Raw genomic sequence first — 112,591 nt, 5'->3', positions numbered from 1 at the left:
CCGTCGACGCGCGAAGCCTGCTGGTCGACCTGCGCCTTGCGGCCACCGCCATCATAGAGCGTCTGGCTGATCGTGAGGCCGACATCGCCCGGCGACAAGTAGTCGCTGTCGGAGGTCAAAGTACCGGTCGTGTCGTTCGACAGCCGGCGACGCCCGATACCAGCCTCAAGATCAACAGACGGCAAGTATAGGCCGCGCGCCTGGCGCAGCTCAAACTCGACCGCTTCGCGATTTTGCGCAGCCTGAAGTATCTGCGGGTTGGTTTTCATCGTTTTTTCGATTGCCTGCTGCAAAGACATCGCATTGGCATCGACGTAAAATGCAAAATTCAAAACAACGGTGGCAGACAGAGCTGCGAATATTCTTTTGTGCTTAAACAAGACGGATGCCCCTCAACATCAAAATTCACCGGCTACCCGTATACCGAAGAACTAATTACGGCAAACAAGTAACACCAATTTTTCCACATTCCAATTATCGCACGGGACTTTACTGCCGAGACAGTTAATTCCGCTGCAAAACGCTGCAAAGCTAGAATTTTACAGGTTTTTTTAAACCCGGCTTTTCCTGCTTCTGCTTATCTGGCGTTACTTTCAAAGGGACTCGACCCACAATGAATTTCGGCCAGCGTTACTCTTCCACCACACTGATTTCAGCTCTCCGGACAGCCGCAGTCGGCGCCTTTTGCTTTGCAGCGGGTTCCATCGGAGTTTTACTTATCTTAAACCTTGTCGTTCCGGATCGACCATTTTTGGTAGGATTTGCCGGAGCCACCGCTATTTCGCTTTTTGTTGCATTTCCGCTTCTGATCAGCCTGCATCTGAAGAATAGCGACATCAAAAAACTGCAGGAAACGGTCAACTATGCTCAACGGCACGACAGCGTTACCAAGGCGCTGAACGGCGCGGCCTTTGCCGCCGCTGTCGAGCACTACATCGACCGCCGCAAACGAATCGCCACGGACGCCGGCGGTGTGATGATCGCCGTCGTCATCGAGAGCCTCGACGCCATCAATCGCCGCTACGGCCCGCAATGGGCCGACACCGTCATGCAGTCGCTGGCGGCGATCATTCAGACCTCGGTCAGAAGCGGCGACCTGGTCGCCCGCCTTGCCTCCAACGAACTCGGCGTCTTCCTTCCGGGTGCCTCGGTCGAGAATGCACAGGACGTCGGAACCCGCGTTCGCCGTCGCGTCGCCGAGGCCGCATTCACGGCCGGCGATGCGCCGCTGTCGATCGACATCCGCCTCGGCGGCGCCATCTTCGAAGGTGCGACCGATTTCAATCATATCCGCCAGCTGGCCGACGAAATGGCCATGCAGCGCGGCGGCCCGGATGCGGACGAAGCCCTGCCGATCTCCAGGCTGCCCGCAGCATAGGCCGAGCGCGGCGTCTCTACACAATTCCGGACGCAAAGTCGCTGCGCACTTTTGCTGGAATTGCCTGAACACCGACGGCGCGCCGTCGCGCAACGAGAAAAAGGCGCTTACGCGCCTTTTTCCGTTTCATCGGATCGCCGTATCAGCCGACATGCGGCGCGGTGACCGCGTCGTGCTTGTCGTCGAACAGGATCTTCACCGCTTCCGTGGTGTTCTGCAGAACCGCCACGTCGTGCCAGCCGCCGTTGGCGTTGACGCTGACCACGGTGTCCGCACCACTGACGGTCGCCCTGACGCTCGAAAGTGCGTCGGTTTCGGTCGCCTCGCGGCCAAGCAGGCTGTCGAGAAGCTTCGACACGTCGAGCGTATCGCCTTCGCCAGCCTTGTAGTCGGTGATCACGTCGACGAGCTTGACGTCCGCAAGCGCATCGGTGTCGAGAACGAAGGTATCGGCCCCTGCCCCGCCCGAGATGGTGTACATGCCGCCGCTGCCCGAGAGAGTGTCGTCACCGTCGCTGCCGATCAGCGAGTAGGCACCGGCACCGCTCTCGCCGCCGAGCGTCGTGTCGAAGGCGACCTCGACGAAGTGGCCGGTCGAACCGTCCGTCAGCGTGTAGCTGCCATCGGCGAGGATCGACTGGCCGTTGATCTCCGTACCCGATGCGTGGGCCTCCAGCGAGAGGCTGGCGATCGCGTGATCGGCCAGGCTCGATAGTTCGCCGCTGTCGGTGATGCCGTTGTGGTTCAGGTCCTGCCAGACGGTGAGCTTCGAGAAGGCATCGTCGCCCGCATCGATCTTGCCGTCATGGTTGCTGTCGAGCGTTGCGAGCGCTGCCAGACCATCCACGTAGGTGCCTCCGGCAAAGTGCGGCGAGAAGATCTCGCTGCCGTTGTCGATCTTGCCGTTGCCGTCCACGTCATAGGCGAGGATGCCGTCGCTGCCGGCCGTCCAGGCGATCTGATCCTTGTGACCATCGGCATTGATGTCGAACTGGACGCCGTGATCGAGCGAGGTCAGCGCGACGCCGTTGTGGTCGAGGTCGAGGATGATGGGGTCGATGGCCTTGCTAGACCCCGAGGCGCCGACCAACGTCGAAAGGTTGCTCGGCACAGTGACCTTCGCAAGGTCGATAAGTGTGTCGGTTCCGTCGCTGACCTTGTCGCCGCCCTGTTGGAACACAAGCGTGTGGTTCACCTGCTCGATCGTTGCTGCAAATGCGACTGTGGCACCGCTGTTGCCGAAATCGATCTTCGTCAGGATATTGGCAGCGTCGCCTATTGCTTTTGCAGACGATATCGCGATCGCGCCGCCACCACTATGGACGAACGTCACAATGCCGTCGACCAGCTTGAACCCCGTCACCGAGACACCGTCGATCTTGCCATAGGAACCCGAAAACGTTCCAGTTGTTGCGACGACGGGAGACAATGGCAACACGATCTTGTCGTTGTCGGCAGTGCTGAAATCAGTGACGATGTCGTAGGAGCCGACCGTTGAATCGCCTGTCTTGAAAACAAACGTATCCAGACCAGTGCCACCCGTCAAACTGTCGGCCCCGGCCGCCCCGACCAAGGTGTCATTACCCGCACCACCGATCAGAATGTCGTCGCCCGCTCCGCCGTTCAAGTAGTCGTCGCCGGCATTGCCATTCAACGTGTCGTTCCTGTCGGAACCAAAAATGAGATCCTTGCCCGTACCGCCGGCTATGTTGTCCGAGGACCCAGCTTCACCAGCTATAAAGTTGTCAGTCACAGTCTGGGATAGATCGACCGTACGCGCACCACCAGCGTTGGACGGATCGTGAGCATCGATCAGGTAACTGCCAGAGCCAAGCTTGTATCCGTTGATCGACGCGCCGTCGAACGAGATCTTCTCGACTTGATCGCCGTCTCCGTTGAAATGACCGTCGATTGTCACCGAACTGTTTCCGATATCGATGACCAGATCGCCTTTTCCCGCGCCGGTGTCGTTGTCGAACGCGTTCAGCGAAGACAACTCCGCACCGTTTGCCGCGACCAGGATGGTGTCCGTGCCGCTGCTGTCGCTGATCCAGTCGTCGCCGTCATTCACTCCAAAGACATAGAGATCGCTCCCGGCGCCGCCATAAAGTGCATCGTTGCCGCCATTGCCAATCAGGACGTCATTGCCGCCGTCCGCATAAAACGCAGTCCCGCTGTTGTCTCCGACAAATATTTCGTCGGCACCCGTTCCCGTCAGCGGCTGCCAGAGCCACGTGGACTGATAGTTGACATCAACGTGTCCCGAGTCTGTCAGCTTGCCGTCAGAAGACCGGTAATCGAAAGATCCTCCGGCCGGCGAGAAGAACCAGTCGTCGAACGTTAGCGAGGTTGCACCCTGTGGATGTCCTACGCTGTCCCAGCCGGCGTTGCCAACACCGGTAATCGTCAGGGGATTTCCGTCGGCGTCCTTGTCGTTCAGCAGAAGGACCCAATCCGGGATGGAGATCGATCCGCTGTTCGTGATGACGATGTCATCGTTTGCCACCGGCGCATGATTTGCCGCTGTGACGGCATCCGCCATCGCGACGGGCGCTGTGGTATTGGACAGGCCTTGCCCGTCCGTGTAGGTGGCATAGACCGAGATCTTGAAGCCGGCGTCGTCAGCCGTGGCTGTGTAGGATTCTCCGGTTGCGCCGGAAATCTCCGCCGTACCGCGCAGCCAATGATAGATCACAGTGCCGCTTTCACCGCCGTCCGGATCGTGCGTTGCAATCGTCGCATGGAGCACGTCGCCGACCTTCGGCGCACCAGCCTGCTGGGTGATGTCGGCTACGGACAAGGTAGCGACCCCGTCGCTCACAGGAGAGACGGTAATGTTGAAAGGGCGGGCGGTGGGAGGGGAATTCTCCTGGTTGATATCGTCGACGGTGATCTGGAAGGTCGCCGCCAGCCCCTCTGAACCGTCGTGCTTGAAGGCGATCAAGCCTTGCTCGAGTTCGTGGGCGGTAAATGAGATGGCAGGAGCGCCGTTGTTGGTGATCGTGCCGTTCGTCACGCCCGAGACCCTGAAGACCACCTCAGTATCCTGGTTGTCCGGATCGGTGTAGCCGAGTTCCTGCGCCGTTAGTGTATGGCTCTGGCCTTCGACGACGGTTGCGCTCAAGCTGCCAGTCAATGCCGGTGCATCGTTGCTAGGCTGAATGTGAATGGTTGCCACCTGCGCGGCACTGTCCTCATGACCATCGTTGACGACGACAGTGACCGTGCGGTCGACCGAGGCATGCGGGTTGTCGCTACTGTTCAGGTAGACGATGTTGCGCAGGATCGTCTGGTAGGCGTCGGCGGAGGCGGACCCGATGATCGACAGGCCGTCGGCGGTGACGTTCACCGTCAGATGTTCGAGGTCTGCCCTGGCAGCTGCGGTCGCGTTCAGTGTCAGACTCTCGGCGGCGCCGTCCAGTCTGTTGCCGAGCGTCAGGGTCATCGATTCCAGTGTCGAGGAATCGACGTCCTTAAGCGTCGCCTGCCATGCGAATTGCTGCGCCGTCTGCTCGACTGCCGTCGTCAAGGCGCCGTTGCCCGCGGCGGTGCTGTCGAGGTCGATCCCCGTGGCATCGTTGCTGCCATGGATCGCAACCTCCAGCGATGCCGTGCTGGTCAGACCGTGCGCATCCTTCACCACGTAAGAGAAGCTATCCTTCGCCAGTTCGTCTTGGCCCAGCTTCTGTGTCGCCTCCGCATCGTTGTTCAGGGCATAGCTGTAGCTTCCATTCGAGTGGATGGTGAGGCTGCCGTATTTGCCGCTGATTACCGCCTCGCCGCCGATCGCCAAGGCTGTATCGCCGACCTGGCTGACGACCTTGGTATCGTAGGCGTCGGCATCGGTGTCGTTTCCGAGCACGTTGCCCGTCGCCTCGGCGACCCCTGGTCTGGCGTTGTCGACGCCGCCGGCTTCGGTCACCGATGCGCTGTCCGCGTGTGCGACCGGAACATCGTTCAACAGGTCCGCCGCCAGCACGACGCCGTCGTGGCCGCCGCCGATGTCGGCGGCGAACGAGAATTTCTCGATGTTCGTCGCCGTCGCTACCACCGTATTGCCGCGGGTGAAGGTGAAGGTGTCGCCCGCCTGGGTAATCGTGTAGTCGGTCCAATGGCCGGCGAGCTTCACGGTATCGGTATCGCCTGACGTCGTCGGATCCGAGTCGTTGATCTCAACCTTGGTGCCGGCGAGCGTCGTCAGGTCGATCTCGTCCTTGCCGGAACTGGTGTTGATCACGATCGTCGAAGGCGCAATCGCTGTCCCGGTCAAATCGCCGACGGTGATCGTGTGGTTTCCGCTGCCGGCATTGATGACGATCCGCTCGACCTCGTCAGCGCGGATCGTGGCAGCGCCTGCCCCCGTATAGCTTACCGTGACATCGGCGAGATCCAACGGATAGGCCTCGATGTTGCCGGCAGCGTCCTTGTCGAGTTTACCGATCGCAAAGTCCCGGTTCTGGGCGTCGCCGGCAATTTCGAGGATATCGTAGTTCGGCGCTTGCGAGCCTGTCTCCCCGCCGCCGTTGATGCGGTCGTTGCCATCACCGACGGTATACTTGAACAGGTCGTTGCCGGCTCCGCCGATCAGGGCGTCGTCGCCCTTGCCGCCGATGAGAACGTCGTCGCCGCTGCCCCCGTCGAGACGATCGTCGCCCTCGCCGCCGTCAAGCATGTCATCGCCATCGCCGCCGCGCAGGATGTCGTTGCCCGTTCCACCATAAATCGTGTCGTTGCCGGCGCCGCCTTCCAGCGTGTCGTCGCCTGCCAGACCGGAGATCAGGTCGTCGCCGGAGCCGCCGATCAGATGGTCGTTGCCCTTACCGCCGCCGATCTTGTCGTTGCCGGCGCCACCATCGATGGTGATGCCGCCGCCGGTTGCGTCGCTGGTGTAGTCCGCGGCGACCAGTATGACGTCGTTGCCCGCCGTACCTTCGATTTCCTCGATGCCGGAGATGACGCCCGGAAAGCTGTAGGCATCGTAGACGAAACCGGGGGCGGTGCCGTTGTCGAGGTTGATCTTGTCGTAGCCGCTGCCGCCGCTGATCGTGTCTCCCGTGCCGGCAAGGCCCTGGATGCTGACATCCAGATGTGCCCCGTTGCCGAGGTCGAAGACGCGGGTGCCGGATGCGATGGCGTCCGTGCCGACGACGAAGGTGTCGTTGCCGGCACCGCCGCTCAGGTTGTCGCCGCCCCTGCCGCCGGACAGGAAGTCGTCGCCGTCGTCGCCCGTGATGGTGTCGTTGCCGTCGCCGCCGCGGATCAGATCGTTGCCGATCCCGCCGTGGATGACGTCATTGCCCGCGCCGCCGGTGAGGATGTCGTTGCCTGCACCGCCGTCGATGGTCGCGCCGGCAACGGTGCCGACAGGAACCTGGCTGACGGAGACCTCGGCGATCAGCGAGCCGTAGGGGCTGGCGCCGACGGCTGAGAAAGTCAACGTTGTCTCGCTGCCGGTCGCCGTAAAGGTGAAGGTGCGCTCGATGAAGGTGCTCGCTACCGTCCCCCATGTCGTGCCTTCGCGGGCGTAATCGGTGAACGTCTGCGACGCAGCTCCGGCGCTGACGGTGACCGCCGACGTCGTCTCGGAGGTATGGCCGAGCAGATCCGGGTTGGTCGACTGCAGGAAGCTGACGGTGTAGATCTTGCCGGCTTCGGTCGCGAAGGTCTGGGCGATCGCTCCGGTGGAGACGCCCTGCATGTCGACCGCGTTGACACCGGCCGGGAAATCGGCGTTGAGGCTGCCCTGCGAGACGACGAGGTCGACCGAGCCGCCGCTGACGGTCCAGCCGCCGCCGAGGTCGGCCTTCTGCCCATTGTTGCCGACGATGACTTCCGCCGGGCCCTTGAAGCCGCCATTGGCGATCTGTTCGGTGCCCGCGATGATCCGGTCGTTGCCGTCGCCGCCACTGAGATTGTCGGCTCCGCCGCCGCCTTCGATGACGTCGTTGCCGTCGCCGCCGCTGACGGTGTCGTTGCCGTTGCCGCCGTAGAGGCGGTCGTTGCCCTCGCCGCCGGTGATCGTGTCGTCGCCGTCGAGGCCGGCAATCAGGTCGTCGCCCTTGCCGCCGATCAGGGTGTCGGCACCCTTGCCGCCGCCGATCGCGTCGTTGCCGTCGCCGCCGTCGATCTTGATGCCACCGTCGGGCAGATCGCTGGTGTAGTCCGCCTTTACCAGAATGATATCGTTGCCATCGGTTCCGACTACCTCTTCGATGCCGGAGAAGGCAGGGCTCTGCGGGTTGAGCGCGTCGAGAACGAAGCCCGCCGAGCCTTCCCGGTCGAGCACAACCGTGTCGTGCCCGGTGCCGCCTATGATCGCGTCGGTCGTTCCGGCAAGGCCGTCGAGGCCGAGCTTTTCGAAGTGCCCGTTGCCGAGATCGATCGTGCGGGGACCGTAGTTCTTTGCGTCGGTGATGTCTGCGCCAAGCTTGAGCGTATCGTCGCCTTCGCCGCCTTCGAGCGTATCGCTGCCCTTGCCGCCGATAATGAGGTCGTCGCCTGAGTTGCCGACCAGGCGATTGCCTTCGTCGCCGCCGATCAGGATGTCGTTGCCCTTGGAGCCGAACGCATCGACGGTGGCGCCGAGCGCGTCATGGCCGACGACGTTGCCGCCGTCCACGCCGGTCCGGTCGTAGGCCATGTGTGCGGCGACCGTTTCGGTGCCGACGGTCTGCGCCGAATTGCTGAGGTTGACGAAGACGCCTGTCGTCAGATTGTCGTAGTGGATCGAGCCGATCGAGCCGGCGGCATCGACCCGCACGGTGAAGGTGCCGGGCGCGGTATCGCCGTCGCTGTCGGTCGCCGTGAAGCCGAATTTGAGGTCGAGAAACTGCGAGCCGTTGACAGGTGCCGCGTGGTCGAGCGGCTGCAGCAACTCGAATGCATAGGCGCCGCTCGCCCGATCCGTCAGGGTGACGATGAAGACGTCCTGGCCGCCGGCCATGGCCGTCAGCACCGTTCTCTCGGCATTGAAGATATAGGTGACCGGATTGCCGTTCGAAAAGAGCCCCATAGGCTGGGAATTGCCGAACGAAACCGAGCGGTTGTTGGTGATGCCGCTGTTGTTGTCGTCAGCGCCCCAGGAAATGCCGAGCGATTGGTTGCCGGTCGACTTCACACCGTCCTCGGAGACCATCCCGACCGGAAGCTCCCCAAGCAGGGAAGGCGCGGTGTCGGCGACGTTGACCGTGAAGCTGCTCGATGCCTTGTCGCCATCGGCGTCCGTCGCGGTGAAGTTGAACTTGACCGCCGACGAAACGCCGCTCTGATCCAGGCTGTCCAGCAGGGTGAACTTGAACTGGCCGGTATCCTTCGACAGTTCAACGGTAAAGATCAGGCGGCCGTCTGCGGAAAGCGCCTTGAGAAGGCTGCCGCCCGGCGCGAATTCATAGTGGATCGCCTGGCCATTCGAGGCCAGACCCGAAACGTTCTGGACGCCGTCGAAGCCGACCGAGCGCAACGATACGTCGTTGTCCGCGCCCCAGCCGATGGCAAGCGAACCCTGCGCAACCTCAGCGGTGAAATGCTGCAGCTCGACATCGTCGATCAGGATCTGGTTGCCGTCGCTGGTCTGCTTGATTTCCACATGCAGCTGCCAGCCGGCATAGTCGCTGCCGATCAGCGGCGTGTTGAGGTCGACCGGCGCCCACTTGCCGTCTGCCGGCACTGGAAGATCGAGGTGCGACAGAACCACGGTTTCGCCGTTGTGCGTGGCGATCAGGCTGACGGTGCCGCCGCCAAATCCCTGGTCGGTGCGGTTTCCGACGTCGAAATGGATGGAATAGACCTGGCCCGCCACGAGCGTGGTGCCCGTGTCCCTGGCAAGGGTCGCGCCTTCGCGCAGCCAGGCGACATTGCCGCCGTCATGCCCGGCCGCATCGACGATATTGCCGCTCGGGGCATACACGCCGCCGGCTCCGCCGGTGAGCGTCCAGCCAGCAGGCGTGCCATAGGTATAGTTGCCCTTGACGTCGGAAATCACGCCGCCCTGGCCGCCGGCAAGGCTGTCCTGCTCGAAGCTGCCGTTCGACAACAGGTCGAGGTGGCCGGCTTCTTGAATGGTGACGGTCTGGGGGGCGCCGATGACGGGGCTGTCGTCGATGACGCCGATGGTGAAGTTCGTGACGATCTTGTCGCCGTCGGCATCGCGCACGGTGGCGTTGAAGCTCAGCGACAGGACGTCTTCCAGCGATGCGCCCGATGCCTTCACCGGATGATCGAGGACGCCCGACAGGACGAAGTTGTAGCCGCCGGAGCCCGTGTCCGTCAGCGTCACCGTGAATACCGTATGGCCGCCGGCAGTCGCCGTCAGCACCGTGCCGTTGGCAGACAGCGCATAGCTCAGAGGCTGGCCGCCCGAGGTCAGGTCGCCCAGGGCGATCGCCTGGTCGCCGCTCTTGGCCGTGACGATCGAGGCAAAACCCTGTCCCGGCGCGGCTTCGAACACCACCGACCGGTCGCCGAGGCCGCCGACGCCGCCGTTGGCAACCGTGTTGCTGTCATCGGCACCCCAGAGGATGTTGAGCGGACCGCCCGCACTGTTCGTCGTCAGATTCTGGTGACCCACAAACGGGTAGTTGCCATCCGCATCAGGAGCAATACCGCCCGGGAGATCGTCCTCGTTGCCGCCCGAAAGCTCTTCCTCTTCGACATAACGCGTGAAGACCTGGCCGATCGCCAGCGGCGCGTCGTCGACCACAGACACCGCGAAGTCCACGTTCTTCGGGTCGCCGTCGGAATCCGTCGCAACCGTATGGAAGGTCAGTTTCAGCGCATCTTCGCCCTGAACGTTCTGGTCGAGCGTACCCTGCAGCTTGAACTCGTAGCTGCCGCTGGCGTCATCATTCACCGTGACGGTGAAGATCGTCTCGCCGTGCGCGGTCGCAACCAGCTTCGTGCCGTTGTCCGAGAGCGTATAGGTCAGCGCCACGCCGTTCGACGTCAGCGCGATGGCGTGGTTCAGGCTGTCCACTGCCGAAACGGCATTGCCGACCGAAGCGAAGGCCAAAGACCGGCCGGCCCCGTCGTTGCGGCCGCCCACATCGTCATCGTCAGCACCCCAGGAGATGTTCAGATTGCCGGATACGTTTCTCGATTCCGGCCGGCCATGGTCGTTGCCGCCGGGCAGGTCGTCCTCGTTGACCGARGCCGAGTCCGGCTTGCCGATCTGCGGCTGGTCGTCGACGATCCTGACGTTGAAGCTGGAGCTTGCCGKGTCGCCGTCGCTGTCCTTGGCGACAAAGCCGTCGTCGGGGCCGGATGAGGCGTGGTCGATATTGCCCTTGAGCTCGAATGTGTAGGAACCGCTGTGCTGGTCGGACAGCTTGACGATGAAGACCGTCGGACCTTCTGAACCCTTGGTCGCGGTCAGGACCGTGCCGTCTGGAGACAGTTTGTAGTAGATCGTGACACCGTCSGACGTCAGGGCCGTCGCGCCGGTCTTGACGTCGAAGGCGACCGAGCGGTCGTTCGTGCTACCAACCTGGTTGTTGTCGTCGGAACCCCAGGACACATGAAGGCCACCGGATACCCTCGTCGATTCCGGCCGGCCATGGTCGTTGCCGCCGGGCAGGTCGTCCTCGTTGACCGAAGCCGAGTCCGGCTTGCCGATCTGCGGCTGGTCGTCGACGATCCTGACGTTGAAGCTGGAGCTTGCCGGGTCGCCGTCGCTGTCCTTGGCGACAAAGCCGAAGTTCAGCGTGCGGCTGTCGTCGTNGCTGGTCGTCGACGATCCTGACGTTGAAGCTGGAGCTTGCCGGGTCGCCGTCGCTGTCCTTGGCGACAAAGCCGAAGTTCAGCGTGCGGCTGTCGTCGTYGGGGCCGGATGAGGCGTGGTCGATATTGCCCTTGAGCTCGAAKGTGTAGGAACCCTTGTCCAGATCGGACAGCTTGACCGTGAAGACCGTCGGACCTTCCGCGCCCTTGGTGGCGGTGAGAACGGTGCCGTCCTCGGAAAGAGAGTAGTAGATCGTGACGCCGTCGGATGTCAGGGCCGTCGCGCCTGTCTTGACGTCGAAGGCGACAGAGCGGTCGTTCGTGCCGCCGGCGTTATAGGCGTCGGCGCCCCAGTTGATGCCGAGGGATACGTCCTTCAGGCCGACAAATGACGTGCCTTGGCTTTCGCCATGAACCGCGCCCGTGCCGTCCGGCAGGACATTTTCGTTGACCGAATTGACTGCCGTTGCCGTCGAAGCAGCGATCGACGGCGCGTCGTCGCGGATATCGATCGAGCCGATGCCGGTGGCGTGGTCGCCGTCCTTGTCGGTCACGGTGTAGCTGAACTGGAGGCGCAGCGTGTCGGCCGCACCGGCCTCGCCCTTGTCGGGATGGTCGAGCGGACCGTACTGCGTGAAGGTGAAGGCGCCGGTGACCTTATTGGTGACCGTGAGAACGAATATCAGCTGTCCATCCGCCGTGCCCTTCATCGTCAGACCATCAGTGGTGATGACGACGCTCGCTCCGCCGGACGTCAGATTGACGTGCGTCCCGGTCTGCGTTCCCTCGTTCATATTGAGAGAATCGGCCAGGCCGATGCTCGAGATAGTGCCGAAGTCCCTGCCGCCCAGGAAGCCGAACCGGCCGTCGACCGACCGGGTCTCGAAACCTTGGTCGCTTTCGTTCTCGGTCAGCGTCGAAAGCGAGGTCGTGGTGATGACCGGGATGCCGTCGAACTCATCGGGGCGACCGTTGAGACTGCCGTCGGCCTGCTGCGTATCGCCGAGAAGCTGCGCGAGCTGTGTCGGGTCGCCGGCGTCCTGCTGCATCGTGTCCTGGAACTCGGCGCCGGAGCTCGACGGGGAGGAGCTTGCGGAGTAGGAGCCGTCGGGGCCGGCTGCGACGTTGATGTTGCTCTGTTCGAGGGCGGCGATCACCGCCTGCTGCGGCAGCTCGACTTCGCCGAGCAGGAAGGTCGGAACATGGAGCGCGCCGTTGACGATGACGATCTCGGTACCGTCGGCCTGGACGAGCACGAGGTTGTTGCCTTCGACGTGGATGTCGTCGATCGAGGTGCCCGCCGCCAGGTGGGCGACGTTGTTCTGATCCGGGACAATTTCACCGGCGCGGGCGGACGCCTGGACGACCGCCGCATCCGGCACCCGATCGGTCTTCTCCGTCTGCTGGCCCGTCTGCTGGCCCGTTTGCTGGCTGTTGTCTGCCTGCGCGACCTCTACGCCCCTTGCGGCGGAAGTCTGAAGCGCTGCGTCCTCATGAATATCCGAAATGAAGTCGTGCGAGACATGTTCGCCGTCGACTGCAGACATACGCGGATCTTCGATAGACATAACAATATACCCCAATGAGAAACTGGGGCCAAATAATTACGCGGCGTTTACAAAAGCAATACTGCCCCGACCCCGCGGATATAGCCGGTTATGCATCCACCCAAAAAAGTTCACGAACAGTTAACCGCAATGGGTCTGATCTGCTAAAATTCTAATAAAATTAAAGGAATAACGCATTTCGGATGACCAAAAATGCCGGGCAATTCGGGCGCCGATTCGACATGCGAACAGCGCTCCGCCCGTCAGGGGCGGAGCGCTGTTTCGGCAAAAACCATGCGGCGGGCGGGGTTCGGCGAACCCGTACGAAACGAAGCCGGAAGGCCTACCGTCCCGGTGCCACGAGGCAGAAGAAGGCCCCCTGCGGATCCATCGCCTGGATGATCCAGCTGCCGCCGGGAACTTCCATCGGTCCGTTCAGAACCTTGCCGCCGCCCGCCTTGACGCGCTCGATGGCAGAATCGATGGCCGGAACGTTGAAATAGTAGCACCACGCCGGCATCGGCACGGTCGCGGGCTTCGTCATGATGCCGCCGACGGGCGTGCCGTGCTCGGCGAAGATGTGGTAGACGCCCATGTCGCCCATCTCGAAGTCGTGATCCTTCGTCCAGCCGAACATCTTCGCGTAGAAGGCGAAGGCCTCTTCGCCGTTTCCGGCATAGAGTTCGTGCCAGCCGACCTGGCCGGGCGTGCCCATCGGCGCTTCGGGCGGCGCATTGTCCATCGGCGCCGGCGTCATGATGCAGATGACCGCGCCATGCGGGTCCGCGACGACGGCGAAGCGGCCGATGGTCGGGATGTCTTCGGGCGGGCGGCGTACCGAGCCGCCTGCGGCCGCGAAGTCCTTCGCCGATTTGTCGACGTCGTCGACGGCGACATAGCCTGTCCAGTTCGGCGGAATGCCCTTGCCTTCCAGCTCAGCCGGAAACTCCATCAGCCCGGCCGCCCCGACGCCGTTCGCCTCGAAAATCGTGTAGGGCGGCTGGCCCTCCACCGTCATGCCCTTCGTCGTCCAGCCGACGACCTTGCCGTAGAATTCGCTCGCGGCCTTGGTGTCCGGGGTCATCAATTCGCACCAAATGAACTTGCCGTGGGTATCGGACATGCTGATCTCCCTTTGCGTTGTGTTGTGTGCTCGATGAACGGTACGAGGCCGGCCAGGCCGCCCCGTACGGTGCTCTAGCGTTTTCTGGTGTAGTGCGCTTCCATGAACTGCTTCCACGAACCGTCGGCTTGCCTGGCGGAGGAGCTGAACGTGCGGCGGTCGCGGTCGTGGAAAACGATCTGTTCCCGATAATCGACCAGCTTGCCGGAGTCGCCGAAGTCGGGGCCGGTCGTATAGAGGCTGAGGGTCGTGCCATCTCCGGTCACCTCGCCTTCATAGACCCACATGTAGTCCATCATGCTGCCGATCCAGCTGCCGACATATTTGCCCTTTTCAGCGTTGTAGCCAAGCGTGAGAACCGTGGTGGCTTCGCCTCCGCCGGGCATTTGCCCGGAGCCTTCGGCGACGAACCAGATCCCGTGCAGCGACCGGACGGTCTCCGTCCAGGGTTCCTGGCCGGTCATGCCGGATGCGGTCACCTCCCAAACGCCGACCATGTCCTCGAGGAATGCGTGCTCCTTCAGCACTTTCGCATGCTGCATCGTGCTCTCCTTCCGATGAATGTGCCTGAGCTCAGTGACAGCAGGATGGCGCCTTTTGCGCCGGCTCGTATTCGTCGTGGCGCTTGACGAAGTTCATCGTCGAATCCTCGTTGCGGCCCTTGGGCGCGCGGTCGAGGATCATCAGCGTTCCAACCATCTCCTCGAGACCGCGGGCGTAGCTCGAATAGGTATGGAACACCTCTCCCTTCTCGTTCTTGTAGAACGCGCTCATGCCGGGAAGTTCGTCGTTGGCGTCGTCGGCGTCGATTGCCGAGAAATTATAGACGACCTGCCCCCTGGCAAGGTCCTGCGGGGTAAAGGAGACCTGATAATCGAAATTGAAATCCGTGCCCGACGACGAGGCCCAGGGGAATTTCCAGCCCATCCGCGCCTTGTAGGCCTCGATCTTCTCAAGGGGTGCACGGGAAACGGCGACCCAGGTGACGTCGTGATTGTTGAGATGCGGCAGCGTGCCGTCGACGTGATCGGAGAGGAAGGAGCAGCCGGGGCAGCCAGCATCCCACTCCGGACCGAGCATGAAATGGTAGACCAGCAGCTGAGTGCGGCCGTCGAAGAGATCGGACAGGGTCTTCCTGCCCTGCGGCGTGTCGAAGACATAGGGCTTGTCGACCTTCACCCCGGGCAGCGCCATGCGCTCGGCATTGACACGGTCTCGCAGGTGCGTTGCCTCCTTCTCCTTCAGAAGCAGCGCGCGACGGGCTTCGAGCCATTCTTCACGGGAAACGACTTGGTTCTGCATCGTGGGCGCCCTCCTCCGGCGCAACGAATACCATTCTCCTTTTCCTTGACTATATATATTGATATCAATAGAAAATAGGCATGTCAAACGTGACGGACATTCCCTTTTCGACAACGCTGCTGGTGCGCGACACCTGCCTGTGCCTGCATGCCCAGCGGGCGGCGCGCGCCCTTGCGCGGCTTTTCGATGACGCGCTGCGCCCGGTCGGCCTCACCAACGGGCAATTTTCGCTGATGATGTCGCTCAACCGGCCGGAGCCGCCGCCGATGGGCCCGGTCGCCAAATTGCTGGCGATGGACCAGACGACCCTGACGGCGGCGCTGAAACCGCTGCAGCGCAAAGGCTGGGTGATCGTCATGCCAAACCCGAGGGACAGGCGCGGACGTCTCCTTTGCCTGACGGCCGAGGGCAAGTCAGTACTGGCGGCAGCACTGCCGGTATGGGAAAGCACCCATACAGCGCTCGAAGGCGCCCTGCCCGAGGGCAACGCGCATAGGCTGCGGCAGGATCTCCTGACGCTCGCCTAGCCGGGTCCGATACGGGGATCGCCGGCGAAATCCTCTCGCGCAAACCCGATCCTGATCTTCGGAAAATCGCAAAGCGCCTGAACGCCCAAGGTCGAAAGGCGAATGCGCCAGGTCTGGCGTTCGACAGGCTCGCGGGCGGCAAAGGCGGCGGCGCTGAGCAGCGCGATGTTCCGACCACGCCAGGGATCGCGTACGGACTCGTAGAGGATCGCCTGGCAATGTGCCTCACGCGCCGCATCGGCCAATGCCTGGCAGGGCTCGTAGCGCAGCGGGTCGGTCCATACCGCGCGATCGCGGTCGAGCGGCGGCTGCGTGAGGTCGACGGCGGCGGCCTCGATTGCCGCCGCAAAGGCGGTATATTCGGCGGCGTTGGCGGGAAACGGCGTCTCAGGCGAGTCGGCAAAGAACAGCAGGCGGTAGAAGGACATTTCGGCCAGCGCAGTCTCGACCTGCCGCGAGGCGTAGAAGACGCCGAGTGTGCGCCCTGCCCTGCGAAAGCGCGAGCCATGCGGATAAATCGCGCCGTAGCGAAAGGGCGTGGCCAGGAGATAGTCGAGACCAGCGCATTCCGGCGGCAGTGCGGGCTTGCTTTCGTCGAGCAGTCTTTCGAGCAGCGCCTGCTCCTCCAGCGTGTCGACGATCTTCAGCGTCGAGATCTGGTGCTGCGCTTCGACCAGCCGCCAGAACCGTCCCGAAACGGCATGCGCCTCAGACGACAGCGCGGCGGGCGTCCAGATAGGCAAGGACATCGGTCAATCCGGAAATGCTGATGATCTTTTCGAGCGGAGCAGCGCCAAGCGCCGTATTTGCGTTGCGCAGCCATTGCCGGGCCACGGTCTCGTCACCGCCAACGATCGCATCGAGCGAACGAAAGACGCGGACGAGGAGGATCGCGAGTTCGAAGGATTTCGAGCCGCGCTCGAGCAGGTAGTCCTGCCGCTTCATCCGCGATACGGTGGCCTCGGAAAGGCCGAGGACCGCGGACAAGGTGCGGGCACTGATGCCGAGCCGATCGGCAGCATTGACGGCCGCCTTCGTGATGACCGCCGCTTCCGACGATCGCGCGCCTGCTATCGGGTTTGCTACTACCATGACCGCATCCTTTCCTTGGAAAGAATATAGCGATTTTATTTCAGATGAAAAGAGGTAGCCGGCCGGATGGGGAGACGTGGCGGCGTCTTGGGCCGAAGCTGGAGTGAAGCGAACCCGCCGGACGATCGCCGACCTGGACAAGCTGGTGCCCTTCGGGCCAATTGGAAAGCGACAGGAAACAGCAGGGCGCGTTGCCTTCTGGGATCGAGTGAGGCTCATATGCGGTTCTCTCGTCGAGATCGCGGGGCGCAAGCAGTCGCACAGGGGGTGCCAATGGAGATCGATGCGAAGCGGATGACAATCGGGTTCGTCGGAACGGGAACGATTACGGAGGCCATCGTCACCGGGCTGGGCAAGACGGAGTTTCGCGACACCCCCATCGTGCTGTCACCTCGCAGCGAAAGCGTCGCCGCCCGGCTTGCAGCCGCGAACCGGAATGTGTCGATCGCCTTGGGCAACCAGGATGTCCTCGACCGATCCGATCTCGTATTCGTGGCGGTGAGGCCGCAGATCGCAGAGGAGGTCGTCCGCGCGCTCCGGTTTCGGCCGAGCCACCATGTCATCAGCTTTGTCGCGGCCACGCCACTCGATCGACTGCGGGCGTGGATCGATCAGCCTGTTCGGCTGAGCCAGGCAATTCCGCTTCCGTTCGTCGCCGATCTGCAGGGCGCGACCGCGATCCACCCGCCCGACGAGGTTTCAAATGCCGTCTTCTCGGCGCTCGGAGCGGCGGTGCAAGTTGAAAGCAAACGTGAGTTCGATCTTCTTGCGGTGGCGAGCTCCATGATGGGGACCTATTTCGGCATCATGGATGCGACCGCGGCCTGGCTTGAGGGCCAGGGGCTTCCCAGGGCTGCAGGCGACGCCTTCCTCCGTCAGCTGTTTTCCGGCCTCGACCATGCCGCCCGTTCAAAACCCGTCACGAGCTTTGACGAACTCGTCGGCGAGCATTCGACCAAGGGCGGGTTGAACGAACAGGTCCTCGAGGACTTCCGCGGCTTCGGTGGGACCGTGGCGCTGCAGAAGGCTCTTGATCGAGTTCTCACTCGCATTCGTCCTGCGGAAAGCGACTTCTCTTGAAGTCTGCATTGGAGACGATCCCGCCGGGGCCGTTGCCAAGAAACTGCGGTACGTCGAAAGAGAGCGAAATGGGCGTCAGGAATTATTTGATCGAAGGCGTTTCTGGAACAGGCAAGACCTCGGTCGCCACTGAACTGCAGCGGCGCGGCTATCACGTCATTCACGGTGACCGCGAACTGGCCTATCAAGGCAACCCTCGGACGGGTGAACCGCTGGATCCCTCTCAGTATCAGCAGGACAGTCTGGATGCGGCCTTCCGGCACAGGCACCACCTCTGGGACGTCGCAAAGGTCAAATCGCTCGTGGCCGATCAAAACCACCCGATCTGCTTCTTTTGCGGCGGCTCAAGGAATTTCCGGCGCTTCATCGATCTGTTTGATGCGGTCTTCGTTCTCGACGTCGACGTGACCACTTTAAAGAGGCGGCTTGCGGAGCGACCTGAAGACGAATTTGGCAGCAAACCGGCCGAACAAGAACTCGTTTTGCAATTGCACGCAACAAAAGAAGACAGCCCCAAGAACGCGACGGCTATTGTTGCCACGGCACCGCTCGCCTCCGTTGTCGATGACATTTTGTCGAGATGCGGAGAGGTCAACCAGGAGCCACGATGACTGCCGATGGCGCCCTTGATGACGAGGGCGGCGGTGGAGCAGCCTCGGCCCATTGCGGACGTCCGGGCGTCGTGCACTTCTGCCGGCCAGCTTATTGCGAACCCAACGCCTTGATTAGCGAATACGTCGCCTTGACGCGGGCTTCGTTCGGATAGTTCCTGTTCGCGAGGACAACGATGCCAAGCCCTTCGCCGGGCACCATAGCGATGTAGCCACCAAACCCATTGGTCGAACCGGTTTTGTTGAGGATCACGTCTTTCTGAGAAGAAAGCGGTGGGATGATCCCATCGACGGGCTGAGGCTTCATGATGAAATCATAGCCGTTACCGGACATCATGGTTTGCAATTCGGCAGGCCATGGATATTGCTCCCAGATCATATCCTGGGTGAAAAATGCGGTCCTGTATTGTCCTTCGTGAGTGCGGTCGACTGCCTTCCGCAATTCATCGGAGGCCTGTCCACGCCCTAATTCAACATCGAGAACCTTGAGCATATCACGGGCGCTCGACTTCACCCCGTATGCTTCTGCATCCAGGACGCCAGGGTTGACCCGGATCGGCGCATTGGTCTTCCGGTCGTAGCCGAAAGCGTACTGGCTCATCTCGTCTTTCGGAACATCGATCCACGTATGCTGCAGACCGAACGCGGGGAAGAGCACATCCTGCACGGCCTGCTTGTAGTTCGAGCCCATCGCTTTGCCGGAAATGTAGCCGAGCATTCCGATGCTGATGTTGGAATAGCTGCGTGCACCCGGCTGCGGAGGATGCCAATTTCTCAGCCAGGTCACCAATCCGTTCACATCTGAAATATTATCAGGCACTTGCAGAGGCAATCCGCCAGAATGATGGGTTGCCAAATCCATGAGCGTAAGATCGTCGCCAATCGAACAAGCATCAGCACACACATGGTGCGCAACGGTATCGTTGAGGCTCAACTTTCCACGCTCTTCGGCCAGCGCTGCCAGCGTAACGTTGAACACCTTGCTCATGGAGCCGAGTTCGAAAAGTGTGTCAGCCGTGACCGGACGGTTGTCAGCACGCGATGCCAAGCCGAGCGTATAGAATTCATGCACGCCATTTTTTGTGACCCCAACCACAAGGCCGGGAATATCGTATTGTTTCACGACAGGTTCGAAAAATGCCCCTGCCTTCGAGCTGAAATCGTCTGCCATTGCAATCGAGACATTTGAAGCAAGGACGGTGGCGAGGAATGACAAGGGCAGTGACCATTTACTCATTCAATGTGCTCCACAAATGCGCATTCAAAAGCAGAGCTGGGTACTTCAGCCGGTGGGGCAAAGTTATGGCAATGTCACCCATGGCGCATTCCGGCCGAGACGCGATGGCGCACGATCACGCAAAGGCCGCCTGCAGCTATCGGCAATCGCGGTTGCCCAACCGCTTTATCAACCGGGCACATGCTCCATGATGATCTGCGTGTGGAGCATCGGCGCCTCTGCTCCGAAGTAGTTTTCGAGCAGCGGCAGAAAATCGTCCGACAGATAGAAATCCGTCAACGCACGATCTGCCAGCAGGCGGAAATCGGCATCGTTGCGGCGCATTGCGATCGCATAGGGTTCATGGGTAAACAGGCGATCGCCGATCTCGAGCGAGGACGGATCGCGTGCCCGCTTGGCCAGGCTGATGAGCAGCACCTGATCGGCGATGTAGGCATCGATCCTGCGATCCTCCAGCGCCGCAAGCCCGTCCTCGTGGGTGTCGAAATCGGCAAGCTTCGTCTTCGTCACCTGGGTTGCCAGGGCCTCGCGCAGCGTCACTCCCGTTGTCGTACTTGCGCGCACGCCGATCACGCGCGTGGATGCCCCACGCTGGCTGACGGGTCGAACGGCGGGCTTCTCGAGGAAAATGGTCTGCAGGTAGCCGGGCGAATCCTTGCGCAGCAGCGCCGTTGCCCCGGTCAGGAAGATCGGCTGTGAGAAGTCGACGATTTCCCGCCTCTTCAAATTGACGGTGATCGCACCGCATAGCAGGTCGACCTGTCCATTCTTCACCGCATCGAATCCGTTGGCGAGGGTCACCTCGATGTATTCGCGCTTCAGCTGCGGAACCTGGCGTTCTATTCCATCGGCGATCTTGCCGCACAGGTCGATGGCATATCCGACCGGCCTGGCGCCCGGCTTGCTGGAGGAGAAGGGCGCCTCGTCGGCGACATAGCCGATGCGCACGTTGCCGTGCTGGGTGATGGTGTCGAGCGTCGCAGCGCCTGCGGCGAAAGCAGAAAGGCAAAGGGCAAGACCCGCCAGCAGAAACCGTCTCATGCACTTTGCCATAAGCATGATCCTCATCTCCGAAAAACGGGGGCGATCTCATCGAGGTACACGCAGATTATGGGCTGCCTGCCATTTGTCAACCGAGGACGCCTCGCAGGCCCATTGCCGCCCTTCATCCGTTTTCAGAGGGATGAAACTTCAGCGCCTCGACCAGCAGCGTGAACGCGGGCGACGGATGCCGCCTCGAAGGATAGTAGAGATGATATCCAGTGAAGGGCTGCGACCAGTCGTCAAGCACCTGGACAAGACGTCCATCGGTCACATACTCCCTGACGACGTCCTCTGGCACAAAAGCCAGGCCATAGCCGTCGAGCGCCGCCCTTATCAGCTGGGGCACGCCGTTGAACGCCACTTGTCCATCGACCCTGACGCGCACCTCGTGCCCGTCTCGCTCGAACTCCCAGGCATAGAAGCCGCCATAGCTCGGAAGGCGCAGGTTGATGCAGCGATGACCCGTCAGCTCCTGCGGTGAGGTGGGTGCGGACCTGTCTGCGAAACAGGACGGCGCGGCAACGACGATCATGTGGGCCAGGGGTCCGACGCGGACCGCAATCATATCCTTCTCCACCTGGTCGCCAAGGCGGACGCCCGCATCGAAGCGTTCGGCGACGATGTCCGTCAGAGCAGCCTCCGCGACCAGCTCGACCTTGATATCGGGATAGTCGACGAGGAACTTGGACAGCTTCGGCCAGAGGAGCGTATCGATGGCATGCTGACCTGCCGTGATCCGGAAGCTTCCCGCAGGCTTGTCCCGGAAGTCGCTGAGCGCCGATAGCTGGGCCTGGATGTTGCCGAATGACGGCCGGAGCGTCGACAGCAATTGCTCGCCTGCGGCAGTCGGCGCGAGGCTACGGGTAGTGCGGGTCAGCAGGCGAACCCCCAACCGTTCCTCCAGGCGGCGAATGATGAGGCTGAGCGACGACTGCGATGTACCCAGACGGGCTGCCGCCCTGGTGAAGCTCTGCTCCTCGGCAACCGCCAGGAACGCCATGAGGTCGCCGAGGTCTTCCCGTCGCATTCATTGATCTCCGATATAAGTCCAATCTCACATTAGCGCCTAATCGAAACAAATGGCAGGCTCTATATTCCCGGCAAGAGGCAACAACGGTCCTCGCCAACGGAGAGTTACGATGGAAATCAAACGCGTCGGGTCGCAACCTTCGGCACGTGGGCCGTCCGACTGGTTCACCGGGTCGGTTCGCGTCGACATGCTGGCAATGGCCCCTTCCCCCGCACGGGTCTCGTGTGCCAGCGTGACATTCGAGCCGGGCGCGCGAACGGCGTGGCACACGCATCCGCTCGGGCAGACGCTGGTCGTCACCTCGGGGTTCGGCCTGGTGCAGCGCGACGGCGGAGCAATAGAGGAGATCCGGCCCGGCGACGTCGTCTGGTTTCCGCCGGGCGAAAGGCATTGGCACGGGGCGTCCGCGACCACGGGCATGACCCATATCGCCATCCAGGAATCGCTGGACGGCAAATCTGTCGACTGGATGGAACACGTGACCGACGGTCAATACGCGGAGCGTTGATCCTGGCATGGTCAGGAGACCAACTGAGACGCATGGCCTGCTCCGATGAGCTTCATCGCTCTCGTTCCGCGACGAACCCGAATGGATAGACCCCTTGTCAACATCGCACACACACCGCCCGGCGCTCACCCTCGACGATGTCAGGAGCGTCTCGCCCGCACTGGCGAGCTATACTCAGAAAACCATACTCGACGACCTGTGGAAGCGGACTGAACTGTCGCCGCGAGACCGCAGCATCGTCACCATCTCGGCGTTGATAGCCCGCAACCAGACCGTTGGAATGCCCTATTACATCAATCTGGCGCTCGACAGCGGCGTCTCGCCCGGCGAGGTATCCGGGGCGATCACCCACCTTGCGTTTTATTCCGGCTGGTCCAACGCATTTGCCGCGGTCGAGATTGCGAGGGACATCTTTGCCGAGCGCGGCATTCTATTCGACCGGCTGCCTGCCGCCCTGCCGGACCTTCTTCCGCTCGACGAGGAAGGCGAGTCCAGGCGTGCCGCTGCCGTCCATGCCTCCTTTGGCGACATCTCTCCCGGTGTGGTGCACTATACCGCCGAGATCCTGTTCAAAAACCTGTGGCTGCGGCCCGACCTGGCGCCCCGCGACCGAAGCCTGGTGACCGTCAGCGCCCTTGTAGCGATGGGACAGGTCGCGCAGATCACCTACCATCTCGGCCGCGCCATGGACAACGGCCTGACCCGAGAGCACGCATCGGAAGCGTTGACACAACTGGCGTTCCATTGCGGCTGGCCATGCGTTTTCTCCGCCATGCCCGTGGTGAAAGAAGTCTTCGCCAGCCGTCGAGGCTGACGCCAACCTTCATAAGGAGATACCAAAATGCAGACGCGCAAACTCGGACAAGGTCTTGAAGTCTCGGCACTGTCGCTTGGTGCCATGGGATATGGAACAGCCCGCGACCTTCCCGACAGGGCAGACATGATTTCGCTCATCCGGACTGCGGTCGACCGCGGAATGAACTTCTTCGACACGGCCGAGGTCTATGGTCCCTTCACAAACGAAGAGATGGTTGGCGAAGCGCTGCAGCCGCTGCGTCGCCACGTGAAGATCGCGACGAAGTTCGGCTGGGACGTCGATCCCGCGACCGGCGTCAATCATGGCGGGGTCAACAGCAAACCGGACCATGTACGCCGCGCCGTCGAAGGCAGCCTCAGGCGCCTGCGGACGGACCACATCGATCTGCTTTACCAGCACCGGGTCGATCCCGACGTACCGATGGAGGACGTCGCGGGCGTCGTCAGAGATTTGATCGCCGAAGGAAAGGTCCGCTGGTTTGGGCTGTCAGAGGCTGGCGCCGGCTCCATTCGCCGTGCTCACGCGATCCAGCCCGTAGCCGCTCTGCAGAGCGAGTATTCGCTTTGGACCCGCGAACCGGAAGCGGAGATCATCCCCACGCTCGAGGAACTCGGCATCGGCCTGGTACCGTTCAGCCCGCTGGGCAAGGGCTTTCTCACGGGGAAAATAGACAGCGCAACGGAGCTGGACAAGTCGGATATGCGCAACAGCATTCCCCGCTTCGCACCGGAGGCCCGTCAGGCAAATCAAAAGCTTGTCGAGCTGATCCGTCGTATCGGCGAAAAGCATGGGGCCACACCGGCGCAGGTGGCTCTCGCATGGCTCCTCGCACGGAAGCCCTGGATCGTCCCCTTGTTCGGCACCCGCAAGCTCGAGCGTTTCGACGAGAATATCGGATCGTTGACCGTTCGGTTGGCGGCGGAGGACTTCAAGGAAATCGAAACGGCAAATATCGGGATCCTTGGCGCCCGGTACCCCGATGAACACATGAGCCGTGTCGGTCTTTGACGGATGGCGAAAATGCCGTCTGCTGCGAAGCAGTGAGAAGTACCGGAGCACCGGCGGGGCGCCGAGGCGCTAGCGCCGCAACGGTCGTGTGGCCCCGCCATCGGGAGGCCGCACCTGCCGCCTCCCCTCGTCCGGCCCTCCGGGCCACCTTCAGTTCAATCAGGCGACCGTGACCGGAACCTCGGTCGAGGTGCGCATGGCATGGCTGTAGGGGCATACGATGTGCGCGGCAGCGGCGAGCTTTTCAGCGGTTGGCCGGTCGAGGCCCGGAATATGCACGCTCAGCGCCACTTCGATGCCGAAGCCGGTTCCATCCTCGCGCGGGCCGATGCCGACCGTCGCGCTGACGGTGGTGTCTTCCGGAATCTTGACCTTTTCCTTGGCGGCGACAAATTTCAAGGCACCGAGGAAGCAGGCCGAATAACCGGCTGCGAAGAGCTGTTCCGGATTGGTGCCGGTGGCGCCGTCGCCGCCGAGTTCCTTCGGAACAGTCAGCGTCACATCGAGAACGCCGTTTTCGGAAACGGCGTGGCCGGCCCGGCCACCGGTGGCGGAAGCTTTGGTCGTATACAGGATAGGCATGTCAGGCTCCTTTGCGGTTGGGTTGATTTTGTATAATGCGCAATTAAATTGTACGCAAGTTAATTTTGCAAATTGCATTCAGAATCCGAAAGGAGGAGAATGCACTCAGGAATAACGGCAATGAAAACGCAAACGACAAAGACGATGGAAATTCCGGAAGAGGAAAAGCGGCTGGAAAAACAGCTGTGCTTCGCAGTCTATTCGACGGCGCATGCGTTCACGCGCGCCTACAAGCCGATCCTCGACAAGGTCGGCCTCACCTACCCGCAATATCTTGTCATGCTTGTGCTGTGGGAAAAATCGGAACTCCCGGTGAAGACGATCGGCGAGCAGCTGGATCTCGATTCCGGCACGCTGTCGCCATTGCTCAAGCGCCTGGAGCAGAACGGGCTGATCACGCGCACCCGCGACGCGCGCGACGAACGGCAGGTGATCGTGGCTCTGACAGCCAAGGGACATGGCATGCGCAGCGAGGTCGATACCATCATGGCTTCGATCGGCCAGGCCGCCGGCTGCACGCTCGAGGAGATGGTGACGATCCGCGAAATGCTGCAGGGGCTCAGGGCCAACCTGACCGCTTCCGTTTGAGGCGCGTGCGGGCGCCATAGAGGCAGCATCCGGCTATGCCGGCGCTCTATCGCCGCGCGAGCCGACTTCGCGAAGCGATTTCATCATTTCTCTCAGCCCCCGGCTCAGATGCTTGTCCCGGCGTACGACCATGCCGAGCCCACGGACGAGCCGGGGATTGGCGGGCGACGTCACAAGAAACCCTGCCCGATCACGCCTCAAAGCCAACGCCGGCAGGATCGACCAGCCAAGCCCTGCCGCCACAAGCTCCTTGATGGCCTCGACGCTTCCGAACTCCATGGCCGGCCGCGTCGTCACTCCTGCTGCGTTCATCCAACCGTCGATGCTTCGGCGCGTGTTTCCGCCCTCGTAAAGCAGAAGCGTCTTCGCCACCAGAAAGGCGGCATCCGGCCCTTCGGCCGGCATCGTCGAACCTCGGGGAGCGACCACGAGAAGCTCGTCGTCATAGAACTCCTCAATCACGAAGGATCGGCCGGAGGCCGGCAAGGTGACCACGGCCAGGTCGAGGGCGTTCGATTCCAGGTCGCGCAGGATATCGTCAGTGTTTCCGATGCGCAGAGTAATTTCCAGTCCCGGCATTTTTGCCTTTGCCCTTGAGATGGCCAGCGGCAGAAGGTGGATGGAGGCGGTCGCGCCGCTTCCGATGCGCACTCGCCCGGCAAGCCCGCTTTTATGCGGCGCCATCGCCTCCTCGGCCTGGGCCAGTTCCTGCAGGATACGCCGCGCGTATGCCAGGAGATCGAGGCCGGCGGCCGTCGGCTGCGCGCGCCTTCCGACGCGTTCGACAAGACGCACGCCGAACCATTGCTCCAGGAGCTTCACCTGCAGACTGACCGCCGGCTGCGTTATGCCGGCCTTGTCAGCCGCCGCCGTAAAGCTGCCGAGTTCAGCGACGTGAACAAAGGTCTGCAGTTGGTCGAAGCTAAATGCCATCGAAAGTTTCTCTTATGCTTTGCATAAGACACATAAGCTTCCTTAGGGAAAACATCCAGCGCATCGTGAGGGGAAGCCACATCGGAGATTGAACAGCATGACAACGGACACGTCTCGCAACGGGCACAACGCCTTGGAAAACCGTCTCTCTCGATCTCCCTCGCTGCGCTTCAAAGCTGTCGCTCGCACTTTGGCGATCGCGGCGGACGGGATCAGCAGGACGCTGATCGGGACCAGCAGGACGCTGCTCGGGATCAGCAGGACGCTGCTCGGGATCAGCAGGACGCTGCTCGGGATCAGCGAGAAGCGCCGCAGCCGCCAGGCGCTTTCCGAACTGACCGATCAACAGCTGGACGATATCGGGCTTACCCGCTCCGAGGTCAAAGCCGAGACGGCGAAGTCGTCGTTCTGGTTCTGATGTCGCCTGTCGGAGGTCGGCGCAACGCGAGGAGGGCCTCTCTCCCTCGCGGGAAAGAGGCCAACGTTGTTTTACTGCAGGACCACGACCGGCGCCTTGTTCGGCACGCGGTCGTAGAGGTCGATGATGTCCTGGTTCAGCAGACGGACACAGCCGGACGAAACGGCCTTGCCGATCGAGCGCCAGTCCGGATTGCCGTGGAGGCGATAGAGCGTGTCCTCGCCGTTCGAAAAGATGTAGAGCGCGCGGGCGCCGAGCGGGTTTTTCAGGCCCGGCTCCATGCCGCCGTTCTCGATCGAGTATTTGGCAAGCTCCGGCTGACGGGCGACCATTTCGTTCGGCGGCTTCCAGCGCGGCCATCTCTGACGCCACTGGATCACGCCGGAGCCTTCCCAGGCGAACCCTTCGCGGCCGATACCGACGCCGTAGCGCATCGCAGTGCCGCCGGGCTGGACCAGATAGAGGAAGCGCGACGGCGTATCGACGACGATCGTGCCGGCAGGCTGGCCTGTCGGATCGATCACCTGCTGGCGATAGAAGCGCGGGTCGATCTGCTGGAAGGGCACGGCGGGGATCAGGAACCCGCCATCCTCGATCGGGCCGTACATGACGGCCAGTTCCGCGTCGGTGGGCGCCGGTACCGTCTGAAAAGCGCGAACCGGATTGGGGAAGGACATCGGCTGGCCGACGGGTGTGCCGGTGCCGGAGGTGGACGCGCAGCCTGCCAGCGCAGAAGCCGCCGTCATCGCTGAAAGCGACAGAAAGCTGCGGCGGGAAATCGTTTTTTCAAAGCTCATGCGCGGGTCTGGTTTCCTTTAGCACGGGAACTGCGGACGCGTTTCCCTGGAGAGTGTTCTACGCCGGAAGACAGGGCCGGCGACGACAGGAATGAAAATATCCCCTTGCGCTAAATAAACCATAACCTCACGAACTCGTGTCCCCACTTGGGCAGACGTTCTCGCGTGCCCTGTTGCGCGGCTACATCACCACGATCGCGGCCTTGGCCGGAACGCGATCGTAGAGGTCGACGACATCCTGGTTCAGCATGCGCACGCAGCCCGACGAGGTCTGCTTTCCGATCGACTGCCAGTCGGGCGTTCCGTGGATGCGATAAAGCGTATCCTCGCCGTTCTTGAAGATATACATCGCCCGCGCGCCGAGCGGGTTTCCGAGCCCGGGGTTCATGCCGCCATTTTCCGCGGAGAAGGCGCGGACGTCCGGCTGGCGTGACACCATTTCGGCCGGCGGCGTCCAGCGCGGCCATTTCTGCTTCCACTGGATGACACCGCGGCCGGACCAGGCATAGCCCTCGCGCCCGATGCCGACGCCATAACGCATGGCCTTGCCGCCGGGCTCGATGAAATAGAGATGCTTTGTCTTGGTGTCGACGACGATCGTGCCGGGCTTCTCGTTTGAGGGATAGGCCACTTCCTGGCGCATGTATTGCGGATCGATGCGGCTGACGGGAATGGCCGGCAGCGTAAAATCATTGTCGCGCACCTGGCCATACATGGCGCTGCTCACCGGATTGGTGGCCGGCAGGCCGTAGGTCCGACTATAGTTGCCGCCCGGAAGACCGTAGGTCTGATTGTACAGCGTCGGCGGCTCGATCTCGCGCCTCTGCGGCACCGGCGCATCCTGCAAGGCCCTGACGCGCATGGGATCGACGCCCGGCGGATTATAGAACACCGGCGACGTCTCCTGTGCGAACCGGGCGGGGTCGGTTGCGCCGGTATCCGGAACAAGGATGTTGCAACCGCTCAGCGACAGAGCCGCAACAGCAAGCCCGGCAATGGACGACAGCCGGCTGAGACCATTCATAAAACCACCCTCATCGATGACAGCGACACGTATAATTGCGGCAAAGATGGCAGATGCGGCTGGCGCGAAGCTGGTGACATCGCTCCTTTGGGCAGCGGCTACGCCGGCACCCCGTGGCGGCTACGCCGGCACCCCGTGGCGGCTACGCCGTCACGCCGTGAAAGAACCGGATGCTTTGCTTGATCTCGTCGGGCAGAGCCGAGGTATGGTTGCCGGTGACCGTATCCGTCTCGATGCGCACTCCGGCGGAGCGGGCGCGGCTGGCGAGCAGGCCGGCGCGGTCGTTGAAGTGCGCCTCGTCGGTTCCGTGGACCACCCGGACGGGGCATTTGAAGCTCTGCGCATAGCAGAGCGCGCTGCGCACCTCGAACTCGTGCTTGTTCTGGTCGTCGAAGCGAATGTCCTGGGGATAGCGGTTGAAGAAGCGGAAGGCATCGGGATTGCCCGAAATCGGTGCCGCCGCCCGGAATTTGTGGCTGCTCATCGCGGCAAGCATGGCCAGCGTTCCGCCGATGCTGTGGCCGGCGATGAAGAGCCGGCTCGAATCGACGCCCGGAAGATGGGCAAGTCGTTCCGCGGCGGCAAGGACGTCGTCCACCTCGTCATAGAAGCCGGAGAAGTTTCCCATCTGGCCGTTTTCGCCGCGCAGCGACGGCATCATCACGATACAGCCCGCATCGACATAGGGACCCATCAGGTTCCAGTGGCCCACGCCCATCGCGTTGCCGCCGTGCAGGAAGAGCACCGCCGGTTGCGGCTTGCGTTCGCGCTTGTATTTCGACACCCAGGCGACCAGCTCCAGTTCGCCGCCATAGCCCGAACGGTAGAAGATCTTGTCCGCACCGGACGGCGCATCGAGCGGTTCGTACTTGTCGGGGGCCGGCCCCTTCTGCAGCAGCCTGGTGCGGAAGCGATTGCGAACCTTTGCGTAGTCGCGGCTAATCAGTCGCGGCTCGGCGGGAACATCGAAGGCGTTTGCCACGCGCGGAAGAATGAGGGCGCCGGCCATGCCCGCGAGAAGCAGGCGACGCTGGCGCAGGAAGGTATCGTACTTGTCTGTCGTCATTGCACTCTTCCGTATTGCCGGCAATTTCGCCGGCACTTTGGAAAAGTGCACCGGACCCGCATCTTCGCCAACACACATTGTGTTGAGGCACCGGCGGCTGCGTCATTTTGCGCCAGAAAATGCGGTCATTCCGCCTTGGCGTCGATCATCGCGACGAGGGTCTGGAGACGATCGGCCTCGTAGGACGGCTTTTCGGGCCGCAATCGGGCGATTCGGGGAAAGCGCATGGCGACGCCCGATTTGTGACGATTCGACCGGTTTATGCCTTCGAAGGCGACCTCGACGACGAAACCGAACTCCTTGTCGGCCCTGACGGCACGCACCGGGCCGAAGCGCTCGGTGGTGTTGTTGCGGACAAATTTGTCGAGAACCTCCAGCTCGGCGTCGGTGAAGCCGAAATAGGCCTTGCCGACCGGCACGAGCTGTTCCCCATCGGGAGTTTCCGTCCACACGCCGAAGGTGAAATCCGAATAGTAGCTGGAGCGCTTGCCATGGCCGCGCTGGGCATACATCAGCACCGCATCGACATTGAACGGATTGCGCTTCCACTTGAACCACGGCCCCTTCAGCCGGCCCGCCTGGTAGATGCTGTCGCGTCGCTTGATCATGACGCCTTCGATGACGGGATCGGGCGGGGCCGAACGCAACCGGTCTAGCTCCTCCCACGAGGTGAAGTCCACCAGCGGCGAGAGGTCGAAACGCTCGTGCGGCGCCAGCTCGACGATATCGGAAAGGCGGTCGCGGCGATCGCCATAGGAGCGCGCGCGGATGTCCTCCTCCCCGTCGAAGAGCAGGTCGTAGGCGCGGATGAAGGCCGGATATTCCTCGAGCATCCTGGGGGTCACCGTCTTGCGATTGAGGCGCTGCTGCAGGTCGGAGAAGGTGCGCGTCGGGCTATTGGAGCGCGCGGTGCCTCCAACCAGCAGTTCGCCGTCCAGCACGCCGTTGAAGCTGATGGCGTCGACGATATCGGGAAAGGAAGCCGAGATGTCGTCGCCGGAGCGGGAATAGAGCTTTCGGGTCTCGCCAGAGCGCGACAGCTGCACGCGGATACCGTCCCATTTCCACTCGGCGGCGTAGTCGGCCGGGTCCAGGCCGTCGAAGTCGCCTTCGCCCACCGGATTGGCCAACATGACGGAGTGAAATATCGCCGGCGTCGCCAGCACCGGCTTTCCGCCCCGGTCCTCCAGCCACGCAAACAGGCTCTCGTAGGGCGGCTGCAGGCCATGCCAGAGCGTTTCGATCTCGGTCACGTCCTTGCTGCCCATGTCGGCAAGCGCCTGCTTGGCGAGGCGCGCCGAAACGCCGATGCGCAGCGCACCGGTCGCGAGCTTGATGAAGGCGAAGCGACCCGAGGCGTCGAGGTGGTCGAGCAAATCGCGGACGAAGCTGCGCACCTCCGTGCGCCCCAGCGAATTCATCCGCACAACGACGTCGCCAAGCCGCGGCTGGGCAAGCGCCGACCGCTCGATATCCCTTTCATTGTCCCAGACCAGCGCGATCGTCTCGGCAAGGTCGCCGACATAGTCGTAGGAATAGCGAAACAGCACCTCGTCCATGCGTTCCAGCACGAGTTCGCGCAACATCGCCGGCTTGACGTTCCTGACCTCCAGCGTGCCGGCTATGGCGGCGAGCCCATAGCCGCGGTCGGGGTCGGGCGTGTCGCGGAAATAATCGGCGAGCAGCTTCAGCTTGCCGTTGCGGCTGGGGGTGAGCACGAGGCGATCGAGGAGGTCGGCGAACGCTTTCATTCAGAGCCTCCTTCCCCTCTCCCCGACGGGGAGAAGATGGCCCGAAGGGTCGGATGAGGGGGCGTCGGGGCAGGACGCCGGCGTTGCGGGTGCGGCCGTTGCTCGACGCCTCCGCGTCTCACCCCCCTCTTCCGCCCTATCGGGCTCCCCGACGGGGAGAAGGGGGAGCAAGGGGCGCGCTCGATATCCTCCCGGTTGTTCCAGACCAGTGCGATCGTCTCGGTAAGGTCGCCGTGGTCGCGGTCGGGATCCGGGCTGTCGCCGAAGTAATCGGCGAGCAGCTTCAGCTTGCCGTTGCGGCTGGGGGTGAGCACCAGGCGATCGAGCAGGTCGGCGATGGCTTTCATGAGGCGCCTCCTTCCCTTCTCTCCGGCGGGGAGAAGGGGGAGCGAAGACCCCTCCCCAACCCCAAGGGGGAGGGGCTTCGATGCCGCGCCCTTGCAATTCCATCCACAACATCGCGCCAAAAATCGCGGCCGGACGGGAACAAGGGGCCGCCGCGATTTAGCCCCTCCCCCTTGTGGGGAGGGTTTTGTGGGGAGACTTCGCAAACAATCCAGCACATCGGCCTCAATCCCCCTCGTCCTCGTAGCCGACGAGATGGAGGGGCCTTGCCTTGATGCCCTGCAGTTCGCACCAGCGAACCAGCGCCTCCTCGCGGCCGTGGGTGACCCAGACCTCGCCGGGGTGCAGCTCGGAGATGGTCTCGGTCAGCTCCGGCCAGTCGCAATGGTCGGAAATGACCAGCGGCAGCTCGACGCCCTGCTGCCTGGCGCGCTGGCGTACCATCATCCAGCCGGAGGCGAAGGCGGGCAGCGGTTCGTTGAAGCGCCGCGCCCAGCGATCGGCGAAGGCCGAGGACGGGCCGACGACGATTGCGCCCTTGAAAACGGCCTTGTCCGTGGTTTCTATGGTTGCCGGCCGCAGCTCGCCAAGCTCGATCCCCTGCCCCACATAATAGTCGCAGAGCCTGTCCATGGCCCCGTGGATGTAGATCGGCTCATCATAGCCGGTATCGCGCAGCAGGCGGATGACCCTCTGCGCCTTGCCGAGCGCATAGGCACCGATCAGATGGGTGCGCTCGGGGAACTGGCGCAGCGAGGCGTAGAGCTTCGCCATTTCACCGGCGGGGTCGGGATGATGGAACACCGGCAGGCCGAAGGTCGCCTCCGTGATGAAGACATCGCAGGCCACCGGCACATAGGCGTCACAGGTCGGATCGGGACGGCGTTTGTAGTCTCCGGACACGACGATGCGCGTGCCGCTCTTTTCGATGGCGATCTGTGCGGAGCCGAGCACGTGACCGGCGGGATGAAAGCTGACCTTCACGCCGTTGACCATCAGCTCCTCTCCGAAGGCTGCCGCCTGCTCGCTTTCGCAGAACCCGTCGCCATATCGAATGCGCATGATGTCGAGCGTCTGGCGCGTTGCCAGCACATGGCGGTGACCCGAGCGCGCATGATCCGAATGGCCGTGGGTAATCAGCGCGCGCTCCACCGGCCGCACCGGATCGACATAGAATGCCCCTTCCGGGCAATAAAGGCCTTCGGGCGCGGGATAGAGCAATGCGTCAGGTCTCATGGGCGGGAAGATAGCGGGAAATGACGGAAGGGCCAGAGGCCCGGGCGACACGACGCAGTTTATCCGGTGGGCCGCTCAACGTGTTCCGGAACGATACAGAATTTCCGGCACGTTTCCTGCTTGTCCGATGCAATGAACAGGTCCTTAACGATACCGTCGCGGCGTGAATTTCTTCGGCTCGCAGCCGTCGCGACGGCGGCTCTGTCGGCGCCGCGTGCTTTGGGGTCGACACGACAGCCCGAGCTGCGCGGTTCGATCGATGCCGTCCGGTACAAAGCGGTTCCCGACGGGGGCGACCGGAAGAGCGGCAGCCTGCAGCGCATGATCGACGACGCATCGCGGAACAACGTGCCCGTGTTCCTGCCGCCCGGCACCTACAAGGTCTCAAATCTCAGCCTGCCGGACAATACGCGCATAACAGGCGTCCCGGGCGCATCGCGGATCGTCTATACCGGGGACGGACACCTTTTCTCGGCCGAAAACGTCAGGCGGATCGAGCTTTCCAACATCGTCATCGACGGGCAGAACCGCTGGCTCGGCGACTATGCCGGGGCGCTTCTGCAGTTTACGGGCGTGGACGAGGTGCTGATCGACAATTGCGAGATCGGGGGCAGCCGGAAACATGGGCTGCAGCTCGAGCGCTGCGGCGGGCGGATCGAACGGAGCCGCATATCGGGCGCCGGGCAGTCCGGCCTCTACGCGGTCGAGTCCGCCGGCCTTTCGATTGCCGGCAACGAGGTCTTCGACTGCGGCAACGGCGGCATTCTGGTCCACCGCTGGAAGAAAGCCGCCGACAACAGCATCGTCAGCGGCAACCGCGTCTACCGCATCCGGGCGAACGACGGCGGAACGGGACAGAACGGCAACGGCATCAACATATTCCGCGCCGACAACGTGATGGTGACGGGCAACCATGTTTCCGACTGCGCGTTTACCGCCATCCGCGCCAATTCCGCTTCCAACATCCAGATAAGCGACAATCAATGCCACCGGTCGGGCGAGACGGCCGTGTACGTCGAGTTCGAATTCGAGGGGGCGGTGGTCTCCGGAAACATGATCGACGGCGCCGCAAACGGCATTTCGATCGCCAATTTCGACCAGGGCGGCAGGCTGGCGAGCGTCACCGGCAACGTGGTCCGCAACCTCACCCTCAAGGGACCCTACCCGCACGAACTCGGCTTCGGCGTCGGGATTGCGGCGGAGGCCGACACGCTCATCTCCGGCAACATCGTCGAGGGCGCTCCGCGCTGGGGCATGCAGCTCGGCTGGGGACCTTATCTGCGCAATCTGGTGGTCACCGGCAACGTCATCCGCAAGGCGCCCATCGGTTGCGCGGTTTCGGTTGCCGACGGTGCCGGCACTGTTGTCATCACCGACAACATCTTTCAGGAGACCACGCAAGGCGCCGTCATCGGCTTCGAATGGGACAAGAAGGTTTCCGGCGAACTTGCGACCGCCGGACAAGCCCGGTATCCGCAGCTGACCGTCGAACGCAACCGGATCTCCTGAGAGCCGGGCTTCCCGTGTGCACGCGCCGTCGTGGCATCAAAAGCTTTCATTGATTCATAACCGCCGGATGCTTCCGCATCGGCACCGCTGCCTCTAGGTTTGCCTGACTTCAAGCAAGGGGATCTGAAATGCTGACAATCTACGGCGTCTACCGTTCGCGTGCATCGCGCGTCTACTGGATGGCAAATGAACTGGGGCTGGAGTTCGAGTCGGTGCCTGTGCTGCAGGCGAGGCGCGTGGACAATCCGCTGTCGCCCGATGCGCCGATCAACACGCTCTCGCCGGCGTTCGTCGCGGTCAACCCGATGTCGCTGATCCCGAGCATCAAGGACGGCGATCTCGTCATGCACGAGTCGCTGGCCATCACGCTCTACCTTGCCCGCAAGCAGGGTGGTGCCCTTGCCGGAAAAACCGTCGAAGAGGACGGTTTGCTGACGATGTGGACGATCTGGGCCGCAACCGAAGTCGAGCCGGAGACCGTCAAGGTCGTCTACACCTATGATTACGAGAGGGAAAATACCGAGGAAGGCAAGGCGACCATCGCCGTTGCCTGCCGGTCGCTCAAGACGCCGTTCGCCGTGCTGGACGCGCATCTTGCCGACAACGACTACCTCGTCGGCAACCGCTTCACCGCCGCCGACCTGAACCTTGCCGAAGTGCTGCGCTACGTACAGTCGGAACAGGCGCTGTTCGACGCCCATCCGAATGTCGACGCCTGGATCAAGCGCTGCCAGTCCCGACCGGCCTATATCGCCATGCAGGCGACGCGCTCGCAGGAGCCTGCCTGATCAGGGAAAGAGTTTCAGGGTTTCAGCCATTTCCTCGCGGATCCAGGCCTTGAAATCCCTGACTTTTTTGGGTTCGCGCACCCCTTCGGCCGTTACGAAGTAGTGGCCGAAGCCGGTCTTCGCGCGGATCCCGAACGGGGCCGCCAGCTGCCCCTGCTGCAGCGCGTAGCCGGCGAGCGTCTGCCAGGCCAGCATGACCCCCTGCCCTGCAATCGCGGCATCGAGGCAAAGCGATGCGTCGTTGAAGACGTGGCGGGTCTCAAGCGCGGCGCCTGAAAGCCCCGCCTCGCGCATCCAGACCTCCCAGGCAAACATCGCGCGGTCGTCGATGATGGCCGGCAGCGCCAGGATATCGGCGGGCTCTTTCAGCCTTGCGGCCATCGCCGGAGCGCAGACCGGAAAAACTTCCTGCCCCAGCAGCAACTCTGCCTTCACATCCGGCCAATCGCCGCTGCCGACGCGAATGCCGATGTCGACATCGCAGAGGGCCGGGTTGACGAGCCTGGTCGTTGCATCCATGCGCAGACTGATGCCGGGATGGTGTTCCGCAAACCGATCGAGCCGGTAGACCAGCCAGCGCGCCGCAAAGACCGGCGCCACCGATATGGTGAGGATGCTGTCGTCCCTGCGCTGCGTCGACGCCACGGCCTGCGACAGATGGCGGAAGCCCTCCGTCAGCATGGCGAGCAGCCGTCCTCCCCGCTCCGTTGCGAGCATCCCTTTGGGCGTGCGCTCGAAAATGACAAGGTCAAGCTGCGCTTCAGCCTTGATGACCTGCTGGCTGACCGCGCCGACCGAGACGCCGAGTTCTTCGGCAGCCGCCTGCAGGGAGCCCAGCCGTCCCACTGCCTCCATCGCGCGCAGACCGTTCAGATGAACCGAATTGAGGTTTCTCATATAGATTTTCTATACGCCCCTGCTGCTATTCTCAATTGAAAACTTGCCGGGGAGTCGGGATACTCACCCGCAATGAAGTGCAGCATCCAGTACACACTGCGAATTCGAACCAACGCAAGCGAAACCTGGGAAAGCGAGGCGTGCTATGCAACTGCTGAAGTTTTTCTTGAACCTTGAGACGATCGATCCACCCTACCACAGCGACCCCTGCCGGGATCCCCTGAACCATCCGGATCTGGCACGGATGTCGCTGACGGAATTGGCCGACCTGCCCCTTGCCCCGCAGAAGCAGCAGTCACAGCCGGGGAAACCAGCGCTTGGCGAATGCGCATAGCGGCCGAAATCTGCTAGGCTCCGCCAGGAGAAACCATCGGGGTGGACCATGGCGGACAGTGTGGAGACAGTATACGGCCGCCTGCGGCGGCTGGTTGCCGAGGCCGGCCTGCCCGGCGTCGATGAGGGCACGTCCTACGGGAACCCGGCTCTCAAGGTCGGCGGCAAGTCCTTCGTCGCGGTCAAGACCTGCGAGACGATCGTGCTTTCGATTTCGATCGACGACAAGGAACAGCTGATCGAGATGGCGCCCGACATCTACTTCCAGACCGATCACTACGTGGGATGGCCGCACCTGCCGGTTCGCATCGACGCGATTATGGATGCGGAGCTGAAGGAACGGCTGATCGGCGCGTGGCTTTTTCGCGCGCCGAAGAAACTCGCGGCGGACTTCAAGCGGTAGGCAGCGAAGCGCCTGCCGGCCGAGGCTGCCCGTTCGTCGATCAGACCTGCTCGCGCGCCAGCGCACGCTGCACGGCGGGGCGCTCCATCATACGGGCATAGTGGGCCGTTGCCCTGGAAAAACGCATGGGATCGACACCGTCGCCGCGCAGCCAGCCGGTCATCACGAAAAGATAGGCATCTGCCACGGAAAAACGTTCGCCCATGACCCATGGCCCGGCCAGCATTTCCTCCTCGATCAGCATGAAGCTGGCCGTCATCGTCTCCGGCACCTTCGCTTTCATCGCCTCGTGGGCGGCGGGATCGTCGGCCCAGCGGCTGCCACGCCGGCCATGCGCATGGTTCACATGCACGGTCGAGCAGAGGTAGCTGTTGAAGGCCTGCAGCCGAGCGAATTCAAAGGGATCGTCCAGCGGCGCAAGCCCTGCATCTGGGGCAAGTGCTGCAATGTACGCCAGGATCGCGGGCGTTTCGGTGACGACGCCGCGCGCCGTCGCGAGCGCCGGAACGCGGCCCTTCGGATTGATCTTCAGGTAGTCCGGCGAGTGTTGCTCGGCTTCCGCGAAACGAATCCTCTTCGCCTCGAAGGCAAGCCCGGATTCCTCCAGAGCGATGAGGCTTGCGAGCGAGCAGGTGCCCGGCGAAAAGAACAATGTCAGCATGATCGACTCCCGTTTCGGCACCCTTATAACGTGCCGGCCCGCTGACGAAAATACGGAAATCGAGGCCGGATTTGCCGGCCTCCGGCGCTACGCGGCCCTTGTCATGCGGCTTTGGCGCAGCCCGGGACATCCTCCAGCCTGTACCAGACGGGAATGCCGCGTTCACGGGCGATGCGCACGTCGTTGTCCGCACCTTTGGATGCCCCTTCGAGACGCAGCACGCCTTCGCAAAGCTGCAGCAGACGCCCCGCGACCGGATGGAATATCTGCTCGTAGAGCTCGTCACCGATCGACTTTCCGCCGGCGGCATGCCAGATCGGCAACGCGACCCACTCGCCGATCATCGGCACATGGCCGGCTTGAAACAACGCGTGCGAGGGCTCCTCGAGGCGCTTGAGGTTTGCCGCCATCTTCGCCGGGTCGTCGCCCGTCCCGGACCGGTAGGGTCCGGCAATCAAAATCAACATGATCGAACTCCGCTACTCCCGGCTTCATGCTCGGGATTACGTGAAAATGCATGAGTTTTGTTGAATGTCGAATCATTTCGTGCATACTCATGCACGTTCGTTCATATTTGCGGGTGCTTATGCTGACGTCGCAACGCAAATCGCTGATCCTCGACATCCTCCGACGTGACGGGCAGGTGATTGCCAAGCGCGTTGCCGAGGGTTTTTCGCTGTCCGAAGACACCATCCGGCGCGATCTTCGGGAGATGGCGGCGGAGGGCTTGCTGAAGCGGGTACACGGCGGCGCCATGCCGATCTCGCCGGAGCTGGCTGACTTTTCGACACGCAGGGATGTATCGCTGGAAGCCAAGCAGCGTCTGGGCGCGAAAGCCGCAAGCCTCGTCAGGCCGGGCCAGATGATCTTTCTCGACGGCGGGACGACGACTGCGGAGATCGCCCGGCATCTGCCACGGAGCTTCGACATGACCGTCGTGACGCATAGCCCGACGATTGCTGCAGAACTCGAGCATCATCCGACGGCTGACGTGGTGCTGATCGGCGGACGCCTCTACAAGCATTCCATGGTGGTGACCGGAGCGGCGGCGATGGCGGCCATTTCACAGCTTCGCCCGGACATCTTCTTTCTCGGGGTGACCGCCGCACATCCCGTGCATGGCCTATCGACCGGGGACTTCGAAGAGGCAGCCATCAAACGGCATATCGCCCGCTGTTCGGCCGAGACCTACGTGCCTATGACAGAGGAGAAACTGGATCGCGCATCGTCCTGCCACGTGCTGTCGATTGCCGAAGTATCCGGACTGATCGTGCCCGAAGGGGCCGCGGAGGCGCTGCTGGAGCCCTATCGCGGACTCAATGCCGCGATCCTCGCAGCATGAACGGTGCCAGGAAGCGGGCACCCAGTTGAACGATATTCTGCGGCACCAGGCTGAGCATCAGGCCCGAGGCGAAGACGCCGCAGGCGAGATAGGCGAGCCCGTTGCCGTCCGTGCCGAAGGTCAGCAGATCGCGCAGCCTCGGTTGCAGCGCCTCGAGCCAGGCCGATAGCGACGGTTGACCCAACAACCGCCCCGGCAACGCCGCAAAGGCCGGCGCCTGCGCCACCGCGATCAGCGCCCCGTAAGCGGCGCAAGCCTGGATGGCCGCACGGAGCGGGCGCCACGGGCCGAGCGGCTTGCCGCCGCCGTCCTCGAACGACCAGCCGATATAGGCGCAGAAGGCCACCAGAAACAGGAAGGCGACTGGGAGGCTCTCCAGCACGGTTTCCGCCTTCAGCTGTCCAGTCCAGCCGCTCGCCAGCAAAAGCGGGAACGGCGCCGAGGCGACGAACCAGATGAAGGCCGACAAGCCCCAGGCCCAGCCCAGCCCGATATAGCGGGTGCGTGCAACGGTGACGGCGAGGATGATTCCGCCTGCCAGATAGACGCCCGCAGGTTTCACGGTTCCTGTCATCGTCAGGATTATCGGACCGCAGGAGCCGGCAATCCGCGCGCATCCGGACATCGCGACGACAGCCCAGGTGACGTAATCGAAGCAGATCGCAAAGAACAGAAAGATCGCCATTGCGATCAGCATCCACCACAGATAGCGGCCTGCAAACATATCCTGCCCTCATGGCGTTCGATGTACTTGGCCGAGGGTAGCGCAAAGCTGGAAAACCGCACTCGTTCTTGCGGTCTGTAGTTTCGTATACATTAGGCTTTTCTGTCTTTGGCGGCGAAGATGTGCCGTTCCGAAACGGCCTAGTCGATCAGCGCAGCCGTGGCGCGAATGTCGCCGACATGGATACCGTTCCAATTGTGCATCCTCACGGTGGCCATGTCGCTCAGCGCCGAGCGAATCGCCGTATCCTTCTCGAAGAAGCGGCTGAGCGTTGCCGCAACCATGGCTTCGGCGGCGCGCGAATGGCCGTCGTCGCACTTTACCGCGATGGCAATGCCCTGTTCCGGGATGGCCGCGCAGAAGACGCCCTCCGCACCCGTCTTGGCAAAGATGCGGCCGGGGGCAACCTGCATCAGCGCCGTGCAGGCGCGGCCGGTTCCGGCGACGTAGAAGGGTTCGGCCATGCAGGCATCGAACAGCCGCCGCGACGCCTTGGCGCGGAGCGGATCGAGGCCCGCGCCGGTCGCCATTTTCGCAAAGCCATGCGCCAGGCCGCGCAGCCGGACTGCGTAGGTGGGGATGGAGCAGCCGTCCGTGCCGCAATTGTCCCTGCCCAGAACGGCGCCCGTCAGGCTTTCCATCGTGCCACGGATTTCCGTCTGCAGGGGATGGTCATAGCCGACATAGCCCTTCGGATCGATGTCCCGATGGCAACAGGCGCAGACGAAGCCGGCATGCTTGCCGGAGCAGTTGTTGTGAAGCGCCGTCGGCTTGTCCACGGTTCGCGCCTGGTGGATCAGCGTCTTCTGGCTCGATGACCAGTGCGCACCACACTCCAGAGCTTCGACGCCACGGCCGGCACGCGCGAGCATCGACGAGGCAAGCGCCACATGCTCATCCTCGCCATTGTGGGAAGAGCAGGCAAGCGCCAGTTCCCGGTTGCCGAAGCCATAGGCGTCCGCTGCGCCGCTTTCGACCAGCGGCAGCGCCTGCATGGCCTTGCATGCCGAGCGAGGGAAGACGCCGGCATCGATGTCGCCGAGCGAAAAGACGACCTTGCCGTCGCCATCCACCGCGACGACTGCGCCGCGATGCCGGCTTTCGACGAGCAAGCCACGGGTGACTTCGACGGTGACGGGGTTGGCCATGGCAGGAATCCTGATCGTTTGGGACGGTTCACGCATAGCGAATGGCCCTGATAAAGCAACCGCCTTTCAGCTTGCGGATTGCACCAGAAGATCCGGAAGAACGCCTCTCAAAAAGCCAGCGCTGTGAAAGTGCCTGGCCACTCCGGCGCATCCCTGGTTCAGTCGATGGCAATTTGACGCAAGTGCACCGTGGTTTATGCTTGTATTACAAATGGAGAGAAAACCGATGTCAGATCGGGAACTTTCGGATCCAATCACAATGCGCCTGCCGCTTGATGTGCTCTCGGAAATCGAAGAGATTGCGGCAACCTGCGATCGCACCCGCAGCTGGGTTTTCGTCCGCGCTCTGAAATCATATCTGGCCGCGGAAGGCAGAGAAATAATCGAGATAGCCAAGGCACGCGGGATGTCGACGAAGGTCAAGGGCGTGATTTTGACGACGTGATCGATGAAGTCGATGCGATCGTCAAGGGAGCGGCGGCTTGAGGATCACGCTCTCCCCGGATGCCGTAGATGCAGTAAAATCGGAGGCCAGATAAATCCAGGAATCCTCGTGCCGCTCAACAATTTAGCGACGATCTCAAGCAACTAAAGCACTGGCTGAGACGCTTCCCAGACATGGGACGCAGTACAGAGGGAATCCCGGTCCCAGGCGTATTGCGGTTCGTGATGGGTCCGTACCTAGTCGACAACGAAGTCAGGGAGGGCGAACTCGTAATTTTCGCCATTCGCCATGGACGTGACCGGCCGCCGGGCATCCAGCTCGGCGACGATTTCGACTTCGAAAACCCCGACGCTGATCCTCGACTTTCCGGGGGATGAATCTCATGGGGCCATTCGCCCGCATCAAGCCGGCTTTCAGCCGACTCCGGCCGTAGCTGCCGCTCGAGCGATCACGGCATCTGACCATTCATCACATGAATTGACGGCAGAGATCACAAACTCTGGTTTTTCGAAAGCGCCCTGCGGGTCTAAAGCTGGGGCATCGGGAATCATGCCATGCCATCTGCCTTCTCCTCCATTCTCCGCGACCGTCGCATCCGCGTTCCGACGCTGACGCTGGTTGCGCTCGCCTTCACCTACGCCTCGACGATCCCCTACCAGTCGATCATCGGCATCAACGAGATCGGTTTGTCGGACGGCGCCTATTCGGCGCTGATCTTCAGTGCGGCGCTCGTCAACGTCGCCACCAGCCTGACGCTGGGCATATGGTCGGACAGGCTTAGCGATCGCCGCCCCCTGGTGCTGGCGCTGTCGGTCAGCGGCATGCTCGGCTTCGGGCTGATCTACGAGTTCCGCACCGCGGCCGTGTTCATGCTCGGCGTGCTGGTGCTGATCCCGGTCAGCAACTCGACCTATTCGATCCTGTTCGCCAGCATTCGCGCCACGACAAACACGATGGATCGCGGACGTGCCGCCGCGATCACCTCGACGGTGCGCGCGCTCTATTCGGGTTCGTGGGCGCTTGCACCCGGCCTCATCGGCCTCTACCTCATCAACTCGCAATCGATGACGCCGGCCTATGGCATTGCGGGGCTCGCAAGCCTCACCTGTTTCTGCCTCTATCTGTTCCTCGCCAAGCGCGCACCGAAACAGGAAGGGCCGCTTTCCCACCAGATCGGCTTCCTCTCTTCCCTCGGCAGGATCTTTTCGCCCCACGTGCTGATGCGCATCGGGATCATGTCGCTGCTGCTCGGATTGCAGCGGCTGAGCGGCGTGGTATCGCCACTGATCATCACGCATGCCGCCGGCGGTACCGTGGTCGACGTCGGCTTCATGGCCGGTCTCGTGGCGTTCCTGGAAATGCCCTTCATGATGATGTGGGGAACCTTGCAGCGGCGCTTCCGCAGCGTTCACATCCTTGCCGTCGGGACGCTCATCTATTGCGTCTATCTGGCGCTGCTGAGCTTTGCCACGGCGCCCTGGCAGATCTATGCCCTCGTGCTCATCAATGCCTGTGGTGCGGCTGCGATCCTCAGCATTCCCATTACCTACCTGCAGGACCTGATTGCCGATCGTCCCGGGCTCGGCAGCTCGCTGATCTCGGTCAACGTGTTCGTCAGCAACGGCGTCAGCGCGTCGATCTTCGCGGCCGGAACGGCGTTTACCGACTATTCCGGCACCGCGCTGCTTGCCGCGGCTGTCGGTCTCGCCTCGGTCGGGCTGCTGCTCTTTCTCGAAAGCGGCAGGCGACAGGTTCAGCTGCCGGCCTAGACCGCGATAATGCGGTAGGCGCAGCGGCGGGCGCCGAGCAGGATATGCTCCTCACGCTCCACCCTGGCGACAAGGACGGCGCGAAACGTCTCGAGTTCGGAGCGGCAGAAGCCGGCGCAGGCGGTCGCCGCGGCACAGATCGGACAATGGTTTTCCACCAGCAGCAGCGATCCGTCGGCCTCTTCCCAGCAATCGGCCATATAGCCCTCACCGGTGCGGATGGCGGCCAGCTGGCGCACGCGGGCAGGCAGGTCCGGCGCCGTGACCTGGTTGCGATAGCGCCTGAGCGTTTCCTCCTCGCGCGCAGCGATGACGGCATCGAGCGCGGGCTTTCCCAGCTGCGCGACCAGCGTCGTCAGGAGATTTGCGGTCAGTTCGGCGTGGCCGTCCGGGAACCGGCCATTGCCTGTTGGCGTCAAGTGCCAGAGCTGGCGCGGCCGCCCTCTGCCGGATGCCGCCTCGGTGGCAGCCTCCACAAGCCCCTCCTCGGCCATCTTCGTCAATTGCTGGCGCGCAGCCTCCGACGAGATCCCGAGCGCCGCGCCGAGGTCGGAGGCGAGTTGGGGTCCCTCGGTCTTGATTGCCAGCAGAATTCGGTTTGCAGGGGATTGGCGCATTTATTTTTCCAAGTTATTCCTTGCTTTAATAACATGCCCGTGCAATTTTCCAATCTATAACTTCTAAAAATCGTAATTTCCAGGGAAGCGACCAAGGCATAGGCAATGACCAGCATCGACCAGCTATCCGAGAAGCCCTCGGTCTTTCACCTTTTCTCGACGCCCCTTCTGCCTGCGACACTGATGCTCGGGGGCGGGGTCACGCTGTACGCGGTCGAGACCTATATCACCGCGACGATCGCCCCCTCCATGGTGCGGGACATCGGCGGGCTCGAGCTGTTTTCCTGGATGACGACGCTTTATGTGGCGGCGGCCGTGCTGGGTTCGATCTTCGTCGCGATGCGCCCCCGCGGCACCGGCCTCAGGACCGTCTACGTTGCCGGCGCCGTCGTCTTTGCGGCGGGCAGCCTGGTCTGCGCGGTGGCCCCTGCCATGCCTGTCGTGATTGCCGGTCGCGCCGTCCAGGGCTTCGGTGCGGGCGCGCTTTCGGGCCTCGCCTATGCCTTCATCCGCTTCGCCTATCCCGAACCGCTCTGGCGCAAGGCATCGACGCTTTACGCGGCGATCTGGGGGATATCGACGCTGCTCGGCCCGAGCCTCGGCGGCGTCTTCACCGAAGGCAGTGCCTGGCGCCATGCGTTCATGCTGCTCGTGCCGCTCTGCCTGCTGATGGCCGCGCTCGCACCGCGGTTGCTGCCGCGTGCCGATGACGACCGGGCGGCCGGCAGGACGCCGATCCTGCAGATCGCGCTGCTGCTTTCAGCCGTGCTCTTCGTCAGTCTTGCCGGCACATTCGAGGAGGCGCAAAGCAAGGCCATGCTGGTCGCGGCATCGGTCGCGGCAATCGCTGCGATGCTGGCGGTCGAGCGGCGGAGCGAAAACCGGCTGCTGCCATCCGGTGCGGTAACGCTCACCAAGCCGGTCGCCCGCGTCTATCTGACGATGTTCGTGCTGATCATGGTCCTGACGAGCGACATCTACATCGCCTATTTCCTGCAGGTGCTGCACGGCGTGACGCCCCTGATCTCAGGCTACCTGACGGCGCTGGTTGCGCTGGGCTGGACCATTGCGGCCTTCATCAGCGGAACCCTGTCCGGCAGGCGCGCCAGCGCGGCGATCGTGATCGGCTGCGTGATCGAGACCGTCGCCGTCGCCTCGCTGACGGTCTTCCTCGCCAGGGACAACCAGGCCGGCAACCTTGCGCTGCTCGGTCCTGCCGTCGTCGGCATGTTCATGATGGGCTTCGGCGTCGGCCTCGGATGGGCGCACCTGGTGACCAAGATCCTGCGCCTCGTCGGCAATTCGGAGCAGGACAAGGCATCGGCTGCGATCTCGACGGTGCAGTCCCTCGGCAGCGCGTTCGGCGCCTCCGTGGTGGGCGTGATCACCAACAGCACCGGCCTGGTCGATCCCGGCGGCATCACCGGCACCGTTTCGGCCGCGCATTGGCTCTATATCCTCATGGCGCTGCCGGGATTGATCGCGATCGCGGTATCGCTGACGCTCAGAGACGCAGCATGATCTTGCCGATGTGGCTGCTGGTTTCCATCAGGCGATGGGCGGCGACCACGTCCTCGAAGGCGAAGGTCTTGTGGATGACGGGGGCAACCTTGCCCTCGTCGAGCAGCGGCCAGACCTGGGAGAGAAGATCGTCGCGAATGGCGCGCTTTTCCTCGGCCGTGCGCGGACGCAGCGTCGAACCGGTGACCGTCAGCCGCTTGACCATGATCGGCGCCAGATTGACCTTGTCGGCCACCGCTCCACCGAGGAAGGCGATGATCGACAGGCAGCCGTCCCTGGCGAGCGAGGCAAGGTTCTTGTCCAGATAGGCGGCGCCGATCATGTCGAGAATGATATCGACGCCGTGGCCGGTCTCGGCCTTGATCACCTCGGCAAAATCCTCGGTCTTGTAGTTGATCGCGCGCTTGGCGCCGAGCTTCACGCAGGCATCGCATTTTTCGGCGGAACCCGCCGTCGTGTAGACTTGCGCGCCGAAAGCTTTCGCGAGCTGGATGGCCGTCGTGCCGATGCCGCTGGAGCCGCCGTGGATCAGGACGGTCTCTCCCTCGGTCAGGCCGGCCATCTGGAACATGTTCGCCCAGACAGTGAAATAGTTTTCCGGGAGCGCCGCAGCCCTCACCGCATCGTATCCCTTCGGAAAAGGCAGAGCCTGGCCGGCCGGCAGTACGCAATATTCGGCATAGGCGCCGCCGTTCGCAAGCCCGCAGACCTTGTCGCCGAGGGCGTAGCCGCTCACACCGGATCCGATTGCGACGACTTCGCCGGCAAGCTCCAGGCCGAGGACAGGACTTGCGTCCCTGGGCGGCGGATAGCTGCCCTGGCGCTGTGCGACGTCAGGACGGTTGACGCCGACAGCCTCGGTGCGGACGAGAAGCTGGCCCTCGCCGGGAACGGGCAGAGGCCCTGTCGCGATCGTCATCGCCTCGGGTGCGCCGAAGCTCGGCAGATCGACGAAACGCATTTGGACAGGCAGTGGCATGACCCGGTCTCCTCATTCCGAAAGCAACTGAAATAGTTCAGCGGTTCGGGCTTGAGAAGGGCGGAAACGGCAGAGGCGTCAATTCGCCTCGCCCAGTAGGTGGAAGACGAGGCCCTCGTCGCTCTCCTTCGCTTTCGCCTTGATGTGGGCGATGGCGGCACTGACGCGGTTGATATCGTCGATGACGAGCCCCTCCGGCAGCTCAAGCACGCCGATCGAGCAGCGCATCAGCGGAAAGAAGGCGTCGACGCCGGCGCGGTCATGGCCGCGAATGCGGCCTGCCGCGCGGTCGGCAGTGGAATAGAAATCAAGCACGTCGTCATGGAAATCGCTGATCAGCCGGTCGAGGATTTCGGTCAGCTCCTCCTTCGTCCAGCCGCGGACGCCAATGAAAAAGTCGTCGCCGCCGACGTGACCGAGGAAGTGGCGCTCGGCAAAGAAATAGCGCCGCATCAAAGCTGCAAACAGCGAGATGGCATGATCGCCGAGGTGAAAGCCGTAGGCATCGTTGAACGGCTTGAAGTTGTCGAAATCGCAATAGCAGAAGTGGCGGGTCTCGTCGTCGTCACGGCTCGATTCGCGCATGAAGTCGCGGATCGCGTGGTTGCCCGGCAGCCCGGTCAACGGGTTCTGGTCCTGCGCCGTCTTCAGCTTCTTCTCGTTCATGACCTTGATGAGGGAAGCCGCGGACACGACGCCGGCATACCGCATGTTTTCGGTCAGGAGCAGGCAGTTGCTCCCTTCCATGTTTGCAAAGATCGCCATCAGCTGTTCGGCGTCGGAATCGAGACCGACGATGGGCGCCATCTCGACGAAATGCGAAATGGTGCGCTCATACACCTTGTTCTTGAGCAGGTCGCGGCCGAACGGCTGGTAGATGTATTCCTTGAGATGACGCTCATGGAGAATGCCGCGCGGCTCGCCGTTGGCGTTCAGCACCGGAAAATAGGCCTGGTGCGGGTTGCGGCGGAAAAGTTCGAAGACGCTGTCGATCGCATCGTTCTCGTAGACGGTCGGCAGACGCTCGATCTGTTTGCGGATCAGGATTTCGTCGAGAGACTGGGTGTTGCGCTTGGTCTTGCCGAGATCCTGCAGGTGCGGGAAGGAAGGCTGCAGTTCGCTCAGATGGGTGGTCGGGCGCGAGATGAACCATCCCTGGACGAGGTCGACACCGTATTCGCGGCAGGCGATGAATTCCGCCTCCGTCTCGATCCCCTCGGCGATCACGCGTGTGCCGAGCACGTGGGCGATATGAACGATGTTCTTCAGGAGATGACGCTTGCGCGGGTTGCTGTCGATATCGGCGATGAAGAAGCGGTCGATCTTGAGGTAATCCACCGGATGATCGCAGAGCAGCTTCATCTCGCCATGGCCGACGCCGAAATCGTCGATCGCCAGCTTGAAACCGCACTTGCGCAGCAGCGAGACCAGAGAAGCGAATTCGGGAACGCTGGTGTTGTCGAAGCGCTCGGAAAACTCGAAGCAGATCGAGGACGGCGGGATGTTTGCAAGCTTCAGATGCTGCAGCAGGCTTTCCACCAGCCGCTCTCCATGCGGGATGAGGCGGACGTCGAGATTGAGAAACAGCGTGGCATTGGCGAAATTCGGAAGCGCGGCGAACTTTGCGAGCGCCCGGCTCGCCACCATCTGCTCGAGCTGCAGCAGCTGGTCGTTCTTGTGAGCCTCGTCGAGAATTTCCACCGGCGAATTGAAGCCGAGCCGCTCCTGGCCGCGCATCAGCGATTCATAGCCGAAGGCAACCCCCGTCCCCGCCTCGACAATGGGCTGAAAGGCGTTTTCGATAACGAGCTTGGCGAGCGTTACGATCTGATCGCTGGCGTAGCGACGGACGAGCGCCGGTTCGACGGTGGCTGCCAAAGACATGCCGATCTCCACTGTGACTTATTGTTTTGCGCAGGGAAGATGGTGGAGAAGGGTCAACGAAGACTTTCCCCAATGTGAAAGTTTTATGAAAGCAGCATCGGCGGCCGATGGACCTCGGTCAGGCAGAGCGCCGATGTTCGGCCTCGTGATCGGCGAACATCTCGGCCACGCATTTGCTGTCGGCGGCGTCGCAATCGCGACCGCGGGCGGTTCCGTCGATCTTGCGGGCGGCGTCCCACAGGCGCAGGGCCTCGCGCACGACTTCGCTGCTTGAGACATAGCTGCCATCGTCGATCGCCGCGCGGATATCGGCCGCCTGCAACGGGGAGATGGAAACGGTTACCATGGGCATGACATTCCTCCCTTTACCTCGCGGGACAGAAATCTGCCCAGTCGGGGGACGGATGAGCATTTCAGGCAAAAGCCGCCGGTTACCGCCGTTTCCGCGGCTGCCCTTATGCGAGGAATTTTAGCCCCTGCTCACAAGCTTGTCAAAAAAGAAACAATCCGTGATGACCGGCCTGTGGATTGCGGGCACAACTACCGACGGATCGCGAAGGCGAAGGCGAGCATCGACCAGCCCTGGATCATAAGGTCGCAGGCGAGGAAAAGACCAAGGATCCAAAGACTGTTGACGGGCCAGCCGAGGACGATGACGAAGCCCGCCAGCGCCGTGATGACGCCGCTTGCGACAACCCAGCCCCAGCCCTTCAGCGGCCGCATGCGCCAGCCGACCCAGACGCGGAAAACGCCGGCGATCAGCAGCGCGATCGAGAGAAACAGGGTGAGCGCCGCCGAGGCGAGAATGGGGTTCAAGAAGGCAAAGACCCCGGCGAGCACGTAGAGAACGCCGCTCAGAGCCCAGAACAGCAGCTGATCCCACCCGCGCACCTGGAAGGCGTGGATGAGATAGACGATGCCACCGACGAGCATCAGCACGCCGACATAGTAGACCGAAACGACCGTCGCCATGATCACGTTGCCGGCTGCGATGACGCCGCAGGCGATCAGCAAAGCGCCAAGGATTGCAAACCAGACCCATTTCGACCGAAGGGACGAAAAAGACATGCCATTGGAAATATCAGCCATGATGCACCTCCCGGTTGGTAAGAAGAATATGCCGCAACAACGGCGGATGCAAAGAGATAAGTCTTCGGAATGCTGAAAGATTTTTTATTGATTGATTACTCAATCAACATTAGAATGCGGTCTTTGCCGGAGCTGTACGATGCCGAAAGTCGGAATGGAGCCTGTGCGCCGCAAGGCGCTCGTCGATGCAGCCCTGCGGGTGATCGGGGATCACGGCTCGCTCAGCGTCACCATGTCCGAGATCGCACGGCAGGCCGGTGTCTCGCCCGCGCTCGCGCATCATTATTTCGGCAGCAAGGAACAGCTGCTGATCGAGACCGTGCGCTCGCTTCTACGCCAGTTGCGCGACGACGCCGTGACGGCGCTGCGGATGGCCGCGACGCCACGCCAAAAGCTCTCCGCGATCATCCGCGCCAGTTTTCACGCCGACCAGTTCGCGACCGAAACCATCGCCGCCTGGCTCGCCTTCTATGCCGAGGCGCAGCGCTCCGAAGAAACGCGCCGCTTCCTCGTCATCTATGCCCGGCGGCTGCGCTCGAACCTGCTTGCCAACCTGAAGGCGCTTTGCCCGCCCGATGCCGCAGAACGCATCGCGGAGGGCGCGGCTGCGATGATCGACGGTCTCTATATCCGGCAAAGTCTGAAATCGGCGCAAATCGGCATAGAAGCCTCGATCGCGTTGACGGAGGATTATGTGAATGCGCTGCTTGCGAACGCCTCTGCCTTCTCCCCTCGGGGAGACGATGTCCGAAGGACCGATGAGACGGGGTGAGCGACCGCGAGGCCGAGATTGCCGCCCCCTCATCCGGCCCTGCGGGCCACCTTCTCCCCGAGGGGAGAAGGGACGACCACCTCAATCCATCCAAGGACAACTGACATGAGAGCCCAACCCAAGGCGTCGCACTTCATCGACGGCGAATATGTGGAAGACGACGGCGGCAGCGTCATCGAAAGCCTCTATCCGGCCACCGGAGAGGTGATCGCCCGGCTGCATGCGGCAACGCCTGCCATCGTCGAAAAGGCGATCGCTGCCGCCAGGCGCGCGCAGCCGGAATGGGCGGCAATGAGCCCGACCGCGCGTGGCCGCATCCTGAAGCGCGCCGCCGACATCATGCGCGAGCGCAACCGCGAGCTTTCCGAGCTGGAAACGCTCGACACCGGCAAGCCGATCCAGGAAACGATCGTCGCCGACCCGACTTCGGGGGCCGACAGCTTCGAGTTCTTCGGTGGCGTCATCGCTGCCGGCCTCAACGGCTCCTACATCCCGCTCGGCGGCGATTTCGCCTATACCAAACGTGTCCCGCTCGGCGTCTGCGTCGGCATCGGCGCGTGGAACTATCCTCAGCAGATCGCCTGCTGGAAGGGCGCGCCCGCCCTCGCCGCCGGCAATGCCATGGTGTTCAAGCCTTCGGAAAACACGCCGCTCGGGGCCCTGAAGATCGCCGAGATCCTCCACGAGGCCGGCCTGCCGAAGGGCCTTTACAACGTCATCCAGGGCGACCGCACCACCGGCCCGCTGCTCGTCAATCACCCCGATGTCGCGAAGGTCTCGCTGACCGGCTCGGTGCCGACCGGACGCAAGGTTGCGGCAGCGGCCGCCGGAAACCTCAAACACGTCACCATGGAGCTCGGCGGCAAGTCGCCGCTGATCGTTTTCGACGATGCCGACATCGACAGCGCCATCGGCGGCGCCATGCTCGGGAATTTCTATTCGACCGGGCAAGTCTGCTCCAACGGTACGCGCGTCTTCGTCCAGAGGACGATCAAGGGCGAATTCCTGAAGCGGCTGAAGGCACGCACCGAGGCAATCGTCATCGGCGATCCGATGGACGAGGCGACGCAGCTCGGGCCGATGGTCTCATGGGCGCAGCGCGGCAAGGTCCTCGACTATATCGAGAAGGGCAAGGCCGAAGGCGCGACGCTGATCGCCGGCGGCGGCATTCCCAACAACGTCTCCGGCGAAGGCTACTATGTGCAGCCGACGGTCTTTGCCGACGTGACGGACGGAATGACGATCGCCCGCGAAGAGATCTTTGGCCCGGTCATGTGCGTGCTCGATTTCGACGACGAGGCCGACGTGATCGGCCGGGCGAATGCTACCGAATTCGGCCTTTCCGGAGGCGTCTTCACCTCCGACATCACCCGCGCCCACCGCGTCGTCGACCAGCTGGAAGCCGGTACGCTCTGGATCAACACCTACAATCTCTGCCCGGTCGAAATCCCCTTCGGCGGATCGAAGCAATCCGGCTTCGGCCGCGAGAATTCGCTTGCCGCGCTGGAGCACTATTCGGAGCTGAAGACGGTCTATGTCGGCATGGGGCCGGTGCAGTCGCCTTATTGAACGTTGAGCGCCGAGCCGTACCAAAACAAGAACCATGGGATCCATCATGCAGGCAGATTTCGTCATCATCGGTTCCGGCTCGGCGGGCTCGGCACTTGCATACCGCCTCTCGGAAGACGGCCGGAACAGCGTGATCGTCATCGAGGCCGGCGGCAGCGATTTCGGGCCGTTCATCCAGATGCCGGCAGCGCTTGCCTGGCCGATGAGCATGAAGCGCTATAACTGGGGCTACCTCTCGGAGCCCGAGCCTGCGCTCAACAACCGGCGCATCACCGCGCCGCGCGGCAAGGTGATCGGCGGCTCGTCGTCGATCAACGGCATGGTGTACGTGCGCGGCCATGCGGAAGACTACAATCGCTGGGAGGATCTCGGCGCCAACGGCTGGGCCTATGCCGACGTGCTGCCCTATTTCAAGCGGATGGAGCACAGCCATGGCGGCGAAGAGGGCTGGCGCGGCACCGACGGCCCGCTGCACGTGCAGCGCGGCGGCGTGACGAACCCCCTCTTCCACGCCTTCATCGAGGCCGGAAAGCAGGCCGGGTTCGAGGCGACGGACGACTATAACGGCTCGAAGCAGGAAGGCTTCGGGCTGATGGAACAGACCATCTTCCAGGGCAGGCGCTGGTCCGCCGCGAACGCCTACCTGAAGCCGGCGCTGAAGCGCGCCAATGTCGAACTGGTCTACGGCTTCGCCCGCAAGGTGGTGATCGAGAACGGGCGTGCGACCGGCGTCGAAATCGAGCGCGCCGGCAAGGTGGAGGTGGTAAAGGCCAACCGCGAGGTGATCGTTTCGGCCTCCTCGTTCAATTCGCCGAAGCTGCTGATGCTGTCGGGCATCGGCCCGGGCGGGCACCTCAAGGAGATGGGCATCGAGGTGAAGGCAGACCGGCCGGGCGTCGGCGCCAACCTTCAGGACCACATGGAATTCTATTTCCAGCAGGTAAGCACCAAGCCTGTCTCGCTTTATTCCTGGCTTCCCTGGTTCTGGCAAGGCGTGGCGGGCGCGCAGTGGCTCCTGACGCGGTCGGGGCTCGGGACGTCCAACCAGTTCGAGGCCTGCGCCTTCCTGCGCTCGGCGCCCGGCGTCAAGCAACCCGACATCCAGTACCACTTCCTGCCGGTGGCGATCAGCTACGACGGCAAGGCGGCAGCCAAGAGCCACGGCTTCCAGGTGCATGTCGGCTATAACCTGTCGAAGTCGCGCGGCAACGTCACGCTGCAGTCCCCGGACCCGAAGGCCGATCCCGTCATTCGCTTCAACTACATGAGCCATGCCGAGGACTGGGAAAAGTTCCGCCACTGCGTGCGGCTGACCCGCGAGATCTTCGGGCAGCAGGCATTCGATCACTATCGCGGACCGGAGATCCAGCCGGGCGAAGGCGTGCAGACGGACGACCAGATCGATGCCTTCCTGCGCGAGCATCTGGAAAGCGCCTATCACCCCTGCGGCACCTGCAAGATGGGCGCCAAGGACGATCCGACGGCGGTCGTCGATCCCGAGACCCGGGTGATCGGCGTCGACGGATTGCGCGTGGCCGACAGCTCCATCTTCCCGCACGTCACCTACGGCAACCTCAACGGGCCATCGATCATGACCGGCGAGAAGGCTGCCGACCACATCCTCGGCAAGCAGCCGCTGCCGCGTTCCAACCAGGAGCCGTGGATCAACCCGCGCTGGGCGGTGAGCGATCGGTAACGGTTGCGAGAACGCAGGGAATACGCACATCTGGCGAACTGGCGGGAAATTCCTTCGTGTTCCTCGTCACAAGAAGCATCGAATTTGTCGCAGCGGTCGCCCAGATGATCGCGTCGGGTAATCTTATTCGGTGCGCCCGCCTGATCTGAACCGCCTTTTCCGCGATAGCAGCTTGCAACGGAACGATCTGGAAGCCGGCGAGGAAACGGCGTGTCGCATCGACGACGTCAGGTGCGGCACCCGCCAACACCTCCATCCAGGTGATGATACTGATCGCAGCGCTTTCGTAGCGGTCAAGCTCTTCGGCCGCGGCGGGAATCGCGTTGAGGTAGTCGATCAGGATGTTGGTATCGAACAGCGGCCTCACCACTCGCCCCGGATCCTGTCCTGATAGGCCAGACCGTCAATCTTGTTGTCACCCCAGAGACCGAACGCCTCGCTGCGCTCGCCTAGCAGGCCGCGCAATTGTCGGCCTCGCCCACGCAAAGCGCCGCGAAGAGACCGGGACCGCCCGCTAGGCCAGCATGCGTGTGACCTGCGCAATCTTGGCGGGCGCAATGGCGTCGGCAATGGTCGTGGAGAAAAGCACCTTGCGCGTCGCATCCGCGACTTTTGCGAAGACGTGGCGGATTTCGCAGTTCTGTTCGCCGTCGCAGTCATCGCATTTGCGATAGGCGGTGATCGACAGGCAGGGCAGCGGAGCGATCGGACCGTCGATGATGCGCAGCACCTCGCCGAAGGTGATCATATCGGCTGGTTTCAACAGCAGATAGCCGCCCTGCTTGCCGCGCCGGCTGGAGACGATACCCTGGTGTTTCAGGTCGAGCAAAATCTGCTCCAGGAATTTCTTCGGTATCTTCTGCTGCGCCGCAATGTCGGAGATCATCACAGGTTCGCCGTCAGCGGCCTCGGCCAGAACGGTCAGCGCTCTCAGCGCGTATTTGGCTTTCTGGGTAATCATTTTGCCTGTCGACACACACATGGGGGCTGATTCTCAGCCCGCCGAAATTATCACCGTATCTCTATCGCACTTCCTGCATGAACGGAATTTGAACGAAGAAGCGAAACCCCTGAGACATAAGGTTTTTGGCCTTGTTTTTTGCCCTCGGCCCATGAATATGAATCTACGCTAAAATTTGACCCCGGCGCTATCAATTCAGATTTCCGATTGACAGGCAACGTGTAACTCTACTAATTCAATAGACATTAGGGCTCGCGAGCGATTTCGATCGTTCGCGCGGCTGCTTTTCTGCATTGCAGTGCGAGGGGAGAGATATTTGCTCCTTTCACGCCCGCATTCGAAATGCCTTTTTCTGTCCGATCCATTCCTGACCTGCGATACTCCGGTCAGCATCTAGGACAGGACTCCCATGACTGTTGCCCACACAATCGAAGAGGCGGAAACGCTGAACGCGAAACTTGCTAGCCTCGACCTGGCCGAACGTCTGTCGTTCGTGGCCGGTCTTGGCGGGCGCGTCGTCTTCACCACGTCGCTCGGCATCGAGGATCAGGTGATTACGGCGGAGATCGGCAATCACCGCCTGCCGATCGACGTCGTGACGCTGCAGACCGGCAGGCTCTTTGCCGAAACGCTCGCGCTGCTCGACGAAACCGAAAAGCAGTACGACATCCATATCAGCCGCTACGAGCCGGAGCAGGCCGATATCGACGCCTATGCCGCCCAATACGGTCTGAACGGCTTCTACGAGAGCGTCGAAGCCAGGCATGCCTGTTGTGGCGTGCGCAAGCTGAAGCCGCTTGCGCGCGCGCTCGCTGGAGCAACGATCTGGATCACCGGCCTTCGCCGCGGCCAGTCCGCCAACCGCGCCGAGACGCCTTTTGCCGAGTACGACGCCGAGCGGCATCTCCTCAAGGTCAACCCGCTGGCCGACTGGGATATCGACGTCATCAAGGCCTATGTCGCCGACAACGGCGTCCCGATCAACCCGCTGCATGCGCGCGGCTACCCCTCGATCGGCTGCGAGCCCTGCACGCGAGCCATCAAGCCCGGCGAGCCCGAGCGCGCCGGCCGCTGGTGGTGGGAGCAGGACCAGACGCGCGAATGCGGCCTGCATGTTGCCGAAGAGGCCGCCGCGATTGCCGTCCAACAATAGCCCGTCGACCTCGGGACCGGAGCGCGGCAACCATCTGCGCTCCCCGAAGTCTGAATTGTACTCCATTCCGGATGCCTCCCGCCCGCGAATGATCGAAGTCTGGAGTTAGTAATGCCCGATAGCCGTCCGGATACGGAACTCAACAATCCGCAGAGCAGCAAGTCGCCGCTCGACCCGCATCTGAAAGCCCTCGAAAACGAATCCATCCACATCTTCCGCGAAGTGGCCGCCGAGTTCGAGCGTCCCGTGATGCTCTATTCGATCGGCAAGGATTCGTCCGTGCTGCTGCATCTGGCGCGCAAGGCCTTCTACCCCGGTCGCGTCCCCTTCCCGCTGCTGCACGTCAACACCGGCTGGAAGTTCCGCGAGATGATCGCGTTTCGCGACCAGACCGCGAAGAAATACGATCTCGACCTGATCGAGCACATCAATCCGCGCGGAGCGGCAGAGGGCGTCACGCCATTCACCCATGGCTCGGCAACCTTTACCGATATCATGAAGACGGAAGGGCTGCGCCAGGCGCTCGACGCCGGCCAGTTCGACGCGGCCTTTGGCGGCGCACGCCGCGACGAGGAAGCAAGCCGCGCCAAGGAGCGCATCTATTCCTTCCGCACGCCCGACCATCGCTGGGATCCGCGCAACCAGCGCCCGGAACTCTGGAACGTCTACAACGGCCAGATCCGCAAGGGCGAAAGCGTGCGCGCCTTCCCGCTGTCGAACTGGACCGAGGTCGACATCTGGCGCTACATCCAGGCCGAGGATATCCCGCTCGTGCCGCTCTACTATGCCAAGAAGCGGCCATACGTCGAGCGCGACGGCATGATGATCCTTGCCGAAGACCCGCGCCTGGAACTGCTGCCGGGCGAAGTTCGCCAGGAAGGCATGATCCGTTTCCGCACGCTCGGCGACTTTCCGCTGACCGGCGCCATTCCCTCCCAGGCAACCACTCTCGAAGAGGTGATTGCCGAACTCGAGATCGCAACGGTCTCCGAACGCCAGGGCCGCGCGATCGATCGCGACCAATCCGGCTCCATGGAAAAAAAGAAGCGTGAAGGATATTTCTGAGATGACTGCAGCTCAAACAGCAGCCTCGGCCGCAACCGTCGTCCCCTTGCCCGCTGCCGAGCCTCTCAAGGCCGTGCGCGACACGCGACCGCTCCGGCTCATCACCTGCGGCAGCGTCGATGACGGGAAGTCCACGCTGATCGGACGCCTGCTCTGGGATACCAAGGCGGTGAAGGAAGATCAGGCCGCGACGCTGCAGCGCGATTCCACCGGCAAGCAGAACGATCTCGGCCTGCCCGACTTCGCGCTGCTGCTCGACGGCCTGCAGGCCGAGCGCGAACAGGGCATCACCATCGATGTCGCCTATCGCTATTTTTCGACCGACAAGCGCTCGTTCATCGTCGCCGACACACCGGGCCACGAACAGTATACGCGCAACATGGCAACGGGCGCATCGACCGCGGATCTCGCGATCCTGCTCGTGGACGCACGCGCCGGCATTCTCGAACAGACGCGCCGTCATGCGACGATCGCCTCGCTGCTCGGCATCAAGCAGTTCGTGCTGGCGATCAACAAGATCGACCTGACGAACTACGACCGTGCCGGCTTCGAGAGGATCACGCACGAGTTCCGCGAGTTCGCGCTGTCTCTCGGCGTCAAGCAGATCACCGCGATCCCGATGTCGGCGCTGAAGGGCGAAAACGTCGTCTATTCCGGCGAAGCGGCGATGCCGTGGTATTCCGGCCCGACGCTGGTCGAGACGCTTGAGCTTGCCACCGTGCGGTCATCGCAGACCGTCGGCTTCCGCCTCTCCGTCCAGCGCGTCTCGCGTCCGGGCGAGAGCTTCCGCGGCTATCAGGGCACAGTTGCCGGCGGCTCGGTGAAGCCCGGCGACAGCGTCATGATCCTGCCGTCCGGCATGGTGGCCAACGTCTCGAAGATCGTCACCTTCGATCTCGTGCGCAACGCGGCCGTTGCCGGCGATGCGATCACGCTCGTCCTCGACCGCCAGGTGGACGTCGCGCGCGGCGACATGATCGTGTCGATCGACGCGCAGCCGCAGGTCGGCCTCTCGTTCGACGCCCAGCTCGTGGCGCTGCAGCCCGAAGGCATCGAGGCCGGCAAACGCTACTGGCTGAAGAGCGGCAGCCGCCGCCAGCGCGTGCAGGTGCAGCCGGTCGCCCAGCTGCAGCTGAAGAGCGGAACATGGACGTCGGCCGAGACGCTCTACATGAATGCCATCGGCAAGGTGCATCTCTCCTTCGACGAGGCCGCGATCTTCGATCCCTACGAGCAGAACCGCTCCTCGGGCTCGTTCATCCTGATCGACCCGGACACCAACAACACGGTGGCCGGCGGCATGATCACCGGCAAGCGCTCGGAACTCGGCGGCATCCACGGCGGCGACGCACGCGTGATCCTGTCCCTGCCGGCCGACCTCGCCGACCAGATCATGGCAAGCGAACTCTTCGCCAACCGCCGCCACGAAGCCGAAGTCCGGCGCATGACCGCCGCCCAGGCCGCCGACCTCTGGTCGGACGCCGCAAGCGACATCTGAGTGTCGGGAAACGATGACCGGGGCTGAGAGGCCCCGGTTCTTCGTTGGAGCCGCTGCGACATTCGCGGTCAAGGTTGCAGCTTCAAACCAGCACCGACCGAAAATATAGAGCCTCGATGTTTCCCCTCGGCGTCAAAAACAGCCCCCACTCCATTGTGGTGCGCTCGAACTCTGCTTCGTAAATATCGTGTCCCTCTTGGGAAACGCCTTTGAACGAAAGACTTGTCAAAGCACCGGCTTTTTCCAGCTCAGCTTGAACGAAGTCTTTCTGCTCCTCGACCAGCACCGACAGCCCCTCCGACATTCTATCCAGATTTGGCTGCCTCCGAACAAGTTCACCAAGCACACGCAGCAAGGCGGCTTCGCTTTCCGCCTGTGGCGTCTTTTCCTTTATGCGCCGGTGCAATTCCTGTTCGCTCGCGCGCACATAATCAAAGTCCGTTCTGACCACACGGCTTTCCGAACCGTTCTGATGATGTATCAGGCTCCTGACCGCTCCGTCTTCATCCCGGATGAAGGTTAGCTGCACAGGTAAGATCTTCATGAAGAATTCAGTCTCGCTCTCCGGATAAATCTCCAAGTCCGATTGACCGATAATTCGATACAGCAGCTGCCCATCCCGCTGCGATACGACCGCGAGTGGCCCATTCACAAACTCGTAGGCTCCGACATAGTCGTCGTAGAGAGCTTTATTAATAGCAACTTCGGTTCGCGGGCGCATCTGTTCGTAGCGCCGCCAAGCTACGGTATCCTTTGCCGGGTCCGTCATTTTGGTCTCCTTCGCCAATCTCATGAGGTCGTCAATTGAAGCGACCGCTCCGTTCCGTATTTTTGCCCGCAGTGCTTCAATCACACGCAATCCTCGCTCCGCCCGACTTTTGGTGTCGGCCAGGGCCTCACGCTGCAAGGCGAGCGTCTGCTCCAAATCAGTGGAATGACCGCGCAAAAGCTTCGAAATTTCCCGCAGGCTGAGGCCCAGAGACTTGAGAGCCAATATCTCGTTCAATCGAGCAATTTCGTCTCGACCGTGAAGCCGCCATTGCTTGGCCGTGCGGCGGGGTGAGATCAGCCCCTGCTGTTCATAGAGTCTAAGAGCACGAATGGTGAGGCCAATGCGGCTGGCGCATTCAAGTGGGGTCAACAGCACTTCGTCTCTGGCGCGTCCGTCCATCGAAAACTCCTTCGGAATCTTCATTACGGTATGACGCAGGGTTCGGCTCAAGCGAAATTTTGTATTCCGGCAAATTCCGAATTGGGACCGACCACGCCCCGTCTGGCTTTGCGCAATCGCAACAACAGCCGCTTCCGGCAATCCCGCGACAGCATCTTGCACTCAGATCAGGTCGTCATAAGCGCGATGCGGTTTCCTTCGCTGTCGGCAATCTCCGCAACAAACAGGTGTCCGTCAACGGATGTCTTGGGAAACAGGATATCGCTTCCCAATGCAATAGCCTTGGATATCGCGTCGTCGATGTTGGCAACACTGAAATAGACGACCGCGCCATCCAAGGTCGGCACATAGACCTCTCCTTGCGCCAGCGCGCCGCTCGCCCCGTCGTTTCCCTCTTTGAACGGGAAGAACGCCATCCTGCTGCCATGGATCTCGACCGTCTCTCCGAAGGACACGCCAAAGACCTCGCTGTAGAAGCGCATGGCCCTCTCGATATCCCTTGTCGGTATTTCGACATGTGCGATCAGGTTCATCGTCGTTCTCGCCGGCCGTCGCGGCAAAACGCCCGGTTGCCTGATGGCTCTGGCCGTCTGTCGCCCCCTACCACAATCCCACGTGGCGGTTGACGTCCTTGTAGAGGAGGTAGCGGAAGCGGCCGGGGCCGCCGGCGTAGCAGGCCTGCGGGCAGAAGGCGCGCAGCCACATGAAGTCGCCGGCTTCGACCTCGACCCAGTCCGTGTTCAGGCGATAGACCGCCTTTCCCTCGAGCACGTAGAGGCCGTGCTCCATGACGTGGGTTTCCATGAAGGGGATGACGGCGCCGGTTTCCAGCGTGACGATGTTGACGTGCATGTCGTAGCGCACGTCGGCCGGATCGATGAAGCGGGTCGTTGCCCAGCGGCCGTCGGTATCGGGCATCGCCGAAACCGGATGGTTGTCCTCGTGCGTGAAGATCGCCGGCGGCGGCTCCAGCCCTTCGACTTCCTGAAATGCCTTGCGCACCCAGTGGAATTTCACCGGGGCGGAACTCCTGTTCCAGAGGCGCCAGGCTGAGCCTGCCGGCAAATAGGCGAACGAGCCGGATCGCAGTGCATGCGCGGTGCCTTCGAATTCGACCGTCATCTCGCCTTCGACCACGAAGAGCACGCCCTCGGCGCGCTTTTCCGGCTCCGGCCGGTCGCTGCCGCCGCCCGGCTGCACTTCCATCACATATTGCGAAAACGTCTCCGAAAAGCCGGTGAGCGGACGCGACAGCACCCAGGCGCGGGTTCCCGACCAGTGCGGGAGCACGCTGGTGACGATATCCGTCATGACGGTGCGGGGGATAACGGCATAGGCGGTCGTGAAGACTGCCTTGCTGGACAAAAGCTCGGTCTGCGGCGGCAGGCCACCCAGGCTGGAATAGAAGTTGCTGCTCATCGGTCCACTTTTCATGACACGGGATTGCCACCAGCTTTAAGCGCCGGATATGCCGCAGGCAACATCTAGATTGGCAAGAGGCCTTCTCCGATCGGAGCGGGTGGACTAGCGGAAATTATAGAAGGACTGCGAATCGTAGACGCAGGCGTAGTCGAGGACGCACTGCTTGCCGGCCGCATCCCGAAAGTTGGTGGTGTCGCGCTTCTCGCCCAGCTTACATTTGGCCGGCGGATAGCGGAAACTGCGGCCGCCGATGCCCACCCGGACGAAAACCGATTTGTTCTGGCGGATGATCTGCGCGAGCTCGCTGCACGTGTGGGCGCGGCCGTCGACCTTCAGCGCCTCGGCCGCAAAGACTGCCGACGGCATCAAAAAAGCGGCCGCTAGGATCACGCCTTTTGCCCTGGCTTGCATGTCTCTCTCCCTGCAGCGAGATCACCGATGCCGCAACTATACTCGGGATTGAAAAAACGGAAAGCGTCCGCTTTCCGAGGCACCAGCCTCGCCTGCCCCATGTGCGCGCGCTATTCGATACCGGCGCCATGGAGCGCCAGCCTTCCAAGTCGCTTCGCCGACACGGCCGTGCGCGTCGACGCGCCGCGGATGACCTCGATGCCCCGCAGGATCTTGATCATCTGCCGCGCCTCGTCATGCTGCATCTGTGCAAGCCACACGCCATCGATCCTTGCGGGTGCCTGCGTAGCCTCATCGACGATCGCCCACCTGTCGTCGTCCTGAACCAGGATATACTTTGACATATCGTCCCTGCCCTAGCGTTTTTCTTGAAAAACAGGCTAACACGACGGGCGAAACATCCGCATACCTCACAATGCAGTATGATTTACCTCGTTTCGGTAGCAACTTATGCAGTATTGATTGAGATGCGGCTGTGCCGATCTGGGCGGCATGGGGCAGGATATGTCGAACCTGATCTCTGGAGAGCACGTGGAGGAAACCGCGTTTGACCGCCAGCTTCGACTCCTGCGGTAGCGGTCAGGCCGAGCATGCACTGAGATTGAACTTCCGATCCATTTCTTGACTTCAGTTTACGTCCAACATGGCGGAGTGGTGTTCTAGGCGCGGTTGTGCTTTAAATTTGCGCATTCACCCATGGGAAAGAATACTGCCATGGAGAAACAACAGATTCCCTTCAAAACAACGGCCGTTCGCTTCGTGCGAGCGCTCACGGTCTTCCTGACCTCCGGCGTCGGCAGGAAAGCCAGGGTGATGTTTGGCGGATTGGTGGCGCTTTTGTTCGCCCTCAATGGTCTGAACGTCGTAAACAGCTACGTGGGCCGCAACTTCATGAGCGCGATCGCCGATCGCCAAACCGCCGAATTCATCCGGCAGGCAACATTTTACATTGCGGTGTTTGCGGCCTTCACCGTCGTTTCGGTCGTCTCCCGATTTGTCGAAGAGCGCCTTGCACTGCTCTGGCGAGATTTCCTCACCCGGCGGGCCGTCAATTCCTACCTGGCCGACGGAACCTACTATCAACTGGATGTCTCCGGGCAGCTCACACACCCCGACCAGCGTATCGCCGAGGACATGCGCGCCTTCACAGTGACGACCCTGTCGTTCATCCTTATGGCGCTTAGCAGCAGCCTCACGATCATAGCGTTTTCCGGTGTGCTTTGGTCAATAAGCCCCCTGCTGTTTGTCGTCGCCGTGCTGTATGCGGCTGGCGGGTCGTACTTGACGATCACGCTTGGGCGACCATTGATCAAACTGAACTATGACCAGCTCGACAAGGAGGCCAGCTTCCGCGCCAGCCTAATTCAAGTTCGAGAAAACGCCGAATCCATTATGCTGGCGCGCTGCGAAGGGCAGCAGAGTTTTCGTCTGCTGCAGCGGCTTGACGAGGTGGTCACCAATTTTCGCGAAGTCACCGCGATCAATCGCAACGTGGGATTCTTCACCACCGGCTATAACTGGCTCATCCAAATCATTCCCGCCTTGATCATTGCGCCTGCCTACATCAGAGGGGACATCGAGTTCGGGGTGATAACCCAATCCGGCGCGGCTTTCGCAATGCTCGTGGGGGCTTTTTCCCTTATCATAACCCAGTTTAAGTCCATCTCGACGTTCGCTGCGGTCGTCGCGCGGCTTAGCTCCCTGATGGAGGCTATCGAACAGGTGCAAACACCCGCGGAATCGGGAATCGAGTTTATCGAGAAAACAGGGTGTCTGGCCTACGAGCGGTTGACTCTGTTGTCATCGCCGAATGGAGCCCCCCTCGTAAGAGACTTGTCGCTTTCGATCCCCGTCGGAGCGCGCGTCTTGATCACCGGGCCCGCTCAAGGCGCTCGAACAGCGCTGTTCAAAGCAACTGCCGGCATTTCGTTCAAAGGCTCCACCGGACGCATCATCCGCCCAGCCCCCGACGACATACTTTTCCTTCCTCAGCGCCCTTATATGCCGACAGGCACACTACGACAGGCTCTTGTCCGCAATGCACGCGCGGACGACGTCCCGGAGGAACGCATCGTACGGTGCCTGCGCAACCTCAATCTTGAGTATCTCCTCGATCACGCGGGGCTAGATGTAGAGAAAGACTGGGAAATGTTGCTTTCACTGCAGGAGCAGCAACTTCTGTCGCTCGCCAGTATTCTTGTCGCGATGCCCAGGTTCGCCTTCTTGGACCGCATCGACATGACACTGGGTCGCGACCAGCTTCACAGTATTCTGCAAATCCTTACCGAGAATTCTATTACCTGCATCATGAGCGCGGAAACGGACGCCCTAAGCGATTGCCACGATGCCGTCCTGGAAATCGGCAAGGATGGCGGATGGCAGTGGATGGGCAGCCCGGCTTGAGGCGCTGCCACGTCAATGCCACCGGAACACCGGTGAAACGGTTGTCGAACGCCCGCAACAGGTGTAGTTTGATAATGGCTCGGTGCCCTCAAAGGGAAGGTCGTGCAGCGATGCTCGTCAAAGACATGATGACCACGCAGGTTGTCGGGGTATCACCGGACAACAGTGTCAGGCGGGCCGCCGAGATCATGCTCACCAATCACATAAGCGGCGTCCCGGTGATCGACGATGCAGGTGACCTCGTCGGAATCATCAGCGAGGGTGACCTGCTGCGGAGATCGGAGTTGGGCCAGGGAGCCATTGCCGAACTCGGAACACCCCTCCCCACTGCCGACGAGAAAGCCAGTTCGTATGTCAAGAGCAACGCGTGGAGGGTGGCCGACGTCATGAGCCGCGAGCCCGTGGTCGTGGACGAGGACGCATCTCTCGGACAGGTCTCCAGGTTGATGCAGGAACATCGCATTAAACGCATTCCTGTGGTCAGAGAGGGGAAACTCGTCGGTATCATTAGTCGCGCGAACCTTTTGGAGGCGATTATCGCGGCAAGCCAGGATGCAACCGCACCGGGTGACGAGGCGATCCGTCGCAGCATTGCGATCCGCCTCAGCGAAAATACGGGTCTTGCCGGAAAAGGCATGACTGTAACCGTCTCCGACGGGGTAGCCCACCTCTGGGGAAACGTTGACACCGCAGAGTGCAAGAAGGCTGCGCGCGTAGCCGCCGAGAGTGTCCGCGGCGTCAGAGGTGTGGTTGAGCACTTCCCCGCGGTTTCTGCATAAAGGGTCGGACGATATCAGTGGTTGCGCCGACGCAAAGCAGTTGAAAATACGACGATTCTCACCTTGGAAGATCTTACCGTAGCAATCTGGGCTCATAGGAGGAGGCACCCATGGTTTCGCTTAACACGGCAGGAGATGCGAAGGTCGCCATCAGCGGGAACAAGGCATCGGGCGGCCCCCTTTCGGCGGAGGAACTGCAGTCGTTGGACGCCTATTGGCGTGCATCGAACTATCTGTCCGTCGGTCAGATCTATCTTCTCGACAACCCACTGCTGAAAGAACCGCTGAAGCGCGAGCACATAAAGCCAAGGCTGCTGGGTCATTGGGGCACGACACCCGGCTTGAACATGCTCTACGTGCACCTCAATCGCGTTATCAAACGCGATGATCTCGAAATGATCTATGTGATAGGACCGGGACATGGTGGGCCGGCGCTGGTCGCGCATGCCTATCTCGAAGGCACCTACAGCGAGGTTTATCCCAACGTAGGCCAGGACACCGAAGGCATGAAGAGGCTGTTCAAACAGTTCAGCTTCCCCGGCGGCATTCCCAGCCACGTGGCCCCGGAAACGCCTGGCAGCATGCACGAGGGCGGCGAACTGGGCTACGCTCTCAGCCATGCCTACGGTGCGGCGTTCGACAACCCAGATCTGATCGTCGCATGCGTAGTCGGAGATGGAGAAGCAGAAACAGGCCCGCTGGCAACGGGGTGGCACAGCAACAAGTTCCTAAATCCCGCTCGCGACGGCTGCGTGCTGCCGATCCTGCACCTGAACGGCTACAAGATCGCCAATCCATGCTTCCTTGCCCGCATTCCGCGCGAAGAGCTGCGAAAATTGTTTGAAGGCATGGGCTACACGCCGTATTTCGTCGAGGGTAGTGACCCGGCCAGCGTGCACCAGCAATTGGCCGGCACGCTCGATACCGCGGTGGCGGACATCAAGAGAATCTGGGCGGATGCCCGCACCAAAGGCAACGTGAAACGTCCGATGTGGCCGATGATCGTCTTCCGCACGCCTAAAGGCTGGACCTGCCCGCCCGAGATTGACGGGAAAAAATGCGAGGACTACTGGCGGGCGCACCAGGTGCCGATGGGCGACATGGACAAGCCGGATCACATTCGTATTCTCCAGGAGTGGATGAAGAGCTACCGCCCACAGGAACTGTTTGACGACGCCGGCCAGTTCAAGCCAAAGCTCGCCGCACTGGCGCCTGTTGGGCATCGCCGGATGAGCGACAGCCCGCATGCCAACGGCGGCTTGCTGTTGCGCGACCTGAAGATGCCCGACTTCCAGGACTACGCAGTATCGGTACCAGGCCCCGGGCAAACCGTCACCGAGTCGGCGAGGGTGATGGGCAAGTTTCTCCGTGATGTCATGAAGATGAATATGGAGAACAAGAACTTTCGCCTGTTCAGCCCCGATGAGAACAACTCCAACCGGTGGCAGGACGTGCTGGAAGTCACCGACCGCTGCTACATGGCCGAGATCTATCCGGAAGACGACCATCTTTCACCGGACGGACGAGTGATGGAGGTTCTCAGCGAACATCAATGCCAGGGATGGCTCGAAGGTTACCTGTTGACCGGCCGGCATGGCTTCTTTTCCTGCTATGAAGCCTTCATCCATATCATCGACTCGATGTTCAACCAGCACGCCAAATGGCTGAAAGTGTGCAACCACATTCCATGGCGGCGTCCGATCGCCTCGCTTAATTATTTCCTGAGTTCCCACGTCTGGCGGCAGGACCACAACGGGTTCAGCCATCAGGACCCTGGCTTCCTGGACCACGTCGCCAACAAGAAGGCAGATGTTGTCCGGATCTATCTGCCGCCGGATGCCAATACGCTTCTGTCAGTCACCGATCACTGCCTGCGCAGCCGCAATTACGTCAACGTCGTCGTCGCCGGCAAGCAGCCTGCACCGCAGTGGCTGACGATGGATCAGGCCATCAAGCATTGCAGCCAAGGCATTGGCATCTGGGAGTGGGCCAGCAACGACAAGGGGAGCGAGCCCGACGTGGTCATGGCATGTTGCGGTGACGTTCCAACGCTCGAGACGCTCGCGGCAATCGAGCTGATCCGAGAGCACCTGCCAGAACTTAAGGTCCGCCTTGTCAACGTGGTGAACCTGATGAAGCTTCAGCCGCCGACCGAGCATCCGCACGGTCTGTCGGATCGCGACTTCGATGCCCTCTTCACCAGGGACAAGCCGATCATCTTCGCGTTCCACGGCTATCCGTGGCTCATTCACCGGCTCACCTACCGCCGTACCAATCACGGCAATCTGCACGTCCGAGGCTATAAGGAAGAGGGAACGACGACGACGCCGTTCGATATGGTTGTCCTCAATGAAATGGATCGGTTCCATCTGGTCGAGGATGCGATCGATCGGCTGCCCCAGTTGGGTGCGCGCGCGGGCTATCTCAAACAGGCAATTCACGAAAAGCTGGTCGAACATCGGCAATACATCGAGAAGCACGGAGACGACATGCCCGCGATCAGTGGCTGGAAATGGGGCTCGAAAGGCCAGCCAGGAGCGCGTCAAAAAACCTCGACTGAAGGAGACAATGCTTGAGCACCAATGTCCCGTCGAACGGAGGTTCCAGTGGCAACGAGTGCGTCCAAGACCGTATGGCAAAACAGCGTCGGTGAGCCGGTTCACCCCGGCTCCGCCATCGCCTTGCTTTCCAACGATCGGTACAGCGTCCTGGCCACGGCCGCCGGCACCGGGTACGCAACCTGGCAAGACCTGGACGTTACGCGGTGGCGTGAGGACAGGACGCGCGATTGCTGGGGCCAGTTTTGTTATGTCCGGGATCTATCGGGCAACGACCTCTGGTCCATAGGAAGGCAGCCGCGGCCCCGACCGGGACACGTCTACCAACACGCCTTTTTTGGAGACAGAGCCGAGTTCCGCTGTCATGCCGGCGATATCGAGATCCTCTGGAAAATCTGCGTCGCAACGGATGTGGACGCAGAAGTGCGCATGCTCAGCGTCACGAACCATGGCACCGGCGAGCGTATCCTCGAATTGACAAGCTATGCCGAGGTCTGCCTCAACAATCGTCGTGCGGACATGGCGCATCCGGCCTTCGCCAAGCTGTTTGTCGAAACCCGGTTCGACGAGGCAACAGGCGCCTTGTTTGCGCGCCGCAGGCCTCGCGCGTCCGGGGAAAAAGCCACGTGGGCAGTCCACGTTTCCTCATCCGACCTACCGCAGCCCCAGGAGTTACAGTATGAAACTGATCGGCTGAGATTTCTTGGCCGGGGCCGAACAACGGCCAGTCCCGCGATCTTCGACGAAGGCGCACCGCTTTCCGGGACGACTGGCCCCGTTCTCGACCCGGTTTTCTGTTTGCGAAGGGTTGTTCGATTGTCCCCCGGCGGTGAGGCACGCCTCGCCTTCGTCACGGGAGCCGCAGATGATCAGTCAACGGTGGACGGCATCGCTCGGAGATACGCGAATATCGATGCTGCCGAGCGGGCGTTCCTCGCGGCATCCGAGCGATATGAAACCGAGCTTCGGACGCTTGGCCTGAAGCCTGACGAGGTGTCGTTGTTCAATCGATTGGCTGGGAGCGTCTTGTTTGCGAACCCGGCCATGCGACAGGCAACCGCTCTCCCGACAGAGCGATTGGATCGAGCCGCTCTCTGGGCTCAAGGGATTTCCGGCGACCTTCCGATCGCCCTGGTCCGCACGAATGGAGATCGGGATCACACCCTCGTTCGCCAGGTTACGACGGGCTACGATTTCGCTCGGCGGAGGGGCTTGAGATTTGACCTGGTCCTGCTTGAGGAGGGCGGTGCGGCGAGCGTCAGGCGGCTGACCGGAAAGCTGCGATCCGGCCCATACGGCGAAATGATCAGCAAACCTGGAGGGATTTTCGTCCTTTCTACGGAAGGCGACCATCTGGCGACCATCGTTGCCGCCGCGCGCGTCGTCCTGCTGGGAAGTGGTGGTGACCTTGGCGAGCAACTCAAACGACCCTTTCCGACACTGCCACCTCTTCCGTCGACCCTGACCGCTCGGCCGAACAAGCAACCCGCAGCCCCGCCTCCTGAACCGGCCGAGAAATTGCTATACTGGAACGAGTTGGGCGGGTTCACATCCGATGGACGTGAATACGTCGTGCTCGTCGACGCCGCCAAACCACGCGCCCCTGCCCTGCCGCCTGCGCCATGGACCAATGTGATCGCGAATCCCGAATTTGGCTGCCTGACGACAGAAGCTGGTCTTGGTTACACCTGGTCGCAGAACAGTCAGATGAACCGCCTGACGCCATGGTCCAACGATCCAATTGCGGACATGCCTGGCGAGGTCCTCTATTTGCGAGATGAAGAAACCGGTGACATCTGGACGCCGACACCGCTACCTATCGGCCCTGGTGCGGCGGTGACCGTTCGTCACGGCCAAGGCTACAGCCGTTATATCGGTCACAGCCGTCATCTCAATCAAGAGCTCACGATCTCCGTTCCGCTCAACGATCCGGTCAAGATCATTCGTCTCAGACTTACGAACGATGATGTTCGAGCTCGGCACGTCACCGCAACCTATTTCGCTGAGTGGGTCCTTGGGACACACCGCGAAGACGCGGCGACGCGGATTGTCTGCTCGCGGGATACGCGGTCGGGCGCTATCGTGGCCAGAAACCCCTGGGGCGGAGACTTTGCCGGGAAACTGGCTTTCGCAGCCGCCAGTGAGCCGCCGCGTTCGGCAACATCCGATCGTACTGAGTTTCTCGGCAACTATGGTTCCGTATGTCAGCCTGCGGCGATGCTGCGAACCGATCTCGCCGAACGGTTCGGCCCAATGCTGGATCCCTGCGCGGCGCTGATGGTGGACATTTCCCTGTCGCCCGGCGAAAGCCGGGAAGTCGTCTTTGTTCTGGGAGAAGCCATCGACCTCGGTGAAGTCCACAGGCTGGTCCACGAACACGCCGACCCTGAGCGTGCAGTCTCAAGCCTGTCGGCTGTCTCGCGCCAATGGGATGATATTCTAAACTCGATCCAGGTGAGCACGCCCGATCCCGGCTTGGACTTGATGATGAATCGCTGGTTGTTGTACCAGGTCTTGGCGTGCCGTGTCTGGGCGCGCACGTCCAATTATCAGTCCGGAGGCGCTTACGGATTCAGGGATCAGCTCCAGGACGTGATGGCTCTGGTCTACAGCAGGCCGAGCGAGACCCGCTCTCATATCCTGCGATCGGCAGCACGGCAATTTGAGGAGGGAGACGTCCAGCACTGGTGGCATCCTCCATCGGGCATCGGCGTGCGTACCCGCATCACCGATGACCTCTATTTCCTGCCTCTGGTCGTCCACCACTACGTGTCGACGACCGGCGACGTCCAACTGCTTGATGAAATGGTTCCCTTCATCACGTCACCGGTGCTGAAAGACGGCCAGGAAGAAGACTTCAACCAACCGGCGACCAGCGAACAGTTCGGCTCCGTCTACGAACACTGCGTCCGTGCGCTGGAGCATGGCTATCGATTGGGCCGCCACGGCCTTCCCCTCATGGGGACCGGTGACTGGAACGACGGCATGAACAAGGTCGGCGCCGAAGGCAAGGGCGAGAGCGTCTGGAACGGCTGGTTTTTCCTCACGGTCCTGAAATCATTTGCCGAGATTTCATCGTCGCGTGGAGATCAAAACAGAACCGCCTGGTGCCGCGATCGGGTCGAGGCGCTGCGCAAGGCTATCGAAGCCAACGCCTGGGACGGCGGCTGGTATCGCCGGGCATATTTCGACGACGGCACACCGCTCGGGTCATCCCTGAACGACGAGTGCCAGATCGACGCCCTCCCCCAAGCCTGGGCTGTCATTTCCGGCGAGGCGGATGCGAAACGTGCGGCGCAGGCGATGCGTGCGGTTCACGAGCGGCTCGTACTCCCGGCGGACAAGATGATCAAACTCTTCGACCCACCTTTCGACAAAGGCGTGCTGCAACCCGGCTACATCAAAGGCTACGTCCCTGGCATCCGGGAAAACGGCGGCCAATACACCCACGCCGCGACCTGGGTCGTCTGGGCAACGGCCCTGCAGGGCGATGGCGATCTCGCCTTAAAGCTCTGGAACCTTATCAATCCAATTTGCCATGGCGCAACGAAAGACCAAATCGAGCGCTACAAGGTGGAACCCTACGTGGTCTGCGCGGATGTCTATGGCGCGGCGCCACACACGGGTCGCGGTGGGTGGGCATGGTACACCGGGTCGGCCAGTTGGTTTTATCGCGTAGCGCTCGAGGCAATCCTTGGCTTTCACCGGCAAGGCGCATTTCTGCGGTTCGCGCCGTGCGTTCCGACAGGCTGGCCCGCCTATGAGATTACCTACCGACATGGATCGGCGACCTACCGCATCCGTTTTGACAATTCAAAAGGCATCGGCCGAGGCGTGTACTCCGTCACGCTGGACGGGGAACCTGTCCCGAACGCAAGCGTCCCGCTTGTGGAAGACGGACGCCTGCATGATGTACACGTCGGAATTGGTTAGCGGACATGGCCGAAACGCTCTCAACGGACGCGGATTTCGACCGCCTGCCGACCGAGCAGGACCTCAGTCGATTGCAATTCACCACCCTGTTGTACTATCTCCACTGCACAAATCCGGACAACGGACTGGTTCGCGACAAGACAGAACCCAATACCCCCGCAAGCATCGCAGCGATTGGAATGGCGCTGGCGACTATCCCGGTTGTTGTAGAGCGCGGCATTCTTATCCGCGAGTTTGCCGCAAAGATCACCCGCAGCAGATTGAGATATCTCATGGCCTGCCCGCAGGGGCCGGAGACCGATTCATCGGGGTACAAAGGCTTTTTCTACCATTTTCTTGACATCGAAACCGGGCGGCGCGCGTGGCAGTGCGAACTGTCAACGATTGACTCGGCCTTCTTGTTCGTGGGTGCCTTGACCGTCGCCGCGTACTTTGATGGCGACAAGGCCGATGAGGTGGAAATCCGTCAGCTTGCGATGGCGCTGTACGAACGAGCAGATTGGAATTGGGCTCGCAACGGCGGTGCCACCCTAACGCATGGCTGGCATCCGGAGAGCGGCTTCATCCCCTATCGGTGGCGTGGCTACGATGAAGGCCTGCTCCTATACATCCTTGGCCTCGGATCCCCGACTCATCCATTGCCCCCGGAATCCTATGACGCCTACACTGAGCGCTACGAGTGGAGAAATATCTACGGCCGCGAACTTCTGTATTCGGGGCCGCTCTTTACGCATCAGCTCTCGCACATGTGGATCGACTTTCGAGGCATCAGGGACGCATTCATGCGCGAGCACGACAGCGACTATTTCCAAAACAGCCGGCATGCGACATATGTCCAGCAGGAATATGCAATCCGCAACCCGATGAACTTTGCCGGATATGGCGAGCATTGCTGGGGGTTCACTGCGTGCGACGGGCCTGGTTGGGGCAAGCGGAAGCTGGAGGGAGTCGATCGCGAGTTCTTCGACTACATTGCCAGGGGTGCGCCTTTCGGACCCGACGATGGAACTGTAGCGCCATGGGTCGTCGTGGCCTCGCTGCCGTTTGCGCCGGAAATCGTCGTGCCAACCATTCGCCACTTTGCGCGGATGAACCTCGGCATGACGCGGCTTTACGGTTTCAAACCGTCATTCAACCAGACATATCCCGTCGAGAATAGTTCTACGGGCTGGTGGGTGAGCCCCTATCATTTCGGCATCGACCAAGGACCGGTTGTGCTGATGATCGAAAACTATCGGACGGGCTTGCTCTGGAACATAATGCGTCAATCCAAACCCGTTGTAACCGGGTTGCGGCGCGCGGGATTTTCCGGCGGCTGGCTCTAGAAGGCGTTACCGGTGCTATCGCACCGCGACTTTCGCCGGATGTTCAGTCGACGATATGATATCCGCCATCCACATAGAGCACCTGTCCGGTAATCAGGCGGGCGGCATCGTGCGCGAGAAAGGCCGTGGCGACACCGACGTCGTCGATGTCGATGAGCTCCCGGGCCGGCGACTTCGACTTGGTCTTTTCCAGCAGCTCGTCGAACTCGGGAATCCCCGAGGCCGCACGCGTGGCCAGCGCGCCGGGCGAGATGGCGTGCACCCTGATCCCCTTTGGCCCGAGTTCGGCTGCCAGATAGCGCACGGCGCATTCCAGCGCCGCCTTCGCCACACCCATGACGTTGTAGTTTTCGACGACCATCTGCGATCCGTAATAAGTCATCGTGAACAGCGTGCCGCCGTTCTTCATCAGCGGCTCGGCCAGATGAGCCATGCGGATAAATGACCAGCAGGAGATATCCATTGTCGTCAGAAAACCCTCACGAGGCACATCGACGACACGGCCGCCGAGCGTGTCCTTGGGTGAGAAGGCTATCGAGTGGACAACGAAATCGAGCTCACCCCAGGTGCTGGCGATACGGTCGAAGACCGCTTCGAGCTGACCGGGAACAGAGACGTCCAGCGGCATGAAGATCGATGCTTCTACCTCACCGGCGAGCGGTTCCACGAAGGGCCTGGCTTTGTCGTTGAGATAAGTAACCGCAAGTTCAGCGCCGAAGGCGTGGAAAGCCCGTGCACAGCCCCAGGCGATGGAGCGATCATTGGCGATGCCAACGATCAGCCCCTTTCGACCCCTGAGAAGCTGTGCGTTGATGACCGGAGCGGACATTGGTTGCATCTCCTCGAGATTGGCTTCAGGACGCATTGATGAGCGCAAGCGTATGGCGTGCAATCATCAGCTCCTCGTCTGTCGGCAGGACGTAAAGACGAACGCGGCTCGCTGGCGTGGATATGAGAGTGTCGCCCGCTTCGTTTGCCGCGGGGTCGAGTTCGGCACCGAGCCAGGCGAGCCGTTCGCTGATGCGGGCGCGGATCGGAGCCGAGTGCTCCCCGACGCCGGCGGTGAACACGAAGGCGTCCAGACCTCCGAGCGCCGCCGCAAGCATGCCGGCGCTGAGCGCACAACGATGAATGAAGTGGTCGATCGCGAAAGCGGCACACGGGTCCTTGCTGGCAAGGAGGTCACGCATATCACCGGAGATGCCGGAAAGTCCCTTCAGGCCCGATGCTCTGTAGAGAAGGTCGGTGACCTCAGCCACGGTCATGCCCTGCTGATCGATCAGGTACAGCACGACACCGGGATCCATCTGCCCTGGCCGGGTGCTCATCGGCAAGCCGTCGAGCGCAGTAAACCCCATCGTCGTCTCGACGCTCCGCGCCTCTTTCATCGCGCACATCGAAGCGCCGCTGCCGAGGTGGGCAACGACGATGCGCCCGCCCGCAATGTCAGGCGCGACGTCGGCCAATCGCTCGGCAATATATTCGTAGGAGAGGCCATGGAACCCGTATCGCCGCACGCCCTGTTCGTAGTAGGTCGCCGGCAAGGCGTAACAATCCGTATGGGGGGCGTGGCCTCGATGAAAAGCCGTATCAAAGCAGGCGACCTGCGGCACGTCGGGATCGATCTCCATGGCGAGCCGGATCGGAGCCAAATTGTTTGGCTGGTGCAGTGGCGCAAGCTCCTGGAAGGTGGCGAGCGTGTCCAGGATATCATGATCGATCAGGATCGGCCTTGCGTAATCCGGACCGCCGTGGACGACGCGATGGCCGATAGCCCGGAGGGTAAAACCCTCAAGCGTCTGCAGCCAGGCGCGTGTTTCGGCGATCGCCGCCGGCAGGTGGTCGACCACCTCGGGCGCATAGCGGCGGTCAACCAAAACCTCACCGTCAGGCCCTCTTGCCACGAGGCGCGGCTGCGTCCCGATGCCGTCGATCTGGCCGCGAATGCACCGCCTGAGGCCGCCATCGGTCACCTCGAAGATCTGGAATTTGAGGCTCGACGACCCTGCGTTGACGACAAGGATTGCGTCCATGTTCAGGCCACCACTTGCGCGCCGCGCCGCCGCGCCGCCGCGTAGAGCGTTGCAACAGCGCACGACGCGAGACGGCTACGCACAGTGTCCGCCCGAGACGTCAGCACGATCGGCACGCGCGCGCCGAGCACGATGCCTGCGGCATCGGCATGCGAGAGAAAGGTCAGGTTCTTGGCCAGCATGTTTCCTGACTCGAGATCCGGCACGACGATGATCTGTGCCCGGCCGGCGACGGGCGAGGTAAGCCCTTTAATGCTTGCCGCTTCCGGACTTATAGCATTGTCAAAAGCAAGCGGGCCGTCGAGTATCCCGCCGGTGATCTGTCCGCGATCGGCCATCTTGCACAGCGCCGCAGCGTCTATGGTCGAAGGTATCTTTGTCGTCACCGTCTCTACGGCGGAGACGATTGCCACGCGTGGTTGACCGAGCCCGATCGTCGTCCAGAGATCGATCGCATTCTGAACGATGTCGCGTTTGACAGCGAGGTCCGGGAAGATGTTGATGGCAGCATCTGTGATGAAGAGCGTATCGGGGTAGCCGGGCACGTCCATCACGAAAACGTGGCTGATCCGGCGTTCGGTGCGCAAGCCGGTGGCGGACGCCGTGACCTCGCGCATCAGTTCGTCCGTGTGCAGGCTGCCCTTCATGAGGAGTTCGCCCTTGCCCTCCCGTATCAGGGCGACCGCCTGGGCGGCGGCACCGTGACTATGCGGAGCGTCGACGATCTCGTGGTCTTTCAGATCGAGCCCCTTGCCCGCAGCCACTTCCCGGATCTTGGCCGACGGTCCGACCAGAACCGGAACGATCAATCCGCTTTCGGCAGCGTCAAGCGCCCCCTGCAGCGAGGTCTCGTCGCAGGGATGCGCCACGACCGTCACGGCCGGCGCCACTTCCCGTGCGGCGGCGATCAGGCGGTCGTATTTGGAGGGATTGGGCGTTGTCGTGGTCAGATCAATCAATGGGGTAGCCCCTCTCTTCGATCAGGACGCGTTGGTGAGCGAGCGGTCTTGCCGATGGGTCTGGCGACGGGGTCGCCACCAGGATCAGGCGTGTCGAGCCTAAAGAGGCCAGCCACGTGGTCGAGCCGCTCGGCCGCAGCACCTGCCAATGTTCCAGACGACTCCAACAGATCGCGCAGAACATCGAATGCCTTCCGGCGCTCGTCGATATCTGTCGGCAGGAGTGCCGGAATTGCCGCAAGAGCGGCAGCCTCATCGATCAGCAACATGAAATATTGATCGCGCACCAATGCCTTGAACTCCGCGAGCGTCAACCGATTGGCCGCGGGCTGGTCGCGCCTTATTTTTCGAATCGCCTCGAAGCCGCGCTCATCAGCATTGCCCCGCGCCATGCCGACATAGAGTAGCGATCGCGCAAGGCCCTCCAATTGACCACCCTTCGTGATCTTCTCTTTCAAGGCGGCAACGCGGGTTTTCAGGAGTGCGCCACTCAACAGACTCTTGGGCGCCTTTCGCGGCGGACGGCTGGAATCCGGATCGATTCCAAGGGCCGCCTGCAGGGGAGCCGCGCCGTACACCGCGCGAAACGTCTCCTCGGCGAGGCGCTCCGACATAATCCGCCAGCCTTCGAGCCCATCCACGATTTGTTCCGACAGCATTTCCTGGGCGGAGAGAAAGACGTTGTCGGCCGCCACAGGACGACGATTCTCGCGGACGTATTCCGCGGCGCTTTCGACCCATGCCAACATCGGATTGCGCGGACCGAACATTTCATAGCTCAGCCGCAATGGGTGGAGATGCCGCGCCATCTCGGCGACCTGCGGCGTGACGGCCGCCTTGACCGCCGGCTGGGCGAGGACGCGGTAGTTCGCAAGATTGATTTCCGAGAGCCGCGCGGCAGCGGCAAAACGGCGTTCGTCCTCGATATCGTTGCCGCCAAGGGCGCGGATATCATCAAGCGTACGCGCTTCGCAGCGCATGATCCATTGGCCCGTGACCAGTTCCGGATGGTCGACGGCTTCGCCTACGGGCTCGAGAACCGCCTCGTAAAGTCCGGGAGGCAGGACATCGATCAGATCGATATTTGACGCGAATTCGTCGTGTTCCTTGCGGGCGACGCCGGCGGAAACGAAGATTCCGAGGTGACCGATCTTCTCGTGAACGGTATAGACGATGGTCTGACCAACTGAGCGTATCTCGTCAACGCTGTCGTAGAGATCGAGGATCCAGTCCAATGCCTGCTGAGGCGGCGTGATGTTGTCACCCTTTGAGCAGAAGACAAGGATCGGCGACCGTATGTTGCGCAGGTCGACGGCAGTGCCGTCGGAGGTGCGCATCTCGCCTGCGGCAAGCTTGTTGCCGACAAACAGCTCATCGACGATGAACTGCATTTCTTCCGCGTTCAGCGTGACATGCCCGCCCCACCAGCGCTCGAAACCGAGATAGCGCTCGGCTTCCGTGTCGATCCTGGAGTAGAGGTTGTACTGCTTGCTCCACAGCGTGTTGGCGGGGTTCTGGTTCTCGAAGTTCTGTACCAGCCATGCGCCATCGAACTTGCCGGCGCCGAGGTCCCCTGTCAGGGCCGTCAGCCAACTCCCGCCAAGAAGACCGCCGGAGTAGCGCATCGGATATTGGCCTTCTACGCCCGCCCAGTAGGAAAGCGGCGTGCCCGCGATGATGATCGGGCCGAACAGCTCCGGTCGCAGTGCCGCAAGCATCATGACGGCCCAGCCCGCCTGGCAATTGCCTATGACGCACGGCTTTCCGTCTGCTCCCGGATGGCGCGCGATGACCGTCTCCAGGAACTTTGCTTCCGCGTGAACGATATCTTCGATCGTCTGGCCCGGCACGGGCTCCGGCAGGAACCCGATGAAATAGCATGCATGCCCCGCCTTCATCGCCACGCCGATCTCACTGTCGGCCTTGAACCCGCCTATTCCGGGTCCATGGCCAGCGCGTGGGTCAACGACGACAAACGGACGTTTGGTCTCGTCGATGACGACGCCCGACGGCGGGATGATATGCGCCAGCACGTAGTTGACGGGCTTCTCAAGGCTACGACCATCACAGACAAGTTCCGCGGCATAGTCCAGCACATGCGGCGCGCTACGCGCGGACTGCTCCGCATACTGTGCGCCGCGCCGTCTCATGACATCCAGGTACAGCACCGAGCGTTGCCACGCATCGGTCCAGTAGGCGGTGAGCGGGTTGGTAAACATCATTGTGTTCGTAATGCTGGCCAGATCGGACATCATGTCCACTCCTTCTGTGAATAACGGAGTCATCCTTAGGCAGTGCCGAACGCGCTTCGTCGGTGTGGTCATCCGATCGGCGGCAAGAGCGCCCGATGTTCGCATCAGAAAAGCTTATTTCACGGCGTCACACAACAGGTGCTTCACGATAATGGCCAACGGTATCGTTTGCGTGACACTCCTCGTCGAACCAATCCGCCTCGTTCGACATTCCGTTTCCGAGCGCGGGCCGCGTCCTTCAAGCGTAGTCGGCTGCAAGCGCGGCGTCGATCTCGAATCTCTCAGGAAGCCAGCCAGGGCAGAATTCTGATGATGGCCCCGTGAGCCGCGCGCTGCGGGGAATGGGGGGTACCAAGTCGCTGGCGACGTCCCCCTCAGCACATTGCGGGATCCGCTCCATCGACGACGGCTTGAAAAATCCTCAACCTGTCGGTGGCGTTTCCGCGTGTGCATCCGCATAAACGAAAAAGCCCTGCAATGCAGGGCTTTCGGCTGGTCGGAGTGGAGTGATTCGAACACTCGACCCCCACGTCCCGAACGTGGTGCGCTACCAGACTGCGCTACACTCCGTGACCAGCGGCGCCTCTATAGACCGGCCCATCCCGTTGCGCAAGCTCCAAAATTCAAAAGCCGGCGCATTTTTGCGGCCTGGCGGATTGGCGATATCGGTTGCCGGAATGGAGCAAAAAGCCACACCTCAGGCAAATTTTGCAATTGCGAAGGCGAGCCGATTTTCTTTTGCCGAGTTCCGGGCTAAAGGGCTCGACGGGACACGCGGAACCGTTGCCAGGCAGCGATTCCCCGCCATCGAATGCGCGACAATTCAGGGACGATATGATGAAACTCCGCACTTTTGCCGCGGCCGGGCTCGCCATTGCGCTGGCCGGCTGCACGACCATTCCGACCGCAGCAGATCCGATCTCCAGCCGCTGGGTCGGCCAGTCGGCCGGCAAGTTCTTTGCCGCCTTCGGCCCGCCGCTGACCGATGCCGACAACGGTTCCGGCAACGTCTACACCTGGAAGGGCGGCTACAAGACCGTGACGGTTCCGGCAAAGTACGCGGAAGGCGCCGACGGCAAGCGCGGCAAGCAGATCTCGCCGGCGCGCAAGCTCTACCTGCGCTGCCAGGCCGAGATCACCACGAATTCGGACTACACGATCCGCACCATCCGCGTTTCGGGCGACGTACCAGGCGCAAACGGCCCGTCCTACTGCGCCGAATTCCTGGCGCCGGCCGACAAGGCGCAGTAAAGGCAGCCGGATCGGGAAACAGGAAAGGCGGCCTTGCGGGCCGCCTTTTGCATTCGAGCCGATCGGTATCCGGTCCCGAGACCCCTCTCCGGACCGGTGCCGCCCCGCCTATTCGTGGATGGTATAGGAGCCCATTTCGCAGAGGTTCTGCGTGTCGGTCGTCGTGTCGAGGTCAGACTCTTCCTCGAATTCGAAGCGCATGTCGTACTTGCAGACGTCGCGACCGTCGGCAATGGTGATATCCATGCTCTCGCCCGGATTAAGAACCTGCTTGCCGAAGACATCGTCTTCCCACTCGTTGACGCCGACCGGCGAGGTGTAGAAATTCGTCAACACCGAATTGGTGCCGTTCTTCAGCGAGAAAACGAGATCTTCCGCATGGGATGCGCCGGCAGATGCCAGCAAGGCCGCCGCTACCGCGACGGACATCAGTTTCAGTTTCATGGTTTGCCCCCTGCTCAGAATTGAGCAATCCGAGGCTTATTTTGCGGGCTGGTTTTGTCAACGGCTACGAAGCAAAACGCCAAGCCCGGCACGAACCAAATTTGGTGAGGTTGGGTGCAGGGTTGGTGCCCTTCCGCGATCCGCGAAATTCGCCGCCCGTCCGTCGCGTCAAGCTCAGCGTGCATAAGTTTAGAAGCCGGCCGGCCTCCAGCCGATAGGTGGTGGGTATGTGCCGGCCGTAGCGGCAAAGTCACCATCGTTTTTTGACAGGGCTCGCCTGCCTCTTCTTGACGATTTTTATCAGCGAGCCCCGGCTATCCGGATGTGCGGACGGCACATTCAACTAGTGGTCAGTTCCGACAAGGTAAAGTTACAAGTCACTAATGTAGCGTTACAAATTACTAAGGGAGAATGCGCTTGGCATTCATGGCCCCCGGTCATGCAAGCGGGTGCGCATTTCTCATGTTCGCGAGATGGCTGGACGACGTAAATCGGGTGAACCGATACTATGCACCCGGAAGGTGTTTCGGATTCGATAACTCGTTGAAAATTAATAATAAATAAGCGGTGGCTGGGGCGCCAGGATTCGAACCTGGGAATGCCGGTACCAAAAACCGGTGCCTTACCGCTTGGCGACGCCCCATCAGCGCTTGGAAGCGGAGACCGCTTGCCAAATCGACGCCTGATTAGCAAAGGTCGCTGGCGCTCACAATCATTAAGTTTCGGCCGGAGCATATTTCTGTGCGCATCTGCAGGCGCCGTGCTAGGTCTGGAGCGACGAGACCGAAGCCTGCCGGAGTGATGATGAGCCAGTACCGTGCCCGCCCGCCTGCCCTTGCAACCCTCCTCGTCGACGACGCCGTGGTACGGATCACGCGCTGGGATTTCGAGCCGGGCGCGGATACCGGCGTGCACACGCACGGGATGGGCTATGTCGTCGTGCCGATGACGGATTGCAAATTCCTCCTCGAGGAGAAGGACGGCAGCCGCCGGGTCGATATCGCCATGGGTGCCGCCTACCGGCGCGATGCCGGCATCGAGCACAATGTGGTCAACGCCGGCGACCAGCCGATGTCCTTCATCGAGATCGAGTACAAGTAACCGGGATCAGCGACACAACGGCATTCAGCGCAGAACGACATGGCCAACCCGCAATTCAATCGTGACTTCGATCCGGCCTATGGACAGCCGGTGCCGGTCGCCCCCCAGGTGCAGCGCATCACGGTCAACAATCCGAGCGCCTTTACCTTCCATGGCACCAACAGCTACATCGTCGGGGATGCCTCGGTGGCGGTCATCGATCCTGGGCCCGAGGACGAGGCGCACTTCCAGGCGCTGATCGCCGCCCTCAGAGGGCGCGAGGTCACGCATATCCTCGTCAGCCACACGCATCGCGACCACTCGCCGCTTTCAAGGCGCCTGCAGGAGGTGACCGGTGCGCCCGTGGTCGCCGAAGGACCGCACCGCGCCGCCCGGCCGCTGCACTTCGGCGAGATCAATCCGTTCGCGGAAAGCTCCGATACGGCATTCCGCCCTGACATCGCAATCGGCGATGGCCAGACGATCGAGGGCGACGGGTGGCAAATGACCGCCGTGGCGACGCCCGGTCACACCGCCAACCATCTGGCCTTTGCGCTCGAGGGTACGGGCGTCCTGTTTTCGGCCGATCACGTGATGGGCTGGGCAACCTCGATCGTGGCACCGCCGGATGGGTCCATGGCAGACTACATGACCTCCCTCGACAGGCTGATCGCGCGGCGCGACCGTCTGCTGCTCCCAGGTCACGGCGGACCGGTCCGGCGGCCGGTGTCGTTCATGCGGGCGCTGAAGACGCACCGGCGCATGCGCGAGCGCGCCGTGCTCGGGCGCATCCGGGCGGGCGACGTCTCCATTCCCAAGATGGTGCAGGCGATCTACCGCGATACCGATCCACGCCTGCATGGCGCCGCAGCACTGTCGGTGCTCGCCCATATCGAGGATCTGCTCGAACGCGGCGAGATCGAGACCGACGGTCCGCCAGCACTCCTCGGTTCGTATCGGCCAACGCAACATGGGTGACGTGATGCATGACTGCTACAGCTATCGCCGGGATACCGCCGTTCCGGAATTTGCAGACGACAAGGCGCTGATCGTCTTCGACGGCGAATGCGTGTTCTGTTCGGCCTGGGTCCAGTTCGCGCTGAACCACGACAAGGCGGAGCGGTATCGCTTTCTCGCCGCCCAATCGCCGCTCGGCGAAGCTCTCTATCGGCACTATGGGCGGACGGACGCGACTACGAGAGCAACATTCTGATCGAGAACGGGCGGGCTTTCTTCAAGTCGCAGGGGTCCATCCGGATGATCGCCGGGCTTGGCGCACCCTGGTCGGCCGTCCGGGTCTTTCAACTGCTGCCGCGCGGCATCGCCGACCGGCTCTACGAATTCGTGGCGCGTAACCGCCTGCGCATTGCCGGACGGCGGGCGACCTGCTTCGTGCCGACGCCGGAGCAGCGGAGCCGCTTTCTCGGATGAAGGAGCGACTGCGCATCCTGATTGTCGGTGGCTACGGCACGTTCGGCTGCCGGCTGTGTCGCCTGCTGGCGGATCAGCCAGAGTTGAGCCTGCTCGTCGCCGGCCGCTCCCTCGACAAGGCCAGAGCCTTCGCAGACAGCCTTTCGGCGGCGAAGGCGGCGATCGAGCCCATCCGCTTCGACAGGTCCGGCGACACGCGTGCGCAACTGCAGCGTTGCGCCCCTGATCTGGTGATCGACACCTCAGGTCCGTTTCAGGTCGAGGACGGGGATCCTTACGGGCTGGTGCGCGCGTGCATTGCGCTTGGGATCGACTATGCCGACATCGCAGACAGCCGCAGTTTCGTTGCGGGCATTGCGGCATTCGATGCGCCGGCGAAAGCGAGCGGCGTCTTCGTTCTCGCCGGGCTCAGCAGCTTTCCGGCGCTGTCGTTTGCCGCGTTCGAGGAGATGGCCCCGCATTTTACGCGCATCGACGACATCTCTGCCGGCATCGCGCCCTCGCCGCATGCCGGCATCGGCCTCAATGTGATCCGGGCCATCACGAGCTATGCCGGCAAGTCCGTTCCCGTCGTCAAGAACGGCCGCGCGGTGACGGGCCTTGGCCTGATCGACCGCATGCGCATGGTGATTGCACCGCCCGGCGCCGTGCCGCTGCGAAGCCGCTCTTTTCTCCTGGTGGACACGCCGGATCTTGCGCTTTTGCCCGCAAGGCAGCCGCACCTCGTCTCGATCTTCACGGGCGCCGGAGCAGAGCCTGCCCTGCTGCAGCATCTTCTGCGTTGGGCGGCATGGCTGGTTCGTGCGGGGCTGCTGTCTTCGCTGCAGCCGTTTGCGCGAACCGTCCATGCCGCAAGCCGGGCGCTCGCGGTCGGCGAGCATCGCGGCGGCATGTTCGTTCGCGTGCGCGGCGCCGGCCGACATGGGCAAGCGACGGAACATGCGTGGCATCTAACCGCCGAGCGGGATGACGGCCCGTTCATTCCGGTTCTCGGGGTCGACGCCCTGATCCGCAAATGCGATGCGGGAAGCCGGCCGGCGCCCGGTGCGCGGGCGGCTGCGGGCGAACTGACACTTGCGGATTTCGAGGCCGGCTTCAAACGGTTTGCGATTGCGAGCGGGATTCGGGACGCGAGCGACCGCACCCTCCCCCTTTCGCTCTATCGCCGGCTGCTCGGCGATGCCTGGGAGGCGCTGCCGCCGGCGGTGGCGGCCATGCACGACGTCACGGGCGAGAGCGTTGCTTCAGGACGCGCCGACATCGAGCGCGGCCATGGCCTTCTTGCCAGACTGGCTGCAGCCATGGTCGGCTTTCCGAAAGCCGCAAGGCAAGCCGATGTCACGGTCCGATTTTCCGTGGCGGAGGGTATCGAGACCTGGACGCGGACGTTTGGCGGCAGGACATTCCGCAGCAGGCAATGCGCGGGACACGGGCGGGACGCACATCTCCTCGCGGAGGATTTCGGGCCGTTTCGCATCCTCATGGCGCTGGTGCCCGAAGGCGGGCGGCTCACGCTCGTTGTGCGCGGATGGCGCCTTTTCGGCATGCCCCTGCCACGATCGCTCGCCCCCGGCGGCAATGTCCACGAGGAGGAGCGCGACGGGCGCTTCCACTTCGACGTCGAGGTCAAGGCGCCGCTGATCGGGCTGATCGTACGCTACAGAGGCTGGCTCGTCCACGATGGTCCGGGCCTGGCCCGCTAGCTGCCGGCGATGCCGAGCAGTTCGGAGTCGAGCGCCTTCAGATAATCGTCGGCGATATCGGCGCTGAAGCCGAGATCGGCGGGGCCGTAGCGGGAGGCGACGCGCACGTCGACAAAGGTGGTTTCGGCCTCCTCGCGCAGCCGGATGACGACATCGAAGCGCAGGCCGAGAACGAGCGTCCGCGTCTCGCCCTGCAGTGTCACGCCATTGGCGCGGCGGATGAGCTGGGCCACGTCATCCTCGTAGGGCCTCGGGATCGGAACGGGGACGGCCTCCGGAGCATCGGCGACGGCGCCGTCTTCCGCGCCGGCCCTGGCGGGCTTGTCCTCCAGATCGCGCGACGGCACGCTGTCGCCCTCGGCACGGGTGATCCTGATACCATTCAGCTTGGCAACCTTCTTCACCGCGTCGAGCACGCGGTCGATCGCACCGTCGTAGCGACGGCCGGTCAGCTCCGGATAGGTTTCCAGCTGTTTCTCGCGATCGTCCGCGGTCACGGCCTCGCGCTTCAGCCAGATCTGATCGGCATTCGGCGGCTTCAACCATTCCGGCGCGGAAACGACGTCGGTCGAGACGTCGTAGATGGCCGGCATGGCGAAATAGCGTTCTGCCGCAAGGGCTCCGATGGCCAGCGGCAAGGCGGCGAAAACCAGTCCCTTCAAGGCGTCATGTCCACCCTCGGCACCTGTCAGCCAAAGGCTTCGAAACCCGGCGAACGCCAGGAAGGCGGCCAACGCCGCGAAGCCTGCGGAGACAAGGAGGATCAGCACGAGATAGGGCGTGGCAAGCCCGCCGAAACGATGGCCGACCAGAGCTGCAAGGCAAAGCACCAGCGCAAACGCTGCAAAGCGCCGCGAAAAGCGGGCGGCATTGGAAACAGGGCGGTCGAAACGGATTGCCATCAAACTTACCGGTTACTCGCAAGCGGCGCGTCCCGCATGAACACGCAAATCGCCCAAGGACTTGTTTAGTGCAAGATTCGCCTAAATTGAAACTGTTGTCTCGAACCGGAGCGCTCAATCCACGACGAAGGCGGCCACGAAGAAGGCAATTGTGGCCCCAAGGAAGACCGCGATGGCGTGCGTGAGCAATTTCTGATATTGCATAAAACGACCGTAATGCAGCATGTTCATCGCACAGGCGCGAACAGGAGAAGTGCAATGATTGCATCCGAGCTTGCAGTGGAGACCCAGGCGCCGGCGTTTAGCGGAACCGACGGCAAGGACCCGCTTCTGCCGGCAGAGCTTCTGGAACTGGAGCTGTCGCTCGACAGCTACGACGGCGATGCCGATTTCTGCGATGCCGTCCGAGAAGCGGCCGCGCGCGCCGGCGGCGAGTTGCTCTTCGACCTCCCGGCCGAAGGCCTGATGGAGGACTGCAAGCGCATTGCCGTGCTGCGTGTCCCGTCGGCCGCCTCGGATATGCGGATCGTTCTTGCGGTTCTCGACCACAACGGCACCGACATCCGCATGGAAACGCCGGCTCCCGAGACTACGCATCTCGTGCGATTTGCCGACGCCTTCATCAAGGTGCTCGAGAGGTTCTGATCCTCAATCCCGGCCGCTGGCCGCTTCCGCCACGCTTCGGAAGGCAAACTTGCGTCCGCACTCGCATTTGATCATGCACGTCTCCTGGTGGTTCGAGGGACGCTGGATAAAGAAACCGCGCGGCAGATGATCGACGGTAAAACCCGGATGCTTGCGCTTCGGATCGTCGATTTCCGACGCTTCGGCAAAACCGCTGTTGCCGCATTGCGGGCAGGTCAGTTTCTTCGAAAATCGATCACGTAGTGCCATGCCTGCCTTCCATCACTCAGAAGCAGCCTTCTTATAGGCGAATGGCGCCGGGCGAAAGCCGGAACCAAAGCCATGACGTATCGTTTCTTCATGAAGGAGGCCGTCATGCCGAACAGAGAACCCATGCCCATCCCGAGCGCCGACACGCCGCGGGGGCCGACACCGACGCCGGGGATTCCCGACCGGGTGCAGGAGAAACCGCCGCTGACGCCGGCGCAGGATCCGGGCGACAGCAAGAACCCGGAGGACCCGACGCTCGACCCGGCGCTTCTGCCGATCGGCGATCCGGCCGGTGCGGCGTGAGGCGGTATTTCCGATTGACGGACGAGTCCGAATGGCCTTTGCTGGGATGAACAAGGTCAATGACTTGAATATGCTGCTTGAAGATATGTCGATGCGCACCCTCGCCCTAACGTTCGTCCTCGCCGCAACAGCCGTCGGGCTGTCCGCGTGTCAGACCATGTCTCCAGAAGAGCGCCGTGCCGCCGACAACACGCAATGCATGAGCTATGGCTTCAAGCGCGGCACGGACGCATTCGCCACCTGCCTGCAGCGCATCGACCTCGAACGACAGGCACGGGCGCGCTACGACAGCGACATGGTCATGATGGACATGTCCTACAGTCTTGGTGGACCCTATTACGGCGGTCCCTACTACGGTCGCCCTTACTACCGCCGCTATCGCTGAGCAGCGCGGATGACGGCCTGAGCCGCCGCAAGCCTTGCAATCGGCACGCGGAACGGCGAACAGGACACGTAGTCGAGGCCGATCTCCTCGCAGAAGTGAATGGACGCGGGATCGCCGCCATGTTCGCCGCAAATTCCGAGTTTCATATCGTTGCGAGTCCGCCTACCGCGCTCGGTGGCGATGCGGATCAATTCTCCGACGCCATCGAAATCCAGCGATATGAACGGATCGTGCTCGATGATGCCCTTGCGCTGATAGGTCGGGATGAAGGCTGACGCATCGTCACGCGATATGCCGAAGGTCGTCTGCGTCAGGTCGTTGGTGCCGAAGGAGAAGAATTCCGCGACTTCCGCGATGACGTGGGCCCGCAGTGCCGCGCGCGGCAGCTCGATCATGGTCCCGACCAGATAGTCGATCCGCATGCCGGCTTCCGCCATGACATCCTTGGCAACGGCATCGATTCGTTCCTTGACGTAGTCGAGTTCCGATCGAAGACCGACCAGCGGTACCATGATTTCCGGAACCACGGCAGCGCCGGTCTCATGGGCCGCAGCCACCGCCGCCTCGAAAATGGCGCGTGCCTGCATCTCGACGATCTCGGGATAGGAGATGGCGAGACGGCAACCGCGATGGCCAAGCATCGGGTTGAATTCATGGAGGGCGTCGACGCGCTGGCGCAGTGCCGCCGCCTCCATGCCCATCGCCGCTGCAACATCGGAGATTTCCTCGTCGCTCTTCGGCAGGAATTCGTGGAGCGGAGGATCCAGCAGGCGGATCGTAACCGGCAATCCGTGCATCACATTGAAAAGTCCGGTGAAATCGAGCCGCTGGATCGGCAGCAGCTTGTCGAGCGCGGTTCGACGACCCTTCTCGTCCTCGGCAAGGATCATTTCGCGCATGACATGAATGCGCTCGCCTTCGAAGAACATGTGCTCGGTACGGCAGAGGCCAATGCCTTCGGCACCGAACGAGCGCGCCGCGCGGGCATCGGCCGGCGTATCCGCATTGGTGCGCACCGTCATGCGGCGGACGCGGTCGGCCCATTGCATGATGCGTCCGAAATCGCCGGAAAGCTCGGGCTGGACCATCTGAACCTCGCCCTTCAGAACCTGGCCGGCCGATCCGTCGATGGTGATGACGTCGCCTTTTTTGAGTGTGACCCCCAATCCGATCAGGCGCTCGTTGCGCGGGTCGATCCGCATGGTGCCGGCACCGACCACGCAGGGAATGCCCATGCCGCGGGCGACGACGGCAGCATGGCTCGTCATGCCGCCACGCGTCGTCAAAATGCCTTCGGCGGCATGCATGCCGTGAATATCCTCCGGGCTGGTCTCGACGCGCAGGAGGATGACCTTGCGCCCCTCCTCCTCGGCTACGACAGCCTCCTCGGCCGTGAAGACGATCTCCCCGGTCGCCGCTCCCGGCGATGCCGGCAGGCCGGTGCCGATCACTTCGCGCGGGACCCGCGGGTCGATCGTCGGATGCAGCAACTGATCGAGCGAGGATGGCTCGATGCGCAGCACCGCTTCCTCCTCGGTGATCAGCTTCTCGTCCACCATGTCGACGGCGATCTTCATCGCCGCGCGTGTCGAGCGCTTGCCGGAGCGCGTCTGCAGCATCCAGAGCGTCCCGCGTTCGATGGTGAACTCGATGTCCTGCATGTCGCGGTAGTGCGCTTCGAGCCTGTTGCAGATCAGCGAGAATTCCTTGAAGGCGTCAGGCATCAGCTTTTCCATCGAAGGCCGGTCGGAGCCGGAGCCGATGCGTCCCTCCTCGGTGATGCTCTGCGGCGTGCGTATGCCCGCGACGACGTCCTCGCCCTGCGCATTGACCAGGAACTCTCCGTAGAGCGACCTCTCGCCCGTCGAGGGGTTGCGCGTGAACGCGACGCCCGTGGCAGATGCATTGCCGAGATTGCCGAACACCATGGCCTGAATATTGACGGCCGTGCCCCAGCCCTCGGGGATGTTGTGGAGATGCCGGTAGGTGATGGCCCGGGCGCTCATCCAGCTTGCGAAGACGGCTCCCACAGCGCCCCAGAGCTGGACTTGCGGATCCTGGGGAAATTCCTCGCCCAGCTCTTCCTCGATCACGGTCTTGTACAGCGACACGACGTGCTGCCATTCGCTGGCCGTCAATTCCGTATCGTATTCGTAGCCGAGCCGACCCTTCTCGTCCTCGAGGATTTCCTCGAAGACATCGTTGTCGATGCCCATGACGACATCGGCATACATCTGGATGAAACGCCGGTAGCTGTCCCAGGCGAAACGCGCATCGCCGGCATCGTGGCCGAGCGCCTGCACCGTCTGGTCATTGAGGCCGAGATTGAGCACGGTATCCATCATGCCGGGCATCGACACGCGCGCACCGGAACGCACAGACAGCAGGAGCGGCCTTTGACCCGCGCCGAAGCGGCGCCCGGTGATGGCTTCGATGCCTCCGATACCGGCAAGCACCTGTGCTTTCAGCTGTTCGCCGATCCTGCGTCCGCCGTCGTAGTAGGCAGCACATGCGTCCGCGACGATCGTCAGGCCGGGGGGTACGGGAAGACCGAGGCTGCACATTTCGGCGAGGTTCGCACCCTTGCCGCCCAAAAACTCTCGGTCAAGCGCGCGACCTTCGGCCGTCCCGTTGCCGAATGTATAGACCCACTTGGTCATATTCCCCCCAAATCCAAATCGGGATCAACTTAATCCGTTGGACTTGAAAAGAAAATCGACAAATGCGGCCAAAATGTTGCAACGCACAATATCCGTCGCCGGCGGAACGATTTTGATTGTGTGAAAGAGAATAAAGCTTTGCGGGACCGCAACAAAGTCCCGCAAAGCCTTATTTCCGTCCGGCCAGGAAAACCGGACGGGGGGTTCAGCATGCCGGCACGAAAAGGAGGCAGCAAGCCTCGACACGTGCGCACGGCAAACGCGACGCAAACCGACAGAGCGGCCTCGCAGCCGCACCTATCAATCTTCTAATACAAGATCGGCAGGAAAACATCACCCTATCGGGCGAAACCGCCCGCGAGAGCCGACTTTTTTTGGGGTTTTATTCCGTCAGGCGATTTCACGCAGCTGCTCGGCGGTCTGCAGGTCTACGGATACGAGCTGCGATACGCCCTGCTCGGCCATCGTGACACCGAAAAGCCTGTTCATTCGGGCCATGGTGATGGGATTGTGCGTGATGATGACGAAGCGCGTTTCCGTCGAGGCGGCCATTTCGTCCATCAGGTTGCAGTAGCGCTCGACATTGTGGTCGTCGAGCGGCGCATCCACTTCGTCCAGCACGCAGATCGGCGCCGGATTGGTCAGGAATACGGCGAAGATCAGCGCCATCGCCGTCAGGGCCTGCTCGCCGCCCGAAAGCAGCGTCATGGTCTGCGGCTTCTTTCCGGGCGGCCTTGCCAGGATTTCGAGGCCCGCTTCCAGCGGATCGTCGGATTCGATCAGCTGCAGCTCCGCCGTGCCGCCGCCGAAAAGGTGGGTAAAGAGGCGCTGGAACTGACCGTTGACGACGTCAAAGGCGGCGATGAGGCGCTCGCGGCCTTCGCGATTGAGGCTCTGGATGGCGCCGCGCAGCTTGCGGATGGCGTCGATCACGTCGTCTCGCTCCTTGATCAGGGCCTCGAGCTTCTCGCTAAGTTCCTTCTGCTCCTCTTCGGCGCGCAGGTTGACGGCGCCAAGGCGCTCGCGCTCCATTTTCAGCCGTTCGAGCTCGCGCTCGACCTCGCGCAGATCAGGCATCGCCTGCATGGGCTGCAGGCCGGCAAGGCGCAAGGCTTCGTGCGGCGCCACGTTCAGCGCCTCGCGGATCCGTGCCTCGCCTTCCTGCCGCTTCTCGCGGGCGGACACCAGCCGTTCTTCAGCGCGGCCCCGGCGTTCGCGGCTTTCGGCAAGTTCCGACAGGGCGATCGCCGCCTTGTGGTCGGCGTCGCGTTGAAGAAGCTCGGCCTCTGCAAGCACATCGGCCGCATGGCGACGGGCTTCGTCCGCCTTCTGCAGCTCGTTCAGGAGCCCCCGGCGCTTGTCGTCGAATTCATCAGGGGCCATCTCCAGCTCGACGGCCTCGTCGCGCGCCTCTTCCTCGCGGGCGCGCAGGGTGGCGATGTGATCTTCGGCGCCGGCCGCACGCTGGCGCCACGTGCCCCGCTCCTGCCCGATGGCGACAAGGCGACGCTGGCGGGCATCGTTCTCGCGGTTCAGGCTTTCGTGGCGCGCCCGGGCCTCTGCGAGCGCACCGCGATCGGTCGCGACATTCGCCTGCTGCAGCCGCAGCCGCTCGTCGATCGCCGTCAGGTCAGGCGCGTCGTCGAGCTCGATGCGGGCATTCTCTTCCTGAACGGCAACGTCCTCCAGCTGGGACTGCAGCTGGCTGACCGCCTCGGCAATGACGTCGCGGCGGCGGATCAGATCGCCGGAGGCCCGCTCGGCAGCGGTGAGCGCATCGCGGGCATCGGCCAGATGCCGCCCCGAAAGCCTGACAGCATCGCGCGCATCGGCAAGGCGACGCTCCTCGACGCCGATCGCCTCGGCGGCCACGGCGAGCTGTTCTTCGGCCTCGACAAGAACATCGCGGGCGAGCGCCGCTTCGCTTTCGAGTTCCGAAAGGCGGTTCTTCTGGGCCAGCCGGAGTGCCGCCGCACTCGGCGCATCCGCACCGGTGACGTGACCGTCCCAGCGGTAGACCGCGCCATTTCTGGTCACCAGCCTCTGGCCAGGCTTCAAGTGCTGCACAAGCGTCGGCGCATCGGCATCCGACACCAGACCGATCTGCTTCAGCCGCCGCGTCAGGGCTGCGGGGGCTCGCACATGCTCCAGGAGCGGCGTGGCACCGGCCGGCAGGGCGGGATCCGCCGCTCCGTCGCCGTTCACGGACCAATGTGCCGGAGCATTCGGGTCGAGCGGGGATTCCAGATCGTCTCCCAAGGCAGCACCAAGGGCGGTTTCGAAGCCTCGATCGACGCGCAGTTCGTCCGCGACCGGAGAGAACTCGCCCGCGGCAGCGCCGGCGGCGAGCATGCGGGAGATGGTGCGGGCCTCGGTTTCGAGCGCGTTGAGCTTGGAACGAGCCTGATCCACCGGCGCGCGGGACATCGCCTCGGCCTGCCGGGCCGCCGCGAGCGCCTGTTCGACGGCCTGGATCGCAGCTTCCGCCTCCGCCACGGCAATCTCGCCCGCTTCGACCACGGCCCGCTTCTCATCCGGATCAGGCAGGGTGGCTATTTTCTCGCCGATCGCCGAAAGCTCGCGGTTCGCCTCGTCCATCTGGCGCTCGAGCCGCATTCTGCGGTCGGAGAGATCGCGAATGGCGCGTTCGAGCTGATTGCGGCCGGCGGACGCTTCCGCTCGCTCGGCCGTCACAGCGGTGAAAATGCGCTCGCTGTCGGCAAGCTTCGCAGCCGCCTCCTCGAAGGCCTCCCGGGTTTCCTCCGCATAGCGGCCGGAATCGGCCAGGACTTCGGCAATATCGGCCTCCTCGGCATCGAGGCGTGAAAGGATTGCGGCATTGTCGGCGACCAGCCGTTCCTCGCGGCCGATATCTTCCGCCAGCTGCGCCAGGCGGCGCGTGAGCTCGTCGCGGCGTCTCAGGATGCGGTTGGCATCCTCCTCCAGCTGCGTCTTGGCGATCTGCAGCCGCTGCAGGGCCGCGGCGGCGCGTGCCTCGCCCTCGCGCAGTTCCGGCAGCTTGAGGCTGGCGATGCCCTGGGCCTTCGCCGCTTCCATCTGCGCCTGCGCCTTCTCGGCAACGACGACCGTCGCCTGATTGAGGGCGCTATCCGCCTCGGCTTCCGCCTCCTTGGCCTGCACCCATCGAATGTGAAGCAGCATGGCCTCGCGGGCGCGGATATCGGCCGAAAGGGACTTGAAGCGGCTCGCCTGCCGGGCCTGACGCTTCAGGCTCTCGATCTGGCTTTCGAGCTGCGAGGTGACATCGTCGAGACGCTCGAGATTGCCTTCGGCGGCGCGCAGCCGCAACTCGGCCTCGTGGCGCCGCGAATGCAGGCCGGAAATGCCGGCCGCCTCTTCGAGCAGCTGGCGACGCGCCTGCGGCTTTGCCGAGATCAGCTCGCCGATGCGTCCCTGCCCCACCATCGACGGCGAGCGGGCGCCTGTCGAGGCATCCGCAAAGAGCAGCTGGACGTCCTTGGCGCGGCTTTCCTTGCCGTTGATGCGATAGATCGACCCCTGTTCGCGCTCGATGCGCCGGGTCACCTGGATCTCGTCGCTGTCGTTGAAGGCGGCGGGTGCGGTGCGCTCGGAGTTATCGAGGTAGAGCGCGACTTCGGCGGTGTTGCGCGCCGGGCGGTTTCCGGACCCCGAGAAGATCACGTCGTCCATGCCCGAGGCACGCATGTTCTTGTAGGAGTTCTCCCCCATCACCCAGCGCAACGCTTCGACAAGGTTCGACTTGCCGCAGCCGTTCGGTCCGACGACGCCGGTCAATCCGCGCTCGATGATGAATTCGGTAGGCTCAACGAAGGATTTGAAGCCGACGACGCGAAGCTTGTTGAACTTCATGCGGCCGCCCCATGCGGCCGGAAACAAAAAACGGGCGCGCGGCTTCCGCCGCCGCCCGTCATTCCGGAACGGTTCAAACTAGAGCAGGCTGTCGATAAGGGCCGACAGGGTGTCAACCGACATGTCTCCAGAATAGCGCTTTCCATTGATGAGGAAAGTCGGCGTGGCGTTGACGCCGAACTCCTTGGAGCCCCGTTCCCGCGTCGCGTTCACTTCATCCAGCAGCTTCTGGTTCGTCAAGCACTTCGTGAAGCTATCCTCAGTAAATCCAGCAAGTTTGGACATCTGAAGCAGTGCTGCGCGGCCATCCTCGGCTGCAGCCCAGGTTTCCTGCTGCTTGAAGAGCATCGAGACCATCGGAAAATACTGTTCCGGGGTGCTCAATTCTTCCGGCTTCGCAGCATTGCAACGGGCCAGCATGAAGGCTGCGGCGGCGCGAGGATCGAAGGGGAATTCGCGGATGACGAAACGAACCTTGCCGGCGTCGACATACTTCTTCTTGATCTCGTCGAAGGTCGTCGTGTGGAAGTGGGCGCAGTGCGGGCAGGTCATCGACATGTATTCGACGATCTTGACCGGTGCGTTTTCCGGGCCGAGCGCCATTTCCGGCAGCGCGCCCGGCGTGAGCACGGCCGCCATATCGACGTCGCCGTCGGACTTCGGCATTTCGACAGCCGCATTCGCGGCGCTGAACATCGCCAAGCTTGCCGTCGCGGCAGCCACGCCGCCCAGAAGCTGGCGTTTCGTCAGTTGCATTTCAGACATCTGCATGAGTTCCCCATATGAGAAGAGAGTGACGGCATAACTGTGCGATATAACGGCGCGAGGCCGCGAACAAGGCACGCTTCGCCAACTTCCTTCAAAGAATTGTGACCATGATGGGACTAATGCCCCCGAGGCTGGATTGGTTGTCGCATTTTCACCGGTAGACATCGCGGCGGTTGCCGACGCGGACGATGAGAATTCGCAGAATTCCATCCTCGATATTTGCGATGATCCGGTAGTCTCCGACCCGATACTTCCAGAATTCGCCGAGCTCCGAGCCCTTCAGAGCGTCACCGACGGACCTCGGATCTTCCAGCGTTGCCACGCGATCATTGAGAAACCGAAGAATGCGGCGAGCACCTTCATGTCCCAGTTTGTCCAGTTCACGTTCCGCCGCCGGGGCGAATTCAATCCTCCACGCCATGGCGCGTCATCAGGTCTTTCAACGAAACCGTATCGCCCTTGCCTTGCCGAAGCTCTTCCAGGCGCTTCTCGGCAAGATAAACATCTTCCAGATCGTCGAGATGCTCAAGAATGGCTTGGCGCGCATAAAAGCTCTTGCTGCGCCCTGTGCGCTCGGCAAGCCGATCCAAGCGCTCTTCTATTTCGGCAGGCAATCGTATGGCCAGCATCGTATTTTCTCCGTGCTATACATGTATAGCACCCGCCTGCGACATTGCCAAACCGAAGCGTTATCGCCGCTTGCCCAGCACCGCCGTGCCCAGCCGCTGGATGGCGTCGCGCAGCTTGTCGCCCTCGATCCCCTCCATCATGCCTTCCAGTCTTTTCGCGGCCTCGCCTTTCAGAGGCTGCGGCGTGCGGGAGCGTTTGGCGGCCTGCGATACCGGCTTCTGGACAATTCGGATCTGGTGAACGGCGGAGAAGCCGAAGAAGCTGTTGATACGCTGGATGAGTTCGCCCTGGGCATGGGTGAGGAACAGTGCGCGGGCGCCCTCGCAGGCAATGGTCAGAACACCCGGGCGAAAGCTGCCGTCGTCGTTGCCCCTTGCCCAGGCGATCTTTTCCGGCCGCGTGCAATCGGCGAAGTCCTCGCCGGCGATTTCGTCCCACGAACCGAGCAGAGCCGTATTGATGCCGGCGCGGCGGGCGAGCACGGGATCGATCAGGCCGTTGGCCAACTCGGATATCTGCTTCACATCTTTGCGTGGATAACTCATCGAAACCTTCGGATGCCGCCGCCATGCGGGCCCGCCGCCTTGATCGGACGGCATTGCTTCGCCAAGTATAGGCCACTTCCCCACAGCACGGCAAATGATGACATCAACGACCTTCGACGCCCCTGCCGCAACGCCTCTCCTCGACTGGTACGACCGGCATCACCGCGACCTGCCGTGGCGCGTCTCGCCGCCGATGGCGGCGCGCGGCATCAAGGCCGAGCCTTATCGCGTCTGGCTCTCAGAGGTGATGCTGCAGCAGACGACGGTGCCGGCGGTGAAACCCTATTTCGCCACCTTCCTTGCGCGCTGGCCGACCGTGCGCGACCTTGCCAACGCGCCGAGCGAGGACGTGATGGCGGCTTGGGCGGGCCTTGGCTACTACGCCCGCGCCCGAAATCTGAAGAAATGTGCCGAGGCGGTGGCGCGGGACCATGACGGCGTGTTCCCCGACACCGAGGAAGGACTGAAGGCGCTTCCCGGCATCGGCGACTATACGGCCGCTGCCGTTTCCGCGATCGCCTTCAACCGCCAATCGGCCGTCATGGACGGCAATGTCGAGCGCGTGATCTCCCGCCTTTATGCCATCTCCGCTCCACTGCCTGCGGCAAAGCCGCTGATGAAGCAGAAGGTGGCGCTGCTGACGCCGGCGGACCGGCCGGGCGATTTCGCGCAGGCCATGATGGACCTCGGCGCGACCATCTGTACGCCGAAACGTCCGGCCTGTTCCCTCTGTCCGTTCAGGGAGGCATGCGAGGCGCTGCGGCTGCACGATCCGGAGAAATTCCCCGTCAAGGCCGCGAAGAAGGAGAAGCCGGTCCGCTACGGCGCGGCCTTCGTCGCCGTCACCGCCGACGGCGAGATCCTGCTGCGGCGTCGGATCGAAAGCGGCCTTCTCGGCGGCATGACCGAAGTACCGACGACGGGATGGACCGCACGCCTGGACGGCGAGACATCGGCGGATGCAGCGCCCTTTCCGGCAGGCTGGGAGGCATGCGGGACAGTGACCCACGTATTTACCCATTTCGAGCTTCGGCTATCGATTTATCGGGTGGCAATCCCCTCGCGAATTCAAACAGATAACGCTTGGTGGGAGCCGGTTACAAATCTTGACGCCCAGGCGTTGCCGACAGTCATGAAAAAAGCGATAGCAACGGCTATTCCACTCGCGTTCAAACACTCGAAGGACTGACAGATGCCCATTGATCATATCGTTTTCGATATTGGAAAAGTTCTCGTTCACTACGATCCGAACATCCCGTTCAGCCACATCATTCCCGACGAGGCCGAACGCAAATGGTTCTTCGACAACGTCTGCACGCATGACTGGAACGTCGAGCAGGATCGCGGACGCACATGGGCGGACGCAGAAGCGCTGCTGATCGAGGCGCACCCGACGCGCGAGGAGCACATCCGCGCATTCCGCAAGCACTGGCACGAGATGGTATCGCACCCCTACGACGACAGCGTCGCGATCATGGAACAACTGATCGCGGATGGCCGGGACGTGACGATGCTCACCAACTTCGCCTCGGATACGTTCCGCGAGGCGCAGGTCCGCTTCCCGTTCCTGACCAAGCCGCGCGGCGTCACGGTGTCCGGCGATGTCGGCCTCATCAAGCCCGACATCGCCATCTACGAAACGCACGCCAAATGCTTCGGCCTCAATCCCGCGGCAACAATCTTCATCGACGACTCCGCACCCAACGTCGAAGGCGCCAAGGCCGCCGGCTGGGATGCCGTCCTGTTTACCGGCGCCGACACGCTGCGCGCCGATCTTGTCGCACGCGGCATCAGGATCTGAGCATGGCGTTCGATCCGGTCGAGGAAATCACTCGCTTTCACGCCGCCATCGACGCGCTCGATTTCGAAGCGATCGAAGCCTATTTCGCCGAGGATGCGACCTACGTTTCCAACGGCGTCGGCAGCCTGTCGGGGCGCGACGAGATCATGATCGCCTTCCGGAAGTACTTCGACGACTATCCGGACCAGACGGCGTTCACCACGCTGGTCGAGACGATCAGCCCGAAGGCCGGCCGCGCCGTATGGTCGATTCGCGCCACACACAGCAAGACGGGCGAGCCGCTGATCCGGGAGGGCGAGGAAACGATCACCTTCGACGAGAATGGCCGCGTCACCCGGGTCGACGTCACCGATTACCAGGCGTTCTGATGCCCCCCGCAGTTTCCTGACGCGACGCGAAACCGCAAATTGCGCATCGCGTCAGGGGAACAATGAGTGCCTTCGGCTGTTTTGAGATGACCCGCGCATGACGCGGTCTGTAGCAAAACGACAAGTCAGCTCGGCTGACAGGAGGTTACGATGGGTAGAGGTATCTTGCTTTGGTTTCTCGGGGTTCCGATTCCGCTGATCCTGCTTATCCTGTTGTTCTGGCATTAGGAGATGGTCGCGATGTCGTATACCTCCTCTGCCGTGGCTGCGGACGTGCCACTCGAATCCTCGTCCTCGGCCGTGAGCTGGGGAGCGATCGTTGCCGGCACTCTGGCTGCGACTGCCATTACGCTCATCTTCATCCTGATCGGATCGGGCCTGGGCCTGACGATGGTCTCACCATGGTCGCATGACAGCAGTTCCCTCACGACCGTCGGGGCATCGGCGGCGATCTGGCTGATCGTCGTTCAATGGGTATCGGCGGCGCTCGGCGGATACCTGACCGGGCGGCTCCGGGCCAAATGGGTCGGCATCCATACCTACGAAATATTCTTCCGCGATACAGCACACGGCTTTCTGGCCTGGGCACTGGCAACGGTCGTGGTTGCGGGGCTCCTCGGCTCCGCGCTCTCCTCCGTCGTCAGCACAGGCGCACAGGCCACTGCGACGGCTGTCGGTGCGGTCGGGGCCGCAGGCGCTGCAACGGCCGCCAACGCCGGTGACGGCAGCGGCGGTTTTTCGCCGGCCTACTTCACGGACGCGCTGCTGCGTCCGGCGAATGCGGCGGCTGCACCCGCAAACCAAAGCGCGCCGGGCAGCCAAAGCAACGAGGCCGTCAGTGCGGAGGTATCGCGCATCCTTCTGAACGGCGTTGCCGCAGGTGAGCTTTCGGCCGACGACAGGACCTATCTGGACCAGCTGGTCGCGTCGCGGACGGGTCTGTCGGAAGCGGATGCCAAGGCTCGGGTGGATGCGGTGCTGAAGCGTATCGACGACGCCAAGGTCGCAGCCCAGAAGGCCGCGGATACAGCGCGCAAGGCAGCATCGGCCGTTGCCCTCTTCGGTGCTTTGTCGCTGTTCGTCGGTGCTTTCATCGCATGCGTGGCTGCTGCAATCGGCGGCCGCCAACGCGACGAGGACGAAGAGCGGATGGCGCTGCTTCAACGCTGATAGCACGTCGTCAACCAACACGAAGACGCCTGGAGTATCCGTCCCAGGCGTCTTCAGATTCTAGACCGAATGCTGAAGAGCGCGTCACAATATCCGGCTCCCTCGCCTTGAGACTCGGGCAGTCGGTTGCTACAATGGTGACTTGGGCGCCTCGCCAAACCTGCTGCCGGGTTGAAAGGCGATTTTCGACTGACGACGACCGTGTTCACAAGGTCTGGGTAATCGGCAGACATCGACTTGGACAACGGATCGTCTGATGTTTGACGCTACAATTAAGCTTGCGCCCTCCAATATCACGGCATTGAAGAAGGCACTGCGAAAGCAGTACGCGAATGTCAGGTCGTCCCATGCCGATGAAGCATTGGCTGCCTCGTTGGGGTTCAGAACATACGCCGCGATGCTCACTGTCTTGGATCAAGTCAGCGAGTCTGCTCGGGTGGTGATCCAGTCGGATGCATGCCTACTGCTGCTTCGTCTCGAGCAACTGGGGTATAGCGGACTTAGCGTGCGTACCTTGCGGCGCCTGACCTGGGAAGCGCCATATCCTGACCGCTGGCAAGACGACGAGACAGAACGCTCTCTCCGGGAACGCTTTATGCCTGTCGCCGCGAATTCGCAGGTATCCTCGAATTGAAGACGCCCGGGGTGTTGATCCCCGGGCGCCTTTTACCTTCTTCCGTAACTGGAGGTACAAAAGCCGGAAGAAGGCAGTCTCGATCAGGCTTGAGCGTGGGTCACTCCGCCTTTGCCAGATCACTGCGGATAACGGACCGCAACTCGTCGATCGGGCGCAGGGATTGCCCGTCGTCGAAATGCCAGAATGTCCATCCGTTGCATGCATCAAGTCCCTGGACCTTGGCGCCCAGGCGATGAATTGAACCGGCCTCGCCGCCGGAAGCGACGGTTCCGTCGGCGCGCACGATCGCGCTGTGGCGGCGCTTCGCATCGGTCAGCACCTGGCCCGGCTTGATCAGCCCGCTTTCGACCAGCACGTTGAAGGCCACGCGGACTTCCTGCTTCTTGCCGGTCATCACGGTCAGTTCCGCCTTTCCGAGCGGCTCCACTGCCTCGATGCGGGCGGATGCGGCATCGATATAGTCCTGCTCGCGCTCGATGCCGACGAAGTGACGGCCGAGGCGCTTGGCGACGGCGCCTGTCGTGCCGGAGCCGAAGAACGGGTCGAGGATGATGTCGCCGGGCTTGGACGACGCCATGATGACGCGGGCCAGCAGCGCTTCCGGCTTCTGGGTCGGATGCACCTTCTTGCCGTCATCGCCCTTCAGGCGCTCGTTGCCGCTGCAGATCGGGAACAGCCAGTCGGAGCGCATCTGCACGTCATCGTTGGCGGCCTTCAGTGCATCGTAGTTGAACGTGTAGCCCTTGGCCTTGGCGCTCGGGCTTGCCCAGATCATCGTCTCATGAGCGTTCTGGAAGCGGCGACCCTTGAAGTTGGGCATCGGGTTGGTCTTGCGCCAGACGATATCGTTGAGGATCCAGAAGTTCAGATCCTGCAGCGTGGCGCCGACGCGGAAGATATTGTGATAGGAGCCGATGACCCAGAGCGTGCCGGTCGGCTTGAGGACGCGGCGGCAGGCCAGCAGCCAGGCACGCGTGAAGGCATCGTAGGCTTCGAAGGACGCAAACTGATCCCACTCGTCGTCGACCGCGTCGACCAGCGACTGATCGGGGCGGTGCAGCGTGCCGCCAAGCTGGAGGTTATAGGGCGGATCGGCGAAGATGACGTCTACGGAGTGGGTCGGCAGGGCTTCAAGCGCGGCAACGCAATCGCCCTTGATGATCGTGTCGATCCAGGAACCCGGCTTTGCGGAGGCCTTGAGATCGGCAAGCGGAAATACTGACGCCATCTGGAAAACTCGCTCATACATATTACGCTTTTTACTGTCTGTTATGGTTACTCAGTTTGGTTACCAAAGCCTGAATTGCCGAGCGATTTTGGGAAAATAATCACGGCATGGAGAACTTTAGCGAGCTGCTGTCGAGAGAAAGCATGAGAAAGAGCGAAGTGGTCGAGCGTCTGATGAGCAATGCCGAAGCCGTCCGCGCGCTCGGTGCGACCTCGCTTTATCTCTTCGGTTCGGTCGCCCGCGACGAGGCCGAACCGGCAAGCGATATCGACGTCTTCATAGACTACGACCCTCTAGGCCGCTTCCACGCCTTCGATCTGATCAGCATCAAGCTGATGCTCGAGGAGAAACTCGCCGCTTCCGTGGACATCACGACGCGTGACGGCCCGCATCCGCGCCTCAGGTCCAAGATCGAGAAATCGGCGTTGCAGGTCTTCTGATGCCACGCGAGATCGCCGATGAGATCCCGTGTCTGCGGATTGCCGTCGACGATCTGTGCGGGCATTTTTCCGGCGACTAAGCCGCCGCGTCATGCACCCGGCGGCTGTCCGCCGGCGCTTCGGCGCGCTCGTTCATTCCGTAGTCCCGCACAATGTGGCCGATGCGCAGGCGGTAGTCGGCGAAGACGCCGTTGCGGCCTGCGGCCTGGGCGGCGCGGTGGCACTCCAGATTGCGCCATTGCTTCACCGCCTCCTCGTCGCGCCAGAACGACAGCGAGAGCAGCTTGCCGCGCGTCGTCAGGCTTTCGAAGCGCTCGATCGAGATGAAGCCATCGATCTTGTCCAGTTCGGCGCGCAATTCGCCGGCAAGATCCAGATAGGTGTGACGTTCGCCCATATAGGGCAGCACTTCGAAGATGACGGCGATCATGGCGCGACCTGCCTTGCGTGAGGGAGAGATACATTCTTGAGAAAGATGCGGTCCTCTTTCAGAATGAAACGTTCGCGCCTGGCAAATTCGTAGTTCTGCTTTCCGAGCGGGTCGGCGGCGAGCCGTGCGCGATAGGCTTCGTAGGCGGCGAGGCTCTCGATGTTGTAGACGCCGTAGGCGGTGGTTGCCGAACCCTCGTGCGGGGCGAAATAGCCGATGAGGTCTGCGCCGTTGCGCGGGATCGCCTGCCCCCAGTTGCGGGCGTACGCGGCAAATTCCTCTTTCCTGAAGGGGTCGATCTCGTAGCGGATGAAGCAGGTTAGCATCGTTGTCTCCTTGTGCTGCGAGACAGTCTTCGCATGTTGCCTGGCGACAATGCTTCGGTTACGATCGAAGTATGAAAGAAGGACCTGACATCGCCCAGATCGGGGCGCTCATCGGCGACCCCGCCCGCGCCAACATGCTGACCGCGCTGATGGGCGGCAAGGCGTTGACGGCAACGGAGCTGGCGGCCGTCGGCGGCATCACCGTGCAGACGGCAAGCACGCACCTCGCCAAGCTCGAGGCGGGCCAGTTGCTCGCCCAGCGCAAGCAGGGCCGCCACCGCTATTTCACGCTCGCGGACGACGGCGTCGGCAAGCTTCTGGAAAGCATCATGGGCTTTGCCGCCGGGCGCGGGCATCTGCGGCACCGGCCGGGTCCGAAGGAGCCGGCGCTGCGCAAGGCCCGGATCTGCTACGACCATCTGGCCGGAGACTACGGTGTCCGGATGCTGGACAGCCTGATCGCCAAGGGCGCGATCGATGCGGTCGGGGACGGGCTTGCCGTTACCCGGCAAGGCGAAAGCGCGCTGAAATGCATCGGCATCGATGTTGGCGACCTTAAATCGTCGCGCCGTCCGCTCTGCCGCTCCTGCCTGGACTGGAGCGAGCGGCGGGCGCATCTGGCAGGCAGCGTCGGCAAGGCGCTGCTGTCGAACTTCCTCGAAAAAGGCTGGGCCCGGCGCACGGCTGGAAGCCGGTCGGTGATCTTCTCACCTGACGGCGAGCGGCAGTTTCTTGCGCTCTTTCCGCTGCATCAGGCGGACCGATCGTCTCCCGCACAATCGGTGGAAACCTGACCTCCCCGGCGCTTCGCAAAACAGGCGATCAGCCAACGATGGCAAAGGCTTCCCGGGCACCCGTGCCCTTTTGAGCGGATGGCGGCGCACGGCCGATCCACTGCACATGCCTCTCGAGGATGGAGGCGGCCTCCTCCACCCTGCCCTGCCGGAGTGCCAGCAGAATGGCGCGATGGTCGTGGTCGGTGCGCTTTTCCCAACCTGAACGCCAGGCGGAAAAGAGAAAGCGGGCGCTTGCCGCATGAAGGTCGTCGATCGAGGCAAGCAGGCGACCCATGCTGCAGGGCGCGAGAATCAGCCGGTGGAAGCGCCGGTTCGCATCCTCCCAGGCCTGGACATCTGCGGCCGCGTCGCCGTCGCGGGTGGCCTCCTCGGCAGCATCGAGGATGGCGGGGGTCAGATGCTGGGCGGCATGGCGCAATGCCAGCACTTCGAGCGCCGCGCGCATTTCAGCGACCTCGCGCACCTCCTTGAGGTCGAAGGACGCGACGCGGACGCCTCGGCGCGGCTCGCTGATCGCCAGACCCTGCGCCTCCAGCCGCCGGAAAGCCTCGCGCACCGGCACGTGGCTGGTGCCGAATTCTTCGGCGATATGATCCTGGCGAAGACGCAACCCCGCCGGCAGTTCTCCGTGAACGATGCGGTCGGCGAGAACGCGACTGATGCGGCTTGCGATTGTGTCTTCAGGTTCTTTGCCCATGCTCATCCATTAGAGAGCCGGAATTGGCTTGTCGAGGCTAGAACGGCGGCGTGCGGCCGGCAAATTCCGGCAGGGAGGCGGCAAAGCCGCCCGCAGCGCGCAATCCAGCCATGTCGCGCGGCCGGTTGAGCTTCGGCCAACCATGATGTAAAGCGGCATCATCCCAAACAAGGCTTGATATCATGGACGGCTTCGACCTCATCATTTTCGACTGCGACGGCGTTCTGGTCGATTCCGAAATCATCGCGGCGCAAGTCGAGTCCATGCTTCTGACGGAAGCGGGCTATCCGATCAGCGTCGAGGAGATGGGCGAACGTTTCTCGGGCATGACCTGGGAGAACATCCTTTTCCAGGTCGAGCGCGAGGCAAGCATCCCAATTTCGGCGTCGCTGCTCGACAAGTCCGAGCAGCTGCTCGACCTGCGTCTGGAGCAGGACGTGCAGGCGATTGCCGGCGTTCAATCGGCCCTGTCCCGGCTGAGCCTCAAGCGCTGCATCTGCTCCAACTCCAGCAGCAAGCGCCTCGACATGATGCTCGGCAAGGTCGGCCTCAAGCAGCTGTTTGCGCCGCACATCTTCTCGGCCAAGGATCTGGGCGCCGATCGCGTCAAGCCGAAGCCGGATATTTTCCTGCATGGCGCCAAGCAGATGGGCGTTTCACCTGCACGGGCCGTGGTCGTCGAGGATTCTGTTCACGGTATCCATGCGGCGCGTGCGGCCGGCATGCGCGTCATCGGCTTCACCGGTGCCTCGCATACCTACCCCTCGCACGCGGACACGCTGACGGACGCAGGCGCCGAGACCGTCATCTCGCGGATGACCGACCTGCCGGGCGTCGTCGCTGCCCTCGCCGAATGGGAAGGCGCTCTCTGAGCGACGACCGCTGTTCGTATTGCATCGCTCTCGCGATTGAAAGACGCCCTGTCGCTTCGAAAAAGCTAGATCTTGAGACTTAGCGCCCCGGGAAGCACCTCGAAGCGGGCCGGGATCTGTCCCGGGGCTTCGCCGTCGCTGTCGATCAACGCGATCCTCTTTCCGATTGGCCAGGCTTCGACACATTTGGCCCTGTGAATGGTGACGAGCGGGCTCTTGAGGTGGCCGCCGCTGTATATGCTGTTCATCAGCATCAGGACCTTCAGCCGCGGCGCGGCGCGGATGATGACGACGTCGAACCAGCCATCGGCCACATCCGCATCCGGCGCCACCTTCATGCCGCCGCCGAACCAGGCGCCGTTGGCGACCGCGACCGTGGTGATCGCCCCCTCGTAGACATCCTTGCCATCGAGCCGGAGACGGACGCTGCAGGGCTTGTAGCGCAGGATCTGCATGAGGCTGTGGTAAAAGAAGACGATGCGTCCGGGCAATCGCCGATGGCTGCGCGCGGCGTTGACTGCACGGACGATCTGTCCGGAAACGCCAAAGCTCGCAATGTTGGCAAAATGCCGCGCGAGATTGTCGCCATCCTCGTCGCTGCATGTCAGCAGACCGGCATCGATCTGCCGGATCGCCGGGGATGTCAGATGCTCGGCAAGCGTTTCCGGGATCTCAGGCATGTCGAAGTTGCGGGCGAAATCGCAGCCGGTGCCGGTCGCGATGAAAGCGAACGCCGTTTCGGGACGGCTCGACTTCAAGACGCCGCTCGCTACCTCGCCGATCGTGCCGTCGCCGCCGACGGCAACCACGAGATGGGAACCGCCCTCCGCCAGCTCGCGCCCGAAACGCTCGGCGTCGCCGAACCCTTCGGTCTCGCGCAAGCTGATGTCGGCGCGCCTTGTCTCCAAAGCACGCCTCAGCATCGACCAGAACAACTTTCGTCCACGCCGGCCGGAGGCCGGATTCACGACGATGCCGATCTTCACCTGATCCTCTTTACCACAGCTGGTTGGAAGCACCGTAACGCCAGGGTACAAGGAAGGGTGCCGGAGTTATTTCTTCTTCTTGCCGCCTTTCGGCGCGCCTTGATCAAAGCCGACATTGACGCGAACGAGAGCGCCTGAGCCGACCGGCAGCTTGATGCCATCCTTGCGGAACAACACCTGCGTGGCAGCGGTCGATGAAACATCCGCGGGGAAGTTGGTAACTTCCGAGTACAGCACATCCTCGCCATCGAGAACCGTGATACGAACGGGCAGCGTCACATTGCCCGAATTGCCGGCCGGTCCGGCGAGGACACGCATCTGCGCCACCACCGTCATCGTCAGGTTCGTTTCGTTCAGGGTGCACTGGCGCGTGTAATTCGCGATCGAAGCCTGGTAGGCCAGCTTCTCAGCGTCGCCAGTCCTGGCCCCGCCGGCGTAGCTGCGATAGATCGCGTCGGCATCCTTCATGTAGATCTGGGGGCATGCGCCCTGTACGACCTGGGCCGTGGCCCCCGACGCCGTCGTCGCCGTACCGATGGACGGATTGTTCGAAGAGGGATTGGCGGGCGCCAGCGGCATGATCTGCGCCGTCCCGCCGGACTGGGCCGGCGCTTCGGCCTTGTTCTCCCCGCCACCCATGCCGAGAGAGTTGCAGCCGACCAGAACAGCGGCGACCGATGCAGAAACGATAAGACGCGAGACCTTGCCAAGCACGACTATTCCACCCTCTTCACAAAGTTTTTTGGCAGGCCCGATGAGTTGCAGACAGGGCCTTTCGTGACAGTTTGCGATGGTCTATATCAGCGGCGCAAACAAAAATCGATTGGGTAAGCACTGTTTTGATGCACATTTCGGGACTGCTGTCGGCCAAGCACGACGGGGCGAGCGAGATGCTACGCGGGGCACGCTTTCTCTCCAGGCCGGATTCCCTCCGGCCGGCACATCAAGGATGACGACAGTGGATTATATCTCGACCCGCGGCGAAGCCCCTTCCCTCGGTTTTTGCGATGCATTGCTGACGGGCCTGGCGCGTGACGGCGGGCTGTACGTCCCCCGTGAGTGGCCGCAATTCTCGAAGAAGGACATCCGGGCGCTTCGCGGAAAGAGCTATCAGGATATCGCCTTCACGATCCTTTCGCCCTTTACCAACGGCGAGATTCCCGACGACACCTTCCGGGCGATGATCGACGAAGCCTACGGCACCTTCCGTCATCCGGCGATTGCGCCGCTGGTGCAGACGGGACCGAACAGCTTCGTGATGGAACTGTTCCACGGCACGACGCTTGCCTTCAAGGACGTCGCCATGCAGCTCCTGGCACGCTTGATGGATTATGCGCTGGAGAAGCGCGGCGAGCGGGCCACCATCGTCGGGGCGACGTCGGGCGACACCGGCGGCGCGGCCATCGACGCCTTTGCCGGGCGCGAGCGCACCGACATCTTCATCCTTTTCCCGCACGGCAAGGTCTCGCCGGTGCAGCAGCGGCAGATGACGACCTCCACGGCTGCCAATGTTCACGCGCTTGCCGTCGAGGGCAATTTCGACGATTGCCAGAACCTCGTCAAAGCCATGTTCAACGACGCCGCCTTCCGCGACAAGGTTCGCCTTTCCGGCGTCAATTCGATCAACTGGGCGCGCATCATGGCGCAGATCGTCTACTACTTCACGACATCGATCGCGCTCGGCGGCCCCGACCGCAGGATCTCGTTCACGGTGCCGACCGGCAATTTCGGGGACATTTTCGCCGGCTACTGCGCAAAGCGCATGGGCCTGCCGATGGGCAAGCTGGTGGTCGCCACCAACGAGAACGACATCCTCGCGCGCACGCTGAAGACAGGGCGCTACGAGATGAAGGACGTCAAGGCGACGACCTCGCCTTCGATGGACATCCAGATTTCCTCGAACTTCGAGCGCCTGCTGTTCGAGGCCTACGATCGCGACGCATCCAAGGTGCGCGCCGCGATGGACAGCCTGAAGCAGTCGAACGGCTTCGAGATCGCGCCGGACGCTCTCGCCTTCATCAGGAAGGACTTTCGCGCCGGCCGCGCCAGCGAAAAGCAGGTTGCCCAGACGATCAGGAAGACCGTCGCCGAAACCGGTTACCTGCTGGACCCACACTCCGCCATCGGTGTTTTCGTTGCGGAAAAACACGAAAAGCCGAACATGCCGATGGTCACGCTCGCCACGGCTCACCCGGCAAAATTCCCGGCGGCCGTAAAATCCGCCTCCGGTATTGACCCCGCGCTTCCAACGTGGCTTGCTGATATGATGCACAAGGAGGAGCGTTTCCAGATCATCAAGCCCGAGCTCAAGGCCGTTGAAACCTTCATCGGCAAGCATATCCGGGCCTGATAGACGGCAGGCGCAGAAAGATAGCCAATGACAGTTGAGTGCACCCGGCTCAAATCCGGGCTGACAGTAGTCACACAGACCATGCAGCATCTCGAAAGCGCTGCGCTCGGCGTGTGGATCAAATCAGGTTCGCGTAACGAAACGGAAGACGAGCACGGCATTGCCCACCTGCTCGAGCACATGGCCTTCAAGGGAACGGCACGCCGAAGCGCTCGCGACATCGCGGAGGAAATCGAGGATGTCGGTGGCGAAGTCAACGCCGCGACGTCCACCGAGACGACGTCCTATTACGCCCGGGTTCTGAAAGACCACGTGCCGCTCGCTGTCGATATCCTTGCCGATATCCTGACGGAATCCGCCTTCGAGGAGGACGAACTCGAGCGTGAAAAGCAGGTCATCCTGCAGGAAATCAACGCCGCGAACGACACGCCCGACGACGTGGTCTTCGACAAGTTCTCCGAGACTGCCTATCGGGACCAGACGCTGGGCCGCGCCATTCTCGGCACGCCGCAGACCGTCGTTTCCTTCACCCCGCAGCAGATCCGCGGCTATCTCGGCCGCAACTATACGACCGACCGCATGTTCGTGGTCGCGACCGGCGCCGTGCAGCATGACGAATTCGTGCGCATGGTCGAGGACCGCTTTGCATCTCTGCCGACGGCTCCGAACGCGCCGCCTGTCATGGAAGCTGCGAAGTATATCGGCGGCAACATCCGCGAGACGCGCGACCTCATGGATGCGCAGATCCTCCTCGGCTTCGAGGGCAAGGCCTACCACGCCCGCGATTTCTACTGTTCGCAGATCCTCGCCAATATCCTCGGCGGCGGCATGTCGTCCCGGTTGTTCCAGGAAGTGCGCGAAATCCGCGGCCTCTGCTATTCGATCTATGCGTTTCACTGGGGGTTTTCCGACACCGGCATCTTCGGCATCCACGCCGCGACCGGGGGCGAAAACCTGCCGGAGCTGGTGCCCGTCATCGTCGACGAGCTGCACAAGTCGGCGGCGAAGATCGACCAGAAGGAAATCGAGCGTGCCCGAGCGCAGATCCGCGCCCAGCTGCTGATGGGCCAGGAAAGCCCGGCAGCGCGAGCCGGCCAGATCGCCCGGCAGATGATGCTTTATGGCCGACCTATCTCCAATCCGGAGATGATGGAGCGCCTCGAGGGCATCACCGTCGAACGCCTGACGGACCTCGCCGGGCGCCTGTTCTTCGACACCGTGCCGACGCTGTCGGCGATCGGCCCGCTCGAGCATCTTGCACCGATGGAAGATATCGCCGCGTCGCTTTCCTCGCCTGCCCTTCAGGGCAAACAGGCCGTACTCTGAACCGACGTCCACCCTGCCGGGAGTAATCGATGCCAAAATCGGTTTTTCGGTTCCTATCGCGGCAGCCGGAAGCAGTGGAGCTTGAGAACGAGCAATATGTGCTCCGCCTGCCCCGCTACCAGGACTTCAATCAATGGCACAAGCTGCGGGCGGCAAGCCGGCAGTTCCTGGAGCCCTGGGAGCCGACCTGGCGCCGCGACGAACTGACGGAGGGCGCCTACCGCGCCCGCGTCATTCGCGGCAAGCAGGAATATGCTTCCGGACAGGCGATCCCGCTGTTGCTGTTTCACAAGCACAGCAGGACGCTGCTTGGCGGCATCACCATCGGCTACATCCGGCGGGGCGCCGCGCAGAGCTGCATGATCGGCTACTGGATGGGTGAAGCCCATGCCGGCCAGGGCCATATGTTCGCCGCACTTCGGTTGGTTATACCCTATATCTTCGCAGGGCTTGAGTTGCACCGTATCGAAGCAGCCTGTATTCCAGACAATGCGCGGAGCATCCGCCTGCTTGAAAAGGCCGGGTTTCAGCGGGAGGGCTATCTGCGCGGATACTTGAAAATCAACGGTCAGTGGCATGATCACGTGATGTTTTCACTACTGGCCACCGATACGGATAAAGGCAGGACAACCGACAGCCGATGACTACAAACCGCATGCTGCCCTTCTCACCGGCCGGACGACTTATCGCGGTGATCGCAGCTCTTTTTCTGTCGGCTTTGGCACTGATGGCAGGTGCCGCGCAGGCAGCCGAGCCCGTGAAGATCTCGCGTGACGACACGGCGCTCGACCTGACCGCCACCACCGAAATCTATGCCAACCAGGGCGAGGCCTTCCAGGTCTCGACCGCCGCCGGCGCGGACGGTATCCGCCGCCGCATCGAGGTACGCTCCAGTTCGGACAATCATCAGGGCGACTGGGCGGTGTTTGCGCTGGCCAACGTCTCGGACGAGCAGCTGGAGCGCGTTATCGTCGCCCCGCATTTCCGTCTCGTCAATTCCAAGCTTTTCTGGCCTGACCTCGGCTCGCAGCGCATCATCGCGATCACGCCAAGCGAAGGCTTTGCGCTTGATCGGCAGCCGAGCGACGAGGCGGACGTCTTCCGCATCACGCTCAACCCGGGTGCCGTCATTACCTTCGTCGCGGAACTGGCGACGCCCGAGTTGCCGCAGATCTATCTCTGGGAACCGGACGCCTACAAGGACACGATCAACGCATTCACGCTTTATCGCGGCATCGTTCTCGGTATTGCCGGCCTGCTGGCGGTGTTCCTGACGATCCTGTTCGTCGTCAAGGGGACCTCCATGCTGCCGGCGACGGCAGCACTCGCCTGGGCGGTGCTCGGCTATATCTGCGTCGACTTCGGCTTTCTCGGAAAGCTCGTCAGCATTGCGTCGGCGGACCAGCGAATATGGCGCGCCTGCGCGGAGGTGGCGCTGGCATCGAGTTTCGTGATCTTCCTGTTTACCTACCTGAACCTGAACCGCTGGCACACGCATCTCGGCTACCTGACGCTTGCGTGGGTCCTTGGCCTTGCGCTTCTCTTCGGCGTCGCAATCTACGACCCGTCGATTGCCGCCGGCGTGGCGCGACTGTCTTTTGCCCTTACCGCCACGCTCGGCCTTCTGCTGATCGTCTACCTCGGCCTCAACCGCTATGACCGCGCCATCCTCCTGGTTCCGGCCTGGGGGCTCATTCTCGTCTGGATCTTCGGGGCATGGCTGACGATCACCGGCCGGCTCGACAACGACATCATCCAGCCTGCGCTCGGCGGCGGCCTCGTCCTCATCGTGCTGCTCATCGGCTTCACGGTGATGCAGCATGCCTTTGCCGGCGGCGCATTCCAGCAGGGGCTGTTTTCGGACCTGGAGCGGCAGTCCCTTGCGCTGACCGGTTCCGGCGACATGGTATGGGACTGGGACGTGGCGCGCGACCGCGTCGTCACCATTCCTGATGTTTCCGTCAAGCTCGGCCTTTCGCCGGGAGCCATGCATGGCGCGGCGCGCAACTGGCTGCCGCGGCTGCATCCCGACGACCGCGACCGCTTCCGCGCCACGCTCGACGTGCTGCTCGAACATCGCCGCGGACGGCTGAACCACGAATTCCGCATCCGCGCCGAGGACGGCCATTTCCATTGGCTCCTGATCCGCGCCCGTCCTGTGCTCGGCTCGAACGGCGAGGTCATCCGTTGCGTCGGCACGGTGGTCGACGTGACCGAACAGAAGAACTCCATCGACCGTCTGCTGCAGGATGCCCTCCACGACAACCTGACGGGCCTGCCGAACCGCCAGCTGTTCCTCGACCGGCTGCAGGGCGTGCTGGCGCTGGCTCCCGGCGGCGAGACGCTTCGGCCGACCGTGATGGTGATCGACATAGACCGCTACAAGCTGGTCAACGATGCGCTGGGCATTGCGGCCGGCGACAACATCCTGATTGCGCTTACGCGCCGCCTGCGCCGGCTGCTCAAGCCCCAGGATACGCTGGCCCGCCTCTCCGGCGATCAGTTCGGTCTCATTCTGACGTCCGAGCGCGATCCGGCGAAAATCGCCGACTTTGCCGACGCCGTCAGCAAGGCGATCATGGTGCCTATCAATTTCGCCAACCGAGAGATCATCCTGACGGCGTCGATCGGCCTTGCGTCCTTCGTCGACCAGCAGGAAAACGCATCCGGCATGCTGAGCGATGCGGAACTTGCGATGTACCGTGCCAAGCGTGCCGGGGGCAACCGCGTCGAGCCGTTCCAACCGGCGTTCCGCGATTTCGGCGCCGACAGGCTGCAACTGGAATCGGACCTTCGCCGCGCACTGGAGCGCAAGGAACTCTCGATGGTCTACCAGCCGATTGCAGGGCTGGAGGACGTGGAGATCGCAGGCTTCGAAGCGCTGATGCGCTGGGAGCATCCCAAGCGCGGCAGCATTCCGCCGTCCGAGTTCATTCCGATTGCCGAAGCCTCCGACATCATCAACATGCTCGGCATCTTCGCGCTCGAGCAGGCGACGAACGACCTGATGGGCTGGGAAAACCAGACCGGCGAGCTGCCGATCTTCGTCTCCATCAACCTGTCGAGTGCACAACTGCTCAACAACGAGCTCTACGACGACGTGCGTTCGGTCCTGGCCAAGACGCATTGCGATCCGTCGCGCCTGAAACTTGAACTGACGGAATCCATGGTCATGGAGAACCCGGAGCAGGCGCGCCTCGTGCTGGAGAAACTGAAGGACATCGGGCTCGGCCTGGCACTCGACGACTTCGGCACCGGCTATTCGTCGCTCGCCTACCTCACGCGCTTCCCGTTCGACACCATCAAGCTCGACAAGGCACTGGTGTGCGACACCAGCGACCGGAAGTCGACCGTGCTCCGCGCGGTCATTTCCATGGCGCGCGAACTGGACATGAAGGTGGTGGCGGAGGGCATCGAATCCAACGACGACGCAATCGAGCTGGCAAAAATGGGCTGCACCTACGGCCAGAGCTATCTTTTCGGACCGCCCATGGCTTCCGAGTCGGTCCTGCGCCTGCTCAAGGAGCGCTTCCCGCTGACGAAGCGGGCGTAGTGCATCTGCGCTTTTCTTCGAATCGCGAAACCGCTCCGTCTTTTTGTCTTTACGCACCGGACGCAAAACCGCGGCGCGCGTTTGCCGGCATTGCTCTCGGCCAACCTCAGGCCGCCGCTTGTCGCCGTTCCGACGCGGCGTCCTGGATCAGGCGATGCAGGTATTCGAGCTTGACGACGACAGCCGCCGAGAGGACGAAGGGGTATGAGTCTCGCTGCCCCATGCTGCGCTGGATGGCGTTGATGGCAACCGTCAGCGGTACCCAGGCGCTGACCAGCTGTTCAGCGCTTGCCGCCCTGTACGGATCGAAATCGACTTCCGACGCCATTTCCTCGTGGCCGCGTGGGTCGATCGCCAGGCCGAAACTGCGTGCAGTCTCCAGTGTATCGACGATATGGAGGTAGTGCGCGAAGCATTCGGCGAAATCCTCCCAGGGATGCGAGGCAGCGTACGCACTGATGAAGGTCTGCTGCCAGCCGAGCGGTGCGCCGTTTGCGTAGTGGTATTGCAGGGCCGCTGCATAATCCGCGCGTTCATCTCCAAACACCGCGCGAAATCCCTCGAAGCCGCCATGATCGCGGACCAGCCGGTTCCAGGCGAAATGCCCCGTTTCGTGGCGGAAATGGCCGAGCAGCGTGCGATAGGGCTCGTTCATGGATGCGCGGGCCAGCTCGCGCGTAAGATCGTCGGCCTCGGCGGCGCGGATTGCGATCAATCCCTCCTCGTGCCCGGTCATTGCCGGAACGACGTTGCCGTCCTGCTGAATGCTGTCCTCGAGGAAATCGAAGATAAGGCCGCTGACAGGATCGCTTTGACGATCCGGGGGCGAGAGATTCCAGCGCAGCAGCGAGTAGAAAAGGTGTCGTTGCGACTGGCTGATGCGCCGCCAGCGGTCAATCCCGTCCTGCGTGTCGACGTTCGGCACGAGCCTGTTGTAGCGGCACGCAATGCAATAGCCGCTTGGGTGGCCGTCGGCGACCAGCCAGTTGCAGATATCGAGCGCTGCATTGGCGCAGAAGCGAACATCGCGATGAGGCTGGGCCAGAAGCTGCCAGCCGCCGCCGTCGTCTCGCGGATCAAGCGCGTGCATGGAAAGGTCATCCGGCAGGAAGCCCAACCGATGGCTGCAGCGCATGCACTGACGATTGTCGAAGTGAATGACCTGATCGCAATTGTCGCAGGCAAACAGCCTCATCTGGTCTCTCCATTCAACTGACACGCACCGCAAAGCCCGCCATGCGATGCATGGCGGGCGATACCTACGCCTGAGAACCAGGCGTTACAGCCGATCGACGGCGTCCTTCAGCTTGTCCTTGGCGGTGCCGGTTGCGACCTGCACCTTGCCCTTTGCTTCCTGAACTGCGCCTTCTCCACGCAGCGCATCGTCACCTGTCGCCTTGCCGACCGCCTGCTTCGCCTTGCCGGCAATCTCATTGGTTTTACCGGAAATCTTGTCGGTGGTGCTGCCCATCCAAATGGCTCCTTTTTCAGCGGACTTGGTCGCCGCTTGCCAACAGGAAACACGCGCAGGCTCAAATCGTTCCGATAATTGTGGGCTGTTCGACTGCTGCAGACGTCGCTCGACGATGCGCATCTTCGTACAGGGCGCAGTGGAAAACCGAGCAGGCGCCCGGCAACAGGGGCAGGCTTGGCGGGGTCAGGCGTGGCCGGCCTCGGTCGAGAGCATGGCGGCGCTCACACCCATCCCGGCAAGGGCGCGCTCATACTTGTCGTCGAGGCTGCGATCGAAGATCAATTCCTCGTTCGCGGGGCAATTGAGCCATCCGTTGCTGCCGATCTCCGCTTCCAATTGTCCGGCTCCCCAGCCGGCATAGCCAAGCAGCATGGTCGCGCGCTTCGGGCCGTTCCCCTTGGAGATGGCTCGGATGATGTCCAGCGTCGCGGTCATGCAGATATCGTCGCTGACGGGGATGC

Annotated in this window: 105 protein-coding genes, 2 tRNA genes and 3 pseudogenes (2 of these 110 running past the window's edge); 49 read left to right on the top strand and 61 right to left on the bottom strand. The window is 62.3% G+C overall.

Going from position 1 to position 112,591, the window contains the following annotated elements; genetic code table 11:
• Window positions 1-299, bottom strand: the beginning of a protein-coding gene (locus ASC97_RS02745) for a TolC family outer membrane protein (protein ID WP_057466991.1). The gene continues 1,063 nt to the left of window position 1, outside the view; the window shows 299 of its 1,362 coding nt (coding positions 1-299); its start codon is at window positions 297-299; its stop codon lies beyond the left edge, outside the window.
• Window positions 300-751: 452 nt separating this feature from the next.
• Between ASC97_RS02745 and ASC97_RS02740 the strand changes: the two genes are divergently transcribed.
• On the top strand, window positions 752-1,378 hold the full coding sequence (locus ASC97_RS02740; RefSeq protein WP_244481382.1) for a GGDEF domain-containing protein: 627 nt from the start codon (window positions 752-754) through the stop codon (window positions 1,376-1,378).
• Window positions 1,379-1,520: 142 nt separating this feature from the next.
• Here the strand turns inward: ASC97_RS02740 and ASC97_RS33740 are convergent, their stop codons facing one another.
• From ASC97_RS33740 to ASC97_RS02715, 5 genes are all read right to left on the bottom strand, one after another.
• Complete coding sequence (locus ASC97_RS33740) at window positions 1,521-10,889, bottom strand: T1SS-143 repeat domain-containing protein (RefSeq protein ID WP_057466798.1); 9,369 nt, start codon at window positions 10,887-10,889, stop codon at window positions 1,521-1,523.
• 204 nt (window positions 10,890-11,093) lie between these two features.
• Window positions 11,094-12,141 (bottom strand): T1SS-143 repeat domain-containing protein (locus ASC97_RS36150; RefSeq protein WP_443216724.1); only part of this gene is annotated, 1,048 nt, incomplete at its 3' end.
• 841 nt (window positions 12,142-12,982) lie between these two features.
• The gene (locus ASC97_RS02725) at window positions 12,983-13,762 is read right to left on the bottom strand and encodes a VOC family protein (RefSeq protein WP_057466796.1); all 780 of its coding nucleotides are present in this window, start codon (window positions 13,760-13,762) and stop codon (window positions 12,983-12,985) included.
• 74 nt (window positions 13,763-13,836) lie between these two features.
• Window positions 13,837-14,304, bottom strand: a complete 468-nt coding sequence (locus ASC97_RS02720; RefSeq protein WP_057466795.1) for a DUF1579 domain-containing protein — start codon at window positions 14,302-14,304, stop codon at window positions 13,837-13,839.
• Window positions 14,305-14,335: 31 nt separating this feature from the next.
• Window positions 14,336-15,064, bottom strand: a complete 729-nt coding sequence (locus ASC97_RS02715; RefSeq protein WP_057466794.1) for a DUF899 domain-containing protein — start codon at window positions 15,062-15,064, stop codon at window positions 14,336-14,338.
• 80 nt (window positions 15,065-15,144) lie between these two features.
• Between ASC97_RS02715 and ASC97_RS02710 the strand changes: the two genes are divergently transcribed.
• Window positions 15,145-15,591 carry a MarR family winged helix-turn-helix transcriptional regulator gene (locus ASC97_RS02710; protein ID WP_057466793.1) on the top strand — a complete coding sequence of 149 codons (447 nt, stop codon included), beginning with the start codon at window positions 15,145-15,147 and terminating at the stop codon, window positions 15,589-15,591.
• On the opposite strand, the gene ASC97_RS02705 is transcribed toward ASC97_RS02710, so the two are convergent.
• Entirely contained in the window at window positions 15,588-16,340 is a 753-nt protein-coding gene (locus tag ASC97_RS02705; RefSeq protein ID WP_057466792.1) for an RES family NAD+ phosphorylase, read from the bottom strand. The two genes, ASC97_RS02710 and ASC97_RS02705, sit on opposite strands and share 4 nt — an antisense overlap.
• Window positions 16,300-16,683 carry an MbcA/ParS/Xre antitoxin family protein gene (locus ASC97_RS02700; protein WP_057466791.1) on the bottom strand — a complete coding sequence of 128 codons (384 nt, stop codon included), beginning with the start codon at window positions 16,681-16,683 and terminating at the stop codon, window positions 16,300-16,302. Before ASC97_RS02700 ends, ASC97_RS02705 begins: the two co-directional genes overlap by 41 nt.
• A gap of 273 nt (window positions 16,684-16,956) precedes the next feature.
• Here ASC97_RS02700 and ASC97_RS02695 point away from each other — a divergent pair, with 273 nt between their 5' ends.
• Together ASC97_RS02695 and ASC97_RS02690 are read left to right on the top strand one after the other, a co-directional pair.
• Entirely contained in the window at window positions 16,957-17,763 is an 807-nt protein-coding gene (locus tag ASC97_RS02695) for a pyrroline-5-carboxylate reductase (RefSeq protein ID WP_057466790.1), read from the top strand.
• A 68-nt stretch (window positions 17,764-17,831) separates the two neighbouring features.
• Window positions 17,832-18,374: an AAA family ATPase gene (locus ASC97_RS02690; protein WP_057466789.1), complete on the top strand. Its 543-nt coding sequence runs from the start codon at window positions 17,832-17,834 to the stop codon at window positions 18,372-18,374.
• 91 nt (window positions 18,375-18,465) lie between these two features.
• Here the strand turns inward: ASC97_RS02690 and ampC are convergent, their stop codons facing one another.
• The 3 genes from ampC to ASC97_RS02675 form a co-directional block, all read right to left on the bottom strand.
• Window positions 18,466-19,611: a class C beta-lactamase gene (gene ampC / locus ASC97_RS02685; protein WP_057466788.1), complete on the bottom strand. Its 1,146-nt coding sequence runs from the start codon at window positions 19,609-19,611 to the stop codon at window positions 18,466-18,468.
• Between the two features lie 168 nt (window positions 19,612-19,779).
• A complete protein-coding gene (locus ASC97_RS02680; RefSeq protein WP_244481381.1) occupies window positions 19,780-20,652 on the bottom strand; it encodes an amino acid ABC transporter substrate-binding protein in 873 nt (290 codons plus the stop codon).
• A gap of 124 nt (window positions 20,653-20,776) precedes the next feature.
• A complete protein-coding gene (locus ASC97_RS02675; protein ID WP_057466787.1) occupies window positions 20,777-21,682 on the bottom strand; it encodes a LysR family transcriptional regulator in 906 nt (301 codons plus the stop codon).
• Between the two features lie 112 nt (window positions 21,683-21,794).
• On the opposite strand from ASC97_RS02675, the gene ASC97_RS02670 reads away from it, so the two are divergent.
• From ASC97_RS02670 to ASC97_RS02660, 3 genes are all read left to right on the top strand, one after another.
• On the top strand, window positions 21,795-22,193 hold the full coding sequence (locus ASC97_RS02670; protein ID WP_057466786.1) for a (R)-mandelonitrile lyase: 399 nt from the start codon (window positions 21,795-21,797) through the stop codon (window positions 22,191-22,193).
• Between the two features lie 94 nt (window positions 22,194-22,287).
• Window positions 22,288-23,007: a carboxymuconolactone decarboxylase family protein gene (locus ASC97_RS02665; protein ID WP_057466785.1), complete on the top strand. Its 720-nt coding sequence runs from the start codon at window positions 22,288-22,290 to the stop codon at window positions 23,005-23,007.
• Window positions 23,008-23,034: 27 nt separating this feature from the next.
• Complete coding sequence (locus ASC97_RS02660; RefSeq protein ID WP_057466784.1) at window positions 23,035-24,018, top strand: aldo/keto reductase; 984 nt, start codon at window positions 23,035-23,037, stop codon at window positions 24,016-24,018.
• 159 nt (window positions 24,019-24,177) lie between these two features.
• On the opposite strand, the gene ASC97_RS02655 is transcribed toward ASC97_RS02660, so the two are convergent.
• Window positions 24,178-24,600 carry an organic hydroperoxide resistance protein gene (locus ASC97_RS02655; RefSeq protein WP_057466783.1) on the bottom strand — a complete coding sequence of 141 codons (423 nt, stop codon included), beginning with the start codon at window positions 24,598-24,600 and terminating at the stop codon, window positions 24,178-24,180.
• A 120-nt stretch (window positions 24,601-24,720) separates the two neighbouring features.
• Here ASC97_RS02655 and ASC97_RS02650 point away from each other — a divergent pair, with 120 nt between their 5' ends.
• Window positions 24,721-25,188, top strand: a complete 468-nt coding sequence (locus ASC97_RS02650; protein WP_057466782.1) for a MarR family winged helix-turn-helix transcriptional regulator — start codon at window positions 24,721-24,723, stop codon at window positions 25,186-25,188.
• A gap of 33 nt (window positions 25,189-25,221) precedes the next feature.
• Here ASC97_RS02650 and ASC97_RS02645 read toward each other — a convergent pair whose 3' ends face one another.
• Window positions 25,222-26,121, bottom strand: coding sequence for a LysR family transcriptional regulator (locus ASC97_RS02645; RefSeq protein ID WP_057466781.1), 900 nt, complete (start codon window positions 26,119-26,121; stop codon window positions 25,222-25,224).
• 97 nt (window positions 26,122-26,218) lie between these two features.
• Between ASC97_RS02645 and ASC97_RS36145 the strand changes: the two genes are divergently transcribed.
• The gene (locus ASC97_RS36145) at window positions 26,219-26,539 is read left to right on the top strand and encodes a DUF1127 domain-containing protein (RefSeq protein WP_082529853.1); all 321 of its coding nucleotides are present in this window, start codon (window positions 26,219-26,221) and stop codon (window positions 26,537-26,539) included.
• Between the two features lie 71 nt (window positions 26,540-26,610).
• On the opposite strand, the gene ASC97_RS02635 is transcribed toward ASC97_RS36145, so the two are convergent.
• The 6 genes and pseudogenes from ASC97_RS02635 to ASC97_RS02610 form a co-directional block, all read right to left on the bottom strand.
• Window positions 26,611-27,336, bottom strand: coding sequence for a L,D-transpeptidase (locus tag ASC97_RS02635; protein WP_057466780.1), 726 nt, complete (start codon window positions 27,334-27,336; stop codon window positions 26,611-26,613).
• Between the two features lie 181 nt (window positions 27,337-27,517).
• Window positions 27,518-28,360, bottom strand: coding sequence for a L,D-transpeptidase (locus ASC97_RS02630; RefSeq protein WP_057466779.1), 843 nt, complete (start codon window positions 28,358-28,360; stop codon window positions 27,518-27,520).
• Window positions 28,361-28,502: 142 nt separating this feature from the next.
• Window positions 28,503-29,426: an alpha/beta hydrolase family protein gene (locus tag ASC97_RS02625; RefSeq protein ID WP_057466778.1), complete on the bottom strand. Its 924-nt coding sequence runs from the start codon at window positions 29,424-29,426 to the stop codon at window positions 28,503-28,505.
• Window positions 29,427-29,551: 125 nt separating this feature from the next.
• Entirely contained in the window at window positions 29,552-31,177 is a 1,626-nt protein-coding gene (locus tag ASC97_RS02620; protein WP_057466777.1) for a cisplatin damage response ATP-dependent DNA ligase, read from the bottom strand.
• A 173-nt stretch (window positions 31,178-31,350) separates the two neighbouring features.
• Window positions 31,351-31,524 (bottom strand): annotated as a pseudogene (locus ASC97_RS34420) (cisplatin damage response ATP-dependent DNA ligase); the annotation flags it as partial.
• A 223-nt stretch (window positions 31,525-31,747) separates the two neighbouring features.
• The gene (locus ASC97_RS02610) at window positions 31,748-32,758 is read right to left on the bottom strand and encodes a ligase-associated DNA damage response exonuclease (RefSeq protein WP_057466988.1); all 1,011 of its coding nucleotides are present in this window, start codon (window positions 32,756-32,758) and stop codon (window positions 31,748-31,750) included.
• A 150-nt stretch (window positions 32,759-32,908) separates the two neighbouring features.
• Here ASC97_RS02610 and ASC97_RS02605 point away from each other — a divergent pair, with 150 nt between their 5' ends.
• Together ASC97_RS02605 and ASC97_RS02600 are read left to right on the top strand one after the other, a co-directional pair.
• Window positions 32,909-34,267, top strand: coding sequence for a TIGR03808 family TAT-translocated repetitive protein (locus ASC97_RS02605; protein ID WP_057466987.1), 1,359 nt, complete (start codon window positions 32,909-32,911; stop codon window positions 34,265-34,267).
• 128 nt (window positions 34,268-34,395) lie between these two features.
• Window positions 34,396-35,055 carry a glutathione S-transferase family protein gene (locus ASC97_RS02600; protein WP_057466775.1) on the top strand — a complete coding sequence of 220 codons (660 nt, stop codon included), beginning with the start codon at window positions 34,396-34,398 and terminating at the stop codon, window positions 35,053-35,055.
• On the opposite strand, the gene ASC97_RS02595 is transcribed toward ASC97_RS02600, so the two are convergent.
• On the bottom strand, window positions 35,056-35,952 hold the full coding sequence (locus ASC97_RS02595; RefSeq protein ID WP_057466774.1) for a LysR substrate-binding domain-containing protein: 897 nt from the start codon (window positions 35,950-35,952) through the stop codon (window positions 35,056-35,058).
• A gap of 145 nt (window positions 35,953-36,097) precedes the next feature.
• On the opposite strand from ASC97_RS02595, the gene ASC97_RS02590 reads away from it, so the two are divergent.
• Entirely contained in the window at window positions 36,098-36,286 is a 189-nt protein-coding gene (locus ASC97_RS02590; protein WP_057466773.1) for a hypothetical protein, read from the top strand.
• Between the two features lie 48 nt (window positions 36,287-36,334).
• A complete protein-coding gene (locus ASC97_RS02585) occupies window positions 36,335-36,688 on the top strand; it encodes an MmcQ/YjbR family DNA-binding protein (RefSeq protein WP_057466772.1) in 354 nt (117 codons plus the stop codon).
• A gap of 40 nt (window positions 36,689-36,728) precedes the next feature.
• On the opposite strand, the gene ASC97_RS02580 is transcribed toward ASC97_RS02585, so the two are convergent.
• Window positions 36,729-37,349 (bottom strand): glutathione S-transferase family protein, encoded by a 621-nt coding sequence (locus ASC97_RS02580; protein WP_057466771.1) that lies wholly within the window; start codon window positions 37,347-37,349, stop codon window positions 36,729-36,731.
• A gap of 101 nt (window positions 37,350-37,450) precedes the next feature.
• Window positions 37,451-37,816, bottom strand: a complete 366-nt coding sequence (locus ASC97_RS02575; protein ID WP_057466770.1) for a hypothetical protein — start codon at window positions 37,814-37,816, stop codon at window positions 37,451-37,453.
• Window positions 37,817-37,935: 119 nt separating this feature from the next.
• Here ASC97_RS02575 and ASC97_RS02570 point away from each other — a divergent pair, with 119 nt between their 5' ends.
• Entirely contained in the window at window positions 37,936-38,691 is a 756-nt protein-coding gene (locus ASC97_RS02570; protein ID WP_057466986.1) for a DeoR/GlpR family DNA-binding transcription regulator, read from the top strand.
• Here the strand turns inward: ASC97_RS02570 and ASC97_RS02565 are convergent.
• The gene (locus tag ASC97_RS02565) at window positions 38,666-39,415 is read right to left on the bottom strand and encodes a hypothetical protein (RefSeq protein WP_057466769.1); all 750 of its coding nucleotides are present in this window, start codon (window positions 39,413-39,415) and stop codon (window positions 38,666-38,668) included. The genes ASC97_RS02570 and ASC97_RS02565 overlap by 26 nt on opposite strands.
• Before the next feature lie 140 nt (window positions 39,416-39,555).
• Window positions 39,556-40,563, bottom strand: a complete 1,008-nt coding sequence (locus ASC97_RS02560) for an asparaginase (RefSeq protein ID WP_057466985.1) — start codon at window positions 40,561-40,563, stop codon at window positions 39,556-39,558.
• A 226-nt stretch (window positions 40,564-40,789) separates the two neighbouring features.
• On the opposite strand from ASC97_RS02560, the pseudogene ASC97_RS02555 reads away from it, so the two are divergent.
• From ASC97_RS02555 to ASC97_RS02545, 3 genes and pseudogenes are all read left to right on the top strand, one after another.
• A pseudogene (locus tag ASC97_RS02555) lies at window positions 40,790-41,049 on the top strand (CopG family ribbon-helix-helix protein).
• 114 nt (window positions 41,050-41,163) lie between these two features.
• Window positions 41,164-41,385: a type II toxin-antitoxin system RelE/ParE family toxin gene (locus ASC97_RS02550; RefSeq protein ID WP_244481388.1), complete on the top strand. Its 222-nt coding sequence runs from the start codon at window positions 41,164-41,166 to the stop codon at window positions 41,383-41,385.
• Between the two features lie 177 nt (window positions 41,386-41,562).
• On the top strand, window positions 41,563-42,777 hold the full coding sequence (locus ASC97_RS02545; RefSeq protein WP_057466768.1) for an MFS transporter: 1,215 nt from the start codon (window positions 41,563-41,565) through the stop codon (window positions 42,775-42,777).
• Here ASC97_RS02545 and ASC97_RS02540 read toward each other — a convergent pair.
• Window positions 42,774-43,394 (bottom strand): helix-turn-helix transcriptional regulator, encoded by a 621-nt coding sequence (locus ASC97_RS02540; RefSeq protein ID WP_057466767.1) that lies wholly within the window; start codon window positions 43,392-43,394, stop codon window positions 42,774-42,776. The genes ASC97_RS02545 and ASC97_RS02540 overlap by 4 nt on opposite strands.
• A 105-nt stretch (window positions 43,395-43,499) precedes the next feature.
• Here ASC97_RS02540 and ASC97_RS02535 point away from each other — a divergent pair, with 105 nt between their 5' ends.
• Window positions 43,500-44,915, top strand: a complete 1,416-nt coding sequence (locus tag ASC97_RS02535; protein WP_057466766.1) for an MFS transporter — start codon at window positions 43,500-43,502, stop codon at window positions 44,913-44,915.
• Here the strand turns inward: ASC97_RS02535 and ASC97_RS02530 are convergent.
• From ASC97_RS02530 to ASC97_RS02515, 4 genes are all read right to left on the bottom strand, one after another.
• Entirely contained in the window at window positions 44,899-45,894 is a 996-nt protein-coding gene (locus tag ASC97_RS02530) for an NAD(P)H-quinone oxidoreductase (RefSeq protein WP_057466765.1), read from the bottom strand. The genes ASC97_RS02535 and ASC97_RS02530 overlap by 17 nt on opposite strands.
• Before the next feature lie 78 nt (window positions 45,895-45,972).
• Window positions 45,973-47,778, bottom strand: coding sequence for a GGDEF domain-containing protein (locus tag ASC97_RS02525; protein ID WP_057466764.1), 1,806 nt, complete (start codon window positions 47,776-47,778; stop codon window positions 45,973-45,975).
• A 118-nt stretch (window positions 47,779-47,896) separates the two neighbouring features.
• Window positions 47,897-48,130, bottom strand: a complete 234-nt coding sequence (locus ASC97_RS02520; protein WP_057466763.1) for a ribbon-helix-helix domain-containing protein — start codon at window positions 48,128-48,130, stop codon at window positions 47,897-47,899.
• A gap of 188 nt (window positions 48,131-48,318) precedes the next feature.
• Window positions 48,319-48,867, bottom strand: coding sequence for an HdeD family acid-resistance protein (locus tag ASC97_RS02515; RefSeq protein ID WP_057466762.1), 549 nt, complete (start codon window positions 48,865-48,867; stop codon window positions 48,319-48,321).
• A 139-nt stretch (window positions 48,868-49,006) separates the two neighbouring features.
• On the opposite strand from ASC97_RS02515, the gene betI reads away from it, so the two are divergent.
• The 3 genes from betI (at window position 49,007) to betA (ending at window position 52,904) form a co-directional block, all read left to right on the top strand.
• On the top strand, window positions 49,007-49,639 hold the full coding sequence (gene betI / locus ASC97_RS02510) for a transcriptional regulator BetI (protein ID WP_057466761.1): 633 nt from the start codon (window positions 49,007-49,009) through the stop codon (window positions 49,637-49,639).
• Window positions 49,640-49,744: 105 nt separating this feature from the next.
• Entirely contained in the window at window positions 49,745-51,208 is a 1,464-nt protein-coding gene (betB, locus tag ASC97_RS02505; RefSeq protein ID WP_057466760.1) for a betaine-aldehyde dehydrogenase, read from the top strand.
• Between the two features lie 46 nt (window positions 51,209-51,254).
• Window positions 51,255-52,904 carry a choline dehydrogenase gene (gene betA, locus ASC97_RS02500; RefSeq protein WP_057466984.1) on the top strand — a complete coding sequence of 550 codons (1,650 nt, stop codon included), beginning with the start codon at window positions 51,255-51,257 and terminating at the stop codon, window positions 52,902-52,904.
• Here the strand turns inward: betA and ASC97_RS02495 are convergent.
• Together ASC97_RS02495 and ASC97_RS02490 are read right to left on the bottom strand one after the other, a co-directional pair.
• Complete coding sequence (locus ASC97_RS02495) at window positions 52,873-53,274, bottom strand: type II toxin-antitoxin system VapC family toxin (RefSeq protein WP_057466759.1); 402 nt, start codon at window positions 53,272-53,274, stop codon at window positions 52,873-52,875. The genes betA and ASC97_RS02495 overlap by 32 nt on opposite strands.
• A 144-nt stretch (window positions 53,275-53,418) precedes the next feature.
• On the bottom strand, window positions 53,419-53,865 hold the full coding sequence (locus tag ASC97_RS02490) for an RrF2 family transcriptional regulator (protein WP_057466983.1): 447 nt from the start codon (window positions 53,863-53,865) through the stop codon (window positions 53,419-53,421).
• A gap of 409 nt (window positions 53,866-54,274) precedes the next feature.
• On the opposite strand from ASC97_RS02490, the gene ASC97_RS02485 reads away from it, so the two are divergent.
• From ASC97_RS02485 to cysN, 3 genes are all read left to right on the top strand, one after another.
• Window positions 54,275-55,018 carry a phosphoadenylyl-sulfate reductase gene (locus ASC97_RS02485; RefSeq protein WP_057466758.1) on the top strand — a complete coding sequence of 248 codons (744 nt, stop codon included), beginning with the start codon at window positions 54,275-54,277 and terminating at the stop codon, window positions 55,016-55,018.
• A 111-nt stretch (window positions 55,019-55,129) separates the two neighbouring features.
• A complete protein-coding gene (cysD, locus tag ASC97_RS02480) occupies window positions 55,130-56,083 on the top strand; it encodes a sulfate adenylyltransferase subunit CysD (RefSeq protein WP_057466757.1) in 954 nt (317 codons plus the stop codon).
• Window position 56,084: 1 nt separating this feature from the next.
• Window positions 56,085-57,581: a sulfate adenylyltransferase subunit CysN gene (gene cysN / locus ASC97_RS02475; RefSeq protein WP_057466756.1), complete on the top strand. Its 1,497-nt coding sequence runs from the start codon at window positions 56,085-56,087 to the stop codon at window positions 57,579-57,581.
• A gap of 82 nt (window positions 57,582-57,663) precedes the next feature.
• On the opposite strand, the gene ASC97_RS02470 is transcribed toward cysN, so the two are convergent.
• The 5 genes from ASC97_RS02470 to ASC97_RS02450 form a co-directional block, all read right to left on the bottom strand.
• Window positions 57,664-58,752: a MerR family transcriptional regulator gene (locus ASC97_RS02470; protein ID WP_113001256.1), complete on the bottom strand. Its 1,089-nt coding sequence runs from the start codon at window positions 58,750-58,752 to the stop codon at window positions 57,664-57,666.
• A 167-nt stretch (window positions 58,753-58,919) separates the two neighbouring features.
• Window positions 58,920-59,285, bottom strand: a complete 366-nt coding sequence (locus tag ASC97_RS02465; protein WP_057466754.1) for a VOC family protein — start codon at window positions 59,283-59,285, stop codon at window positions 58,920-58,922.
• 67 nt (window positions 59,286-59,352) lie between these two features.
• Complete coding sequence (locus ASC97_RS02460; RefSeq protein ID WP_057466753.1) at window positions 59,353-60,171, bottom strand: bifunctional allantoicase/(S)-ureidoglycine aminohydrolase; 819 nt, start codon at window positions 60,169-60,171, stop codon at window positions 59,353-59,355.
• A 105-nt stretch (window positions 60,172-60,276) separates the two neighbouring features.
• The gene (locus tag ASC97_RS02455; RefSeq protein ID WP_057466752.1) at window positions 60,277-60,585 is read right to left on the bottom strand and encodes a hypothetical protein; all 309 of its coding nucleotides are present in this window, start codon (window positions 60,583-60,585) and stop codon (window positions 60,277-60,279) included.
• A 110-nt stretch (window positions 60,586-60,695) separates the two neighbouring features.
• On the bottom strand, window positions 60,696-60,929 hold the full coding sequence (locus tag ASC97_RS02450; RefSeq protein ID WP_057466751.1) for a hypothetical protein: 234 nt from the start codon (window positions 60,927-60,929) through the stop codon (window positions 60,696-60,698).
• Window positions 60,930-61,299: 370 nt separating this feature from the next.
• Between ASC97_RS02450 and ASC97_RS02445 the strand changes: the two genes are divergently transcribed.
• From ASC97_RS02445 to ASC97_RS02425, 5 genes are all read left to right on the top strand, one after another.
• Window positions 61,300-62,988, top strand: coding sequence for an ABC transporter ATP-binding protein/permease (locus tag ASC97_RS02445; RefSeq protein ID WP_057466750.1), 1,689 nt, complete (start codon window positions 61,300-61,302; stop codon window positions 62,986-62,988).
• Between the two features lie 110 nt (window positions 62,989-63,098).
• The gene (locus ASC97_RS02440; protein WP_057466749.1) at window positions 63,099-63,767 is read left to right on the top strand and encodes a CBS domain-containing protein; all 669 of its coding nucleotides are present in this window, start codon (window positions 63,099-63,101) and stop codon (window positions 63,765-63,767) included.
• Between the two features lie 110 nt (window positions 63,768-63,877).
• A complete protein-coding gene (locus tag ASC97_RS02435; RefSeq protein ID WP_082529852.1) occupies window positions 63,878-66,343 on the top strand; it encodes a phosphoketolase family protein in 2,466 nt (821 codons plus the stop codon).
• Between the two features lie 30 nt (window positions 66,344-66,373).
• Entirely contained in the window at window positions 66,374-70,258 is a 3,885-nt protein-coding gene (locus ASC97_RS02430; RefSeq protein WP_057466748.1) for a GH36-type glycosyl hydrolase domain-containing protein, read from the top strand.
• 5 nt (window positions 70,259-70,263) lie between these two features.
• Window positions 70,264-71,583, top strand: coding sequence for a glucoamylase family protein (locus ASC97_RS02425; protein WP_057466747.1), 1,320 nt, complete (start codon window positions 70,264-70,266; stop codon window positions 71,581-71,583).
• A 43-nt stretch (window positions 71,584-71,626) separates the two neighbouring features.
• On the opposite strand, the gene fabI is transcribed toward ASC97_RS02425, so the two are convergent.
• The 5 genes from fabI to ASC97_RS02400 form a co-directional block, all read right to left on the bottom strand.
• Window positions 71,627-72,412, bottom strand: a complete 786-nt coding sequence (gene fabI / locus ASC97_RS02420; RefSeq protein ID WP_057466746.1) for an enoyl-ACP reductase FabI — start codon at window positions 72,410-72,412, stop codon at window positions 71,627-71,629.
• Window positions 72,413-72,437: 25 nt separating this feature from the next.
• Window positions 72,438-73,616: an acetate/propionate family kinase gene (locus ASC97_RS02415; RefSeq protein WP_057466745.1), complete on the bottom strand. Its 1,179-nt coding sequence runs from the start codon at window positions 73,614-73,616 to the stop codon at window positions 72,438-72,440.
• A 2-nt stretch (window positions 73,617-73,618) separates the two neighbouring features.
• Complete coding sequence (locus tag ASC97_RS02410; protein WP_057466744.1) at window positions 73,619-74,575, bottom strand: phosphate acetyltransferase; 957 nt, start codon at window positions 74,573-74,575, stop codon at window positions 73,619-73,621.
• Window positions 74,572-76,827, bottom strand: coding sequence for a DUF3141 domain-containing protein (locus tag ASC97_RS02405; protein ID WP_057466981.1), 2,256 nt, complete (start codon window positions 76,825-76,827; stop codon window positions 74,572-74,574). Before ASC97_RS02405 ends, ASC97_RS02410 begins: the two co-directional genes overlap by 4 nt.
• Before the next feature lie 493 nt (window positions 76,828-77,320).
• Window positions 77,321-77,397: transfer RNA gene (locus tag ASC97_RS02400), tRNA-Pro, on the bottom strand.
• Between the two features lie 267 nt (window positions 77,398-77,664).
• Here ASC97_RS02400 and ASC97_RS02395 point away from each other — a divergent pair.
• The gene (locus ASC97_RS02395; RefSeq protein WP_057466743.1) at window positions 77,665-78,078 is read left to right on the top strand and encodes a hypothetical protein; all 414 of its coding nucleotides are present in this window, start codon (window positions 77,665-77,667) and stop codon (window positions 78,076-78,078) included.
• A 108-nt stretch (window positions 78,079-78,186) separates the two neighbouring features.
• Here ASC97_RS02395 and ASC97_RS02390 read toward each other — a convergent pair whose 3' ends face one another.
• Together ASC97_RS02390 and ASC97_RS02385 are read right to left on the bottom strand one after the other, a co-directional pair.
• On the bottom strand, window positions 78,187-78,522 hold the full coding sequence (locus tag ASC97_RS02390) for a hypothetical protein (RefSeq protein WP_057466742.1): 336 nt from the start codon (window positions 78,520-78,522) through the stop codon (window positions 78,187-78,189).
• 568 nt (window positions 78,523-79,090) lie between these two features.
• Window positions 79,091-79,165, bottom strand: a tRNA-Gln gene (locus ASC97_RS02385).
• A 161-nt stretch (window positions 79,166-79,326) separates the two neighbouring features.
• Between ASC97_RS02385 and ASC97_RS02380 the strand changes: the two genes are divergently transcribed.
• The 4 genes and pseudogenes from ASC97_RS02380 to ASC97_RS02365 all read left to right on the top strand — a co-directional run bounded on the left by ASC97_RS02380 (window position 79,327) and on the right by ASC97_RS02365 (window position 82,736).
• Window positions 79,327-79,623 (top strand): cupin domain-containing protein, encoded by a 297-nt coding sequence (locus ASC97_RS02380; protein ID WP_057466741.1) that lies wholly within the window; start codon window positions 79,327-79,329, stop codon window positions 79,621-79,623.
• Between the two features lie 39 nt (window positions 79,624-79,662).
• On the top strand, window positions 79,663-80,580 hold the full coding sequence (locus ASC97_RS02375; protein WP_057466740.1) for an MBL fold metallo-hydrolase: 918 nt from the start codon (window positions 79,663-79,665) through the stop codon (window positions 80,578-80,580).
• A 4-nt stretch (window positions 80,581-80,584) separates the two neighbouring features.
• A pseudogene (locus ASC97_RS02370) lies at window positions 80,585-81,033 on the top strand (thiol-disulfide oxidoreductase DCC family protein).
• Window positions 81,030-82,736, top strand: coding sequence for an SDR family oxidoreductase (locus tag ASC97_RS02365; RefSeq protein ID WP_057466739.1), 1,707 nt, complete (start codon window positions 81,030-81,032; stop codon window positions 82,734-82,736). The pseudogene ASC97_RS02370 and the gene ASC97_RS02365 overlap by 4 nt, the downstream one beginning before the upstream one ends.
• On the opposite strand, the gene ASC97_RS02360 is transcribed toward ASC97_RS02365, so the two are convergent.
• A complete protein-coding gene (locus ASC97_RS02360) occupies window positions 82,733-83,638 on the bottom strand; it encodes a DUF1499 domain-containing protein (protein ID WP_057466738.1) in 906 nt (301 codons plus the stop codon). The two genes, ASC97_RS02365 and ASC97_RS02360, sit on opposite strands and share 4 nt — an antisense overlap.
• A gap of 258 nt (window positions 83,639-83,896) precedes the next feature.
• On the opposite strand from ASC97_RS02360, the gene ASC97_RS02355 reads away from it, so the two are divergent.
• Window positions 83,897-84,283, top strand: coding sequence for a hypothetical protein (locus ASC97_RS02355; RefSeq protein ID WP_057466737.1), 387 nt, complete (start codon window positions 83,897-83,899; stop codon window positions 84,281-84,283).
• 3 nt (window positions 84,284-84,286) lie between these two features.
• Here the strand turns inward: ASC97_RS02355 and ASC97_RS02350 are convergent, their stop codons facing one another.
• Window positions 84,287-84,532: a hypothetical protein gene (locus ASC97_RS02350; protein WP_057466736.1), complete on the bottom strand. Its 246-nt coding sequence runs from the start codon at window positions 84,530-84,532 to the stop codon at window positions 84,287-84,289.
• Between the two features lie 105 nt (window positions 84,533-84,637).
• Here ASC97_RS02350 and ASC97_RS02345 point away from each other — a divergent pair, with 105 nt between their 5' ends.
• Both ASC97_RS02345 and ASC97_RS02340 read left to right on the top strand, forming a co-directional pair.
• On the top strand, window positions 84,638-84,835 hold the full coding sequence (locus tag ASC97_RS02345) for a hypothetical protein (RefSeq protein ID WP_057466980.1): 198 nt from the start codon (window positions 84,638-84,640) through the stop codon (window positions 84,833-84,835).
• Window positions 84,836-84,926: 91 nt separating this feature from the next.
• A complete protein-coding gene (locus ASC97_RS02340; protein ID WP_057466979.1) occupies window positions 84,927-85,220 on the top strand; it encodes a hypothetical protein in 294 nt (97 codons plus the stop codon).
• Here ASC97_RS02340 and ppdK read toward each other — a convergent pair.
• From ppdK to ASC97_RS02310, 6 genes are all read right to left on the bottom strand, one after another.
• Entirely contained in the window at window positions 85,211-87,880 is a 2,670-nt protein-coding gene (ppdK, locus tag ASC97_RS02335; protein WP_057466735.1) for a pyruvate, phosphate dikinase, read from the bottom strand. The two genes, ASC97_RS02340 and ppdK, sit on opposite strands and share 10 nt — an antisense overlap.
• Before the next feature lie 390 nt (window positions 87,881-88,270).
• Window positions 88,271-91,732 (bottom strand): chromosome segregation protein SMC, encoded by a 3,462-nt coding sequence (gene smc, locus ASC97_RS02330; protein ID WP_057466978.1) that lies wholly within the window; start codon window positions 91,730-91,732, stop codon window positions 88,271-88,273.
• Between the two features lie 78 nt (window positions 91,733-91,810).
• Complete coding sequence (locus tag ASC97_RS02325) at window positions 91,811-92,503, bottom strand: DsbA family protein (protein ID WP_057466734.1); 693 nt, start codon at window positions 92,501-92,503, stop codon at window positions 91,811-91,813.
• Window positions 92,504-92,651: 148 nt separating this feature from the next.
• Window positions 92,652-92,921: a type II toxin-antitoxin system RelE family toxin gene (locus ASC97_RS02320; RefSeq protein WP_057466733.1), complete on the bottom strand. Its 270-nt coding sequence runs from the start codon at window positions 92,919-92,921 to the stop codon at window positions 92,652-92,654.
• Window positions 92,905-93,129, bottom strand: coding sequence for a type II toxin-antitoxin system RelB family antitoxin (gene relB, locus ASC97_RS02315; RefSeq protein ID WP_057466732.1), 225 nt, complete (start codon window positions 93,127-93,129; stop codon window positions 92,905-92,907). The genes ASC97_RS02320 and relB overlap by 17 nt, the downstream gene beginning before the upstream one ends.
• Window positions 93,130-93,189: 60 nt before the next feature.
• Entirely contained in the window at window positions 93,190-93,675 is a 486-nt protein-coding gene (locus ASC97_RS02310) for a DUF721 domain-containing protein (RefSeq protein WP_057466977.1), read from the bottom strand.
• A 97-nt stretch (window positions 93,676-93,772) separates the two neighbouring features.
• Between ASC97_RS02310 and mutY the strand changes: the two genes are divergently transcribed.
• From mutY to ASC97_RS02285, 5 genes are all read left to right on the top strand, one after another.
• Window positions 93,773-94,864, top strand: a complete 1,092-nt coding sequence (mutY, locus tag ASC97_RS02305; protein ID WP_200959433.1) for an A/G-specific adenine glycosylase — start codon at window positions 93,773-93,775, stop codon at window positions 94,862-94,864.
• Between the two features lie 3 nt (window positions 94,865-94,867).
• Window positions 94,868-95,476, top strand: coding sequence for an HAD family hydrolase (locus ASC97_RS02300; protein ID WP_057466730.1), 609 nt, complete (start codon window positions 94,868-94,870; stop codon window positions 95,474-95,476).
• 2 nt (window positions 95,477-95,478) lie between these two features.
• A complete protein-coding gene (locus ASC97_RS02295; protein ID WP_057466729.1) occupies window positions 95,479-95,844 on the top strand; it encodes a nuclear transport factor 2 family protein in 366 nt (121 codons plus the stop codon).
• A 240-nt stretch (window positions 95,845-96,084) separates the two neighbouring features.
• Complete coding sequence (locus ASC97_RS02290; protein ID WP_113001252.1) at window positions 96,085-97,014, top strand: hypothetical protein; 930 nt, start codon at window positions 96,085-96,087, stop codon at window positions 97,012-97,014.
• A 256-nt stretch (window positions 97,015-97,270) separates the two neighbouring features.
• Entirely contained in the window at window positions 97,271-97,648 is a 378-nt protein-coding gene (locus ASC97_RS02285; protein ID WP_057466727.1) for a hypothetical protein, read from the top strand.
• Window positions 97,649-97,748: 100 nt separating this feature from the next.
• On the opposite strand, the gene ASC97_RS02280 is transcribed toward ASC97_RS02285, so the two are convergent.
• Window positions 97,749-98,879, bottom strand: coding sequence for a site-specific DNA-methyltransferase (locus ASC97_RS02280; RefSeq protein WP_057466976.1), 1,131 nt, complete (start codon window positions 98,877-98,879; stop codon window positions 97,749-97,751).
• Between the two features lie 143 nt (window positions 98,880-99,022).
• On the opposite strand from ASC97_RS02280, the gene ASC97_RS02275 reads away from it, so the two are divergent.
• Window positions 99,023-99,319: a nucleotidyltransferase family protein gene (locus tag ASC97_RS02275; RefSeq protein ID WP_057466975.1), complete on the top strand. Its 297-nt coding sequence runs from the start codon at window positions 99,023-99,025 to the stop codon at window positions 99,317-99,319.
• A 76-nt stretch (window positions 99,320-99,395) separates the two neighbouring features.
• On the opposite strand, the gene ASC97_RS02270 is transcribed toward ASC97_RS02275, so the two are convergent.
• Together ASC97_RS02270 and ASC97_RS02265 are read right to left on the bottom strand one after the other, a co-directional pair.
• Entirely contained in the window at window positions 99,396-99,749 is a 354-nt protein-coding gene (locus tag ASC97_RS02270; protein ID WP_057466726.1) for an antibiotic biosynthesis monooxygenase family protein, read from the bottom strand.
• On the bottom strand, window positions 99,746-100,075 hold the full coding sequence (locus ASC97_RS02265; protein ID WP_057466725.1) for an NIPSNAP family protein: 330 nt from the start codon (window positions 100,073-100,075) through the stop codon (window positions 99,746-99,748). Before ASC97_RS02265 ends, ASC97_RS02270 begins: the two co-directional genes overlap by 4 nt.
• 71 nt (window positions 100,076-100,146) lie before the next feature.
• Between ASC97_RS02265 and ASC97_RS02260 the strand changes: the two genes are divergently transcribed.
• Window positions 100,147-100,869 carry an ArsR/SmtB family transcription factor gene (locus ASC97_RS02260; protein WP_057466724.1) on the top strand — a complete coding sequence of 241 codons (723 nt, stop codon included), beginning with the start codon at window positions 100,147-100,149 and terminating at the stop codon, window positions 100,867-100,869.
• A gap of 28 nt (window positions 100,870-100,897) precedes the next feature.
• Here the strand turns inward: ASC97_RS02260 and ASC97_RS02255 are convergent, their stop codons facing one another.
• Window positions 100,898-101,569: a GntR family transcriptional regulator gene (locus ASC97_RS02255; RefSeq protein ID WP_057466723.1), complete on the bottom strand. Its 672-nt coding sequence runs from the start codon at window positions 101,567-101,569 to the stop codon at window positions 100,898-100,900.
• Window positions 101,570-101,606: 37 nt separating this feature from the next.
• On the bottom strand, window positions 101,607-101,753 hold the full coding sequence (locus tag ASC97_RS33735) for a hypothetical protein (RefSeq protein WP_156390302.1): 147 nt from the start codon (window positions 101,751-101,753) through the stop codon (window positions 101,607-101,609).
• On the opposite strand from ASC97_RS33735, the gene ASC97_RS02250 reads away from it, so the two are divergent.
• Entirely contained in the window at window positions 101,752-102,441 is a 690-nt protein-coding gene (locus tag ASC97_RS02250; RefSeq protein WP_057466722.1) for an HAD family hydrolase, read from the top strand. The two genes, ASC97_RS33735 and ASC97_RS02250, sit on opposite strands and share 2 nt — an antisense overlap.
• A 65-nt stretch (window positions 102,442-102,506) precedes the next feature.
• Here the strand turns inward: ASC97_RS02250 and ASC97_RS02245 are convergent, their stop codons facing one another.
• Together ASC97_RS02245 and ASC97_RS02240 are read right to left on the bottom strand one after the other, a co-directional pair.
• Window positions 102,507-103,427: a diacylglycerol/lipid kinase family protein gene (locus ASC97_RS02245; protein WP_057466721.1), complete on the bottom strand. Its 921-nt coding sequence runs from the start codon at window positions 103,425-103,427 to the stop codon at window positions 102,507-102,509.
• A gap of 66 nt (window positions 103,428-103,493) precedes the next feature.
• A complete protein-coding gene (locus tag ASC97_RS02240) occupies window positions 103,494-104,141 on the bottom strand; it encodes a hypothetical protein (RefSeq protein WP_057466720.1) in 648 nt (215 codons plus the stop codon).
• 235 nt (window positions 104,142-104,376) lie between these two features.
• Between ASC97_RS02240 and thrC the strand changes: the two genes are divergently transcribed.
• From thrC to ASC97_RS02220, 4 genes are read left to right on the top strand one after another with little or no spacing between them, the layout of a single operon-like run.
• On the top strand, window positions 104,377-105,777 hold the full coding sequence (gene thrC, locus ASC97_RS02235) for a threonine synthase (RefSeq protein ID WP_057466719.1): 1,401 nt from the start codon (window positions 104,377-104,379) through the stop codon (window positions 105,775-105,777).
• 27 nt (window positions 105,778-105,804) lie between these two features.
• Window positions 105,805-107,103 (top strand): M16 family metallopeptidase, encoded by a 1,299-nt coding sequence (locus tag ASC97_RS02230; RefSeq protein WP_057466718.1) that lies wholly within the window; start codon window positions 105,805-105,807, stop codon window positions 107,101-107,103.
• A 29-nt stretch (window positions 107,104-107,132) separates the two neighbouring features.
• A complete protein-coding gene (locus ASC97_RS02225; RefSeq protein ID WP_057466717.1) occupies window positions 107,133-107,747 on the top strand; it encodes a GNAT family N-acetyltransferase in 615 nt (204 codons plus the stop codon).
• Complete coding sequence (locus ASC97_RS02220; RefSeq protein ID WP_057466716.1) at window positions 107,744-110,656, top strand: EAL domain-containing protein; 2,913 nt, start codon at window positions 107,744-107,746, stop codon at window positions 110,654-110,656. The genes ASC97_RS02225 and ASC97_RS02220 overlap by 4 nt, the downstream gene beginning before the upstream one ends.
• 106 nt (window positions 110,657-110,762) lie before the next feature.
• Here ASC97_RS02220 and ASC97_RS02215 read toward each other — a convergent pair whose 3' ends face one another.
• From ASC97_RS02215 to ASC97_RS02205, 3 genes are all read right to left on the bottom strand, one after another.
• Window positions 110,763-111,851, bottom strand: coding sequence for a zinc-binding metallopeptidase family protein (locus ASC97_RS02215; RefSeq protein ID WP_057466715.1), 1,089 nt, complete (start codon window positions 111,849-111,851; stop codon window positions 110,763-110,765).
• 84 nt (window positions 111,852-111,935) lie between these two features.
• Window positions 111,936-112,127, bottom strand: a complete 192-nt coding sequence (locus tag ASC97_RS02210; RefSeq protein ID WP_057466714.1) for a CsbD family protein — start codon at window positions 112,125-112,127, stop codon at window positions 111,936-111,938.
• A gap of 186 nt (window positions 112,128-112,313) precedes the next feature.
• Window positions 112,314-112,591 carry the 3' end of a YqgE/AlgH family protein gene (locus ASC97_RS02205; protein ID WP_057466713.1) on the bottom strand. 328 nt of this gene lie beyond the right edge of the window, so only the last 278 of its 606 coding nucleotides appear in the window; the start codon falls outside the window, past its right edge; the stop codon is at window positions 112,314-112,316.

Source organism: Rhizobium sp. Root1203 (assembly GCF_001424945.1).
In the GTDB taxonomy this organism is placed as follows: domain Bacteria; phylum Pseudomonadota; class Alphaproteobacteria; order Rhizobiales; family Rhizobiaceae; genus Rhizobium.
The sequence above is the reverse complement of the archived record's forward strand: the minus strand, read 5'-3'. Positions and strand labels throughout refer to the sequence as shown.

Coding starts and splice junctions, on each gene's coding strand:
- ASC97_RS02380 (WP_057466741.1), top strand. CDS start 79,327: ATGAGCCAGTACCGTGCCCGCCCGCCTGCCCTTGCAACCCTCCTCGTC.
- ASC97_RS02525 (WP_057466764.1), bottom strand. CDS start 47,778: ATGTCTTTGGCAGCCACCGTCGAACCGGCGCTCGTCCGTCGCTACGCC.
- ASC97_RS02295 (WP_057466729.1), top strand. CDS start 95,479: ATGGCGTTCGATCCGGTCGAGGAAATCACTCGCTTTCACGCCGCCATC.
- ASC97_RS02670 (WP_057466786.1), top strand. CDS start 21,795: ATGGAAATCAAACGCGTCGGGTCGCAACCTTCGGCACGTGGGCCGTCC.
- ASC97_RS02560 (WP_057466985.1), bottom strand. CDS start 40,563: ATGGCCAACCCCGTCACCGTCGAAGTCACCCGTGGCTTGCTCGTCGAA.
- ASC97_RS02725 (WP_057466796.1), bottom strand. CDS start 13,762: ATGTCCGATACCCACGGCAAGTTCATTTGGTGCGAATTGATGACCCCG.
- ASC97_RS02360 (WP_057466738.1), bottom strand. CDS start 83,638: ATGGCAATCCGTTTCGACCGCCCTGTTTCCAATGCCGCCCGCTTTTCG.
- ASC97_RS02545 (WP_057466768.1), top strand. CDS start 41,563: ATGCCATCTGCCTTCTCCTCCATTCTCCGCGACCGTCGCATCCGCGTT.
- relB (WP_057466732.1), bottom strand. CDS start 93,129: ATGCTGGCCATACGATTGCCTGCCGAAATAGAAGAGCGCTTGGATCGG.
- ASC97_RS02270 (WP_057466726.1), bottom strand. CDS start 99,749: ATGATCGCCGTCATCTTCGAAGTGCTGCCCTATATGGGCGAACGTCAC.
- ASC97_RS02470 (WP_113001256.1), bottom strand. CDS start 58,752: ATGGACGGACGCGCCAGAGACGAAGTGCTGTTGACCCCACTTGAATGC.
- thrC (WP_057466719.1), top strand. CDS start 104,377: ATGACGACAGTGGATTATATCTCGACCCGCGGCGAAGCCCCTTCCCTC.
- ASC97_RS02265 (WP_057466725.1), bottom strand. CDS start 100,075: ATGCTAACCTGCTTCATCCGCTACGAGATCGACCCCTTCAGGAAAGAG.
- ASC97_RS02340 (WP_057466979.1), top strand. CDS start 84,927: ATGCGCACCCTCGCCCTAACGTTCGTCCTCGCCGCAACAGCCGTCGGG.
- ASC97_RS02710 (WP_057466793.1), top strand. CDS start 15,145: ATGTCAAACGTGACGGACATTCCCTTTTCGACAACGCTGCTGGTGCGC.
- ASC97_RS02395 (WP_057466743.1), top strand. CDS start 77,665: ATGAAACTCCGCACTTTTGCCGCGGCCGGGCTCGCCATTGCGCTGGCC.
- ASC97_RS02230 (WP_057466718.1), top strand. CDS start 105,805: ATGACAGTTGAGTGCACCCGGCTCAAATCCGGGCTGACAGTAGTCACA.
- ASC97_RS02345 (WP_057466980.1), top strand. CDS start 84,638: ATGCCGAACAGAGAACCCATGCCCATCCCGAGCGCCGACACGCCGCGG.
- ASC97_RS02215 (WP_057466715.1), bottom strand. CDS start 111,851: ATGAGGCTGTTTGCCTGCGACAATTGCGATCAGGTCATTCACTTCGAC.
- betA (WP_057466984.1), top strand. CDS start 51,255: ATGCAGGCAGATTTCGTCATCATCGGTTCCGGCTCGGCGGGCTCGGCA.
- ASC97_RS02700 (WP_057466791.1), bottom strand. CDS start 16,683: ATGGTAGTAGCAAACCCGATAGCAGGCGCGCGATCGTCGGAAGCGGCG.
- ASC97_RS02600 (WP_057466775.1), top strand. CDS start 34,396: ATGCTGACAATCTACGGCGTCTACCGTTCGCGTGCATCGCGCGTCTAC.
- fabI (WP_057466746.1), bottom strand. CDS start 72,412: ATGTCCGCTCCGGTCATCAACGCACAGCTTCTCAGGGGTCGAAAGGGG.
- ASC97_RS02300 (WP_057466730.1), top strand. CDS start 94,868: ATGCCCATTGATCATATCGTTTTCGATATTGGAAAAGTTCTCGTTCAC.
- ASC97_RS02250 (WP_057466722.1), top strand. CDS start 101,752: ATGGACGGCTTCGACCTCATCATTTTCGACTGCGACGGCGTTCTGGTC.
- ASC97_RS02570 (WP_057466986.1), top strand. CDS start 37,936: ATGCTGACGTCGCAACGCAAATCGCTGATCCTCGACATCCTCCGACGT.
- ampC (WP_057466788.1), bottom strand. CDS start 19,611: ATGAGTAAATGGTCACTGCCCTTGTCATTCCTCGCCACCGTCCTTGCT.
- ASC97_RS02660 (WP_057466784.1), top strand. CDS start 23,035: ATGCAGACGCGCAAACTCGGACAAGGTCTTGAAGTCTCGGCACTGTCG.
- ASC97_RS02680 (WP_244481381.1), bottom strand. CDS start 20,652: ATGAGACGGTTTCTGCTGGCGGGTCTTGCCCTTTGCCTTTCTGCTTTC.
- cysD (WP_057466757.1), top strand. CDS start 55,130: ATGCCCGATAGCCGTCCGGATACGGAACTCAACAATCCGCAGAGCAGC.
- ASC97_RS02520 (WP_057466763.1), bottom strand. CDS start 48,130: ATGCCCATGGTAACCGTTTCCATCTCCCCGTTGCAGGCGGCCGATATC.
- ASC97_RS02625 (WP_057466778.1), bottom strand. CDS start 29,426: ATGACGACAGACAAGTACGATACCTTCCTGCGCCAGCGTCGCCTGCTT.
- ASC97_RS02535 (WP_057466766.1), top strand. CDS start 43,500: ATGACCAGCATCGACCAGCTATCCGAGAAGCCCTCGGTCTTTCACCTT.
- ASC97_RS02585 (WP_057466772.1), top strand. CDS start 36,335: ATGGCGGACAGTGTGGAGACAGTATACGGCCGCCTGCGGCGGCTGGTT.
- betB (WP_057466760.1), top strand. CDS start 49,745: ATGAGAGCCCAACCCAAGGCGTCGCACTTCATCGACGGCGAATATGTG.
- ASC97_RS02280 (WP_057466976.1), bottom strand. CDS start 98,879: ATGGCGTCAGTATTTCCGCTTGCCGATCTCAAGGCCTCCGCAAAGCCG.
- ASC97_RS02285 (WP_057466727.1), top strand. CDS start 97,271: ATGTTTGACGCTACAATTAAGCTTGCGCCCTCCAATATCACGGCATTG.
- ASC97_RS02425 (WP_057466747.1), top strand. CDS start 70,264: ATGGCCGAAACGCTCTCAACGGACGCGGATTTCGACCGCCTGCCGACC.
- ASC97_RS02415 (WP_057466745.1), bottom strand. CDS start 73,616: ATGGACGCAATCCTTGTCGTCAACGCAGGGTCGTCGAGCCTCAAATTC.
- ASC97_RS02590 (WP_057466773.1), top strand. CDS start 36,098: ATGCAACTGCTGAAGTTTTTCTTGAACCTTGAGACGATCGATCCACCC.
- ASC97_RS02705 (WP_057466792.1), bottom strand. CDS start 16,340: ATGTCCTTGCCTATCTGGACGCCCGCCGCGCTGTCGTCTGAGGCGCAT.
- ASC97_RS36145 (WP_082529853.1), top strand. CDS start 26,219: ATGACAACGGACACGTCTCGCAACGGGCACAACGCCTTGGAAAACCGT.
- ASC97_RS02440 (WP_057466749.1), top strand. CDS start 63,099: ATGCTCGTCAAAGACATGATGACCACGCAGGTTGTCGGGGTATCACCG.
- ASC97_RS02630 (WP_057466779.1), bottom strand. CDS start 28,360: ATGAATGGTCTCAGCCGGCTGTCGTCCATTGCCGGGCTTGCTGTTGCG.
- ASC97_RS33735 (WP_156390302.1), bottom strand. CDS start 101,753: ATGATATCAAGCCTTGTTTGGGATGATGCCGCTTTACATCATGGTTGG.
- ASC97_RS02450 (WP_057466751.1), bottom strand. CDS start 60,929: ATGTCAAAGTATATCCTGGTTCAGGACGACGACAGGTGGGCGATCGTC.
- ASC97_RS02210 (WP_057466714.1), bottom strand. CDS start 112,127: ATGGGCAGCACCACCGACAAGATTTCCGGTAAAACCAATGAGATTGCC.
- ASC97_RS02365 (WP_057466739.1), top strand. CDS start 81,030: ATGAAGGAGCGACTGCGCATCCTGATTGTCGGTGGCTACGGCACGTTC.
- ASC97_RS02310 (WP_057466977.1), bottom strand. CDS start 93,675: ATGAGTTATCCACGCAAAGATGTGAAGCAGATATCCGAGTTGGCCAAC.
- ASC97_RS02530 (WP_057466765.1), bottom strand. CDS start 45,894: ATGCCACTGCCTGTCCAAATGCGTTTCGTCGATCTGCCGAGCTTCGGC.
- ASC97_RS02645 (WP_057466781.1), bottom strand. CDS start 26,121: ATGGCATTTAGCTTCGACCAACTGCAGACCTTTGTTCACGTCGCTGAA.
- ASC97_RS02220 (WP_057466716.1), top strand. CDS start 107,744: ATGACTACAAACCGCATGCTGCCCTTCTCACCGGCCGGACGACTTATC.
- ASC97_RS02715 (WP_057466794.1), bottom strand. CDS start 15,064: ATGCAGAACCAAGTCGTTTCCCGTGAAGAATGGCTCGAAGCCCGTCGC.
- ASC97_RS02465 (WP_057466754.1), bottom strand. CDS start 59,285: ATGAACCTGATCGCACATGTCGAAATACCGACAAGGGATATCGAGAGG.
- ASC97_RS02655 (WP_057466783.1), bottom strand. CDS start 24,600: ATGCCTATCCTGTATACGACCAAAGCTTCCGCCACCGGTGGCCGGGCC.
- ASC97_RS02690 (WP_057466789.1), top strand. CDS start 17,832: ATGGGCGTCAGGAATTATTTGATCGAAGGCGTTTCTGGAACAGGCAAG.
- ASC97_RS02255 (WP_057466723.1), bottom strand. CDS start 101,569: ATGGGCAAAGAACCTGAAGACACAATCGCAAGCCGCATCAGTCGCGTT.
- smc (WP_057466978.1), bottom strand. CDS start 91,732: ATGAAGTTCAACAAGCTTCGCGTCGTCGGCTTCAAATCCTTCGTTGAG.
- ASC97_RS02355 (WP_057466737.1), top strand. CDS start 83,897: ATGATTGCATCCGAGCTTGCAGTGGAGACCCAGGCGCCGGCGTTTAGC.
- ASC97_RS02460 (WP_057466753.1), bottom strand. CDS start 60,171: ATGAGCAGCAACTTCTATTCCAGCCTGGGTGGCCTGCCGCCGCAGACC.
- ppdK (WP_057466735.1), bottom strand. CDS start 87,880: ATGACCAAGTGGGTCTATACATTCGGCAACGGGACGGCCGAAGGTCGC.
- ASC97_RS02485 (WP_057466758.1), top strand. CDS start 54,275: ATGACTGTTGCCCACACAATCGAAGAGGCGGAAACGCTGAACGCGAAA.
- ASC97_RS02320 (WP_057466733.1), bottom strand. CDS start 92,921: ATGGCGTGGAGGATTGAATTCGCCCCGGCGGCGGAACGTGAACTGGAC.
- ASC97_RS02325 (WP_057466734.1), bottom strand. CDS start 92,503: ATGCAGATGTCTGAAATGCAACTGACGAAACGCCAGCTTCTGGGCGGC.
- ASC97_RS02620 (WP_057466777.1), bottom strand. CDS start 31,177: ATGAAAGCGTTCGCCGACCTCCTCGATCGCCTCGTGCTCACCCCCAGC.
- ASC97_RS02435 (WP_082529852.1), top strand. CDS start 63,878: ATGGTTTCGCTTAACACGGCAGGAGATGCGAAGGTCGCCATCAGCGGG.
- betI (WP_057466761.1), top strand. CDS start 49,007: ATGCCGAAAGTCGGAATGGAGCCTGTGCGCCGCAAGGCGCTCGTCGAT.
- ASC97_RS02350 (WP_057466736.1), bottom strand. CDS start 84,532: ATGGCACTACGTGATCGATTTTCGAAGAAACTGACCTGCCCGCAATGC.
- ASC97_RS02695 (WP_057466790.1), top strand. CDS start 16,957: ATGGAGATCGATGCGAAGCGGATGACAATCGGGTTCGTCGGAACGGGA.
- ASC97_RS02540 (WP_057466767.1), bottom strand. CDS start 43,394: ATGCGCCAATCCCCTGCAAACCGAATTCTGCTGGCAATCAAGACCGAG.
- cysN (WP_057466756.1), top strand. CDS start 56,085: ATGACTGCAGCTCAAACAGCAGCCTCGGCCGCAACCGTCGTCCCCTTG.
- ASC97_RS02515 (WP_057466762.1), bottom strand. CDS start 48,867: ATGGCTGATATTTCCAATGGCATGTCTTTTTCGTCCCTTCGGTCGAAA.
- ASC97_RS02635 (WP_057466780.1), bottom strand. CDS start 27,336: ATGAGCTTTGAAAAAACGATTTCCCGCCGCAGCTTTCTGTCGCTTTCA.
- ASC97_RS02610 (WP_057466988.1), bottom strand. CDS start 32,758: ATGAGACCTGACGCATTGCTCTATCCCGCGCCCGAAGGCCTTTATTGC.
- ASC97_RS02595 (WP_057466774.1), bottom strand. CDS start 35,952: ATGAGAAACCTCAATTCGGTTCATCTGAACGGTCTGCGCGCGATGGAG.
- ASC97_RS02650 (WP_057466782.1), top strand. CDS start 24,721: ATGAAAACGCAAACGACAAAGACGATGGAAATTCCGGAAGAGGAAAAG.
- ASC97_RS02445 (WP_057466750.1), top strand. CDS start 61,300: ATGGAGAAACAACAGATTCCCTTCAAAACAACGGCCGTTCGCTTCGTG.
- ASC97_RS02390 (WP_057466742.1), bottom strand. CDS start 78,522: ATGAAACTGAAACTGATGTCCGTCGCGGTAGCGGCGGCCTTGCTGGCA.
- ASC97_RS02375 (WP_057466740.1), top strand. CDS start 79,663: ATGGCCAACCCGCAATTCAATCGTGACTTCGATCCGGCCTATGGACAG.
- ASC97_RS02290 (WP_113001252.1), top strand. CDS start 96,085: ATGTCGTATACCTCCTCTGCCGTGGCTGCGGACGTGCCACTCGAATCC.
- ASC97_RS02720 (WP_057466795.1), bottom strand. CDS start 14,304: ATGCAGCATGCGAAAGTGCTGAAGGAGCACGCATTCCTCGAGGACATG.
- ASC97_RS02565 (WP_057466769.1), bottom strand. CDS start 39,415: ATGTTTGCAGGCCGCTATCTGTGGTGGATGCTGATCGCAATGGCGATC.
- ASC97_RS02575 (WP_057466770.1), bottom strand. CDS start 37,816: ATGTTGATTTTGATTGCCGGACCCTACCGGTCCGGGACGGGCGACGAC.
- ASC97_RS02405 (WP_057466981.1), bottom strand. CDS start 76,827: ATGTCCGATCTGGCCAGCATTACGAACACAATGATGTTTACCAACCCG.
- ASC97_RS02675 (WP_057466787.1), bottom strand. CDS start 21,682: ATGCGACGGGAAGACCTCGGCGACCTCATGGCGTTCCTGGCGGTTGCC.
- ASC97_RS02580 (WP_057466771.1), bottom strand. CDS start 37,349: ATGCTGACATTGTTCTTTTCGCCGGGCACCTGCTCGCTCGCAAGCCTC.
- mutY (WP_200959433.1), top strand. CDS start 93,773: ATGACATCAACGACCTTCGACGCCCCTGCCGCAACGCCTCTCCTCGAC.
- ASC97_RS02455 (WP_057466752.1), bottom strand. CDS start 60,585: ATGCAAGCCAGGGCAAAAGGCGTGATCCTAGCGGCCGCTTTTTTGATG.
- ASC97_RS02260 (WP_057466724.1), top strand. CDS start 100,147: ATGAAAGAAGGACCTGACATCGCCCAGATCGGGGCGCTCATCGGCGAC.
- ASC97_RS02225 (WP_057466717.1), top strand. CDS start 107,133: ATGCCAAAATCGGTTTTTCGGTTCCTATCGCGGCAGCCGGAAGCAGTG.
- ASC97_RS02490 (WP_057466983.1), bottom strand. CDS start 53,865: ATGATTACCCAGAAAGCCAAATACGCGCTGAGAGCGCTGACCGTTCTG.
- ASC97_RS02275 (WP_057466975.1), top strand. CDS start 99,023: ATGAGAAAGAGCGAAGTGGTCGAGCGTCTGATGAGCAATGCCGAAGCC.